At 61.9% G+C, this 115,343-nt stretch carries 98 protein-coding genes and 4 pseudogenes (1 of these 102 cut by a window edge); 50 read left to right on the forward strand and 52 right to left on the reverse strand.

Annotated features, from left to right (window positions below):
- Both F757_RS0130840 and F757_RS0130845 read right to left on the reverse strand, forming a co-directional pair.
- Window positions 1–854 carry the 5' portion of a PhoX family protein gene (locus F757_RS0130840; RefSeq protein WP_027214702.1) on the reverse strand. The gene continues 1,102 nt to the left of window position 1, outside the view, so the window shows 854 of its 1,956 coding nt (coding positions 1–854); the start codon lies at window positions 852–854; the stop codon falls past the left edge of the window.
- 183 nt (window positions 855–1,037) lie between these two features.
- On the reverse strand, window positions 1,038–1,598 hold the full coding sequence (locus tag F757_RS0130845; protein ID WP_027214703.1) for a hypothetical protein: 561 nt from the start codon (window positions 1,596–1,598) through the stop codon (window positions 1,038–1,040).
- 393 nt (window positions 1,599–1,991) lie between these two features.
- Here F757_RS0130845 and F757_RS0130850 point away from each other — a divergent pair, with 393 nt between their 5' ends.
- Both F757_RS0130850 and F757_RS0130855 read left to right on the forward strand, forming a co-directional pair.
- Window positions 1,992–2,375, forward strand: coding sequence for a sugar ABC transporter ATPase (locus tag F757_RS0130850; protein WP_442856676.1), 384 nt, complete (start codon window positions 1,992–1,994; stop codon window positions 2,373–2,375).
- 34 nt (window positions 2,376–2,409) lie between these two features.
- Complete coding sequence (locus F757_RS0130855; protein WP_027214705.1) at window positions 2,410–2,928, forward strand: metal-dependent hydrolase; 519 nt, start codon at window positions 2,410–2,412, stop codon at window positions 2,926–2,928.
- Window positions 2,929–3,216: 288 nt separating this feature from the next.
- On the opposite strand, the gene F757_RS0130860 is transcribed toward F757_RS0130855, so the two are convergent.
- The 3 genes from F757_RS0130860 to F757_RS0130870 all read right to left on the reverse strand — a co-directional run bounded on the left by F757_RS0130860 (window position 3,217) and on the right by F757_RS0130870 (window position 5,347).
- Window positions 3,217–4,065 (reverse strand): helix-turn-helix transcriptional regulator, encoded by an 849-nt coding sequence (locus F757_RS0130860; RefSeq protein ID WP_027214706.1) that lies wholly within the window; start codon window positions 4,063–4,065, stop codon window positions 3,217–3,219.
- The gene (epsC, locus tag F757_RS0130865) at window positions 4,065–4,988 is read right to left on the reverse strand and encodes a serine O-acetyltransferase EpsC (RefSeq protein WP_027214707.1); all 924 of its coding nucleotides are present in this window, start codon (window positions 4,986–4,988) and stop codon (window positions 4,065–4,067) included. The genes F757_RS0130860 and epsC overlap by 1 nt, the downstream gene beginning before the upstream one ends.
- A 125-nt stretch (window positions 4,989–5,113) precedes the next feature.
- Window positions 5,114–5,347, reverse strand: a complete 234-nt coding sequence (locus F757_RS0130870; RefSeq protein ID WP_027214708.1) for a hypothetical protein — start codon at window positions 5,345–5,347, stop codon at window positions 5,114–5,116.
- A gap of 277 nt (window positions 5,348–5,624) precedes the next feature.
- Here F757_RS0130870 and F757_RS0130875 point away from each other — a divergent pair, with 277 nt between their 5' ends.
- Entirely contained in the window at window positions 5,625–6,077 is a 453-nt protein-coding gene (locus F757_RS0130875) for a DUF3005 domain-containing protein (RefSeq protein ID WP_027214709.1), read from the forward strand.
- Between the two features lie 208 nt (window positions 6,078–6,285).
- Window positions 6,286–6,891, forward strand: a complete 606-nt coding sequence (locus tag F757_RS0130880) for a short chain dehydrogenase (RefSeq protein WP_027214710.1) — start codon at window positions 6,286–6,288, stop codon at window positions 6,889–6,891.
- A gap of 46 nt (window positions 6,892–6,937) precedes the next feature.
- Here the strand turns inward: F757_RS0130880 and F757_RS0130885 are convergent, their stop codons facing one another.
- The 5 genes from F757_RS0130885 to F757_RS0130905 form a co-directional block, all read right to left on the reverse strand.
- Window positions 6,938–7,867: an ABC transporter permease gene (locus F757_RS0130885; RefSeq protein WP_027214711.1), complete on the reverse strand. Its 930-nt coding sequence runs from the start codon at window positions 7,865–7,867 to the stop codon at window positions 6,938–6,940.
- A complete protein-coding gene (locus tag F757_RS0130890; RefSeq protein ID WP_027214712.1) occupies window positions 7,867–8,763 on the reverse strand; it encodes an ABC transporter permease in 897 nt (298 codons plus the stop codon). The genes F757_RS0130885 and F757_RS0130890 overlap by 1 nt, the downstream gene beginning before the upstream one ends.
- Window positions 8,760–9,839, reverse strand: coding sequence for an ABC transporter ATP-binding protein (locus tag F757_RS0130895; RefSeq protein ID WP_027214713.1), 1,080 nt, complete (start codon window positions 9,837–9,839; stop codon window positions 8,760–8,762). Before F757_RS0130895 ends, F757_RS0130890 begins: the two co-directional genes overlap by 4 nt.
- An 80-nt stretch (window positions 9,840–9,919) precedes the next feature.
- Window positions 9,920–11,089 carry an extracellular solute-binding protein gene (locus F757_RS0130900; protein ID WP_035467731.1) on the reverse strand — a complete coding sequence of 390 codons (1,170 nt, stop codon included), beginning with the start codon at window positions 11,087–11,089 and terminating at the stop codon, window positions 9,920–9,922.
- A 295-nt stretch (window positions 11,090–11,384) separates the two neighbouring features.
- Window positions 11,385–12,335, reverse strand: coding sequence for an SMP-30/gluconolactonase/LRE family protein (locus F757_RS0130905; RefSeq protein WP_027214715.1), 951 nt, complete (start codon window positions 12,333–12,335; stop codon window positions 11,385–11,387).
- Between the two features lie 635 nt (window positions 12,336–12,970).
- On the opposite strand from F757_RS0130905, the gene F757_RS0130910 reads away from it, so the two are divergent.
- A complete protein-coding gene (locus F757_RS0130910; RefSeq protein WP_027214716.1) occupies window positions 12,971–13,675 on the forward strand; it encodes a helix-turn-helix transcriptional regulator in 705 nt (234 codons plus the stop codon).
- Here the strand turns inward: F757_RS0130910 and F757_RS0130915 are convergent.
- Window positions 13,659–13,976, reverse strand: a complete 318-nt coding sequence (locus tag F757_RS0130915; protein WP_013342506.1) for a hypothetical protein — start codon at window positions 13,974–13,976, stop codon at window positions 13,659–13,661. The genes F757_RS0130910 and F757_RS0130915 overlap by 17 nt on opposite strands.
- A 154-nt stretch (window positions 13,977–14,130) precedes the next feature.
- Between F757_RS0130915 and F757_RS0130920 the strand changes: the two genes are divergently transcribed.
- The gene (locus F757_RS0130920) at window positions 14,131–14,724 is read left to right on the forward strand and encodes an acyl-homoserine-lactone synthase (protein WP_027214717.1); all 594 of its coding nucleotides are present in this window, start codon (window positions 14,131–14,133) and stop codon (window positions 14,722–14,724) included.
- A 383-nt stretch (window positions 14,725–15,107) separates the two neighbouring features.
- Window positions 15,108–15,587, forward strand: a complete 480-nt coding sequence (locus F757_RS0130925) for a universal stress protein (protein WP_027214718.1) — start codon at window positions 15,108–15,110, stop codon at window positions 15,585–15,587.
- A gap of 31 nt (window positions 15,588–15,618) precedes the next feature.
- On the opposite strand, the gene F757_RS0130930 is transcribed toward F757_RS0130925, so the two are convergent.
- From F757_RS0130930 to F757_RS0130940, 3 genes are all read right to left on the reverse strand, one after another.
- Complete coding sequence (locus tag F757_RS0130930; RefSeq protein WP_027214719.1) at window positions 15,619–16,008, reverse strand: response regulator; 390 nt, start codon at window positions 16,006–16,008, stop codon at window positions 15,619–15,621.
- A gap of 226 nt (window positions 16,009–16,234) precedes the next feature.
- Window positions 16,235–18,811: a 2-oxoglutarate dehydrogenase E1 component gene (locus tag F757_RS0130935; protein WP_027214720.1), complete on the reverse strand. Its 2,577-nt coding sequence runs from the start codon at window positions 18,809–18,811 to the stop codon at window positions 16,235–16,237.
- A 231-nt stretch (window positions 18,812–19,042) separates the two neighbouring features.
- Window positions 19,043–20,683: a methyl-accepting chemotaxis protein gene (locus F757_RS0130940; RefSeq protein WP_027214721.1), complete on the reverse strand. Its 1,641-nt coding sequence runs from the start codon at window positions 20,681–20,683 to the stop codon at window positions 19,043–19,045.
- Window positions 20,684–21,318: 635 nt separating this feature from the next.
- Here F757_RS0130940 and F757_RS0130945 point away from each other — a divergent pair.
- The 5 genes from F757_RS0130945 to F757_RS0130965 all read left to right on the forward strand — a co-directional run bounded on the left by F757_RS0130945 (window position 21,319) and on the right by F757_RS0130965 (window position 26,278).
- Window positions 21,319–21,975 (forward strand): helix-turn-helix domain-containing protein, encoded by a 657-nt coding sequence (locus F757_RS0130945; RefSeq protein ID WP_027214722.1) that lies wholly within the window; start codon window positions 21,319–21,321, stop codon window positions 21,973–21,975.
- A 157-nt stretch (window positions 21,976–22,132) separates the two neighbouring features.
- Window positions 22,133–23,425: an SUMF1/EgtB/PvdO family nonheme iron enzyme gene (locus tag F757_RS0130950; protein ID WP_027214723.1), complete on the forward strand. Its 1,293-nt coding sequence runs from the start codon at window positions 22,133–22,135 to the stop codon at window positions 23,423–23,425.
- An 11-nt stretch (window positions 23,426–23,436) separates the two neighbouring features.
- On the forward strand, window positions 23,437–24,261 hold the full coding sequence (locus tag F757_RS34445) for a DMT family transporter (RefSeq protein WP_051376906.1): 825 nt from the start codon (window positions 23,437–23,439) through the stop codon (window positions 24,259–24,261).
- 207 nt (window positions 24,262–24,468) lie between these two features.
- The gene (locus tag F757_RS0130960; RefSeq protein ID WP_027214724.1) at window positions 24,469–25,485 is read left to right on the forward strand and encodes an asparaginase; all 1,017 of its coding nucleotides are present in this window, start codon (window positions 24,469–24,471) and stop codon (window positions 25,483–25,485) included.
- A gap of 217 nt (window positions 25,486–25,702) precedes the next feature.
- Complete coding sequence (locus tag F757_RS0130965) at window positions 25,703–26,278, forward strand: GNAT family N-acetyltransferase (protein ID WP_232221489.1); 576 nt, start codon at window positions 25,703–25,705, stop codon at window positions 26,276–26,278.
- A 326-nt stretch (window positions 26,279–26,604) separates the two neighbouring features.
- Here F757_RS0130965 and F757_RS0130970 read toward each other — a convergent pair whose 3' ends face one another.
- Entirely contained in the window at window positions 26,605–27,495 is an 891-nt protein-coding gene (locus F757_RS0130970) for a LysR family transcriptional regulator (protein WP_027214726.1), read from the reverse strand.
- A gap of 159 nt (window positions 27,496–27,654) precedes the next feature.
- Between F757_RS0130970 and F757_RS34450 the strand changes: the two genes are divergently transcribed.
- Entirely contained in the window at window positions 27,655–29,253 is a 1,599-nt protein-coding gene (locus F757_RS34450; RefSeq protein WP_051376908.1) for an MFS transporter, read from the forward strand.
- Window positions 29,254–29,652: 399 nt separating this feature from the next.
- Here the strand turns inward: F757_RS34450 and F757_RS0130980 are convergent, their stop codons facing one another.
- Window positions 29,653–30,279, reverse strand: a complete 627-nt coding sequence (locus F757_RS0130980) for a TetR/AcrR family transcriptional regulator (protein ID WP_027214727.1) — start codon at window positions 30,277–30,279, stop codon at window positions 29,653–29,655.
- Window positions 30,280–30,495: 216 nt separating this feature from the next.
- On the opposite strand from F757_RS0130980, the gene F757_RS0130985 reads away from it, so the two are divergent.
- The gene (locus F757_RS0130985; protein WP_027214728.1) at window positions 30,496–30,816 is read left to right on the forward strand and encodes an H-NS histone family protein; all 321 of its coding nucleotides are present in this window, start codon (window positions 30,496–30,498) and stop codon (window positions 30,814–30,816) included.
- 339 nt (window positions 30,817–31,155) lie between these two features.
- Window positions 31,156–31,517, forward strand: a pseudogene (locus F757_RS35565) (LysR substrate-binding domain-containing protein); the annotation flags it as partial.
- 11 nt (window positions 31,518–31,528) lie between these two features.
- On the opposite strand, the gene F757_RS0130995 reads toward F757_RS35565, so the two are convergent.
- Genes F757_RS0130995 through F757_RS0131005 form a run of 3 tightly spaced genes read right to left on the reverse strand, consistent with a single transcriptional unit; the run spans window position 31,529 to window position 35,245 of the window.
- A complete protein-coding gene (locus F757_RS0130995) occupies window positions 31,529–33,040 on the reverse strand; it encodes an aldehyde dehydrogenase (protein ID WP_027214729.1) in 1,512 nt (503 codons plus the stop codon).
- A 17-nt stretch (window positions 33,041–33,057) separates the two neighbouring features.
- Entirely contained in the window at window positions 33,058–34,452 is a 1,395-nt protein-coding gene (locus F757_RS0131000; RefSeq protein ID WP_027214730.1) for an MFS transporter, read from the reverse strand.
- A 55-nt stretch (window positions 34,453–34,507) separates the two neighbouring features.
- Window positions 34,508–35,245: an enoyl-CoA hydratase/isomerase family protein gene (locus F757_RS0131005; RefSeq protein ID WP_027214731.1), complete on the reverse strand. Its 738-nt coding sequence runs from the start codon at window positions 35,243–35,245 to the stop codon at window positions 34,508–34,510.
- Window positions 35,246–35,299: 54 nt separating this feature from the next.
- On the opposite strand from F757_RS0131005, the gene F757_RS0131010 reads away from it, so the two are divergent.
- From F757_RS0131010 to F757_RS34455, 7 genes are all read left to right on the forward strand, one after another.
- Entirely contained in the window at window positions 35,300–36,055 is a 756-nt protein-coding gene (locus F757_RS0131010; protein ID WP_035467734.1) for a GntR family transcriptional regulator, read from the forward strand.
- Window positions 36,056–36,556: 501 nt separating this feature from the next.
- Window positions 36,557–37,408, forward strand: a complete 852-nt coding sequence (locus F757_RS0131015; RefSeq protein WP_027214733.1) for an ABC transporter substrate-binding protein — start codon at window positions 36,557–36,559, stop codon at window positions 37,406–37,408.
- 13 nt (window positions 37,409–37,421) lie between these two features.
- Complete coding sequence (locus tag F757_RS0131020) at window positions 37,422–38,138, forward strand: amino acid ABC transporter permease (protein ID WP_027214734.1); 717 nt, start codon at window positions 37,422–37,424, stop codon at window positions 38,136–38,138.
- Between the two features lie 11 nt (window positions 38,139–38,149).
- Window positions 38,150–38,794 (forward strand): amino acid ABC transporter permease, encoded by a 645-nt coding sequence (locus tag F757_RS0131025; protein ID WP_027214735.1) that lies wholly within the window; start codon window positions 38,150–38,152, stop codon window positions 38,792–38,794.
- Window positions 38,791–39,543, forward strand: a complete 753-nt coding sequence (locus tag F757_RS0131030) for an amino acid ABC transporter ATP-binding protein (RefSeq protein WP_027214736.1) — start codon at window positions 38,791–38,793, stop codon at window positions 39,541–39,543. Before F757_RS0131025 ends, F757_RS0131030 begins: the two co-directional genes overlap by 4 nt.
- An 11-nt stretch (window positions 39,544–39,554) precedes the next feature.
- Complete coding sequence (locus F757_RS0131035; RefSeq protein WP_027214737.1) at window positions 39,555–40,304, forward strand: IclR family transcriptional regulator; 750 nt, start codon at window positions 39,555–39,557, stop codon at window positions 40,302–40,304.
- 1 nt (window position 40,305) lies between these two features.
- The gene (locus F757_RS34455) at window positions 40,306–40,551 is read left to right on the forward strand and encodes a hypothetical protein (protein WP_035467736.1); all 246 of its coding nucleotides are present in this window, start codon (window positions 40,306–40,308) and stop codon (window positions 40,549–40,551) included.
- Window positions 40,552–40,679: 128 nt separating this feature from the next.
- On the opposite strand, the gene F757_RS0131045 is transcribed toward F757_RS34455, so the two are convergent.
- Window positions 40,680–41,867 (reverse strand): LysR substrate-binding domain-containing protein, encoded by a 1,188-nt coding sequence (locus tag F757_RS0131045; protein ID WP_232221490.1) that lies wholly within the window; start codon window positions 41,865–41,867, stop codon window positions 40,680–40,682.
- Between the two features lie 185 nt (window positions 41,868–42,052).
- Here F757_RS0131045 and F757_RS0131050 point away from each other — a divergent pair, with 185 nt between their 5' ends.
- The 4 genes from F757_RS0131050 to F757_RS0131065 all read left to right on the forward strand — a co-directional run bounded on the left by F757_RS0131050 (window position 42,053) and on the right by F757_RS0131065 (window position 46,461).
- On the forward strand, window positions 42,053–42,904 hold the full coding sequence (locus tag F757_RS0131050) for an amidohydrolase family protein (protein ID WP_027214739.1): 852 nt from the start codon (window positions 42,053–42,055) through the stop codon (window positions 42,902–42,904).
- A 13-nt stretch (window positions 42,905–42,917) separates the two neighbouring features.
- Window positions 42,918–43,850, forward strand: a complete 933-nt coding sequence (locus tag F757_RS0131055; RefSeq protein ID WP_198021454.1) for an MqnA/MqnD/SBP family protein — start codon at window positions 42,918–42,920, stop codon at window positions 43,848–43,850.
- Between the two features lie 92 nt (window positions 43,851–43,942).
- Window positions 43,943–45,298 carry a C4-dicarboxylate transporter DctA gene (gene dctA / locus F757_RS0131060; RefSeq protein ID WP_027214741.1) on the forward strand — a complete coding sequence of 452 codons (1,356 nt, stop codon included), beginning with the start codon at window positions 43,943–43,945 and terminating at the stop codon, window positions 45,296–45,298.
- A gap of 128 nt (window positions 45,299–45,426) precedes the next feature.
- On the forward strand, window positions 45,427–46,461 hold the full coding sequence (locus F757_RS0131065; protein ID WP_442856678.1) for a porin: 1,035 nt from the start codon (window positions 45,427–45,429) through the stop codon (window positions 46,459–46,461).
- Window positions 46,462–46,592: 131 nt separating this feature from the next.
- On the opposite strand, the gene F757_RS0131070 is transcribed toward F757_RS0131065, so the two are convergent.
- Window positions 46,593–46,913 carry a hypothetical protein gene (locus F757_RS0131070; RefSeq protein WP_027214743.1) on the reverse strand — a complete coding sequence of 107 codons (321 nt, stop codon included), beginning with the start codon at window positions 46,911–46,913 and terminating at the stop codon, window positions 46,593–46,595.
- Between the two features lie 442 nt (window positions 46,914–47,355).
- Window positions 47,356–48,387 carry an AraC family transcriptional regulator gene (locus F757_RS0131075; protein ID WP_027214744.1) on the reverse strand — a complete coding sequence of 344 codons (1,032 nt, stop codon included), beginning with the start codon at window positions 48,385–48,387 and terminating at the stop codon, window positions 47,356–47,358.
- A gap of 397 nt (window positions 48,388–48,784) precedes the next feature.
- On the opposite strand from F757_RS0131075, the gene F757_RS0131080 reads away from it, so the two are divergent.
- From F757_RS0131080 to F757_RS0131110, 6 genes are all read left to right on the forward strand, one after another.
- Window positions 48,785–49,723, forward strand: a complete 939-nt coding sequence (locus tag F757_RS0131080; protein WP_027214745.1) for a 3-keto-5-aminohexanoate cleavage protein — start codon at window positions 48,785–48,787, stop codon at window positions 49,721–49,723.
- 110 nt (window positions 49,724–49,833) lie between these two features.
- Window positions 49,834–51,189 carry an MFS transporter gene (locus F757_RS0131085; RefSeq protein ID WP_027214746.1) on the forward strand — a complete coding sequence of 452 codons (1,356 nt, stop codon included), beginning with the start codon at window positions 49,834–49,836 and terminating at the stop codon, window positions 51,187–51,189.
- A gap of 168 nt (window positions 51,190–51,357) precedes the next feature.
- The gene (locus F757_RS0131095; RefSeq protein ID WP_027214747.1) at window positions 51,358–52,149 is read left to right on the forward strand and encodes an SDR family oxidoreductase; all 792 of its coding nucleotides are present in this window, start codon (window positions 51,358–51,360) and stop codon (window positions 52,147–52,149) included.
- Between the two features lie 109 nt (window positions 52,150–52,258).
- A complete protein-coding gene (gene fabG, locus F757_RS0131100; protein WP_027214748.1) occupies window positions 52,259–52,999 on the forward strand; it encodes a 3-oxoacyl-ACP reductase FabG in 741 nt (246 codons plus the stop codon).
- A 70-nt stretch (window positions 53,000–53,069) separates the two neighbouring features.
- The gene (locus tag F757_RS0131105; RefSeq protein WP_027214749.1) at window positions 53,070–54,770 is read left to right on the forward strand and encodes a tannase/feruloyl esterase family alpha/beta hydrolase; all 1,701 of its coding nucleotides are present in this window, start codon (window positions 53,070–53,072) and stop codon (window positions 54,768–54,770) included.
- A 456-nt stretch (window positions 54,771–55,226) separates the two neighbouring features.
- Window positions 55,227–56,372: a porin gene (locus F757_RS0131110; RefSeq protein WP_027214750.1), complete on the forward strand. Its 1,146-nt coding sequence runs from the start codon at window positions 55,227–55,229 to the stop codon at window positions 56,370–56,372.
- Between the two features lie 199 nt (window positions 56,373–56,571).
- Here F757_RS0131110 and bamA read toward each other — a convergent pair whose 3' ends face one another.
- Window positions 56,572–58,827 (reverse strand): outer membrane protein assembly factor BamA, encoded by a 2,256-nt coding sequence (bamA, locus tag F757_RS0131115; RefSeq protein ID WP_442856687.1) that lies wholly within the window; start codon window positions 58,825–58,827, stop codon window positions 56,572–56,574.
- A 390-nt stretch (window positions 58,828–59,217) separates the two neighbouring features.
- On the opposite strand from bamA, the gene F757_RS36360 reads away from it, so the two are divergent.
- From F757_RS36360 to F757_RS0131130, 3 genes are all read left to right on the forward strand, one after another.
- A complete protein-coding gene (locus F757_RS36360; protein WP_198021455.1) occupies window positions 59,218–59,394 on the forward strand; it encodes a hypothetical protein in 177 nt (58 codons plus the stop codon).
- The gene (locus F757_RS0131125) at window positions 59,387–59,773 is read left to right on the forward strand and encodes a hypothetical protein (protein WP_027214753.1); all 387 of its coding nucleotides are present in this window, start codon (window positions 59,387–59,389) and stop codon (window positions 59,771–59,773) included. Before F757_RS36360 ends, F757_RS0131125 begins: the two co-directional genes overlap by 8 nt.
- Before the next feature lie 161 nt (window positions 59,774–59,934).
- Entirely contained in the window at window positions 59,935–62,220 is a 2,286-nt protein-coding gene (locus F757_RS0131130; protein ID WP_027214754.1) for an LPS-assembly protein LptD, read from the forward strand.
- A 187-nt stretch (window positions 62,221–62,407) separates the two neighbouring features.
- On the opposite strand, the gene F757_RS0131135 is transcribed toward F757_RS0131130, so the two are convergent.
- The 6 genes and pseudogenes from F757_RS0131135 to F757_RS37105 all read right to left on the reverse strand — a co-directional run.
- The gene (locus F757_RS0131135) at window positions 62,408–63,727 is read right to left on the reverse strand and encodes a cytochrome c (protein WP_027214755.1); all 1,320 of its coding nucleotides are present in this window, start codon (window positions 63,725–63,727) and stop codon (window positions 62,408–62,410) included.
- Between the two features lie 13 nt (window positions 63,728–63,740).
- Entirely contained in the window at window positions 63,741–65,516 is a 1,776-nt protein-coding gene (locus F757_RS0131140) for a GMC family oxidoreductase (RefSeq protein ID WP_027214756.1), read from the reverse strand.
- Window positions 65,517–65,519: 3 nt separating this feature from the next.
- Window positions 65,520–66,239, reverse strand: a complete 720-nt coding sequence (locus F757_RS0131145) for a gluconate 2-dehydrogenase subunit 3 family protein (RefSeq protein ID WP_027214757.1) — start codon at window positions 66,237–66,239, stop codon at window positions 65,520–65,522.
- Window positions 66,240–66,329: 90 nt separating this feature from the next.
- Window positions 66,330–67,883: a methyl-accepting chemotaxis protein gene (locus tag F757_RS0131150; RefSeq protein WP_027214758.1), complete on the reverse strand. Its 1,554-nt coding sequence runs from the start codon at window positions 67,881–67,883 to the stop codon at window positions 66,330–66,332.
- A 272-nt stretch (window positions 67,884–68,155) separates the two neighbouring features.
- A pseudogene (locus F757_RS36755) lies at window positions 68,156–68,496 on the reverse strand (MFS transporter); the annotation flags it as partial.
- Window positions 68,497–68,795: 299 nt separating this feature from the next.
- Window positions 68,796–68,939: pseudogene (locus tag F757_RS37105) on the reverse strand (transposase DNA-binding-containing protein); the annotation flags it as partial.
- A gap of 200 nt (window positions 68,940–69,139) precedes the next feature.
- On the opposite strand from F757_RS37105, the gene F757_RS0131165 reads away from it, so the two are divergent.
- Window positions 69,140–69,904 (forward strand): bestrophin-like domain, encoded by a 765-nt coding sequence (locus F757_RS0131165; RefSeq protein ID WP_027214761.1) that lies wholly within the window; start codon window positions 69,140–69,142, stop codon window positions 69,902–69,904.
- 109 nt (window positions 69,905–70,013) lie between these two features.
- On the opposite strand, the gene F757_RS0131170 is transcribed toward F757_RS0131165, so the two are convergent.
- Window positions 70,014–71,573, reverse strand: a complete 1,560-nt coding sequence (locus F757_RS0131170; protein WP_027214762.1) for an FAD-dependent monooxygenase — start codon at window positions 71,571–71,573, stop codon at window positions 70,014–70,016.
- Window positions 71,574–72,242: 669 nt separating this feature from the next.
- Between F757_RS0131170 and F757_RS0131175 the strand changes: the two genes are divergently transcribed.
- Window positions 72,243–73,799: a methyl-accepting chemotaxis protein gene (locus tag F757_RS0131175; RefSeq protein WP_027214763.1), complete on the forward strand. Its 1,557-nt coding sequence runs from the start codon at window positions 72,243–72,245 to the stop codon at window positions 73,797–73,799.
- A gap of 200 nt (window positions 73,800–73,999) precedes the next feature.
- Here F757_RS0131175 and F757_RS0131180 read toward each other — a convergent pair whose 3' ends face one another.
- The gene (locus F757_RS0131180; protein WP_027214764.1) at window positions 74,000–75,427 is read right to left on the reverse strand and encodes an aldehyde dehydrogenase family protein; all 1,428 of its coding nucleotides are present in this window, start codon (window positions 75,425–75,427) and stop codon (window positions 74,000–74,002) included.
- 100 nt (window positions 75,428–75,527) lie between these two features.
- Here F757_RS0131180 and F757_RS0131185 point away from each other — a divergent pair, with 100 nt between their 5' ends.
- The gene (locus F757_RS0131185) at window positions 75,528–76,484 is read left to right on the forward strand and encodes a LysR family transcriptional regulator (RefSeq protein ID WP_027214765.1); all 957 of its coding nucleotides are present in this window, start codon (window positions 75,528–75,530) and stop codon (window positions 76,482–76,484) included.
- A 90-nt stretch (window positions 76,485–76,574) separates the two neighbouring features.
- On the opposite strand, the gene F757_RS0131190 is transcribed toward F757_RS0131185, so the two are convergent.
- The 3 genes from F757_RS0131190 to F757_RS0131200 are packed head-to-tail and all read right to left on the reverse strand — an operon-like array spanning window position 76,575 to window position 80,184.
- Window positions 76,575–77,540: a PDR/VanB family oxidoreductase gene (locus tag F757_RS0131190; protein WP_027214766.1), complete on the reverse strand. Its 966-nt coding sequence runs from the start codon at window positions 77,538–77,540 to the stop codon at window positions 76,575–76,577.
- A 20-nt stretch (window positions 77,541–77,560) separates the two neighbouring features.
- On the reverse strand, window positions 77,561–78,916 hold the full coding sequence (locus tag F757_RS0131195; protein WP_027214767.1) for an SLC13 family permease: 1,356 nt from the start codon (window positions 78,914–78,916) through the stop codon (window positions 77,561–77,563).
- A 41-nt stretch (window positions 78,917–78,957) separates the two neighbouring features.
- Window positions 78,958–80,184 (reverse strand): aromatic ring-hydroxylating dioxygenase subunit alpha, encoded by a 1,227-nt coding sequence (locus tag F757_RS0131200; protein ID WP_027214768.1) that lies wholly within the window; start codon window positions 80,182–80,184, stop codon window positions 78,958–78,960.
- A 287-nt stretch (window positions 80,185–80,471) separates the two neighbouring features.
- Here F757_RS0131200 and F757_RS34465 point away from each other — a divergent pair, with 287 nt between their 5' ends.
- On the forward strand, window positions 80,472–81,002 hold the full coding sequence (locus F757_RS34465) for a DNA-binding protein (RefSeq protein WP_035467741.1): 531 nt from the start codon (window positions 80,472–80,474) through the stop codon (window positions 81,000–81,002).
- Here the strand turns inward: F757_RS34465 and pyrC are convergent.
- The 7 genes and pseudogenes from pyrC to F757_RS34470 all read right to left on the reverse strand — a co-directional run bounded on the left by pyrC (window position 80,988) and on the right by F757_RS34470 (window position 88,188).
- Window positions 80,988–82,049, reverse strand: coding sequence for a dihydroorotase (gene pyrC, locus F757_RS0131210; RefSeq protein ID WP_027214769.1), 1,062 nt, complete (start codon window positions 82,047–82,049; stop codon window positions 80,988–80,990). The two genes, F757_RS34465 and pyrC, sit on opposite strands and share 15 nt — an antisense overlap.
- Before the next feature lie 24 nt (window positions 82,050–82,073).
- Window positions 82,074–83,399, reverse strand: a complete 1,326-nt coding sequence (locus F757_RS0131215) for a hydantoinase/carbamoylase family amidase (protein WP_232221492.1) — start codon at window positions 83,397–83,399, stop codon at window positions 82,074–82,076.
- Window positions 83,396–84,373: a dihydroorotate dehydrogenase gene (locus F757_RS0131220; protein WP_027214771.1), complete on the reverse strand. Its 978-nt coding sequence runs from the start codon at window positions 84,371–84,373 to the stop codon at window positions 83,396–83,398. The genes F757_RS0131215 and F757_RS0131220 overlap by 4 nt, the downstream gene beginning before the upstream one ends.
- Window positions 84,366–85,220, reverse strand: coding sequence for a dihydroorotate dehydrogenase electron transfer subunit (locus F757_RS0131225; protein WP_027214772.1), 855 nt, complete (start codon window positions 85,218–85,220; stop codon window positions 84,366–84,368). Before F757_RS0131225 ends, F757_RS0131220 begins: the two co-directional genes overlap by 8 nt.
- Before the next feature lie 82 nt (window positions 85,221–85,302).
- Window positions 85,303–86,550 carry an MFS transporter gene (locus F757_RS0131230; RefSeq protein WP_027214773.1) on the reverse strand — a complete coding sequence of 416 codons (1,248 nt, stop codon included), beginning with the start codon at window positions 86,548–86,550 and terminating at the stop codon, window positions 85,303–85,305.
- Between the two features lie 137 nt (window positions 86,551–86,687).
- Window positions 86,688–87,011 carry a hypothetical protein gene (locus F757_RS0131235; protein ID WP_013342450.1) on the reverse strand — a complete coding sequence of 108 codons (324 nt, stop codon included), beginning with the start codon at window positions 87,009–87,011 and terminating at the stop codon, window positions 86,688–86,690.
- A 122-nt stretch (window positions 87,012–87,133) separates the two neighbouring features.
- Window positions 87,134–88,188, reverse strand: a pseudogene (locus tag F757_RS34470) (porin).
- A 394-nt stretch (window positions 88,189–88,582) separates the two neighbouring features.
- Between F757_RS34470 and F757_RS0131245 the strand changes: the two are divergent.
- Window positions 88,583–89,494, forward strand: coding sequence for a helix-turn-helix domain-containing protein (locus F757_RS0131245; protein ID WP_013342448.1), 912 nt, complete (start codon window positions 88,583–88,585; stop codon window positions 89,492–89,494).
- A 1-nt stretch (window position 89,495) separates the two neighbouring features.
- Here the strand turns inward: F757_RS0131245 and F757_RS0131250 are convergent, their stop codons facing one another.
- Window positions 89,496–90,503 carry a LysR substrate-binding domain-containing protein gene (locus tag F757_RS0131250; protein WP_027214774.1) on the reverse strand — a complete coding sequence of 336 codons (1,008 nt, stop codon included), beginning with the start codon at window positions 90,501–90,503 and terminating at the stop codon, window positions 89,496–89,498.
- 138 nt (window positions 90,504–90,641) lie between these two features.
- Between F757_RS0131250 and F757_RS0131255 the strand changes: the two genes are divergently transcribed.
- Both F757_RS0131255 and F757_RS0131260 read left to right on the forward strand, forming a co-directional pair.
- Complete coding sequence (locus tag F757_RS0131255) at window positions 90,642–91,856, forward strand: MFS transporter (RefSeq protein WP_084531099.1); 1,215 nt, start codon at window positions 90,642–90,644, stop codon at window positions 91,854–91,856.
- A 232-nt stretch (window positions 91,857–92,088) separates the two neighbouring features.
- On the forward strand, window positions 92,089–93,123 hold the full coding sequence (locus tag F757_RS0131260) for a sensor domain-containing diguanylate cyclase (protein ID WP_027214776.1): 1,035 nt from the start codon (window positions 92,089–92,091) through the stop codon (window positions 93,121–93,123).
- Window positions 93,124–93,125: 2 nt separating this feature from the next.
- Here the strand turns inward: F757_RS0131260 and F757_RS0131265 are convergent, their stop codons facing one another.
- Genes F757_RS0131265 through F757_RS0131285 form a run of 5 tightly spaced genes read right to left on the reverse strand, consistent with a single transcriptional unit; the run spans window position 93,126 to window position 98,188 of the window.
- Entirely contained in the window at window positions 93,126–94,541 is a 1,416-nt protein-coding gene (locus tag F757_RS0131265; RefSeq protein WP_027214777.1) for a purine-cytosine permease family protein, read from the reverse strand.
- Window positions 94,542–94,583: 42 nt separating this feature from the next.
- Window positions 94,584–95,741 carry an acetylornithine deacetylase gene (gene argE, locus F757_RS0131270; RefSeq protein WP_027214778.1) on the reverse strand — a complete coding sequence of 386 codons (1,158 nt, stop codon included), beginning with the start codon at window positions 95,739–95,741 and terminating at the stop codon, window positions 94,584–94,586.
- Window positions 95,734–96,411: a DUF1028 domain-containing protein gene (locus F757_RS0131275; RefSeq protein ID WP_027214779.1), complete on the reverse strand. Its 678-nt coding sequence runs from the start codon at window positions 96,409–96,411 to the stop codon at window positions 95,734–95,736. The genes argE and F757_RS0131275 overlap by 8 nt, the downstream gene beginning before the upstream one ends.
- 10 nt (window positions 96,412–96,421) lie before the next feature.
- Window positions 96,422–96,862 (reverse strand): RidA family protein, encoded by a 441-nt coding sequence (locus F757_RS0131280; protein WP_027214780.1) that lies wholly within the window; start codon window positions 96,860–96,862, stop codon window positions 96,422–96,424.
- A gap of 18 nt (window positions 96,863–96,880) precedes the next feature.
- Window positions 96,881–98,188: a flavin-containing monooxygenase gene (locus F757_RS0131285; protein WP_027214781.1), complete on the reverse strand. Its 1,308-nt coding sequence runs from the start codon at window positions 98,186–98,188 to the stop codon at window positions 96,881–96,883.
- A 163-nt stretch (window positions 98,189–98,351) separates the two neighbouring features.
- On the opposite strand from F757_RS0131285, the gene F757_RS0131290 reads away from it, so the two are divergent.
- The 6 genes from F757_RS0131290 to F757_RS0131315 all read left to right on the forward strand — a co-directional run bounded on the left by F757_RS0131290 (window position 98,352) and on the right by F757_RS0131315 (window position 104,936).
- Window positions 98,352–99,278 carry a LysR family transcriptional regulator gene (locus tag F757_RS0131290; protein WP_027214782.1) on the forward strand — a complete coding sequence of 309 codons (927 nt, stop codon included), beginning with the start codon at window positions 98,352–98,354 and terminating at the stop codon, window positions 99,276–99,278.
- A gap of 136 nt (window positions 99,279–99,414) precedes the next feature.
- Entirely contained in the window at window positions 99,415–100,551 is a 1,137-nt protein-coding gene (locus F757_RS0131295; RefSeq protein WP_027214783.1) for an SRPBCC family protein, read from the forward strand.
- A gap of 21 nt (window positions 100,552–100,572) precedes the next feature.
- The gene (locus F757_RS0131300; RefSeq protein WP_027214784.1) at window positions 100,573–101,754 is read left to right on the forward strand and encodes an ABC transporter ATP-binding protein; all 1,182 of its coding nucleotides are present in this window, start codon (window positions 100,573–100,575) and stop codon (window positions 101,752–101,754) included.
- 1 nt (window position 101,755) lies between these two features.
- On the forward strand, window positions 101,756–102,802 hold the full coding sequence (locus F757_RS0131305) for an ABC transporter substrate-binding protein (RefSeq protein WP_027214785.1): 1,047 nt from the start codon (window positions 101,756–101,758) through the stop codon (window positions 102,800–102,802).
- A gap of 29 nt (window positions 102,803–102,831) precedes the next feature.
- Window positions 102,832–104,085, forward strand: coding sequence for an ABC transporter permease (locus tag F757_RS0131310; protein WP_027214786.1), 1,254 nt, complete (start codon window positions 102,832–102,834; stop codon window positions 104,083–104,085).
- A gap of 23 nt (window positions 104,086–104,108) precedes the next feature.
- Window positions 104,109–104,936: an ABC transporter permease gene (locus tag F757_RS0131315; protein WP_027214787.1), complete on the forward strand. Its 828-nt coding sequence runs from the start codon at window positions 104,109–104,111 to the stop codon at window positions 104,934–104,936.
- Between the two features lie 92 nt (window positions 104,937–105,028).
- On the opposite strand, the gene F757_RS0131320 is transcribed toward F757_RS0131315, so the two are convergent.
- The gene (locus tag F757_RS0131320) at window positions 105,029–106,267 is read right to left on the reverse strand and encodes a cystathionine gamma-synthase family protein (RefSeq protein ID WP_027214788.1); all 1,239 of its coding nucleotides are present in this window, start codon (window positions 106,265–106,267) and stop codon (window positions 105,029–105,031) included.
- A gap of 279 nt (window positions 106,268–106,546) precedes the next feature.
- Between F757_RS0131320 and F757_RS0131325 the strand changes: the two genes are divergently transcribed.
- Window positions 106,547–107,545, forward strand: coding sequence for a LysR family transcriptional regulator (locus tag F757_RS0131325; RefSeq protein WP_027214789.1), 999 nt, complete (start codon window positions 106,547–106,549; stop codon window positions 107,543–107,545).
- Window positions 107,542–108,852 (forward strand): C4-dicarboxylate transporter DctA, encoded by a 1,311-nt coding sequence (gene dctA / locus F757_RS0131330; protein WP_027214790.1) that lies wholly within the window; start codon window positions 107,542–107,544, stop codon window positions 108,850–108,852. Before F757_RS0131325 ends, dctA (F757_RS0131330) begins: the two co-directional genes overlap by 4 nt.
- A 99-nt stretch (window positions 108,853–108,951) precedes the next feature.
- Here dctA (F757_RS0131330) and F757_RS0131335 read toward each other — a convergent pair whose 3' ends face one another.
- The 4 genes from F757_RS0131335 to F757_RS0131350 all read right to left on the reverse strand — a co-directional run bounded on the left by F757_RS0131335 (window position 108,952) and on the right by F757_RS0131350 (window position 115,243).
- Entirely contained in the window at window positions 108,952–109,734 is a 783-nt protein-coding gene (locus F757_RS0131335; protein WP_027214791.1) for a substrate-binding domain-containing protein, read from the reverse strand.
- Between the two features lie 76 nt (window positions 109,735–109,810).
- Window positions 109,811–111,109 carry an MFS transporter gene (locus F757_RS0131340; RefSeq protein WP_027214792.1) on the reverse strand — a complete coding sequence of 433 codons (1,299 nt, stop codon included), beginning with the start codon at window positions 111,107–111,109 and terminating at the stop codon, window positions 109,811–109,813.
- 121 nt (window positions 111,110–111,230) lie between these two features.
- Window positions 111,231–114,113, reverse strand: a complete 2,883-nt coding sequence (locus tag F757_RS34475; protein ID WP_051376910.1) for an ATP-binding protein — start codon at window positions 114,111–114,113, stop codon at window positions 111,231–111,233.
- Window positions 114,110–115,243, reverse strand: coding sequence for a substrate-binding domain-containing protein (locus F757_RS0131350; protein ID WP_027214793.1), 1,134 nt, complete (start codon window positions 115,241–115,243; stop codon window positions 114,110–114,112). Before F757_RS0131350 ends, F757_RS34475 begins: the two co-directional genes overlap by 4 nt.
- Window positions 115,244–115,343 lie beyond the last annotated feature (100 nt).

The following is a 115,343-nucleotide window of genomic DNA, read 5'->3' on the forward strand; positions in this document are numbered from 1 at the left end:
TCCGGGTTGACGGTGACCTCCGGCAGATGGCCGTAGTGATACGGATTGGCCGCTGTCTCGCTGCCATACAGATTGCGGCTGAAGCCCTTGAACTGGCTGTTGGTGGCGATCGTGGTCGCGTCCGGCTCGTATTCCTCGCTCGACAGATGCGTGTTCCAAGGCGAGAGGCTCGCGCCGCAGGTAATCCACAAACCATGCGCCTTCGACGTATCCACATTGTGATAGCCGACCAGCGTCAGCTTGCCGGTCGCCTGGTCCTGATCGAGCGTGAGCACGGCGATCGGCGAGGGCAACTGGCCATACATCGACACGAGGCTCTGGTCGCGCGTGGTGTATTCAAATTGCACCACCGCAAACACGGCCTTACCCTTGATGCCCTTGACCGTGGGATTGTCGAGGCGGATTAGCGAGCTGCCGTCCGGGCAATCGGAATAGAACTGGCGCTCCTTGCCAGCCACCGATCTGTCGATAATCGGCTGATTGTTGATGTCCACGTAGCCGCCCGCGAGAATCGTCCCGCCCTGGATGTTCGGCACCGTGTCGCCGGTGATGAAGAACGGCTGATACGACAGCTTGAAAGTGCGGCTGCTGCCGTCGCTCAACTGCACGGTCAGCGTCGAGCCCACCGTGGTCTTTGCCATCGACGCGGGGTCCGCCAGCGTTGGCGCGGCCATCGAACCGAAGGCCGCCGACACGAAGTTGGCAACCGGCTTGACCGGCGTCGCAAGGTCGTCGCTGCCGCCTCCGCAGGCGCTCAACATGGACGCCGTGGCAAGCCCGCCCAGCGGCAGCATCGGTACACCGGCAAACAGTTTCAGGGCCTTGCGGCGGGAGAGATCGAACGGCTCTGCCATGTTGTCGTAATCCTGGTTGTGGTTGGCGTGGGTTGACTCACAGCCGGCACGACCCGGATTCAGACCGCATGATTCACGCTCGCGCCGCTATGACGCGAGGATTCTATGAAGTGAATGTGAAAGTATATTGACAGGCTAAGGTAATACTTTCGCCTGGCGGCAAACCGGCGTTCGCCGTGAAGATCAGCCCGGACGCCGGAATTCGTTTTCCACCCACGCCGACGCACTTGCCTTGCTGAGCTTGAAGTTCGGCGCGACCTGCACTTGCGCCAGTTGCTCGCCATACGCGTTTAGCGCGGTAAGCAGCGCGTAGGGCTCGTCTTCGTCGGGCACGATGTCGAGCGTAATGTCGAGTTCGTCGTTGCCGTCCGCGCTCGCTACGCGCACGGCCTTGTGAAGTTGCGCACGCAACTGCTGTTCATGGCGGCGCAACACTTCAGAGGCGGTTTTCACCAGCGTGTTGAACGCGGCCGTGTCGAGCGGCTTCGGGTCTTTCTTGTTGCGGCCCATCGTCCACGGGCCCACAAGCGCAGGTTCCGCTTCGCCGTCCTTGATCATTGCGACGGCCCAGCCTTCGTCGTCTTCGTTCTTGATCACGCGCGCGGTCCAGCCGTCGTCGCGCCACAGGCGGTCTTCGTGCACCGTTTCGAAATCGCCGTCCAACTGCGCGGCGTCCTGTGGGGACGCGCCTTCCGTCGTGGAATCAACAGCAGGGGCGGACGATGGAAGGATGGGATCGGTCATTGCAGGTTCACTCACTTTCGCTGGACATGTACACACTTCGAGCGTGCAATTCTACCCGGCTCGCGCGTGCAAAGCGCCGCACTCCGACGAACGGACAAGTGCGCGCGGGTATCGCGCGGTTCTGTTTCGACGTGGCAGACCGCTATAAAGACGGCCAGAAACGCGGCAACGTTTCAGCTTGTAACGGGACTGCCGACGCGCGCGTGCGCTGGGTATACTCGGGCGTCCGCTTTCGTCCGCTTGCTTTCGTCCGCTTTTCTGCTGCGGTTGGAATTGTGCTTGCAGCACGATCGCTCTACACGCGATAAGCCGCTTCGTCGCGAAGCGTGACGCTGCGTCAATCTTATTTTTAACGCGCCCGCTTCGCCCGCGCCCGCGCCCACGCTCCTGCCCATGACCGGGAACGCCGACGACATCACCATGAAACGAATCTTCCTGCTTGCTCCCGCTGCTGTTGCAATGGCGACCCTCGCGGCTTGTGGCTCATCGAGCGGCCCTTCCGCGCACGACCCGTCGCAGCCCATGATCTACGTGTCCTCGCAACGCGCGCCCGCTTATATCGCCAGTTGCCTCGAAAGCCGCCTGTCGCGCGTGCGGCTTTCGCGCGTCGGCAGCGCAACGCAAATCGCGGTCGGCTCCGACTCGAACAATTCGTACTTCGTCACGCTGACGCCGTCGAACGCCGGCTCTGTCATCAAGGTAATGCATCCGGCCAATGCGCCGGACGATCCACCGGAGCCGGAAATGCGCTTCAATATTGCGCGCTGCGCGACGTAAGCCCCATATCGCGACCGCCGGCTCGATACTTCGCATGGCATCCAGCAACGCACACCACGCAACCGGCTTCGCAGCGGGCATCATTGCCGCGGCGCTTGTGTTGCACAACGGCGGCGGCCACGGCGGCCTCTTCTATATGGGCGTGCTGGCGAGCTTCGTCGCGGGCGTGGCCGGAAGCACGGCGCCGGACTGGCTCGAAGTCGCATGGTGGACGCGCAAGCGTCGGCTATGGATCGCGCACCGTACGCTGACGCATTGGGGCATCGGCTGGCTTGCCTTGCTCGGGCTTTCGTATCACGCGCTGGGCCATTCGATTTACGCCGCGGCCGCGTTCGGCTTCGCATGCGGCGGCCTCATGCATCTGCTCGCGGACTGGCCGAACCCGCTCGGTGTGCCGTGGATCGCCGCACGGCATTCGTTGAACCTGTGGAACAGCGGACACTGCGACCTGATCGTGGTGGCCGCTTCGTGGGTTGCCGCATGGTTTGTCGGTCGGCATGCGGGGCTGCCGGGCATGCAAGGGCTGGAGATGCTCAAGCATCTGAGGTTTTGAAGCGGGGTTTTGAAGCGGGGTTTTGAATGCTCGCTTCGGATCGCCGTTTGGATCGCGGCTTTGGATCGCGGCTTTGGATCGTGATCTTGAAAGCGTGGTTTTGAATCCCGATTTTGAATCGTGGTTTCGGCCTGCGGATTTGGATCGTGGTTCGGACTGCGGTTTTGGATCGTGGTTCGGACTGCAGCTTTGCATCGCGGCTTCGAATCCCGCTTTCCAGTCGCGCTGTGAAGCTCAGGTCCGGACGCCGCGGCCGCGCTCCTCAACGGACGACGCCAACCTCGCCCCTCAACGCATCGCCGCAGCGTAGTTCGCAGGCGTAACGCCAAACAGGCGCACGAAAGCCCGCGTCATGTGACTCTGATCCGCAAAGCCCGCAGTTGCGGCCGTGTCGGCGAGCGATACGCCGCGCGCTATCAGTTGACGTGCCAGCGCCACGCGCCGCTGCATCCGGTACGCGTGCGGCGGCAGACCGGTGTCGTGCGCGAAAGCTCGCAGCAACTGGAAGCGGCTGATGCCCGCTTCGCCCGCGAGATCGGCCAGGGTGAGCGGCGCGGCCGGATCGTCGTCGATGCGCGCCCTGGCGCGCGCAATCGGTCCGGGCGAGCGGCACGCCAACGCGTTCGCGTGGCGCGTCGTGTGACGGCTCGCGAGCGCGGACAACAGATGCGCGATCAGCTCGAGCAATGCCTGCTCGCGCGCGAGGTCGTCGCGCGCGCAAGGCGGCTGCACCGCCACCGCAAAGAGCCGTTCGAAAAGACGCTTGAGCAACACATCTTGCACGACGGGCTGCGCGAGCTCGACTTCGCGCACCTCCGCGCCGCTCAATTCGGCTGCGGCGTCGGCCAGCATGGACGGCTCGAAATACAGCATATGCCAGGCGCGGCCACGCTCGTCGAGCGGGCTGCCGTCGTGCACTTCGCCGGGGTTGACCGTAATCACGTCGTTCATGCGCGCCTCGACAGGCCCGCGGCCGCTCGCGGACTTATGCCCGCCGCTGACGATCACGCCCACGCCGAAACGGTCGTGCGAATGGCGCGGAAACGCGCGCGTGGTTTCGGCCACCGTCGCCTCCACGCCGGCTATCGCGCAACGGGGCATGTAGACGCGGCCACGCGTCCCGTCGCGCGTAGACATCAGCGCCGTCCTTCGTCGCGCTCGCCTTCGCGCACCTTGCCTTGAGAAACGCTGCTGCCAGGCGGCACGCTATGCGTGAGCCACACGTTGCCGCCTATCACCGAGCCGCGCCCAATGGTCACGCGTCCGAGAATTGTCGCGCCTGCGTAGATCACCACGTCGTCCTCGACAATAGGATGCCGCGCATTGCCCTTGATGAGCGTGCCGTCCACGTCCGCGGCAAAGCTCTTGGCCCCCAGCGTCACGGCCTGATACACGCGCACATGCTCGCCGATAATCGCCGTTTCGCCGATCACGACGCCCGTGCCGTGGTCGATGAAAAAACTCGGGCCGATGGTCGCGCCCGGATGAATGTCGATGCCGGTCGCCGAATGCGCGATCTCGTTGATGAAGCGCGCGAGCAACGGCACGCCGAGACGATGCAGCGCATGCGCGAGCCGATGATGCGTCATCGCCCACACGCCCGGATAGCAGAGCAGGATTTCGGTGATGTGCTGCGCGGCCGGGTCGCCAGTGAAAGCGGCCTGAATGTCGCTCACGAGCAGCGCACGAATGCCGGGCAATTGCGTGCCGAACTCGCGGGAGACCTCGAAGGCGCGCTCGCGCAATTCGGCCTCCGACGTTTGCGCGTGTTCGGGCAGGAAGCGCAACGCGCGGCGAATCTGCTCGGCAAGCAGACGCAACGTGCTTTCCAGCGTGTGGCCGACGTAATAGTCGACGGTTTCGTCAGTCAGATCGGGCGCGCCATAGTGCGTGGGAAAGAGCGCCGCGCGCAGGCCGGCGACAATGCCGACCACCGCTTCGCGCGAGGGCAGTTCGCGAATGCCGAGCGGATGCCGCGTGCGGTGCAATTCTTCGCGCGACGCGCGCAGGTCCGCGACGATCTGTTCAAGGCCCCAGTTGTGGGAAGGCACGTTAGGCATAAAGACAGCGCCGTGCGACGGGGCACGGTATCGGGTGATTGTCCCGAGAGATTACCGCGTTTTGCGCAGCCTCGCGCAGCGTTGCGCGAAGGCGTGCGGGCGCAGAAGCGGATGCAACCCGCCGCTCAGATCGTCACGCTGCTCGCGTCGATCCAGCGCACCGCCCAGTCGCGTGCATGGGCAATGGCGGCGGCTTCGTTGGGAAAACGCAGATCGGTAGGAAAAAAACGGTTCGCGACGAGCTCGCCGTCGCTCGAGCGCGAGATGACCACGTACGGCTGCCAACTGCCGTCCCCGGCCCGCGCCGGTGCGCAATTTAACAAATAGCCGCGATGTGTAAATGCAGCATCGAAGTGCATATGTCACCCGCCCTGACGGCCCCCGTGGAATGTTTTGAGTAAGCCCGCGTTCGTTGCACACCGCCAGCAAAAGAGCGGTGAGTATTCCGCACAGTAGAACCGGCGCCAGGCGCATTAACTGCAGCGCTTGAACCTCCCTCCTCTCGCCGGAGTATGATCATACTCTGTAGAAAATGCGCGTTCATTAAAAAAAACGAAAGGCGCGCGTTCGCAATCGCCTCGGAAAGGGTACGGACTTTGCTCTCCTCGTACCTGACTTCTTGAAAGGAGAATGCATATGAACAGCCATATCGACAAGTCCGCAGACGCGGGCAAGCCAACGGGCGCGAGCCGCCCCTGCAGCGCGGAGTTGCATAACGACCGCACACACGACAGCACGGTAGACACCGACGGCAAGAACCACGAAGCCGCGCGCATTGCAGGCCAGAGTCCCATTGCCGTCGACGAAATCACCAACAGCAACGCGACGCTCGTCAACAGCGTGCCGGAAGCGCTCGACGGCATGGCGGGATTTGACAGCCGGGTGGGCGGCAATCATCTGTTGCTGGCGTTGGAGCCGGGCTACGCTGTAATCGACAAGGGCATGCTGGAGCCGCAGGCCATGCATTCTACCGAGGATCTCTTCGACTATTCACGCGCGGATGAAAACCGCAGCGAACGCGGCCGCGTCCATTACGCCCTTAATCATTTGCGGCCCACACGCCTGATCGAAATACATCGCGTGAAATAATCGCCTCTTTCTGCACGTTTTGTTTGAATTGCGCCGGCTAAGCCGATTTGTCGGTAGATACCGGCGCGCACGCCGTTTAATAGGTCGCGGTTAATCGGATATTGGCGATTAGAAACTGGCGGTTGCGGGATCTCCTCGCCGCGGGGGCTTTTTCCTGGCCGGCGACGCGGCGCACAATCGCCGCACGTCAAACTCAACGGAGCAGCGAATGAAAAAGATCGTCGTGATCGGCGCCACCGGCACCCTCGGGCAGGCAGTGAGCGCGGAGCTGAAGGCTCGCCATGAGGTCGTCGAGGTGGGCGCGACGCGCGGCCAGTATCAGGTAGACAGCACCGATCCCGCGAGCGTCGAGCGCCTCTTTGGCGAGATCGGCAAGGTGGACGGCGTCGTCACGACCATCGGCAAACTGCACTTCGGTCCGCTGCCGCAAATGAGCATCGAGCAGTTCTGGGTCGGCCTGCGGGACAAGCTGATGGGGCAAATCAATGTCGTGCTCGCGGCGCAGAACTATGTGAACGACGGCGGCTCGTTCACGCTGACTAGCGGCATTATCGGCGACGAGCCGATTCGCGAGGGCGCGAATGCGACCACCGTCAATCTGGCGTTGGAAGGTTTCGTACGCGGCGCGGCAATCGAACTACCGCGCGGCATCCGCATCAACGTGGTCAGCCCAACGGTGTTGAGCGAGTCGATGGAAGCTTACGCGCCGTACTTCCGCGGCTTCGAACCGGTCACAGCGCAGCGCGCTGCGCAAGCCTATCTGCGCAGCGTGGAAGGCGCGCAGACGGGCCGCGTTTATCGCGTGGGCTACTGAGCGACGCAGCAATAGGGCCGGGCGCGTTCGCAAGCCGCGACGCGCTTCAGCGCTTTTGCTCCTTCACGCGTGAGACGATCTGCGTCGGGCTCACGAACTGCAGCGCGATCAGCACCCAGATCAGCGTGATAGCCATGTAGATCATTGCCATCGCGTCAATGGATTGCGGCGCGCGCACGCCAGTGGAAAACACCGCGTAATACAGTGCGACCACCAGTGTTTGCGTCGCGGGCCCCGCTGTGAAAAACGTCAGCTCGAACATGCCGATGGTACGCACGAGCACGAGCAGCGCGGCGGCCAGCATGCCGGGCACGAGCAGCGGCAACAGCACGTAGCGGAAATAGCGAAACGTGTTGGCGCCGAAAATTCGGGCCGCCGCTTCGAGGTTGGGATCAATCTGCTCGATGAACGGCGTCATGACCAGAATCACGAAGGGCAGCGCGGGTACCAGGTTCGCCAGTATCACGCCGCTTAGCGTGCCGGCGAGCCCCACCTTGTACATCACCGTTGCCATAGGTATGCCGTAGGTGACGGGCGGCACCATCAACGGCAGCAGAAAAACCAGCATGGCGATGCGCTTGCCGGGAAACTGCACGCGCGCGAGCGCGTACGCCGCGGGCACGCCGAGCAGCACCGAGAGCACGACGACTGCGCCCACCACTTCGACCGTCACCCACAACACGCTCGCCAACTGGAAGTCGCGCCACGCCTGCGCATACCAATGCAGCGTGAAGCCCTGCGGCAGCAAGGTGCCGAACCAGCGCGTCGCGATTGAATTGACCGCCACCGTCGCAATCAGCAACACGACGTTGACGAGGAAGAACACCATCGCGCCCCACACCAGCACGCGCCACGCGCGGCCCGACACGCTCTCGCGCGGCTTCACGCGCTTGCCGGGCTCGCGCGCCCCGTCGCTCGGTTCTCCTGCGGCAGGCGCGGACCAGGAAGCCGGTGCGCCGCGATGCCCGGTCCTCATCAGCCTTTGCCTCCTGTTGCCGGGCCGCTGTAGAACAGGCGTCGCGCGCCCAGCATGGCAGCGACCACCAGCAGTTGCACGAGGCCCATCACCATCGCAATCGCGGAGGCGAGCGAATAATCATAGCTTTCGAACGCGGCTTCGGCGGCGGCAATCGACATCACGCGTGTCGGCCCCGCAGGCGCGCCCAGCAGCACGGCCGATGGAAACACCGAAAACGCCTGCACGAACGAAAGACATGCGGCCATCGTCAAGCCGGGCACGAGCAGCGGCAGATAGATGCGCAGAAACTGCTGCCAAGGGCTTGCACCGAGTGTGGCGGCGGCGCTCGCGAGCGTGGGGTCGATGCCGGTCACGTACGACAGCGTCAACAGGAATGCGAACGGGAAACCGGACACGATCAGCGAAATCAGCACGCCCCAGAAGTTATGCGTGAGCCGCACTTCGCTCGCATAGAGATGCAGACCGTGCAGCGCTTGCGGGAACCAGCCGTTCGGGCCAAAGTAAGTGAGCATGCCGTCGGCGATCAGCACGGTGCCGAGCGTGACCGGAATCACCAGCAACGTGGTCACGAACTTCTGATAACGCGAATACCGCCGCAACGCGAATGCAACCGGCACCGAGACGCCCACGTTGATCAGCGTCGCGGGCACGGCGAGCTTTAGTGTGACGAGAATGGTCGGCCACATCGACGTGTCGGTGAAGAACGTCAGATAGTTGGCCCACGCACTGCCACCGTTCATCGGCCGGAACGACAGCGCGAGACCGTAGGCGAACGGATAGATGAACAACGCGACGATAAAGAGCAACGCCGGCGTAACGAGCCACGCCTTGGCGTCGCGCTGCGGCGCGGGCGCGATGGGCGGGACGGGCGTGGGCAACGTCGGCGAGTTCATACCGCCTCTGCGTCATAGACCAGCGTGCGCGACGGCGGCACCCGCAAGCTGATGCGCTGGCCCTCTTCGAACTCGCCCGCCACGCGTGCCCACAAGTCGCCGAACGCGGTCTTCACGCGCAGCAGCGAACTGTTGCCGCCATATTCGACCACGGTGACCAATGCGTCGAATGCATTCTCCGTGTCTGGCGCCACGCGCTCCATGTCTTCGGGACGCAACGCCACGCTCACGCGTTTGCTGCCGAACGCGGTCATTGGCGTACCGATCAGACGCACGCCGTTCGCGCTCACCACGGCGCCTTCGCCCTGCGTGCCTTCAAGCGTGAATTCAGCGACATTGCGATAGCCCATGAAGCGCGCGACATGCAGATTGCGCGGGCGCGTGTAGACCTCTTTGGGCGTGGCGATCTGTTGCACGACGCCCTCTCTCATCACGACGATGCGGTCGGCCATCGAAAGCGCTTCGTCCTGATCGTGCGTGACGTACAGCGTCGCCCGTTCGAGCTGGCTATGAATACGCCGGATCTCCGCACGCATTTCGATGCGCAGCTTCGTATCGAGGTTGGAAAGCGGTTCGTCCATCAGAATGAGCGGCGGCTCGATAACGATGGCGCGTGCAATCGCCACGCGTTGTTGCTGACCGCCGGAAAGCTGCCCGGGCAGCTTGCGTTCATGGCCAACCAGTTGCACCAGTTGCAGCGCCTCGCGCGCGCGGCGCGCGATGTCGCTTTTGCCGACACCGCGCATTCTCAGACCGAAGCCGACGTTGTCGAGCACGCTCATATGCGGAAACAGCGCGTAGTTCTGGAACACCATGCCGAAGCCGCGCTTTTCCGGCGGCAATACGTCGATCCGTTTGTCGTCGAGCCAGATGCCGCCGCCGCTCAAAGGTTGCAAACCGGCAATGCAGTTAAGCGCCGTCGACTTGCCGCAGCCCGAAGGCCCGAGCAACGCGATGAACTCGCCGCGCCGGATGTTCAGATCGAGTCCTTGGAGCGCCGCGATAGACTGGCCTTCCGCGTTCGTGAAATTGCGGCTCACCGAGTCGAGCCGCAACTGCTCAAAGTGGTGCTTCATGGGCGGTTTCCTGATGCGCGCGAGCCGTCACGCGCGAATCGCACTGGCATGGATGGGCGAGCGCGGGCTCTCAGCAATGGCTACTTGGTCTTTTGCGCGCCCACTTCCGTGTCCCACTTCCTGAACGCGGCGACCATTGCCGCTGCATTGAGCGGCAAGACGTGCGGGCGTTCGGCCAGCAGCTTTGCGTACTCAGGGCGTCCGTATTTCTTCAGGACTTCCTGGCTATGCGCGGGAGCCTGTGCCTCGGTGAGGCCCTTGATCGCCGGGCCAGGATAGAAGTAGCCGTCGTCGTAGGTCATGGCCTGCTGCGCGGGCTCCAGCATGAAGTTCATCAGCTTGTAGAGCACCTCGAGTTTTTCCTTCGGCACGCCCTTCGGGATCACCATGTAGTGCGCGTCGTTCACCCACGTCATGTTGTCGAACGCCTGCACGCGAAAATCGGCCGGCACGATGCCCAGCGCGCGTGGATTGATATCCCAGCCGGTCACCGTGACCGTCATGTCGCGCGTGCCCTCGCCAAGCTCCTTCATGACCGCGGAGGTGCCGCCCGGATAGTACGGAATGCATTCGTTCAGTTGCTTGAGGAAAGCCCAGGTCTTGTCCCAGCCGTTGATGGGGTCTTGCGGATTCTTGTCGCCGAGTACATACGGCAGGCCCATCAGAAATGTGCGGCCAGGCCCCGAGTTCGCGGGACGTGCGTAGATCAGCTTGTCCGGGTGGGCTTTGCACCATTGCAGTAGTTGCTCCGGCGTCTTCGGCGGATCGCTGACTTTTGCGGGGTTGAATTCGAGGAGCGGTCCGGCCGGCATATACGCGACTTCGAGACCGAAGCCCTGCGCGAGCTCCTGCATCTTGCGCGGACCTGGCGCGTATTTGTCGAGCACGCCGGGGAATTGCGCCGCATTGTCGGGCAGCAGCTTCGTCCACAGGTTCTGTTCGATGCCGGCCGCGAGTGCGTCGGTGCCGGTCAGCACGAGGTCGATGTCGGAGCGGCCGGCCGCCTGCATCGCCTTGATCTTGCCGGGCAATTGCGGCGCGGGTGCGTTCGTGTAGGTGATATTGGCGACGAGGTTCGGATACTTCGCCTTGAACGCCTCGAAGCCCTTTTGCGTGAGTTGAAGATCGCCGGCCACGTCGACGATATTGAGTGTGACCGGATCGGCTGCATGCGCGGCCGATGCGAATGCGGCGCTCGCCGCGAGACATACCGACACCAGCCCGAGCGACAACCTGCACGAAACAGTCATTGCGTCTCCTCGCTTCTTGGTATGAAGTCCGCCGGTCGACTACCCCTTGCGTCTTTGTCTCTTTCAACCACTGCAACATAGCGAAGCGGCATAGCCGATGTCAAGCAAATACGCGTGAGCGCGTTTCATGCACTGATCTGCGGGCGCGGGCTTCAATCGTCGATGACCTGGTGCGGCTGTGTCAGACGCAACCCCGGAGGCCAACGCCTGGGGGCAAACCCCGACTCGCCGACTCGCCGGGTGGAGCAGAAAGCATGAGGCGGCACGCCGGCGTGCCGCGTTGCGACGCGCGCACTCAGCCTCCCCTCACGCCTTGCATGTTCACATACAGGGAGTAGAGGCCGTGACTCGCCGCCATGAAAAGCCGGTTGCGATGACGTCCGCCGAAGCACACGTTCGCGCAGCGCTCCGGCAACGCGATGTGCCCGAGCGGCTCGCCTTGCGCAGTGAAGACGCGCACGCCGTCGAGCTCGTCCGTGCCCATGCCCCAGCCGCACCAGAGGTTGCCCTGGATATCGACGCGAAAGCCATCCGGCGTACCGGGGCCGGCGTCGATCAGCACGCGGTTGTTCGCGAGCGCCGCGCCCGCGCCCGCGCCGCTGGCCTGCACATCGAACGCACGGATCTTGCGCGGCGCGCCTCGCGATTCGACGACGTAAAGCACGGACTCGTCAGGCGAGAACGCGAGGCCGTTCGGTCCGAGTATGTCGTCGGCGACCACGCTCACTTCGCCGGACTGGCCGTCGATGCGGTATACGCACGCCGGCAATTCCGATTCCTGCTTCTCGCCTTCGTAGAAGCTGTCGATGCCGAACGTCGGATCGCTGAACCAGATGGAACCGTCCGACTTCACCACCACGTCGTTGGGCGAATTAAAGCGCTTACCGTGGTAACGATCTGCCAGCACGGTGATCGAGCCGTCGTATTCGGTGCGGGTCACGCGGCGCGTCAGATGCTCGCAGCTCACCAGCCGGCCCTGCCGGTCGCGCGTATGGCCGTTCGCATTGTTCGACGACTGGCGAAACGTGCTCACGAGGCCGCTCGCTTCGTCCCAGCGCAGAATCCGGTCGTTGGGTATGTCACTCCACAGCAGATAGCGGCCGTCGCCGAACCATACCGGCCCCTCGGACCAGCGCGCGCCCTGATACAGACACTCGACAGACGCCGACGCAAGAATCAGCGACTTGAAGCGCGGATCGAACACACGCACGGAAGGGTCGGGGTAACGTCGGCTGTTGTCGGTCATGCTGTCTCTGGAGAGTTGGATCGATGTGCGACGCGCGCGCGCCGCATCGGCGATCTTCGCATGATGTTCAGACGCCGTCGAACCTGACAGCGGCAACGCAGGCAACATGCCGCGAGTCGCGCGAAGCGGCGCAACCACCTGCGCGCACAAAAAGCTCGCGAAGCCTTCGCGTCAGCGGCGAAACGCTCACATACGGACAATAGCTTTTTGTATGACAATAGCGCTTGCGTACTCGGTTAGCACATGAAAAGCGGATAACCGGCAAATTCGCGAAGCCGGCTAAAGCAGCCATTTAGCCAATAAGGTTAATTTTTTGCCCACTTTATGGGCATAAGGGAATGGCGGATTTGAACTGCGTCATACGCGGCCTGCCGCCGCCCAGCTACCGGCAAGTCATGCAGTAGGCCGGGCGCCCCGGCCTGCAACGCCCGGCGGGGCAATAAACCGTCCCGCAGCCGCGTTCGAACCAAGCCGGCTAAATGGCGCAAACAAGGGGGACGCGCCGCCTTTGCAAAACGGTTTTTGGTGATAGATTGTGCGGAATAAAGCAGTGCACAAAAAACCTACGCAAATAGCCGAATTGAATATTTGCGAGTCTGAGAGAGTCGAAATTGTCGCTACATTTTATCGAGCAGATGGCACCGCTACTGAACGCCGCCGACGAGGCCGAGTGGTTCAGTGCAGTGGCGGAGCTCGCCGAGACCTGGGGATTCGACCGGCTTCTGATCGCGATGCTGCCCCGCCCGACCATGCGTCTGGAAGACGCATACGTTCGCAGCACCTATGCGCCTGCGTGGCGCCGCACCTACGACGAGCAGGGCCTCGTGCACATCGACCCGACGGTCGCGCATTGCGCGACGCGCTCGACGCCGCTCGTGTGGTCGCCGGAAATATTCACGACTGCGCCGCAGCAGTCGATGTATGAGGAAGCCCGAGCGCACGGCTTGCGCGCCGGCGTGACGCTGCCGATTCACGGCCCCAACCAGGAAGCCGGCATGATGTGTTTTGTGAACGACGCCAGTCCGACCGACACCTTCTGGCGTCATATCGACGTGGTATTGCCGAATCTGGTGTTATTGCGCGACCTGGTGATCGACACCAGCCAGCGCCACGTGCATACGCACGCGCAGACACTGTTGCCGAAGCTCACGCCGCGCGAACGCGAGTGCCTTCAATGGACCGCGCGCGGCAAATCCACTTGGGAGATTTCTCATATCCTGAACTGTTCGGAAGCCGTGGTGAACTTCCACATGAAAAATATCAGGACGAAACTCGGCGTGAATTCGCGGCGCGCGGCGGCCGTGATTGCGACTCAACTGGGACTTATTGACCCGGGTTGAGCAATGCGGCGGCGTCGCGGCTGTGCAGTACACGCTCGGCACGGCCGAGATCTGCGTCGGAAACCGTCTTGGTGAAATAAAGGCCCAGCAGAATGGAAACCGGCGCCGGGATTTCCGCGCCCGACTCGAAGCGGCTGCCGCGCGACTGCGTGACGCCGAAACGGGCCCAGAAGCGCCGCTGGCTCTCTTTCTTTTTCTTGCGGTAAGCAATGATGAGAACCCGGTCCACGCCCGTGGAAGGCTCCGCCGGACGCGTTTGGAGGCCGGTTTGCGGTTGCCAGTGATTGTCGAGAAGTTCCATTTTCGTGTCCCGTCGGTTGAGTGCTGTTCCTGTCTCAAATTCTGCGATATCCGATAAGCATGCACACCTATCCAGGTAGATAGGTGGCGGAACGATTCAGAATGCATAAGTTTTCCTGCGTATTGGTTTCCCCCAACACGTTCAGGAGAACGTCATGCAAACAGCGATACGGATTGGAATGCGTCAGGAATTCGACAACGAGGACATCAACGAGATGTACCGCCTGCGGGCGCGGGTGTTCCACGGCCGGTTGGGATGGGATATTCCGACCATAGCGGGCATGGAGATCGACGGCTACGACGCGCTGGGCCCGCATTACATGCTGATCCAGGGCGACGACCGGAAGGTGCGCGGCTGCTGGCGCCTCATGCCCACAGAAGGCCCGAACATGCTGAAGGACACGTTCCCGCAACTCCTGCACGGTGCGGCGGCGCCGGTTGGGCGGCACATCTGGGAGCTTAGCCGCTTCGCAATCGACACGAGCGGCGAGGAGAAGTCGTTCGGCTTTGCGGATCTGACGATGCAGGCTATCCATGAACTCGTGACCTTCGCGGACCGCATGGGTATCACCCGCTATGTGACGGTCACGACCACGCCTATTGAACGGCTGCTGCGCAAGACCGGCATTGAGATCAGCCGGCTCGGCTCACCGCTGCAGATCGGCGTGGAGCGCGCGGTGGCGTTGGATATCGCAGTCAGTCCGAAAACGCGCACGGCGCTGTTCGGGCCGATAGCCGCTGCCGCTTAGCTGATCAGCGGCTTCGCTGTTGCGCCGCCTGGCCGCCCGCCGTCGGCCAGGTGCGCCAGTCACGCGTGCTCGCGTCGGAGGATGGACTTCAGCAGGTCGAGGTAGACCTCGTCGGTCAATGCTTCTGTTTGTGGTGGTCGTTCATCGGCGAGGCGCATCCCGCTTGCCGAAGCAGACGGACGTTTCGAGCAAACAATTGGAGGAACTCGCTGCCTGTCACGCAGCGCCGGAAGTGGGAAAAGCGGCGGCGCTTCGCTCTCGAGACCGGCCAGCGGAACACCAGTCTCGTCAAAAATATGTGAACGGGTTGATTTACATCCTGTCCGAACGCGAGATGGACAGTAATGATGGAAACTCTCAACCTGACGTGGAGTGGACCAGACATGTACACACGCATTATTGTAGCCGTCGACGGCAGCCAGACTTCGCGCCGCGCATTCGAGGCGGCGCTCGAGCTTGCCAGGTCCACGGGCGCCGTCTTGCAACCCTTCTATGTGATAGAGAACACCCCGCTGTATTTCGAGGCACCGGGCTACGACCCGGCGGTGCTTCGCAACAGCCTCATCGAACAGGGCAAGGAACTCGGTGCGCAGTTTGCGCGCGAAATGGACGCGAAAGGCGTGAAGGGCGAGATACTGGTAAGCGAAGCAGCGTCGCTCGACGATGTCTCTACCGCCATACTGAAGGCCGCCGCGGACTTCAACGCCGACCTGCTGGTGATGGGTACGCATGGCAGGCGCGGATTCCGCCGCCTGATTCTTGGCAGCGTGGCCGAGCGTTGCTTGCGTCAGGCGGGCTTGCCGGTACTGCTTATTCCGTCGGCGGCCGGCAGGTCGTCGGACGATGCGCACGCGCCATCCTGAACGCACTTGCCGGCACATGCGGCGACCGGCGTCACGACGGGCTACCCCGCTGCAAGGTGCGGTGAGTCACGTGGTCTTCGAGCAGGCGCCGCATCGTGGCGAGCAGCACCGGGCCTTCCACGGGCTTGCGCAGGAACCCGTCGAAGCTGACAAAGGCGGGCGGGCTCGGCTCTCCCGATACGAGTATGAACGCGACGTCGGCAAGACCGGGCAGCGTGCGCAAGCGGTGACATAGCTCGCTGCCCGACATGACCGGCATGCGCCAGTCGGCAACCACCACGTCCACGGGCGCCGCAATGAACTGCGCAAGCGCCGACTTGCCGTCGAGCGCCGTCTTGACTTCATAGCCTTCGGCCGCGCAGATCGCGCTCCATGCGTCGAGCGCGCCGGCGTCGTCATCTACAAGCAGTACGGTTGCCATGTGCAATTGTCCTATCGCTTCGACAACCTGCTTCGCAACCCGCATGCCAAAGCGCGCGGCCCGCCTCGACAAACCAGCGGGCACACAGCAGTCAGGCAAGCAAAGCCGGAACCGGCGAGGACTGCCGTCGGCGGCAGGACAACCAGCGCCGGCGACATCCTCGTCCGTCGTTAACAATAGCAACTGAACGGCGACCCTGCCGGCAAACTGCCTGGCGTATGCACCGTCAGGCGCGCCCGAGGGCAAGTTCGACCAGACGCTGCTGTTCGTCGCGATGCGCGCGTATCGACGAATGCGCGCCCGAGGGGCTCTCGCGCCGGCACACGTCGAGCAAGCGGCAGTTCGCGGGAATGGCCTGCTCGAGGTCGTCGCGCACGAAATGCCATGCGCCGTGCTTCTTTTCTTCTTCCTGCGCCCACACCACTTCCGCGAGCTTCGGGAAAGCGGCGAGCGCAACCGCAAGCTCACTTGTCGGGAACGGGTACAACTGCTCGACGCGGACCAGCGCGGTTCGCGTGTCGCCGCAAGCATCGCGGGCCGCCTGCAAGTCGTAGAAGAACTTGCCGCTCGACAGCACGACACGCGTCACGTCTTCGGGCGACGCCACAGCGCTGTCCTGCAACACGGGCGCGAACGCGCCGCCGGTCAGCTCGCCGAGCGGCGAGTGCGAGCGTGCATTGCCATACAGCTGGCCTTTCGGCGACATCACGACAAGCGGCTTCGGGTCCGCGCTCAGCGCCTGCTCGCGCAGCATGTGGAACCATTGCGCCGAGGTCGACGGCATCACGACCTTCATGTTGCCGCCGGCGCACAATTGCAGAAAGCGGCTGACGTAACCGGTCGAATGCTCCGGACCTACGCCTTCGTGGCCGTGCGGCAGCAGCATCGTCAAACCGGACGGCTGGTCCCACTTGTACTCGCCCGCGGCAATGTATTGATCGATGATGACCTGCGCGCCGTTCACGAAGTCGCCGAACTGCGCTTCCCAGATCGCCAGGTGGGTGCTCGTCCGCACGCTATAGCCATATTCGAAACCGAGCACGGCCTCCTCGGTGAGCGGCGAATTGACGATGTCGAACTCGCCTTGATGCACGCCGAGGTTTTGCAGCGGCACATACGGTTCCAGCCCGCCGGTAGTGTCGCCTTGCGAATGCCAGACCGCATGCCGGTGCATGAACGTGCCGCGGCCGACATCCATACCGGAGATGCGCACGCTATGCCCGTCGTCGAGCAGCGTTGCGTAGGCAAGGTTCTCCGCAAAGCACCAGTCCGCAGCGGCGGTTTCGTCGGCAACGCTCTTGTGCCACTTCGCTGTCACGTCGCGCACGAAGTCGTGCAACCGCAACTGGGGCGGCGTGCGGGTCAATGCCGCCGTGAGCGACTGGAGGCGCGCGAGCGTTACCGGCCGCGTGCGCTTCGTCCGCTTGCCGCGCGGCCGCGACAACGTTTGCGCAGCCGGCGCCAGAAGCTTCTTCAACGCATCTGCGCGTAACACCTCCAGCGGCGTTTCTTCACCGAGGGCCGCGTGATAGAGCTCCGTGACCGTCGGATGCGTCGCAATCGCCGCCTGCTGCAACGGCTGGGTGAGCGCGGGAATGTCGTGCTCGGAGTGGCCTAGACGCCGGTAGCCGATCAGATCGATCACCACGTCGGCCTCGTGCTCCATCCGGTATTGCAACGCGAGCTTCGCGGCACGCATCACTTCATCCGGACGGTCGGCATTCACGCGGATCACGGGCGCGTCGATCATCCGCGCAATGTCCGTGCAATAGGAATGCGCTTCGGCATCCATCCGGTTAGGCGTCGTGAAGCCGATCTGATTGTTCACGATCACGTGGACGGTGCCGCCCAATGCATAGCCCGCCTTGCGCGTCATGTTTAGCGTTTCCATCACGATGCCCTGCCCTGCGAACGCGGCGTCGCCGTGCACCACGAGCGGCAGACAGCCGAAGCCGCGATGCTCGTCCTGATACGCGCGCGCCATGCCGCTCACGACCGGATACACGCTTTGCAGATGCGACGGATTGTGCGCAAGGAAGATTGCGACCTCGCCATGGGGCGTCTTTTTGACAGTGCTGCCGCCGAGGTGATAAGGCAGATCGCGCTGTGCAGCCGCGGCATCGGATTGCGGATCGAGGCAGGCGACGAGCGTCGCCGGGTCCAGACCCAGGACGTTGACGAGCACATTCAGTCGCCCGCGATGCGGCATGCCCGCGAACACCTGCTGAACGCCATGAGCCGCGGCCTGATCGACAATCGCTTCGACGAGCGGCACGAGGGCCTCGCAACCTTCCAGCGAGAAGCGTTTTGCATGTTCGAACGTCGCCGCCACGTGACGCTCCCACATCTCCGCGGCCACGAGGCGCCGCAGCAGAAAGCGCCGCTGCTCGCGCGCCGGCAACGGCGCGAGCTGCCCGGCCTTCAGCCATGCGGACAATTGTGCGCGGCGCTGTGTGTCGCGTATGCCGGTCAGGTCGAGGCCGATTGCGCCGCAATAGACGCGTCGCAATTGCCGCTCCAGTTCATGCACGGCAGCCGAGGGCGGCAGCAGCGGATTTTCGACGCCGATCGGCTGCGCCGGTTCGAGTCCGTGGAACACGGGGTCGAGTTCGGACACCTCCGGCACGGGCGTGAGACGTAGTGGATCGAGCGAAGCCTGACGGTGACCGAGCTGACGGAACGCGTCGATAAAGCGCCGGACTTGCAGCGTCCGCGCGACCGAAGCCAGATCGCCTGCCGGTTCGAGAACCGCGCTGGCCGGCGAGCGTGAAAGAACAATCGATTCGGAAGAGACGTGGGACATGTTGGGTAGCGTGCGGAAGAAATCGTTAATTGGATTTCGCTGTCCACGTCCGCATGCCTGGGGCAACGCCCCTCGACGGCAACGCGGCGGCCGGCCGCGACTCTCGGCAGACAGCGAAACGGCAAGGAACGCAATGCGGATTCGGGCTTGCAGTAGCGCTCCGTCTTCTGTTTCTTATCGAGCCGGCCCGCGCGACCGGCTCGTGTCTCCGTCCGTTGCCTGCCTCGACTTCTACTGGGCCGTCGCGAGCCACACACCCGCATCGCTCATGTCGTTCGCGCGATGCACATGCGAGTCGCGCGCGGCGCGGCGTGCTCCGGCCACGTCGCTGTCGAGCTTGAAGGTGCTGACGGTGTGAGTGAGTTGCTGCGCCTGGTCCTGCAGGGCCTGCGCCGCTGCGGCGCTTTGCTCGACCAGCGCGGCGTTTTCCTGGGTGACCTTGTCCATCTGCGTGACCGCGTGGTTGATCTGCTCGATGCCTTCGCTTTGCTCCTTGCTCGACGAGCTGATCTCGGCGACGATCTCCGTTACATGGCGAATGCTCTTGACGACTTCGCCGATGATCTGCCCGGCTTGCTCGACCATCTTGCCGCCGGTGCCGACCTGATTCACCGAGTCGGCGATCAATTCCTTGATTTCCTTCGCCGCAACGGCGCTGCGCTGCGCGAGGCCGCGCACTTCGCTCGCGACCACCGCGAACCCGCGGCCGTGTTCACCGGCGCGGGCCGCTTCCACGGCGGCGTTGAGCGCGAGAATGTTGGTCTGGAATGCAATGCCGTCGATCACGCCAATAATTTCGACGATCCGGCGCGACGATTCGTTGATCGCGCTCATCGTGCTCACGACCTGGTTCACTGCGTCGCCGCCCTTTACCGCGACGTCCGAAGCGTTCGACGCAAGCTGGTTTGCCTCGCGTGCGTTGTCGGCGTTCTGCCTGACCGTCGACGTGAGTTCTTCCATCGCGGCCGCCGTCTCTTCCAGCGAACTCGCCTGGTGCTCGGTGCGGCTCGACAGGTCCATATTGCCGCTCGCCACTTCGCGCGTCGCCTGGCTGATCGTTTCGGTGCCCTGCCGCACTTGCGCGACGATGCTGTGCAGATTGCCCGTCATGCGTTCGAGCGCGGTCAGCAGGCGCCCCACTTCGTCGGTCGAATCGATTTGCAGGCGATGCGTCAGATCGCCGGCCGCGACCGCTTCGGCGAGCACCACCGCGCGGTTGATCGGCCGCGTGATGGTGCGCGTGATGAAGATGCCCGTGGCAATTGCGATGACCGTTGCCAGCAGCGCGAGCAGAATCATCTGCAGCTTCGCCCGGTGTGCCTCCGAGACGGCATCGGCCACGTCGCGTGCCATGCGCTCGGCCTGCACGTCGACCATTTTGTCGACGAGCACGTAATAGGCCTCCTGCAGCCGCGCCATGTCGCCCTGGTAGACGTCGCGCGCCTCCTGCTGCTGGTTCTTGCTGACGAGATCGAAAAAGCTCTTCACGCTCACGCCGTAGGCCGAACGCGCGTCGAACTGCTGCTTGAAGAGGGACTTGGTTTCGTCGCTCGTCAAATGCTTCTCGAGCTCGCCATAGGCTTGCGCGTTCGCTTTGCGGATGGCCGCATAGTCGTCCATGTACTGCTTCGCCTTTTCCGGCGACGTGGTCAGCAGCAGATTGCTGAGAATGCCGTTTGCCTTATAGCCGTTGCTCTTGATCTGATTGCTGAGCGCGATCAGCGTGTAGCGATTGCTGACGATCTCGTCCATCTTCGTGTTAGTGGACTGCAAGTGCTCGATGCCCACCACGGCCGTGCCCACCAGCAGCGCGACCATCAACGCGAAGGCGGAGCCGAGCCGAACCCCGATTCTTAAATTTGAAATCTTCATCTGTCTAATTCCTTACCCCAACAGCCTGATCAAAATTGTCGCGAAGTGCCCCGCGGGGGCGCGGCGACGCGTCGCCGCTGCTGCGCTTCGGCGTGAACATTCCGCCCCTCAAAGATGGCTCACCGCATGACGCCAGAGGCCGGCTTGCGCCGTTGGGGGGACTTTCCCGTCCGCCCTTTTCCGCTGCCGTCGAATTCCTCAGAAGATATGACGACACAAATTCCTAAACCTTGAGAGCAGCTCTTGTGAGAAAGTAAAAAATTTGCCAAACGTTTGCGAGCGCGTTGAAAAGCGCCTATTGGCACGAAAGGATGAGCAAGGCTGTTTGCGATGAGGACGACGCTTTCGGACGCTTCCGCCGAACCCCCGCGAATCTGACGCCGCTCAATGTGCCCGGACGCGCGAGCGCGGCATTTTGCCGCTAAACGGGGGACAGAGCCGGTGGGACAATCGGTCATTACCCCCCTGACATTGGCTCAGACATGCTTAATTCCACCGCCGTTGCGCACGCCGCGGATTCCGCGCTTCCCCCCGCCCCAGCCGTCAGCGCGCCGCCGCGAGCGCCCCGCCGGCCGGCCCCGCGCGGCGCCGCGCGCACCCACACACGCAGCGCCGCGCGCTGCTCGAGTTGCGCGATGCGGCAGCTTTGCATGCCGCAAGGTCTGTCGACCGACGAGCTCTCGAAACTCGAAACGCTGATCTGCTCGGCGCGCTCGGTCCATCGCGGCGAAGCGCTCTATCGCAGCGGCGACCGTTTCGACAATCTGTATGCGGTGCGCTCCGGTTCGATGAAAACCGTCATGGCGCACCGCGACGGGCGCGAGCAGGTCACGGGCTTGCGGCTCGCGGGCGAGGCGCTCGGGCTCGACGGCATCAGCGAAGACCGGCATGCGTGCAGCGCCGTCGCGCTCGAGGACAGCACGGTGTGCATCGTGCCTTACACCGCGCTCAAGTCGCTGTGCCGCGAAATCGGCTCGATGCAGGAGCGCCTGCACAAACTGCTCGGCGAGCAGATCGTGCGCGAAGCCGCCCAGATGATGGTGCTTGGCTCGCTCTCCGCGGACGAACGCGTCGCGGCTTTCCTGCTCGACGTATCCGAGCGCAACGCGCAGCGCGGCTATTCTTCGGCCGAATTCAATCTGCGCATGACGCGCGAAGACATGGGCAGCTACCTCGGCATGACGCTCGAGACCGTCAGCCGCACCCTGTCAAGATTTCAAAAACGCGGCCTGATCGACACGCAAGGCAAACACATTCGTATCGTCGATCTGGACGGCTTGCGGCAGGTTTGAACCGCACTGGTGAGGCACGGCCCGCGCGGCCGCGCCCGCAGTCGCGCGCGCCTGCGCCTTGGTTCCACGCTTTTCCGGTGCGCCTTTCGGCTTGGCATGCTATCTGCGAGCGGGTACAGTCTTTGTTTAGTCCGTCCCCCGCAAGGAGCCCGGCGAAATGTACCGCGATCCCGGTCCGCATCATCCGCTCGTTCAACGCCTGATCGACGCCCGTCGAGTCACAGACGATCTCTTTGCCATCGTCAAGCCCGAGTTTCTGTACGAAAGACCGATCCGCGAGCGGCATCGCATCGTGTTTTATATCGGGCACCTCGAAGCTTTCGACCGTAATCTTTTCGATCAGCGTCTGTTCGATCTGCCTGCATTCGATCCGCAACTGGATCAGCTTTTCGCCTTCGGCATCGACCCGGTCGACGGCGGTTTTCCCACCGATCAACCCGATGACTGGCCTTCGCTCGATACCGTGCGCGGGTACGGCCTGCGTACCCGCGAGCAGATCGACCGCGAGTTGCGGGCGCTGACAGACTCCGCGCGTGTCGAGGCCTCGGGGCAATTGCTGAATGTCGCGATCGAGCATCGCCTGATGCACGCCGAGACGCTCGCCTATATGCTTCATCAGTTGCCGCTCGAGCAGAAGGTGACCGAACTGCGCGAGCCTGTCGTCACCGGCCCCGGGCGCGCGAACAGCCCGTCGCCCATGCTCAGGGTACCCGCAGGCGAGGCCACGCTCGGCATGCCGCGCGACGGCGGCCGTTTCGGCTGGGACAACGAGTTCGGGGAATTGCGGGTGGACGTGCCCGCGTTCGAAATAGACCGCTATATGGTGACCAACGGCGCGTTCCTGGAATTTATCGAGGCCGGCGGTTATCGCGAGCCCAAGTGGTGGTCGGAGCCGGACTGGGCATGGAAGGAGGCGGAGCACATCGAGCATCCGGCTTGCTGGTCGCGGCGCGCTGAGGCCGGTCGGCCGGACGCATGGACATTGCGCACGATGTTCGACGAAGTACCGCTGCCGCTCGACTGGCCCGCCTACGTCAGCCACGCCGAGGCAAGCGCGTATGCACGCTGGGCGGGCAAGGCGCTGCCGACCGAAGCGCAGTGGCAACGCGCAGCGCAAGGCGCGCCGCACGCGGACGCGGGCAACTTCGATTTCCGTCACTGGGATCCGCGGCCCGTGGACGCCTACCCCGAGAACGTCAGCGCTTTCGGCGTGGAAGGCCAGTTCGGCAATGGCTGGGAGTGGACCTCGACGTTGTTCGACGGCCTGCCCGGGTTCGAGCCGTTCCCGTTCTATCTGGGCTATTCGGCGAACTTCTTCGACGGCAAGCATTATGTGCTGAAGGGCGGGTCCGCCCGCACCGCACGGTGCATGTTGCGGCCGACGTTTCGTAACTGGTTTCAGCCTCGTTATCAGTATGTTTATGCGGGGTTCAGGTGTGTCGGGGTTTGACTGATTAAGCCTTGAGTCTGCGCCGCGAATCACTTGGTAAAGCAGTAGCGCTCGAGTACCCCGCGAACGAGGTGACTTTCTTCCGCATGCTGTTCGGTCTTGTGCCGGCCACTCTCGTCAGTCTTCGTGGCGGGTCGTTGGGTGTTCGCGTCCGAAATATGGACTTTCACGGACAAACGATACGCGCGCTCACGCTTCTTGGTGCCTCCGGACTGTTTTTCGCCGGCTTGCCATATTTGCCATTGAGCGAGGCCGTCGCAATCGTTTATTCCGAGGCGATCTTTGTCGTTCTTCTCGCGCCGATCCTGCTTGGCGAGCGCTTACTCGCGCGGAATGCAATCGCTGCGTTGGTAGGTTTTATTGGAGTCCTACTGGTCGTCCGGCCCCAAAGTAGCTTGTCGAGCCTCATTGGCCCGTGTCTGCTGCTGCTGAGCGCCTTTTGTGGCGCACTTTCCATGATTCAGATTCGTAAGCTCAAGGCTAGCGAAGACTCGAGTCTAACCGTGCTTTTCTTCACGGCCTTTGGAGCCGCCCTTACTGGCCTTTCCCTATTTTTCACGTGGCGGACGCCGACCATCAAGCATCTGTTCATCATGGCGTCTTTGGCGACCCTCGCCACGGCGGGACAGCTTCTCTTTACAATCGCAGTAAGGCGAGAAAGCGCGGCAAGGCTTGCCCCCTACACTTACACAAGCATCATCTGGGCAACGCTTTTTGGCTTCTTGGTGTGGGGTGAGACATTATCCCTCGTGCCAGTCGTTGGAATAGTTGCGATCGTCGGCAGTTCAATTGCTGTTGCAGTCCGGGAGCAGCCGCCAGAAGGGCCCGCAGTCTAGCAACGATGTTGTTCCGACGTTGGTCGGCTTGGTTACCGGCTTAGTTACCGGCTCACTTCGGCCACAACCGGTCATTCGACAGGGACTCCCCAATCGTTGACGATGCCGGCAAATTCCGCAGGTTGTGTCAGCAACTCCTCAAGTCGGAGTGTCAACCGGCGTTTTCACCAGCATTTTCCAGCGAAGTACATTGCGAACAAATCCACCATGAAACACACTTTGTTAGCTGCTGCCACGCGTAATGGTCACGTAGAGCGCAGTCATTGGGGTTCGGTCGCAATCTCGGATGCCCAAGGCACACTGCTCGCATGGTCCGGAGATCCGGATGTCTATGCGTTCTCCCGCTCAACCACCAAGCCCTTTCAGGCGATTCCGTTTGTGCGAGATCGCGGCCCTTCCCATTTTGGATTTTCGCCTTCAGAAGTGGCGCTATTGTGCGGAAGTCATTCCGGCGAAGACTCCCACGTAGACTCGGTCGGCGCCATGCTTTCAAAAATCGGAGTATCGGAGCGGGATCTATGCTGCGGGATGCATTTGCCAATTCAGTACGGAGAGGACAACTTGCCCCCGGTCGGCAGCTACTTTGACCAGCGGCACAATAACTGTTCGGGCAAGCACACTGGTTTCTTGGGATATTGCCGCATGCACGGCCACGATCACAGCGACTACGTGGCGGCCGGTCACCCGCTGCAGCAAGACATCGTTCAGCAGATCGAGCGGCTGTCGGGAGTGCGCAAGTCCGACCTCTGGTTCGGCACGGATGGATGCAGTGCACCTAACATTGGCATGCCGATATCACGCCTCGCGATGATGTGGGCCCGTCTCGCTGCAGGAGCGTCCGGCGACGGCGCGAGAGCGGACGCCGTATTGTCCGAAATCTTCGCGGCGATGACTTCACACCCGGAGATGGTGTCAGGGCGCGGTCGTTGCGACTTGGCTATCGCGCAGGCAACCTATGGGAATTGTGTCGCGAAAGTCGGTGCAGACGGCACCTATGCAATGGGAATAAGGAGCCTCGGCGTTGGCATCGCCATTAAGATTGCGGACGGCGACCTGTCAGCGCTCTACGCGACTGCCGTAGCTGTATTGAGGGAGATTGGACTTATTAACGACGGAAACGCATCGAGCTTGGCCCGCTGGGACAACCCGAGGCTACACAGTGCGCGCGGGATAGAAGTGGGTCAGCTTAAAACGATGGTGTGCCTGAACCGATCCTCAGCTTGATCGCGGGCTGAAGAAGATGGCGGCGAACGGCAGCCTTTGGGAAAGGACGATGGTCTTGTAAGGGGTGTTATGCGATGTTGCGTCAGGCGGCCGCCCGGCGATGTTCGTCGCGCTCTTGCGTCGGGCGCTGTGCGGCCAACTCCGCACATTGGATCGGCGGCACCGAACTGGCGACAATCGGGCAAACTTCTTGAAACACCGAGATATGAGGGGCGTGGTGTCCATCAATATAACCGACAAGGAAGGAGCCTTTCCAAATCTGACAACTGCGCGGCTGTCGTTGCGGGAGCTTTTGCTCAGCGACGCGCCATCGCTGTTTGCTGTGCACGGCGACCCTGAGAGTATGCGCTGGTTCGGTACCGATGCAATGACCGAGATAGGAGAGGCCGCCAAGATGATTCAGATGTTTGCCGAGTGGCGGCGCAGTGGCTCAGGCGTCCGCTGGGCCGTCACGAGACTTTCGGACGGCCTGTTCCTTGGTACATGCGGTCTCTTTCGATGGAATCGAAATTGGCGAAGCTGCGTCGTCGGCTATGAGCTAGCTCCGATTGCGCGTGGCAATGGATACATGAACGAAGCGCTTTCCGCCGCGATCGATTACGGTTTCGATACCATGCAGCTAAACCGCATCGAAGCACAGGTTCACCCTCAAAACGCACCATCTATAAAAACGCTGGAGGCGTTGGGCTTTCTCCGTGAAGGGTACCAGCGTCAGGCTGGATACTGGCGCGCCACTTATCACGATCTCCTGCAATTCGCGTTGTTACGTCCTGAATTCCGACGTCGTACCTAACGAACTGGTCAAGGGCCGCACTTTCGCCCCATGAGCGGCTGCTTTCGAGCAATCCCGCTGACCGCTTCGGGTCGCGATGCGGCAATCCGCTTTTCGAATTCATCGCCGGAAAGCGGCCAGTGGAATTTCGCTGTCCGAAACGGACAGTCGTCAGTCTGTACTTCCGACCGTGAACTGCCCTTCGAACTGGGGTCACCGCGACGACCGCTTTGAGAGTACAGCCGCCGCTCGTCTCATCGAGTTGATCTGCGAATAAGTGCAAACGCAACAGTTGTTGTGCTACTGCCCCGCCAGAGTGGGATTGCCCTTCTCCCCCGCAGCGATTTTCACTGCTCCTGAAACAGGTGCGCACACATGAAGTCGACGAACACGCGCAGCTTGGGCAACAGTTGCCGGCTCGACGGCCAAAGGATCGAAAACTGACCGGGCGCAATCGGGTGATCGTCCAGCGCCGTGACGAGGACGCCGCTCGCGAGCGCGTCGCGCGCGAGGAAGTCCGGCATGAAGCCGATTCCGAAGCCGGCGATCACCGCGCCGCGCAGCGCCTCCATGTTGTTGCAGGTCATCACGGTGCGCAGGTTCGGCGGTTCGCCGCCGTCCGCCGTGAGCATCCACGGCTGCAGCTTGCCGGTGGTCGGAAACCGGTAGCGCACGCAGCTGTGCCCCACCAGTTCGTCGAGTGTGCGCGGCAGGCCGGCGCTTGCAGCGTAGCCGGGCGATGCGCACAACACGAACCGGAAGGGCCCGAGCCGACGCGACGTCAGGCTTGAATCGGAGAGAGCACCGCTGCGGATCACCGCGTCGAAACCTCCATCAACTACATCGACGAGCCGGTCATTGAAATCGAGATCCAGCTCGACGTCCGGATAGCGCGCGCTGAACGCGGGCAGCACCGGCAGCAGGAAGCGATAGCCGATTACGGGCAGGCTCACGCGTAGCTGGCCGCGCGGCGTCTGCGCTGCCTTCGACAGCATAGCCTCCGCGTCGCGCAACTCTTCGAGAATCCAATGACAGCGCTCGTGGAAATGCCGCCCTTCTTCCGTCAGTGTGACCCGGCGCGTCGTTCGGTGAAAGAGCCGCACGCCAAGCGCACGCTCGAGCCTCGCGATTGTCTTGCCGACCGCCGACGCAGAGATGCCGAGCTTGCGTCCGGCCGCGACGAAGCTGAGCGTCTCCGCGGTGCGCACGAAAGCGACGATGCCGTTCAGGTTGTCCATGTCGATTTGACCCTTGATGATTCGGTTCATTGCGGAATTTGACTCCGCTATTTATGGACTTGCACGTTGTTTTTAGCGCATTGAATCGGGAATATCTTTTGTCGCTCGGCCAAATGGGTCAGATGCATCGATATTTCACGAGGAGCGGTGATGGACTCTATGGATTCTCCTAACTCAACGAGGCGGCTCGTCGTGCTCGGCGCCGTCTGCATGGCCGCGCTCGCGTTGCCACTCGCATTCTCCGGCGGCGCAGTCGCGACGCCCGCGATCGGCCGCGACCTAGGCGGCGGCCCCGTCGCGATGAACTGGATCACGAACGCATTCATGCTCGCATTCGGCAGCCTGCTGATGGCCGCAGGCACGCTCGCGGACCGGTTCGGCCGCAGGCGCGTGTTCGCGTGTGGCGTCGTGGGCTTCACGCTGACCTCGCTCGCGCTCGGCTTCGCGCCGTCGATCGTAGTCGTCGATCTGTTGCGTGCCGCACAGGGCGTGGCGGCCGCTGCGGCACTCGCGGGAGGCACGGCTGCGCTCGCACAGGAATTCGACGGCCACGCGCGAACCCGCGCGTTCAGTGCGCTCGGCACGACGTTCGGAATCGGCCTCGCATTCGGCCCGGTGCTGGCGGGTTGGCTGATCGCCGAGTTCGACTGGCGCGCGATTTTCGCGACCGGCGCACTCGCGGGCGCGCTGTCACTCGGGTTCGGCGTTCCGCGCATGCGCGAGTCGCGCGATCCGCACGCGCGTCAGCTCGACTGGGCTGGCACCGTGACGTTCACGGCCGCGCTCACCTGCTTTACATGTGGCGTCATCGAGGCACCGTCCCGCGGCTGGACTTCTGCAGCCGTGATCGGGCTGCTTGCGGCGAGCGTCGCGTTCGCCGTCGCGTTCATCATTGTCGAGACACGCGTCGCGCGGCCGATGCTGGATCTGTCGCTGTTCCGATATCCACGCTTCGTCGGCGTCCAGGTGCTGCCGATCGCCACCTGCTACTGCTACATCGTGCTGCTCGTCGTGTTGCCGCTGCGCTTCATCGGCGTCGACGGCTATGACGAGGTTCACGCGGGCTGGCTGATGCTTGCGTTGTCGGCTCCAATGCTGGTCGTGCCGTTCGTCGCAGCGACGCTCACTCGCTGGATGTCGGCGGGCGCGATCTCGGGAATCGGGCTGGTGATCGCAGCGGCAGGGCTGTATGCGCTCGCCGGCGCGCTGCGAACCGGTGCGGAGGCGAGCACGACCGGACCGATGCTCGCGATCGGCATTGGCGCGGGGATGCCGTGGGGGCTGATGGACGGTCTGTCGGTGAGCGTGGTGCCCAAATCGCGCGCGGGAATGGCCACAGGCATCTTCAGCACGACGCGTGTCGCGGGCGAAGGCGTCGCGCTCGCGGTGGTGAGCGCGCTACTTGCGGCGCTCGCGCAGGGTCGCCTGCATGTGGCGGTCCAGCACGCGGAACCGGCGGCCATCGCCGAGGCGGCCGCACGGCTCGCGACGGGTGACCTCGCGCACGCCGCGGCGCGGCTACCGGACGTCGCGCGCGCGACGCTGCAGGCCAGCTACTATGCGGCGTTCGGCCGACTGCTCGACGGACTCACAGTCGTTACGCTACTGTGCGCGCTCGCGGCATTCGCGTTCCTGAGCCGGCTCCGCGTGCAAGACGCACCATTTCCCGCGAAGGCAGGCGACGTGCATGTCGCCCCATCCGCACCGATGGCGGACGTCGTGCCGCCAGTAGCCGAGCTCGCGCGCGACGATCGCTGATGCAATCCATTTGCGCAACTGGCCAGGATTGACATCGCACACATTCGTCGCGTGGGCGATGGACAGACCTGGTCTCACCCACAAGCGAGCCAGCTCATCGTGACCTTCGGCGTCACATTCGAAACGGTTAGCCCGTCTCCGACCGGCAACCAGACGGCTCCATACGCCCTTCTTCTTTGGAAAGACGTCTCCAGCAGACTGGTTGCGATGGGGGGCGATTCATCATCGGTTCGCGAGCAGACGGTGACCGAGGCCAACCGTCACCGATCCGCGGCCATGTTTTCGCCGTGGCGCTGAGGCTGCAATCGAAGAGTCTCGGTAAGCTATCGAGGCTCTCTCGGAAAAGCTCGCCGGCATCGCCGCGCCCATCGCGCCGCTATCAGCCTCACCCCTTCGAGATCAGCGCATAGGCGGCGCTGCGGCCAGCAAGCCGCGCAAGAACACCATGATCATACGTCCAATGGGCACCTCGGCCAGCATCGAACGCTGCAGCGCAAGGCCTTGTGAGAGACCCATGAAAGCCGCAGCCAATACGGTCGGCGATTCGGGCGGCACTCTTTCCAGCCTCGCGAAAATCTGCCCGATACAGTAGGCAAGGCCATCACGATGAGCGTCCAGCAACACCTGTGAGGCCGTTGCAAAAGCGGGATTGCGGCGTCCCTGAAGCTTGAATTCAACGCCCAACACAGACCATTCGGGCTCTGCATCAAGCGTCTCTGCCCAAACCTCCAACGCGCTCAATATGTCCTCCGCAGACGCAGACGGGTCGCTCAGCGCCCGGCTGATGTCGCTTACTTGCGTCCTTGACCGCTCTCGCATCAGTTCCATAAACAGGTCTTCCTTACTCGCAAAGTTCGAGTAGAAAGCCCCCTGCGTATAACCGGCCTCTGCCGCGATATCCCTGAGAGATGTACCGCTGAAACCTCTCTCGACAAACAGCCGCGCCGCCGCAGCAAGCAACTGCGCGCGGGTCTGCAGTTGACTATCTTCGCGGCTCAGCCGAGGGGTGGTGGTGGCCGTTCTCATGATGATCGAGATATCAATTGATATCTGAAATGCAACTGGATATTATTACGAATGCATTTCATATTTCACTTGATATGTAAAAAATATGGAGCTTGGACTCTTCGTTTGAGAGGTCCGTACCGAGCAGGACGAGGATGGCTGAGAAAGTCGGCCGGACACCCGCCGCGAGAACCGGAAGCGATGCGACAACTTGACCATATATTTCGGAACGAGAACATGAGCAGCAAAGTGGAGATGTTAAAGCAGCAACTCGCACAACTCGATAAGCGGATATCGGTCGCCTGGCAGCAGGAGCAGAAAGCTGCAATCGAACATGTCCGCCAGGTCATGAACTTCTTCAACCTCGTGCCCAACCAGTTACGCATTGACCGGCGAGGCACCTACAACACCAGACCAATTCAGATGAAATATCAGGATCCCGTCACGGGTGCGACCTGGAGCGGCCGTGGACGCGCGCCGTCCTGGATCCGGAACCGAAGCTACAGTGACTTTTTGATCAAGCAGTCCGACGCCGGCGAATCGGACCAGATGCGTTGACATTCAAGCTGGCCGAGTAACTTGCGGGTCGTGGCCCAAGCTGCGGCCGGGCCAACGCCCCTTACCGAAGCCGAGCGGTCCTTCGAATGGCCGTTCACCGCTGTCAGCGAAACACTGCTTCATGGCCGGATCGAGGCAGTGCCGCCAGCAATCCGCTCGCCACAGAACGGCCATTGAGCGAGGAAGGACGAGACCCTGGATATGCAAATTGCAGAGCAAGGCCGGCCGACCGTTTCTGACCGCCCCCACGCGAACCGTCAGTGTGTCCGAATGTGGTCATGCGTCGTCAAGCGCTGCATGCGCGTCCTGCGCGCGGCGCACGTTGTCGCTGCCGCGAGCCGGCGGTTCTACGAGCAGGTGATGCCGCACCTGAGGGGAATGGCGGGAGCCGCCGATGCTGCGGCGGGTGGGGCGGCGACGGCGCGCGGCAAGCTGCGCCTCAATGCGGATCCGGTCTTCTGCGGATCATCCTTGGGCCGAAGCTCGACGGATTCAGGGAACTGCATCCCGAGCTGGAACTCGAGTTCGTTGCCGGCGAGCAGCTGCGCGAGCTTGTCATGGACAGCTTCGATCCTGCCCTGCGATCCGGCGAACCTCGTTTATCGAGTCTGATCCCGCGAAAGCTGCTCGACACGCCGATCGTAACGGTCGCACCGCCCGCGTATCTGATCCGCAGACCGAACAGCGAGCCGCCACACGATGCCGCCCTCCCCTAGTTCAAACGCTTCAGCTCACCGTCGTCGGCATACCAGTCCACCGTGCTGCCGCTCGTGTTGACGGTGACCGCGCGCGGCTCGGTGAACTGGTCGAACGATTCGATGCCGGTCTCGCGCCCCACGCCGCTGTTCTTGAAGCCGCCCCAGGGCGAAGCGGGATCTAGCCGATGATGGTCATTGACCCAGACCATACCGAACTCGAGTTTGCTCGCGACACGGTGGGCGCGCGCGACGTCGAGCGTCCACACCGAGGCGGCCAGGCCAAACTGCGAATCGTTGGCGATGCGCACGGCGTCGGCTTCGTCCTTGAAAGGCATCACCACGGTAACCGGGCCGAACACTTCGTCCTGCCCGATCTCGGAGTGCGGGTCCACGTTGTGGAGCACGGTCGGCTCAATGAAAAAGCCCTGCTTGAGCCCTTGCGGCACGCCGCCACCCGTCAACACTTTTGCGCCCGCAACCTGTGCCCGTTCGAGCATGCCAAAAATACGCTGGCGCGAGCGCTCGGAAATTACCGGCCCAAGTTGCGTCTTCAGATCTTCCGGGTCTCCCACGCGAATGCGACTGGCCTTCGCCTTGAAGCGTTCGAGGAACGCGTCGTACATGGATGCCTGCACGAGAATGCGCGCGCCGCACACGCAGGTCTGGCCCGCGCCGATAAACGACGCAAACGCGGCGCCGTTGACCGCGCGATCCATGTCCATGTCGTCGAACATGATCACGGCGCCCTTGCCGCCGAGTTCGAGCGTCGTCAGTGCGAAGCTGCGCGCCGCCGCTTCGCCGATCGACCGGCCGACTTCCGTGCCGCCAGTGAAAACGACCTTCCGGATCAGCGAATGGCGCGCGAGCGCCGCGCCCGCCTCGCGGCCTTCGCCGTTCACGACGTTGACCACGCCCTTCGGCACGCCGGCTTGCTGCAGCAGGCGCACAAGACGGACAGTTGTGAGCGGCGTCTGTTCGGAAGCCTTGATCACCACGCTATTACCCGTCGCGAGCGCAGGCGCGAGGCTCTTCGACAGAATCATCAACGGATGATTGAACGACGTCATGAGCGCCACGACGCCAAGCGGCACGCGTTGCGTGTAGCAAAGGTAAGGACCTTCTATCGGGATCACGTCGCTGCGGCGGGTTAGCGCAAGCGCCGCGAAATATCGATAGAACTGGGGAAGACGCGAAATCTGCGCGCGCGTCTCGGCGATTGGCCGGCCATTGTTCAACGTCTCTAGCCGGTAAAAGTTTTCAAGATCCTCTTCGAACAGATCGGCAAACCGGTTCATTACGCGCGCGCGCTGCTGGATCGGCATGTCGCGCCATGCGCCTCCTTCGAAGGCGGCATGCCCCGCCCGCACCGCGCGGTCCACATCCGACCCGGAGGCCGCCGCCAGGCTGCCGATCACGGCGCCCGTGGCGGGGTTGACGATATCCATCGTGCGGCCGGTGTCGGCGTCGACCCACTCGCCGTCAATAAAGAGTTGTGCGTTCAGGTGCTGTTTGTTGACTGCATCCATATCCATTGCTCCTGCGGTTACTTGAGAGGCGACACGCGAGCATCGGCGCGCACGCCGCCCTCGCGAAGAGTGCCGCCGGGCTGAAGGTCTTCGAGACGCTGGCCGGTCGGCTCGACACCGAGCCACGCGACCACGACAATCTGAATCGCGAGCAGGCCGATCATCAGCGCCAGCACGCCGACAATGCCGTACTGCCCGAACAGGGCGACTACGACAAACGGTGTAACGATCGTCGCGCCGCGGCCCAGTGTGTTGCAGATGCCGGACGCACGCAGCCGCACTTCCGTCGGAAACAGTTCCGGCACGTAGATGGCGAACAGCAGCGCGACCAGCACGTAAATCGGGATCGTCAGCAGCAGGCCCACGGCCGGCAGCAGCACGGGATTGCTGACAAACGGATAGATCGCCCCGAACAGGATCGCGAAGAGCGACGCGCCGACGATAGTCGGCTTGCGGCCCCACACGTCCGCGGTGAATGCGCCGATCGCGGAACCTATCGGCGCGCCGAGCGACATCACGAGCGCATAGCCGAACGAGCGGGCGATGCTCAGGCCTTGGTGCACGAAGAACGTAGGCAGCCAGGTAATGAAACCGTACAGCAGCGTATTGATGACGATGAGCGTCACACAACCGACGATCATCCGCTGCAACATGGCGCCGACGAACAGCGAGCCGAGCGCGCCCGAAGGCGCCGGGGCCGGCTTATTGACGGCGGGCGGTGCAAGCGGCACGCCGGGTCGCTGTGCGGCGACCTCCTTTTCGATGCGCTGCAGGATCGCTTCAGCATCATCGTGACGGCCTACGGCTTCGAGCCAGCGCGGCGATTCGGGCAGCGACTTGCGCGCATACCAGACCCCGAGCGCGCCAATACCGCCGAGCACGAACATCATGCGCCAGCCCAGCCACGGAATGACGAGCAGTCCAATCAGCCCGGCGACGGGCAGGCCGGATACGACGAACACGGCCATCAAGCCCTGCAGGCGCCCGCGTGAGCGCGGCGGCACGAACTCGGTCAATGTCGAATAGCCCACGACATTCTCGGCGCCAAGACCGATGCCCATCAGGAAACGGCACGCGATCAGGACGCTCATGTTCGGCGCGAGAGCCGCGCCGAGCGACGCAAGCCCGAAGATTGCCAGATTGACTTGATACGTGAAGCGGCGGCCGAAACGATCGCCCAGAAAGCCGGTGCCGAGCGAACCCAGCATCATGCCGAGGAAGGTCAGCGATACGAAAAGGGCATTCTGTCCGAGCGTCGAAAAGCCGCTTCGCAGCGTGGCGCCCAGCACAGTCGACGCGACGTAGATGTCAAAACCGTCGAAGAACATGCCGATACCGATCAGCCACATGATCCGTCGATGGAACGCCGACATGGGCAACCGGTCCAGCCTTGCACCTGCATTCACGTTCATGTTCTGTCTCCAGCCAGTTCCTGGCCTGTTGTTGTGGTCGACCAGTGCGAAGCGCTCAACTCGCGTTGCGCTGCCTGAGCCGCATGCTGGTCACGGTGAGCATTTCCGTTGCGCAGCGAAAGTTCTGCTCGATCGTGCTTTCCTCGGCCGCCTGGAAGAACGCCTTGCATTGCCGCGCGCCCGCTTCGTCGAGAGCAAGAATGCGTTCGACCAGCGCCTCGGCCTCCGACTGCAATGTGTGCGGCTCGCAGATCGTCGTAATCAGCCCGGCCTGCAGTGCAACGCGAGGCGTGATCGTGTCGCCGAACAGCACCATCGGGAAGACCTGCTTAGGGAGCGCGTAGCGGCCCAGATAGGCCATGATGGCGGCGGGCGGCAAGCCGTTGCGCATCTCTGGAAAGGCGAGGCCGGCGCGCGCCGAGACGAGCGTGAAGTCGCACAGGATCGCGAGTCCGAAACCGAAGCCGTGCGCATCGCCCTGCACCTCGGCGATCGTGATGAGCGGCGAGGCACGCAGCAGTCTTTTGAGTTCGATCAGGCGCGACACTTCCGCATGAATGCCCAACGCGTCGCGCCCGGCTCGCTCGCGGCCGGTGCAGAAGACGTCGCCTGTCGCGCGAATCCGCAGCACGCGAGCAGCAGGCTGGACGACCTCTGCGCGCAACGCCGCAAGCATTGCGTCGAACATCGGCCCGGTGACCTCGTTGCGCTGCGCCGGATTGTCCAGAGTGAAGGTCAGTACGCCGCCCGCGCGGTCGATCCGCACAGGCTGTGGTAAAGACAGATGTTCCACGTCGCCTCCTTGTATAATCTGTATACAGCGTATTCAGCAAACTTCGGAGTGTCAATGCCGACTTCAGCAAAAATCAAATCTCATGCGGCCGATGAATCGGCCGAACATCCGCTGGACACGATTGGGCGTAAGTACCATTTGCGCATGCGCGGTGCCGACGCATCGAGCGATTCGCTGAGCGAGGGGGTCGTGGTGCCGGCCTTGCGCGAGGCCATCGTCGAAGGCGTGCTTGCGCCGGGTAGCCGCCTGTCCGAGGTTCAGGTTGCCAGGCTGCTGAACGTGAGCCGTACGCCGATGCGCGAGGCGTTTGCGCAGTTGGAGCGCGAAGGGCTCGTCACGGTGGTGCCGCGCGTGGGCGCTTTCGTGCGTTCGGTCACGTTACGGGACGTCGAAGAGATCTACACGGTTCGCGCGGCGCTCGAATGTCTCGCAGTGGAACTTGCGGCCCAGCGCATCACGGCGCTCGGCCGGGCGCAACTGGACGATGTGATCGAGGCGATGCGAGCGAGCGTCGCCGCGCAGAATCCCGCGAGTTATGTCGACGCCCTGGACGGCTTCTATACGATCGTCATGGCGATCGCCGACAACCGCACACTGCGGGACAACCACGCCGCACTGATCGGACCAGTGCGGCGGCTGCGTCGCATTGCAATGTCGCGAGGTGGCCGGATGCAGGCCTCGTTCGAACAGGCGGTTCTCATCCGCGACGCGATTGTCAACGGTGATCCGCGCGTGCAGCAATTGATGCGCGAGCAACTGCAAGCGGCGTGCAAAGCGGCAGTCGACGTGTTGAACTCGTCGGCGAAGTGAACAATAGCGGGCGCCATGTTTTTTCCGGCGCGGACAGAGTGCGCCTACGACCCCGCCCGAAGAGTCAATAAACCTTCTCTGCTGCCCCGCTGCCACCGCGCGTCCGGTGGCAGGCCACCCTATTCGGCAAACACCGTGCGCAGCGCCTTCCGAAAGCGCAGGCAAACAGCCGCTCCGGTCCGCATGGCTTGTCTGCTCCCGCGAAACGAAACTGTGCCGTTGCCGGAAGACAGAGGCAACGATCCGCCAGCGGGATCAAAAATTCATTACCGCGCAATGCGCAAACACGTAAACCCGATCGCCAGCTAGCCCGCCAAAATGCGGGACGCAATTAGGGTTCTGGCTGCTTGCGCCGCCCTTTTTAGCGTCCAACACTTGCCCCTCAATCCGGCTCGCCAGATAACTGTCCGGTATATCGGACAACCTAGTGCTTCGACGGAAGATTTCGCGAGGCAAAGCTGGGAGCGGTTTCTCAGACCAACCCTCTACCAGGATCTGAACATGAAGCTCGCCACCAAGGGCGCCAAGGCCGCCCTGCTGTTCGCCGCAACCGCCGTGAGCGGACTGCTCGCGCTCTCCGCCTGCACGAAAGTGGCGACGCCCGAGCAGGGTCCAGCGGCAGCGGCACCTGCGTCGACGCTTCAGGCTGTGCTTCAGCGCGGCACGCTGCGCGTCGGCGACTGCCTTACGTTCGCGCCGTTCGGGTTCTACGACAAAGACGGCAATCCGGACGGCTACGACGTCGACCTCGCCAAGGAACTGGCGAAGCAGATGGGCGTCAAGCTCGAAGTTGTGAACACCACCAGCGCGAATCGCATCCCCAATCTGCAGACCGCCAAGGTCGATGTCGTGTTTTGCAACTTCACGCGCAACCTCGAACGCGCCAAGGTAGTCGAGTTCACATCGCCGTACGTTGTCGCCAGCGAAGCGATGCTCGTGAAGAAGAGCAGCGGCATCCAGTCGGCGAAGGACATGAGCGGGCGCACCATCGCCACGGTGAAAGGCTCGACCAACGGCGACGAAGTCCGCTCGATGGGCATCCCCGTCAAGATTCAGGAATATGACAGTTCGCAGGCGGCCATTCTCGCCGTCAAGCAGGGCCAAGCCGATGCGATGATCGAGGACAACAACTTCCTTGCGTATCAGGCGAAGCTCGATCCGGAACTGACCGTGACGAACGAGGCACTCGTGCCGCTGGAATACAACGCGTTCGGTGTAAAGGCGGGCGACCAGGCGTGGCTCAATTATTTGAACCTGTTCCTGTTCAACATCAATGCATCGAAGCTGAACGCGCAGTTGTACAAGAAGTGGTTCGGCGTCGATCCGAAATATCCGCTCAATCCGCAGTTCTGAAGCGGAGGCGCAGATGAGCTATCAATGGCTGACTCTGTGGGGCTACGTCCCCGAGTTCCTGAAGGCCGGCTGGCTGACATTACAGGTCACGTTGCTGTCGTTCGTGCTGGCCCTCGCGCTCGGTCTCATCGCCGCGCTTGCCAGCATGTCGCCATCGGCCATTGTGCGGTTCATCGCGCGGGCTTACGTCGAAGCCATTCGCAATACGCCGGTGCTGCTGCAGATCTTCATCGTGTTCTTCGGCTTGCCGTCGATGGGCATTGCGCTCGATGCCTATTGGGCCGGTGTCATCGCGCTCGGTGTGAACGTGGGCGCGTATCTGTCGGAAGTGTTTCGCGCGGGCATGCAATCGGTGCCGCGCGGACAAGTTGAAGCAGCCAGCATTCTTGGGCTGGAACGCGGGCAGATTTTCAAGGAGATCGTGATGCCGCAGGCAGCGCGTGCGGTGTATCCGGCCATCGTCAACTATCTGATTCAGTTGTTGCTCGGTACATCGCTGCTGTCTGCAATTGCGTTGCCCGAACTCACCGGCACTGCAACCGTCATCAATTCGCGCACGCTCCTGTACGTGCAGACGTTCGCCGTGGTGCTCGTCGCGTATCTGGTGCTGAGCAATGTACTGTCGTGGATTGCCAGTCAACTCGGCGCACGCATGTTTCATCCGCCGCTCATCGTGAAGCCAGGTGGGCGGCGGGTTGGATTCACGCTGCGTCGCGCGAACCGTGCCTGAGGGATTGAGTCATGTCACTCGAACTGCTGAAAAACAGTCTGTCCATCTTGCTGCAAGGTCTGCTGACGACTTTGCTCCTATCGGTCGCGGCGATCGTCGGAAGCACGCTCATCGGCCTGCTCGCTGCCGTGTTGCGGTCGTTCGGGCCGTGGGGCACGGACCGCATCGCGAAGCTCTATACGGAGTTGTTCCGCGGTACGCCCGTACTCATCACGCTGATGTTCATCTACTTCGGCGTCTCGTACTTCGGCTATGCAATCGATGTCTTCGCAGCGGGCGTGATCGGCTTGAGCGTGTATCAGGGCGCGTATATCGCGGAAGTTTTTCGCTCGGGCATCGAGTCAGTGTCGAAAGGACAGTGGGAAGTCTCGCAGATTCTCGGCCTATCGCGCGCACAGACCTTCGCCTCGGTCGTGTTACCGCAGACGGGGCGCATCGTGTTACCGCCGCTCATCGGGCAGTATCTGTCTCTCATCAAGGATACGTCGATCGTCAGCATGATCGGCATGTCCGAATTGATGCACGGCGGCCAGGCGATCGTGGATCGCGTCGGCAAGCCGGTGGAGATTTACGGACTCGTCGCGCTGATCTATTTCGTCGTGTGCTTCCCGCTTTCGCAATGGGTGCGCCACCATGACCGCCGGAGACTTACATGAGCGATACCATCCAGAGCAAGCCAGCCATTTCTCTGTCGGGCGTGAGCAAGGCATTCGGCGCGACGCGCGTTCTCAACGAGATCAATCTCGACGTGCGCGCAGGCGAAGTGCTCGTACTGATCGGCGCTTCCGGTTCAGGCAAGAGCACGGTGCTGCGCATCATGGCCGGACTGGAGACGACGGACTCCGGCGAAGTGTGGGTGAACCAGGTGCCCCTGCACGATCCGAAGCGCGCGCGCGAAATTCGCGGCCACGTCGGCATGGTGTTTCAGCAGTTCAACCTGTTCCCGCATAAGACCGCGCTCGGCAATGTCACCCTCGCGCTCATCAAGGCGCGCCGGATGTCTCCCGCCGATGCCCGCAAACGCGCAATGGAAACGCTCGACCGCGTGGGTCTCGCCGACCGCGCATCGCATTACCCCAGCCAGTTGTCGGGCGGACAGCAGCAGCGCGTCGCCATTGCGCGGGCGCTGGCGGTCGAACCCGGCATCATGTTCTTCGACGAAGCCACATCCGCACTCGACCCTGAACTCGTCGGCGAAGTGACCGAAGTGATGCGCGGCCTCGCGCGCGACGGCATGACGATGGTGGTCGTGACCCATGAAATGGGCTTTGCACGCAAGACAGCGGATCGCGTCGTGTTCATGGACAAGGGCGTGATTGCAGAGCAAGGCGACCCGGAGCAAATCTTCGTCAACCCGTCGAACGAACGCACGCGGCAGTTTCTCAGCCGCGTGCTCGATCATTGAAGGATGAACGAATGGCAGTAACGGAATCGTCTCGCGCGCGAGGTGTGGACCGTGTCATCGATATCTTCAGGAAGCTGCATCAGGCGCAGCGGCCCATGACGATGCGCGAGCTAATTGAAGCGACCGGCTCGCCGCGTTCCAGCATCTACGAACTCGTCGCCATTCTCACCGAAGTGGGCTGGCTCGAAACATCGGCGGATGGCAATGTGTTCTTCGGGCGCGAGATGCATTACTTCGGCTCGGACTACGCGACGCACAATGACCTCATCAGCCGCGCGCATCAGTCTATTCTCGCGCTCGTTCGCAAGTACGACGAGACCGCGCAGTTGTGCATGCTCGAAGGGAACAAGTACTCGGTCGTGCTATCGGAGAACAGCGCGCGGCCGTTCAACATCAGCTCGGATATCGGCGTGCGTGTGCCGATTCCCTGGACTGCGACCGGGCGCCTGCTGCTCGGTCACATGAACGCCGACGCCATCCGCGACCTGATTCCAGCAGAGGACTTTGTGCTCGACAACGGCGTGCGCATCGATTTCGATGAATTCATGCGCGATGTGCAGAACGCGAAAGCGCTTGGCTATTGCTGCACGGAAGGCCTGTCCAACGCGTTCCGGCTTTGCATGGCCGCGCCAGTTCGCGACCGCGCGGGCACGCCGATCGCCGCGCTGTGCTTCATGACGGGCCGCGACACAGACCCTGAACGCCGTCAGTCGATGCTGGACGATCTGCTTCAGTCGGCGCAGGCGCTTTCGCATCGCTGACATGGACACACGGCTTCAGCGTATCGATGAGTTGGAACAGGAGAACGCGGCGCTCAAGGAAGTGAACGACATTCTGCGCAAAGCAGTGGCGTATTACGCGCGTTCGCTCAACGGATTAGCGAACGAGCGCGCTTCTGAAGCACGGCCGCCGTGCACGAAAGTTGCACAAGAAGCGGCAACATCGCTTCAGCACGGCGACGTGACTCCTGCCCGTGCGGCAGCTTCGAACGAAGAAGGAAGTTTGTGAGCCTCCGGGGTGTGCATGGTCATGCCCGGACGAAGCAAGGTTTGACAGCTTCACACTGATCGTCACGAGCCCGGGCTCATTCCTCGCACGCCTGTGCGGCGTGTCTAGCTTGCGGGCGGCGTGCCGCTTCAGGCCTGATCGACAGCGCACTCCTGCCGCAAACATTCAATGAAGTGCAACTGCATCGCCGTGCCGAGCCAATCTGCGCGCAACGTATAGCCGACAGCGCGATCGGCCTCCGGCGTCTTGAGCTCAAGGGCAACCATCTCGCTGCCTGCATAGGCTTCGCGGATCTGGGAGCGTGACAACAACGTGATGCAATCGCTTTCAACGAGCATCGCCATCATCATCGCAAGCGAGCTCGTCTCGACGACGATGGGCGGTTTGACACGCAGGCGCGCAAAGATCGAATTGATAACCGCGCGGCGCGGGACATTGTGCTGTGGAACGACCCAGTCGTAATCGGCAAGATCACGCGGTGCCAGCGATCTTTTTTGCGCAAGCCGGTGCCCTTTGCGAACCGCCACCACATAGGGATCAGCGAAAAGCTCAGTTTCCTGCACCGCCCCCTGAAGACGCGGCTCGCGCAAGCCGCCCACGATGATGTCAATTGCCCCCATGCGTAGCTCGCGCAGCAGCGTCGCGTGCGACCCCTCATCGACCGTGACGTGGGCCGCCGGATAGCGCTCCCGCAGCCGCTGGATCACGCGCGCGACGAGACGCGGCGGCAGCAGCGGCAACACGCCAATCGCCAGCTTGCCGCTCAGTTGCCCGCGCGCAAAGGCCAGGTCTTCTCGGGCCTGCGCGATCTCATGAAGTGCGAGGCTCAGGCAGCGCGCCAATTCGAGGCCCGCGGCGTTCGCCTCCACGCTGTGCACACGCCGCCGGTACAAGGGCACGCCAACTGTCTGCTCGATCTGGCGTGCCCCTCTATGTACGGCGGGCTGCGAGATACCGAGTTGCCGCGCCGCTTCTGACGCCGATCCGGCGCGCGCGATTGCGATATGGCAGCGCACCTGCGCATCGGTCAGATGCCGACAGATGTTGCGCGCATTCGTGGGTGAACCCTGGCCGGTCAGGTCCGAGACCGCGCGTTCCATCTGATCCAGCATGCGCCTGACGCGCCGTTGCAGTATCGCGCCTTCTGCGGTCAATTCGCTGCCGCCGAATCCGCGCTCGAAAAGCTGGCCGCCGAAGCTTGTTTCAAGTTTGCCGATTGCGAGGCTCACCGCCGGCTGCGTGCGGCCAGCCCGCGTTGCAGCCTGCCCGATGCCGCCCGCCTCGCACACCGCGTCGAATAAGAATAAGCGCCTCAAGCGCGTCAAATCGTCGTCGGACGAATCGTCCCTATGCCCTGCCATCGCTCTCTGCACGCTATGTGAAAACCCTGAGCTTAACCAAAACTTATGTCCTGTGCCGAAGTTCATATTGCGGGATTCGTATGCATCCGGCTTACAGTTGAGGCCACTCAATCAAGACGCTTTCAGCAAGGAGCCCGTTCATGTCCGTCGTCATCGACACTCACACGCATGCCATTTCCCCGGATAAACAACGTTATCCGCTTGCACCGGTCGGCGGCCATCAGTCGGAATGGTCGGCACAGCGCCCCGTCAGCCTTGAAGGACTGCTTGCGTCGCTCGACGAAGCGGGCATCGAGCGCGCGGTCGTCGTGCAAGCTTCGACGGTTTATGGCAACGACAATAGTTATGTGGTCGAAGCGGTACGCAGTCACCCGGACCGTTTCGTCGGCGCGTTTTCGATCGACGTGCTGGCCGGCGACGCGCTCACACAGATGCAGCGCTGGCTTGACGCAGGTCTGTCGGGCCTGCGTCTTTTCACGACCGGCAGCACCATGCCCGGCCAGGCGGGATGGCTCGACGACGAGCGCTCCTTTGCGGTGTGGGATTATGCGCAGCGCCATAACGTGTCGATCTGTCTGCAAATGACCGCGCAGGGCATTCCCGCGCTCCTCAATATGCTGGCCCGTTTTCCGCGCGTCCGCGTACTACTGGATCACCTGGCGCGCCCTGAACTGGCGGGCGGGCCGCCCTATGACGAGGCCGCGCCGCTCTTCAGTCTCGCGTCGCAGCAAGGCGTTTATCTCAAACTCACGAACCGCACGATTGCCGAAGCTTCGCGCGGCGCATCGACGCCCCACGCATTTTTCCCTCGCGTGCTGGACGCTTTCGGCGCGAATCGCATTGCGTGGGGTTCAAATTTCCCCGCGGCAGAAGGATCGCTCTCGCAGTTGCTCACCGATGCGCGCGAAAGCCTTTCCATTCTCCCGGCGCAAGCCCGCGAGGCAATTTTCGGCGGCACCGCGCGCACGATTTATCCCGCACTGTCCGCATGAGGGCGAGGCTTTAATGGCTCACGAAAACAACGACCCGAGCACCGACATGCACCCACTGCAACTGAAAACCGCGCTCAATACGTATCCGCACACGCAGCCGCTTAAAGCCGGGGAGCTGACCGATCCCGCAGTGCAACTGGCTTTCGAGGACGTCGAACCGATTCACCGCGCCTTCGCCCCGATGGCGCGCCGCCAGGCCTACGACGTCAGCGAAATGGCGATCGTCACTTATTTGCAGGCGAAAGCCTATGGCAAGCCCGTCGTGCTGCTGCCCGCCGTGGTTGCCGCGCGTTTTCAGCAAGGCTGCATTATTCACAATGCAGGACGCGGCAAGCTCGAGGTGGACAGCCTCGTCGGCAAGAGGATTGGCGTGCGCTCCTACTCGCAAACCACGGCGATGTGGGTGCGTGCGATCCTGGCGAATACGTATGGCGTTCCGCTCGAGGAGATCGACTGGATCACCATAGAAGGCGCGCATCTCGAGGAATATCGCGATCCGCCTTTCGTGCGTCGCGCTGCTGAGGGCAGCCAACTGCTGCCCATGTTACGCGCCGGAGAAATCGACGCCGCCATTCTCGGCAACGATCTGCCTGACGAAGCGGGTCTCGAACCGGTGATTGCCAATGCGGCTGTCGCCGATCTCGCGTGGTATGCGATTCATCGCTACGTACCTGTGAACCATGTCGTGGTCGTAACAAAGGCGCTTGCCGATACGCATCCGCACGGGGTGCGGGCGGTGTATGACCTGCTCCGCCGCGGCAAGGCGAGTGTGGCCGCAGCGAATGCCGGCAAGCCCGACAAACTGCTGTTCGGCTACGAAGCGTTGCGCGCGCCGCTCGAGGAAACGCTCGCGTTTTGCGAGCAACAGCAGTTGTTGCCGCGCAAACTGAGCGTCGATGAAATCTTCGCGGACAGCATCGACATTCTCGGCGACACCGCGCGTTAACCGTGCCGTCACGTTTCGCACTTCCGAGCGAACCCGAGTTCGCCAATGCTTCACCGCTGCCCATCGCAGATGGGCCCAAGCAAGGAGACACCATGAGCTTGCCTCACTCAGGCGCCATGAAACCGAAGCCGCGCCAGCCGTTTTATCGTGATCTGTCTTTCCAGGTGCTAGCTGGCATGGCGCTCGGCATTGCCACCGGCTACTTCTTTCCGAAGTTCGGCATCAATTTGCAGCCCGTGGGCGACGCCTTTATCCGCATCATCCAGATGCTGATTGGACCGATCATCTTCTGCACCGTATGCAGCGGCATCGCGGGCGTGCGAGACTTCAAGAAGGTGGGCCGCGTCGCTATCAAGGCGCTGTTCTATTTCGAAGTGGTGACTTCTCTCGCACTGGTGCTGGGCCTCGTGGTGATCAACCTGCTCAAGCCTGGCGTCGGTATGAATGTGGATATGCATAGCGTACATTCGGCCGCTGTCGATGCGTACGTTGCGAAGGCTCATCACGTGGTGACGACGAGCGAGTTCCTGCTCAACGTCGTTCCGCACACGGCGATCAGCGCGTTCGCGGGCGGCGACGTCCTGCAAGTGCTGTTCTTCTCAGTGCTGTTCGCTTTCGGACTTGCTGCCATCGGCGAGCGTGCGCAGCCCGCGCTGAATTTTATCGACTCGGTGTCGGGCGCGCTGTTCTGGGTCATCGGTTTGACCATGAAAATCGCCCCCCTCGCCGCGTTCGGCGCGATTGCCTTCACGGTCAGCAAGTTCGGCTTCGGCACCCTGCTCTCGCTCGGCAAGCTCGTGCTGGAGTTCTACCTGACCTGTGTGCTTTTCTTCGTCTTGATTCTGTGGCCCATTGCGAAGGCGAACGGCTTCAGCCTGCTGCGTCTGATGCGTTACATCGGCGCGGAGCTACTGCTCGTTATTGGCACGAGTTCATCTGAAACGGTGTTTCCGCAACTGGTCGACAAACTGGAGCGGCTCGGCTGCGAGAAGTCCGTCGTTGGCCTCGTTCTGCCCACCGCTTACACGTTCAATCACGACGGCACTTGCCTCTATTTCGCGGCAGCCGCGGTGTTTCTCGCACAGGCCACCAATACGCCGATGAACTGGCACGATCAACTGGTGCTGCTTGCGGTACTGCTCTTGACCTCCAAAGGAGCTGCGGGCGTTTCCGGCGCCGCAATTGCCGTGCTGGCCGCCACACTGACTGCTTCGAACACTATTCCCGTCGAATCTATCGCACTGATTCTCGGCGTTCACAAAGCTATGTCGAGCGCATTTGTGTTCACCAATATTGTCGGCAACAGCGTAGCCACCATCGTGGTGGCCAACTGGGAAAAAGCGCTTGATCGCGTCGCGTTGCGCCATGAATTGAGAACCGGTTTCAGACAGTCTGACATCGCGCACGCCACACTGGAACAGCCTGGCAGCAGTTCAGCCGGTCATTGACGAAGCAACGACGGCACGGTGCACAGTGCCGTCGCACACGAAAGGACAATGCGGCGTCATCCGCTTTCATTTTAGTTAGGTTTGCAAAACAATAGCGAAATCAAAACCAGAAAAGGAGACATGCGGTGTTGAATATCTGGAGAAAGGTTGGACTCGGCGTTTCGGCCACTGCCGGTATGCTGGGCATGATGTCCGCACACGCGCAGAGCAGTGTGCAGCTATACGGCACCGTGGATGGCGGTGTACGCCATCAGACCGACGCCGCAAAAGGTGGCGGCTCGGTGACCACCATGAACTCCAACGGCTACTACAGTTCCAACAAGCTCGACTTCCGGGCGAAGGAAGATCTGGGCGATGGCTGGAATGCGCATTTCCTGCTGGAAAGCGGCTTTAACCTCGGCAACGGCCAGTTCGACAACACCACAGGAACGGAATTCAACCGCCAGGCGTTCGTCGGCATCGGGCATTCGAAGTACGGTTCTCTGGATATCGGCCGCCAGTACACCATTGCGCACGACATTATCAGCATCTACGATCCATTCGGCTTTCACTTCACACCGATCATTCCGCTGACGGTCGCCTCGGACGGCACGCGCAACAATAACGACATGAAATACAAGAACACCTTCGGACCGCTGCTCTTCGAAGTGGACAACTCGTTCGGCGGCGTGGCCGGCAACTTTGGCAGCGGCGCCGCGCGCGCAGTGGGGGTGAGCTACGCGACCGGCCCTGTCGGCATTGGGGGCGTGTACGGGCACCGCAGCGTGCTGACCGGTTCCACCTACGTGGGCGACAGCTACTACATGGTGGGCGCCAGTTACAGGGTGGGGCCCGTGCGCGTGTCGGGCGGCTTCATGTCGGAGGATTTGCAGAATCCCGCCGCGCCTCATCAAGTCACGAACAACGGCTTCGGCGGTCTGTCGTGGACTATCACGCCAACTCTCGTTTTCCGCGGCAGCTATTACCAGACCACGGTATCCAACGACAAATCGGGCCGACGCGGACTCACCGTGCTGGCGCTTGGCTACCTGCTATCCAGGCGCACCACGCTCTACAGCGAATTCGACTACACGTCGTACCGGCATGCCGTGGCGAGTACCCTTAACCCCGCTGGCGCAAACAGTCAGACCGCTTTCACCGTCGGCATCGACCATCTGTTCTGAGAGTGTTCTATCTTCCCAAAACGCGACCCGCCTCGCCCGCCACATGGTACGGGTGAGGCGATGGTCAGCGGTGGACGCATAAGTGGCGGAGCTCGCGCGTATTCGCGGCTGTTCGCCTATTCCAATCGCATTTATTGACCCGAGACCGGCGACTTTACGCTCGGGGTCGCAAGCGTGTTATTGCTCGTCGGGGGAGCGCTGGTGCCCGAGGTCGAGTTGCTGTTGCTGCTCGGCAGGCCCGAGTTCGGACCCTGGCCCGACATACCGCTGCCTGAATTGGTGGTGCCTGGCGTGCCGTAGCCGGCCGTTGCGCCGTTCGTCTGGTTTGCCGGACTCGCCGTGCTGCCCGCCGAACCGTTTCCGCCGGGGCCACCTGCTGCCTGTGCAAAGGCGCCGGCCGACACCGTAAGAGCGGCGACGGCCGCGAGAAACGCTCTGTTTGCCTTGCTCATGGTTCGTACCTCCTTTAGCAGAATCGAATAAGGACGCAGACGTTCGCCGCCTCCTCAACGCAATGTGACGCAAACATTGTGCCGCGTGGATAGCGTTGCTCATTTTGGTGGTGACTGCCGGAGAATTTCGGAAGGGCGTGGAATTCGTCCGCCGGCTCGCGCAGGCTATGAATCAATAGATTGCCCAAGGCAAGAGAAACGGTGAGATGGCCGACCAGGAGATCGAAGCAATCTCTGGAGCGGCAGCGACACCTCGTCAACCTGCTGAATCAGGATGCCTTCATGGAACTGCAGAGGAAGGTTCCCGACGAGATTGCCTGTCTGAACAGCCGTCGACTTCCATCACCCAAACACGCACGCTGAAATAGCGGCGGCCTGCTGCCGCAACCACGTCGTCCCCGTCCCTAGCTCCAGCAATGCGAGCTGGCCGCCGCCGTCGCGCTCATTGTTGATCGCGAATCTCCCCTGGCCCTTTTCCTGTCCATCGTTTCAATGCCCGGCGGAAATTCGCGGCATCGCTGAAGCCGACCAGCATCGCAACGTCGTCCGTACTGAGCTTCGTGGTCTTCAGGTACTCCGTGGCTAGCGAGCACCGCACGTCGTCGACAATCGCAACAAACGACGTTCCTTCCGACTCAAGACGCCGCCTTAGCGTTCGGCTCGTCATTTTCAGCGCATCGGCCACTGCTTCCATGTTTGGAAACACACCGGGCTTGCGCATCAGAAGCTGATAGACCTCGCCCGACACGCCGGACGATGTCTTTGCTTGCCCGATCAGCCTGTCACACGTCTCCTGCAACAGCGCAGCCGAGTGCCGATGCGCCAGATGCGGCGTCACCTCCAGGATCGCGCTGTCGTAGATGAGCTCGCACTGGTCAGCGTCGAACTCGCAGGGACAACCCAGGTACTGCGGATAGATGTGCGCATAGTCCGGCGCCGGATAGGCGAAGCGCGCCAGCACCGGAGGGCAGCGGCGCCCGGCCACGTCTTCGAGATGCGTCACGTGCTGCGTGTATTGCTGTTCGAGCAAAAACTGCTGCACATGGTGCGGCAAGTTGGACGAGAAAGCATCCGGAAAGGTCCACACGGAAGTGTCGGCGTGCTCCGTCCACTCGATGGTGACAGTCGGCGTCGCCAGCCGGTGATATTTGACGCCAAGGCGAAAGTAGTCGCGCAGCGAAAGACACGACATCAGCGCATACCCATACATGCCGTAGGCCGCCAGATGAAGACGCGCTCCCGTTCTGAAAGGCGTGCTCGGGTCGGACGACAGGGCGACCGCATTCCGGCATACCACCGCGTACTGCCGCACGGAGGTCATGACAGACGCGTCGTAGATCTGCTCAGGCGTGACGCCGCTGCCCTTCAGGCTGTCCTCGGGTGCAATGCCTTGCTCTGCGAGCACTTCGACCAGCGCCGCGATCTTGTACGGCGCGTAAATGCGCTCATTCAACAACGGAAATCTCGACGACACGGCGCCCCCGGTGCATGTCCTCGCGGGACATCGGCTTGTCCGAATTAGACCTTACGTAGCAAATCGTATCTCACTACTATCTATGGAACAAGAGACGAGTCCGAATGCAGTTACGCGACTCGCAGATTTTCGGAGACAAGCATGACCACTCACCACCGCCGTTATATCGCGCCTGTGACGCCGCTGCTGCCGTTCGTGCATGCGGCGCCGCCGCGCATTCGGTCCTTGCGGTGTGAGTGCGTGCCAGCTCACACCCCGAAGCTATTCGCTGCATCTGCCCCTCGTCTTGCGCTCGCCACCGCGGGCGGCTCTGCTCGCGCCACCGCGTCAGCGGCCGGTTTGGACTGAGCGTCGCGTCCAGCCGCCGTGCGTCAACCGGAAATGGAAAGGTATTGAAATGGGAAATTCAACCAGCAAGGTCATCATCACATGTGCGGTGACGGGCTCGGCGCACGTGCCGTCCATGTCGGAGTATCTGCCCCTCACACCCGATGACATCAAGACCCAGGCGCTAGAAGCCGCCGGCGCGGGAGCGGCGATTCTGCATCTGCATGCGCGGGATCCACAGGACGGCCGGCCAACGCCCTCCCCCGAAGTGTTCCGGCAGTTCGTGCCGGCCATTGCCGCGCAAACCGACGCGGTGATCAACATCTCCACGGGTGGCAGCACGCGCATGACGCTCGACGAGCGTTTGGCCTACGCGCGCATTGCAAAGCCCGAGATGTGCTCGCTGAACATGGGCTCGATGAATTTTTCGCTGCATCCAGTCGCGGCCAGAATATCCTCCTGGCGATTCGACTGGGAAAAAGAATACGTCGAAGGCATGGAGGACATGATCTTCCGGAACACGTTTCGGGACATCAAGAACATTCTCACGGAGTTCAAGGACTACGGCACGCGTTTCGAATTCGAGTGTTACGACGTGGGCCACCTGTACAACCTCGCGTACTTTGTCGACATCGGGCTCATCAAGCCGCCGTTTTTCATTCAGTCGGTGTTCGGCATTCTCGGCGGCATTGGTGCGGATCCGGAGAACCTCTCGTTGATGCGCTCGACCGCCGACCGCCTGTTCGGGCGCGAGAGCTATCAGCTTTCGATTCTCGGCGCCGGTCGTCACCAGATGTCTCTCGTGACGATGGGCGCAATCATGGGCGGCAACGTCCGCGTGGGCCTGGAAGACAGCGTCTACCTGTCGCGTGGCGTCAAGGCCAGGTCGAACGCCGATCAGGTCCGCAAGATCCGCCGGATTCTGGAGGAGCTTTCTTTCGACATCGCGACGCCAGCCGATGCGCGCGCGATGCTCGGACTGAAGGGACGAGAGAACGTCTCGCTTTAAGTACACGGCGCCGCGCGCGATCCGCGCGAGCACCGCACCCTGTTGTCCTGCCGCGCGCGCCCGGCACGCTAAAAGAAAAAACACGGGCAGGGCTATTTTCTGGAGACATCATGACTGCAACTACTGTTGACGCCGGCCTCGGCGAGACCCACCGGCTAGCGACGCGCAAGGCGATGGCACGACTTCTTCCCTTGATGTGCGCGATCTACTTCATGTCGTTCATCGACCGTACCAATGTGGCGCTGGCGAAGACCGCGCTTGCCGCCGACCTCGGCATCAGCGCAGCGGCATACGGACTTGGCGCCGGCATCTTCTTTATCGGCTATGCGCTTCTCGAAGTGCCGAGCAACCTGCTGGCTCATCGTGTCGGTCCGCGCGCATGGATTGCCCGGATCGCCGTCACGTGGGGAGCGTTATCGACGGCCATGATGTTCGTGCAAGGCGAGTGGTCGTTCTATCTGCTGCGCGTTCTGCTCGGAGTGGCAGAAGCAGGACTCTTCCCCGCGTTGATGTACATGGTGACGCTCTGGTTCGCACCGAAGGACCGCGCAGTCGCTGTCGGCTGGATTTATACCGCCCCGTCTATCGCGCTGATCCTTGGCAACCCGCTCGGTGCCGCGCTAATGCAGCTCGGCGGAATTGGCGGTCTTCACGGCTGGCAGTGGATGTTCCTGCTCGAAGGTTTGCCCACCATCGTGGTCGGCATCATCGTCTTTTTCAAACTGCCGAACCGTCCTTCGGAGGTCCGATGGTTGACGCCGCAGGAAGCCGAGGCGCTCGAAACCCATGCGGTCATCGACACGCACGGTCACACCGAACTCACGTCGGCACACTGGTTTGCGGCATTGAAACGTCCAACCACCGTATTGATTGCGCTGATTTACTTCCTGAATCAGGTGGCGTTTGTCGGGCTGTACTTTTTCACACCCTCGATCGTTGCGCAGATGCACGTGAAGTCGCCGCTCCTTGTCGGCTTGTTGTCGAGCAGTGTCGGCATCGGCTTTCTGCTTGGCGTGCTGACTCTGCCCCGCATCCACCGCCGGATCAGCAACGACTGCGGATTCCTCGGCGTGCTGACGGCGGGCGTCGTGGTCTCCGCATGTGCGTTCATCGCGATCAGGAATCAGTCGGCGCAGATCACCCTGCTGGGTGTTACGGGTTTCTTCGCGGGCGGCATTCTGCCTTCGTACTGGGCTGTCGCGATGAAGCGCCTGCAAGGCGTGCAAGCGGCTGCCGGTCTCGCGTTCATCAATACGGTCGGACTGCTGGGCGGCTTTGTCGGGCCCTATCTGTTCGGCCTTGCGGAAACGATAACCGGCCGCAGCGACTCGGGCTTCAACGTGGTCGTAGTGGCCTCCGTGCTGGGACTCGCTCTCGTGCCGCTGCTTGCGAAAGCCATCCGGTCCGCAGACCGTCCCGTTGCACCGGCAGGCAACGCGGGACAATTGAAAACGTCGAAGAGCTAGGCGTCGCCGCCAGCCACATGGTGGTGCCGTCAATTCATGCCGTGTTCGATGACGGCGGCAATGAAGGCGGCAAACCTGAGGCACGGGCCGACCCGGTGCGGGCCTGATTCACGGCTCATTCGTGAATACCTTGATTCAACACGTAACTTCACATCGTTGGTGCGACACATGAATACTTTCGAGCTTCTCAAGCCCAGACCGGGTCTGCGCGTACTCATCTCGGGCGCAGCGTCGGGAATCGGCGCGGCTATTGCCGACGCGTTCATCGAAGCCGATGCGCAGGTCTATATCTGCGACGTCGACCGTTCTGCCGTCGAGAACGCCAGCAGCAGGAACGCCCGGCTTCACACAGGGGTGGCGGACGTGGCAAGTCGCGAGCAGGTCGACAGCGTGATAGACGACGCACGGGCAAAGCTCGGCGGGCTCGACATTCTGATCAACAACGCGGGCATTGCGGGTCCAACGGGCGAAGTCGAGGCGATCGAGCCGGGCGACTGGGAGCGGACCATTTCCACCAACCTCAACAGTCAGTACTACTTTCTTCACAAGGCGGTGCCGCTGCTGAAAGAGACATCGGACTGCCCCGCCATCGTTGCCATGTCTTCTGTCGCCGGGCGGCTCGGCTACGCGTATCGCACGCCCTACGCCGCGACGAAATGGGCGATTGTCGGGCTCGTGAAGTCACTCGCCATCGAGCTCGGCCCGAGCAACATTCGCGTCAATGCAATTCTGCCGGGAGTCGTGCAGGGCGAACGGATGGATCGCGTGATTGCCGCTCGCGCTCAGTCCACCGGCGTCTCGTTCGACGAAATGAAAGAGCAGTACCTCAGGAAGATCTCGCTGCGCCGCATGGTGACCGTTGACGACATCGCCGCCATGGCGCTCTTCCTCGCGTCGCCGGCTGGTCAGAACATCACCGGACAAGCGATCAGTGTGGATGGCAACGTCGAATATCTTTGAGCAAGCATAGGCACGCGCCGCGTCGCAATGCAAAAGCGCGTCCTGTCAGCCACGAACCGCGAGGCCGTCTCGCCCTGAACAACAAATCACTACGAAGGACACAGATCCAATGAGGCTCAAAGGAAAGGTTGCAATCGTGACGGGGGCCGGGCAAGGAATCGGCGCCGCGACCGCACTGAAATTCGCGCAAGAGGGCGCAACGGTCGCCGTGTGCGACCTGAACCCCGGCGCCGTGCAATCGGTTGTCGGCGCGTGCCGAGAAGCCGGCGCGCAGGCGGCGGGCTTCACGGTCGACATCGCCGATCGCGAAGCGGTTCGGGACATGGTCGCCAAGACCCGCGAACAATTCGGACGCATCGACGTTCTGGTGAACAACGCGGGCATTACGCGCGATGCGCGTCTGCAAAACATGACGGTCGAGCAATTCGAACAGGTCATGGACGTCAATCTGCGCGGCGTCTTTCACGCCGCTCAGGCGGTGCTCGACTCCATGATCATGCAAGGAGCCGGCGTGATTCTGAACGCCAGTTCGGTTGTGGGGATATACGGCAATTACGGTCAAACGAACTATGCGGCCTCCAAATTCGGCGTGATCGGCTTTACGAAGACATGGAGCCGGGAACTCGGGCCGAAAGGCATACGGGTGAACGCCGTCGCGCCCGGCTTTATCGACACCCCGATTCTCGCCACCGTACCCGCCGAAGTGCTCGAGAAGATGAGAAGCCAGGTGCCGTTGCGGCGCCTCGGCAAGCCCGAAGAGATTGCGAACATCTACGCCTTTCTCGCAAGCGATGAAGCGAGCTATATCAACGGCGCTGTCATCGAGGCTTCTGGCGGCATGACGCTCTAGTCGGGAAACAACACCGACCGCTCGACCACAAGCCGCCCCCACCTGAAACGTTACTCATAACGGAGACATCATGGTACAAGGTCACTGCTGCAATGCGAGGGTCGCGCGCGTGATCGCGGCTCTCATCACTTCCGCGGTTTCGGCATACAGCATGGGCGCGACTCTGCCTGCGGGACATCAAGCCATCTGCGAGCGTCTACAAGGCTTCGTGATACCCGCTTCGGAAATTGGCGAGCCTACTTCCGGAGCGAGCGTGACTGCCGTGAAGTCGGTTGCTGCGAGCGGCAGCGGAGCAGGCGCACTGCCTGACTACTGCGAAGTGACCGGCAGAATATCTCCGGTCGACCGCTTTGCACCCGACATCCAGTTTAAAGTGGCACTGCCCGAGGAGTGGAACGGCAAGGTGGTGATGTTCGGCGGCGGCGGTTTCAACGGCACCATTCCCAATGTCGCGGGCAACGTGCCCAACGGTCCAATCGACGCAGCGGTGCCGCTCGGTCGTGGCTACGCGACCTTCGCGAGCGACTCCGGTCACCAGGCTAACGCGTTGGGCTCGCAGGACGGACGCTTTGGCTTGAACGACGAAGCGGCGAACAATTTCGGCGGCGACGCGCTGAAGAAAACCCACGACGCAGCACTGGCGATCATCAAGGCTCGCTACGGGCACTGGCCGCGCAAGGCCTATTTCGCCGGCGGATCGACGGGCGGGCGTGAAGCCGTGACGGCGATTCAGCGCTGGCCGTCGGATTGGGACGGTGCCATCGCATGGTATCCGGCATGGGACGATGCAGCCGCGCTACTCGGAGGTCAGCGCATGAACCGCGCTCTGGCGAAACCGGGCGCGTATCTGTCGGTGGGCAAACGCCAGGCTGTGTACGACGCGGCAATGCAGGCTTGCGATGCGCTTGACGGCGTGGCCGACGGCCTGATCAGTGACCAGCGGCAATGCAATGCACGCTTCGATCCGTCGACCGCTAAGCTGAACGGCGCTCCGTTGCGCTGCCCGAAGGGAGCGGACACCGCAGACAATTGCTTGTCCGATGCACAAATCGATGCGCTGAAGACCATCAATACGCCGACCGTCCTGCGCTTCCGGCTCGCGAGTGGCGAGACCCACTATCCCGGCTACAACGTGTGGGGCGCGGACCTTGGCATTACGTCTCGCACTTCGCCGGTCGAGCCGGTGGTCACGTTCCTCGCCTTCGGCACTTCACAGCCGGCGAACCCCATGCCGCTCACGGCCCCTTACATCAGCGTTCTGACCGACCAGTGGATCAAGTATTCAGTCACGCGCGACCCGAACTTCAATTCGCTGTCGCTCGACCCCGAGCAGCCCGGCGTGTGGGCGAACCGTATCAGCGACCTGAGCCTCAAACTCGACGCGAGCACCGATATCTCCGCTTTCAGGCGACGTGGCGGCAAGCTCCTGCTCGTTCACGGGCAATCCGATGTACTTGTCAGCACTCGGGCGACGGAGCTGTACTATCGACGGCTGCAAGCGCAGTTCGGCATTGATCGAGTCGATTCGTTCGTCCGCTTCTACGAGATTCCCGGCATGGGTCATGCCGCGAGCAGCACCTTCAATGCCACCTGGGACTCTCTGTCGGCGCTCGCCGGGTGGGTCGAGAAAGGCAAAGCGCCAGTCGGGCAAGTGACAACCGATACTGCCGGCGTGCCGGGCCGCACGCGACCGCTATGCGATTACCCGAAGTGGCCCCGCTACGAAGGCGGCGACGTGAATCAGGCAGCTTCGTTCCGGTGTGTCGATTGAACGACGCGAGAATGAGTGACGCCTCGGTAGTCGAGGCGCACAGCTTCGCCAAATAGTTAGCGGGCTTTAGTAACGCAAATTGTCTTTTCTATTTTCGCAATAATCGGTTTAATTGCGCCAGACTGCAACCAGAAATTACCAATTATCCGTATAGAAATTATATGGAAGAATAAAACTGTCGACCTACGTTGCTGCAAATCAGTCTGCATGCTACTCTAAATTCGCCTTTGATTCCGAGCAACGTTCCAAATCAGGCACTTGGGGCGAACTCGCAAGCGAGTACGCCCCATTTCATCTGGACAGCCAATAAAGGCGCCGGCCGGAAATCAAATGAAAGTTAAAAACGAATGACGTCGCCAAAACACAACGCCGTAATATACTGAAAAATAGTTCCGGAATTTCTGCGCTATTCTCCGCCGCTCGATAGCAACCGCTATTGAATTCAGGAGATATTCAATGAAGAAATTCGTACTGTCGGGCCTCTCGCTCGCTCTTGCCGGCGCCGCGGGCGTCGCTCATGCACAAAGCTCGGTGACGCTGTATGGCCTGATCGACACCGGCCTGACCTACACCAGCAACTCCAGCGGCAGCAGCAACTTCCAGCAGGCGAGCGGCGTGTTGAACGGCAATCGCTGGGGCCTGCGCGGCTCCGAGGAACTCGGCGGTGGCCTCAAGGCAATCTTCGTGCTGGAAAACGGTTTTAATCTGTCCACGGGCAAGCTCGGCCAGAATAGCCGGGAGTTCGGCCGTCAAGCATTCGTCGGTCTGTCCAGCAACCAGTTCGGCGCGGTCACGCTCGGCCGCCAGTACGACAGCGTGGTCGACTATCTTGGGCCGCTCGCGCTGAACGGGACGCAATATGGCGGCACGCTCGCTTCGCACCCGTATGACAACGACAACCTCAACAACCAGGTTCGCATTAACAACGCCGTGAAGTTTCAGAGCATCGATTACAGCGGCTTCAAGTTCGGCGCGTTGTACGGCTTCTCAAATGCAGCGGGCAGTTTCGCCGACAGCCGTGCCTACAGCGTCGGTGCATCGTACGTGTTCGGCGGCCTGAAGGTTGCAGCAGGCTACCTGCAAATCAACGGCGCCGGCTCGTCGACCAACTCGAGCGGCGCGGTCGCGAGCGGCGACTCGACCTTCACGGCAGCGCGTCAGCGCACCTACGGCGCGGGCCTGAGCTATGCGTTCGGCCCCGCGAATGTCGGCCTCGTCGTGACGCAAACGCAATTGAACGGTGCGACCGCGATTGGTTCATCGGCATCAGGTACGAGCAGCGGGCTCGCTCTGACTGGTGGCAGCGCGCGCTTCACGAACTATGAAGTGAACGGCCGTTATGCGCTCACGCCGGCGCTGTCGGTATCGGGCGCTTATACGTTTACCGACGCGCGGCTTGACGGCGTGAGCCCCAAGTACCATCAGGTCACGCTGCAAACCGACTACGCTTTGTCCAAGCGCACCGACGTCTATGCTGAAGCCGCATATCAGCACGTTGGCAACACGGGCAATTCTGGCATCACTGCCGACATCGTCGGCGTGAGCGCTTCGTCGACGAGCTCGCAAGTGGTCGGCACCGTCGGCATCCGTCACCGCTTCTAAGCCACGCTTCACGCCTGTGCATGAGTGCCGCCTCGAGTGGCACTTCGCATAAAAAAGCCCGCAATTTGCGGGCTTTTTTATTATTACTTCCATTCCCGAGGCGTGAGCTGTGACGACGAGCACGATACCCTGCACATCGGGCGCATCAATTTCCATCGCATTGTGAAGGGCCCGCTCACGAACAGGAACGTGTCTACGATCAGAACGAAGTGCCAATCTGAAACTGGAACTTCTGATACTTGTCGGTTGCGTGTTTAACGACTGGCAAGCCCAGAGACAGTTTGAGCGGCCCGATCGGCGAAATCCATTCGATTCCTGCGCCATAGCTGTAGCGTAAGCCATTCGCGCCGTTACTGTTGCCCTCGTTGCCCCACACGTTGCCGGCATCGAGGAACGTGAATACGCGCAATGTTCTATCCCATCCGGTGCCCGGCAGCGGGAACGTCATTTCCACGTTTGCAACGACCATTCGCGATCCGCCGATTGGATCGCCGGTCGTCTTGTCGGTTGGACCGAGCGAGCCCGATTCGTAACCACGCACTGAGCCGATGCCACCCGCGTAGTAGTTCTTGAAGATCGGATAGGCCTTGCCGGCAAAGCCGTTGCCATAACCGCCCTGCAGATTCAGGCCGAGAATGAAGCCACGCGAGAAAGAGTAGTAGTACTGCGCCTGAACGTCCGTCTTGTAGTACTCGGTGCCGCCGGCCGGTGTACCTATTTCGCTATTGGCCTGCAGGAAATAGCCGCGGCTCGGCACAAGTGCGCTGTCGCGATTGTCGCGTGCCCAGCCTGCTGTAACCGGTACATTGTTGACCACATTGCCGAATTCGCTAACGTAGTCCTTATAGCTTTGAGGTGTCGACGAATCGATGCTGAGCCGGTTCTGTTCCAGTCCCAGACCGAAATAGACCGTATCGGCTTCCGAGAACGGAATCCCAAACTTCAGGTCGGCTCCGACTGTCACGATCTTGAAGCTCGTGTCGGTGTAGTAATAGAGCGGATAGCTGGTGCGGTAGTACACATCGGTGATGCGCTTGATGCCGTCTACCGTGAAGTAGGGATCGGTCTGCGTCAGCGAAAGCGTGCGATATGTTTTCGCCGTGTTCACGTTCAACGCAACGCTCGTACCGGAACCAAACACGTTGTCCTGCGAGATTCCGGCCGACAAAACCACTTTATCTGTGGATGAAAAGCCCGCGCCCAAGGTAATTGCGCCGGTCGGCTTCTCGTTGACCTTCACCTCCACGTCCACCTGGTCAGCTGATCCCTCCACCGGGAGCGTCGTAACGTCCACGTCAGTAAAGTAGCCAAGACGATTCACGCGGTCTTTAGAAAGCATGAGGCGATTCGAGTCGAACCATGAACTTTCCAGCTGGCGCATTTCGCGGCGCACAACCTCGTCGCGCGTGCGCGTGTTCCCCGTCACGTTGATATGACGTACGTAAACCCGTCTGCTCGGGTCGACCTGCAGCGTGAGATCGACGGTATGGCGCTGCTGGTCGATTTGCGGCACTGCATTGACCGTCGCGAATGCATAGCCGTACTCGCCGAGTTTATCCACCACGGCCTTCGTCGCAGCCTGCAGTTTCTCAGCGGAGAAGCGTTCACCGGGCTTGATATCCACGAGCTTCGTAAGCTCGGCTTCACGATCGAGCAGATTGCCAGCAAGCCTGATTGAAGAAATCGTGTACGGCTCGCCTTCGTGCAGGGTGACAGTCAGATACATGTCCTTCTTGTCAGGCGTCACCGATACCTGCGTCGACTCGATGTTGAACTCCAGGTAGCCACGATTCAAATAGTAAGCGCGCACGTGTTCCAGATCGCCGGTAAGCTTGTCCTTGGCGTACAGGTCGCTTTTCGTGTACCACGAGAACCAGTTCGGCGTGGACAGCTGCATTTCGTCGCGCAGAGTATCCGTGCTGAATGTGCTATTGCCGATGAAGTTGACCTGCCTGATCTTCGCGCTAGGTCCTTCGGCCACAGAGAAAAGAATGGCGACGCGATGGCGGTCAATCGGCGTCGTCGTCGTTGTGACTTCAGCGGCATAGTAGCCCCTTGTCAGATATTGGCGCTTCAATTCCTGTTCCGCCTTGTCGACGAGCGCTTTGTCGTAAGAGCGGCCTTGCGACAAACCGACAGCACGCAGCGCTTTCGTCAGATTCTCCTTGTCGAATTCGTGAATGCCCGCAAAGTCTATGGTGCCGACCGCCGGCCGTTCCTGCACGTGGACGGTGACAACGTTACCTTCTGTAGAAATGCGCACGTCGTTGAAAAAGCCAGTGGCATAGAGTGCGCGAATTGATTCGGAAGCCTTATCGTCAGTGAAAGTCTGACCTTGCTTGATTGGCAGATAGGCGAAAACTGTCCCGGGTTCGACGCGTTGCAGGCCTTCTATCCTGAGGTCCTGCACGACGAACGGCTCGGCGGCGCGAGCGGAAACGCTTGCAAGCGCAATGCCGGCGAGTGAAAGTGTGCCTGCCAGCCGGCTGGTTAATGCCTGGAGATTCATCTTGGTTTTTCGGTCCTGATGCAGCGCGCAACGCGCAGATGAGAACGCTCGAAGGCAAGCGGCGCATTCGAAACGGCGGTCTTTGGCTCTAAAAAGCGCGAAGTATAGGGACGTGTACCGCGGCTATCGTTACGGGAAACTTTCCTGCCCTTATGGCCACCGCGGGGTGCAATGCGCCGGTACGCCGTGCCGCAAGTGTTTGTGCGGCATCCGTTGAAAGAATGCGTTACAGAACCGAAGGAAGCGTAGGGGGCATGTAATCCAGCGGCGCGCTCGCGCTGATATCTTCAGATCGTCGATTCCGCTACCGGCGTCACGCGATTAGGAGAGTTGGTCATGATGGAATTCTTTTCACCGGCCGTTTGTTCGGCAATCCTGCGCGTCAGTTCGACGCCGATCTTTTCGGTGCGCCTCGCCACGGCTTCATTGTTTATCCGCCGCGAAAGGCCGCGCGATCCAACCAGCGCCGTAAATCGTATTGCCAATGCGCGGGAGGGTGCGTCCCGTGCCTGATGTCTCCTTCATGTTGAACTCGATTACCGACATGCAGTTGACGGCGGACGGTCAATATCTGCTGATTCACGGTGATCAACCCACGGCGGCACTGCATCGCTCCGTGCTCAACGATCTGCTGGTGGCGCTGCCGAACGCGATCGAACACGCGGATCGCGTGGCTCACAATAACCAGGAGATGGGCTTCGCACTGCACTGTCAAGGCTGGGAAGTCGGCAGGCTCAACGGGATGGAACTGGTGGTGATCCGCTTCCGTCTGTCCGCCCATGCGGGTCTATCGTTCTCATTGCCGGCCGAGCAGATTCCGTATCTATTGCAAGCGCTTGGCGGCGTGGTGGCCGCGAGCGAGCCACGCGCCGGTGACGTGACGCTCCAGTAACTGAGTCAACAGAGTCATGATCGAGCGCGCCCACCGCGTGCGGAACCAGCTTGCCCACGGCGTTGCTGAATCGCTGCGTCCTTTATCCTTTCCGACCGTTACTTCTTTTGAAACTGCGCAGTGTATTTCAATGCATCCGCCCGAGACCGCTCGTTTCTTTCATGCTCTGCACGGCGGGCTGCGCGCCGCTCGGCGCGTACGCGCAATTGAGCGGCACCGCTGCAGCGCCGGAATCGATTGATGGAGTGTGGGGTTTGCGGCTCGCACCGCAATTGACAGAGCAGACCGTGCGCGCAAGCGCCAAGCCCGCCGTGTGGGCTATCGCCGATTCGATAACGACTACCGCCGACACCGACGTGTCGCTGAAAGGACACGCGCAGTTGCGGCGCGATGTGTCCGTCGTCAAAAGCGACGCGTTGCACTACGACGTCGATACTGACAAAGCCGATGCCTACGGCAATGTACAGCTTGTCCAGAACGGCAATGTGTTCGACGGCCCGGACGCACATCTCTTTGTGGGCGCGAATGAAGGCTTTATCAGCGTGCCCAAGTACCGCTTTCATCTAACAGGCGGGTGGGGCAGCGCGCAGCGCATCGATCTTCTGGATAAAGAGCGCACGGTGGTGCGGCACGGTACGTACAGCACGTGTCAATGCGAGGCCGAGCCGGCGTGGTACGTAAAGGCGTCGGAGTTCGAGATGGACAGCGGCAATGACGAGGGCATCGCCCACAATGGCGTGCTGTTCTTTCAGGGTGTGCCGCTCCTCGCCAGTCCGTGGCTTTCTTTTCCTTTGTCGGGAGCGCGGCGCAGCGGCCTGCTGCCGCCCACGTTCTCCATGAGCTCCACTAACGGCGTGGACGTGGCGTTGCCGTACTACTTCAACCTCGCGCCCAATTACGACCTCACGCTGACGCCGCGCATCATGACGCGCAGAGGCGAGATGCTGACTGCGGACTACCGTTATATGCGGCCGAACGATTCGGGCACGATTTCGATTGCCTGGCTACCGCACGATGCGATTACCGACACGCGGCGCTATTCGATCGCGTTGAATCAGCGTTGGAACCTCGGCTCCGGCTTCGGCGCATACGTCGACTACAACCGTGTCTCCGACTCGACTGTCGTGACCGATCTTGCATCCGGCGTCGCCTTTCCCACGGGTTCCACCACGCTTTACCAGCAGGAAGCCGGGCTCACCTATTCCAATGGGCCGTGGAGCGTGCTTGCGCGCGAGCAGCGCTGGCAGTCGTTTTCCAGCGACTCCACATACAACCGCGAGCCGCAGGTGAACGTGCGTTATGCGCGCTACAACGTAGGCGGTTTCGACTTTGGCGCGGAAGCAGACGCCACGCGTTTCACGATCTCGTCGTCGGATATGACGCAAGGGAACCGCTTCGTCTTCAACCCTTACCTGAGCTATCCGATAGAACGCCCTGGCTGGTTCATTACACCCAAACTCGCCTGGCATTTTGCCGCATATGATCTGACCTCGATCGGCAATGATGTGCCCGCCGGCGAGCCGAAGTCGTTGAGCCTCAGCGTGCCGACACTCAGCCTCGATTCAGGTATGCGCTTCGAGCGAAGCGTGCGGCTTTTCGGCACGACGTATATTCAGACGCTGGAGCCGCGCCTCTTTTATGTCTACACGCCATATCGCAATCAGGCATACGTGCCGCTATTCGATACTGCCGCGGCCGATTTCGGACTCACCGAACTTTTCATGACGAATAGCTTTGTGGGTAACGACAGGGTGTCAGATTCGAATCGAGCGACGGCCGCATTGACTACGCGCTTCATCGATCCCGCAAGCGGGGATGAGCGCGCACGCTTTGTTCTCGCACAGCAATACGACTTTCGCACGCCGCGTGTGACCTTGCAGGCCGACGACGCAATCAGCACGGTCGCGCGCACCGGCATTATTGCGGGCGCGTCATATAAGGTCGGACCGAACCTGAGCGCCGAACAGGCGCTCGAGTACAGTCAGGCCAACCACTACCTCACGCATGCCGAAGCCGGACTGGGCTGGGCACCGGGCGCTCACCAGGTGCTGAACATGGCGTACCGCTATACCCGTGCAAACAGTACGCTGGATTATCAGCCGGTAAATCAGTTCATTGTCTCCGGGCAATGGCCGCTTGCACGCAACGTTGTGAGTGTGGCGCGCGTCAATTACGACATGAGTTCGCATCGGCTGATTGCCGGTTTGCTCGGGCTGCAATACGAGGCGGACTGCTGGTCATTGGGCGTGGCATTCGAGAAGTACACCAACGCAACCAGTTCGACCACCTCGCCGAGTACCGGCACGCGGGTTCTGATGCAGCTTCAGCTAAAAGGCTTTTCTCAGGTCGATAACGGATTGCTCAACCAGTTCCGCACAAGCGTACCCGGCTATGCGCCGACGTCGACTCTAGAGGAGCCCACGTCGCGATTCAGCGATTACCCGTGAGCACGGCCTCCTGTTGTCAGCTATTGGAGCCACACGGGCATTCGGCGCAGACAGGCACCCCGTTGGTAATCCGCGAAAGAAACTGTGCCCATAGGTTTAAGACATCCGGCTATTGAGACATAGACGGCAAATAGCCCGCAAAAGAGCGGGCTATTTGCTCATATCTACGCCGTTGCAATGTCACGTGTCAACGGTTCTCAGCGCGCACAGGCTCTGCGTGTGCGTCGACAGCCTTGCGCACCTTGGCAACCTGATCCACGGTCACCGCCGGCGCGTGATTGCCCCAGCTCGAACGCACAAACGTCAGCACGTCTGCAACATCGCGGTCCGTCAGGCGCGATGCGAAATCCGGCATCGCATAGTGCGTCGGCCCCGCTGCTGTCCACGGCATCTCGCCGCCTTGCAGCACGATACGGATCAGCGAGGTCGGATCCTCGGTGTTGACGACCGTTGAAAGCGCCAACGTGGGGAAAGTGCTTTGATAGCCACTGCCACTTGTGCGGTGACAAGCCGCGCAGTTGTCGACATAGGTCATTGCACCGTTGCTATGATCGCTGCCCGCGCGCAACGCGTGGCCCGCATTCGTGTTTGCTGCCAGGGCTGGGCCCGATGGGTTGGCCGGCGCCAGCGTCTTCAGATACGCGGCGATCGCGGCCAGATCGGAGTCGCTCAGGTGTTGCGTGCTGTTCTGCACCACTTCCGCCATACCGCCGAACGCGGCCGAATGCGCCGTGCGTCCGCTTTTCAGGAACGTCACGATGTCCGCTTCGCTCCAACTACCAAGACCGTCTTTGGCGTCACCTCGCAGATTCTTCGCCAGGTAGTGATCAATCACACCGCCCGACAGGAACAGCCTGCCGTCGTCGGTGAGCGATTTCTCCTCTAGCCCGAATCCTCTCGGCGTATGACAGGCGCTGCAATGCGCAAGTCCTTCGACCATATAGCGGCCACGCGCAACAGGACTGTCCGGCGGCGCCGTGTCGTCGCCGACCACTTCCGGTGCAAACGCCATGCGCCAGAAGCGCAGCGGCCAGCGCATGGAAAGCGGCCACGGTATGTCGGACGCACGGTTGCCTTGCTCGACCGGCTCGACGCCATGCATGAAATACGCGTACAACGCCTTCACGTCAGACGGCTTGACCTTTGCATACGAGACGTACGGCATTGCCGGGTACAGCGTCGAACCGTTCTGCGCGATACCGTGGCGCACCGCGCGGTCGAAATCGTCGAACGTATAGTTGCCGATGCCAGTGGCCTTGTCGGGCGTGATGTTGGTCGAGTAAATCGTGCCGATAGGCGACGCAATGCCCCGGCCGCCCGCGAACGGCTTGCCGCCTTTCGCGGTGTGGCATGCGATGCAGTCGCCCGCCGCCGCAAGGTAGCGGCCCTTCTCGATCAACTGCGCGTCCGCAGCAACAGGCGCGGCGACGGCCGGACGAGTAAAGACACTGGCACAAGTGCCCGCCAGAACGATCGTGCATGCGAGAGCAAAACGAATGCTTTTCATGATTGCCGTCTCCTTATGCCTGTACCAGCGGAGCCGGATCTTTCAGATACTGCTCGCGGATCGCCTTCGCCGAGTGGAACGCGAGCGCCGCGACGATGCCCGTCGGGTTGTAGCCCATGTTCTGCGGGAACGCCGAAGCGCCCATTACGAAGACATTGGGCACGTCCCAGCTTTGCAGATACTTGTTGACGACGCTCGTTGCGGGCGACGCACCCATTACCGCGCCGCCCGTGGTGTGGGTGGACTGGTAGACACGCGTGTCGTAGTGCTGCCCCTTCTTGCGGATCGCGCGGAAATGCTTTTCCGGGTTCATCGCCTTCGCGACTTCCTCCATACGCGTGCCGATATAGTCGAGCATTGAGTATTCGTTGTCGTGCCAGTCGAACGTCATGCGCAGCAGCGGCAGGCCGTACGCGTCCCGATAGGTCGGATCGAGATCGAGGTAGGCGTCGCGATATGGCATCACCGAGCCGGAGATGCCGATGGTCATGTAGCGCTGATAGGCATCGCTAATGCCGGCTTTCCAGCCGCTGCCCCAGGTCGGCGTGCCCGGCACCGTCGCGGCCTGCTTGATTGGACGGCCGCCCGTGCGGATGTGGCGAATGCTCGCGCCGCCGACAAAGCCGAGCGGACCATGATCGAACTGATCGCCATTGAAATCGTCAAGGCCCACGCCGCCGGCGCCGCTGCCGACGAACGGGTTGAGCTGGGTGCCCTTGGGCAGCAGCACATTAATGCCGCCGTTCATCTGGTACGCGTAGTTGCGCCCGACCACGCCCTCGCCCGTTTTCGGATCATAGGGCTTGCCGATGCCGGAAAGCAGCAACAGGCGCACGTTGTGCATCTGGAACGCGGCGACGATCACCATGTCCGCGGGCTGCTCCACTTCGCGGCCTTGCGCGTCGATGTACGTCACGCCAGTCGCACGCTTCTTGTCCGGCGAAAGGAGCACCCTGGTAACGTAAGACTTTGTTCGGAGTTCGAAGTTTGCCTTCTTCAGCAGCACAGGAAGAATGGTGGTCTGCGGCGACGCCTTGGAGTACATATAGCAGCCGAAGTCTTCGCAGAAGCCGCAGAAGTTGCACGGCCCCAGACGCACGCCATACGGATTCGTATAAGGCGTCGACGCATTCGCTGCGGGCGCCGGATACGGATGCAAGCCGACTTCGCGCGCCGCCTTCTCGAACAAGGACGCGCCAAGGCTGTTTTTCAGCGGCGGTGTCGGAAACTCGCTGCTGCGGCGCCCTTCCAGCGGATTGCCGCCGGCCTGGAGATCGCCGTTCAGATTGCCCGCCTTGCCGGACGTACCGAAAACCTTCTCCGCGAAATCGAAGAATGGCTCCATCTCGTCATAAGTGACGCCGAAGTCCTGAACCTGCATGCCCTCCGGAATGAATTTCTTGCCGTAGCGCTCTTCATAGCGCGTGCGCAACTGGAGCTCCTCGGGCAGCATCCGGTAATGCATGCCGTTCCAGTGAAAGCCCGCGCCGCCCACGCCATTGCCGAGAAGAAACGATGCGTGCTGGCGATATGGGACCGCGAGATCATCCACGCCATGCCGGATCGTCACCGTTTCCGACGACAAGTCCTGGAACAGCTCGCCGCGCACCGCGTACTTGAGTTCGTCGACAACCTTTGGATAGTTCGCATCGGTAGGCGTGTCGCGCATCGGTCCGCGCTCGAGCGCGACCACGTTGAGTCCTGCGTCAGTGAGTTCCTGCGCGAGAATCGCACCGGTCCAGCCAAAACCTACGACAACGCAATCGACCTTGTTCTTCTTGATTGCCACTGCTTACCCCCGCCTGCCGTTGATCGACACCGGACCGTACGGGTACTTCGCGCCCGGTTGCTCGATCCAGTCCATGAAGTCCGCGCGTGCGCCCGGAAAACCGAGCATCTTCCAGCCCGCCATATCCTTGTTGCCGCCGTAGATGGGATCGGCGAAGAAGCCCTCCTTGGTATTGCCAAGCAGGAACGAGAAAAACGTGCGCGACGGCACAGATTCGAACGCGGGCTTGCCGTGTTCCATGTCGTGAAGTACCGCTTCCTGCGCGGCCACGTCGAGTTGGGCGAAGGTCTTGCCGCCGTGGTTCTTCTTGCAGTATTCGTCGCACGCTGCAATGCCATGACGGTAGACATCGCGCGGCGCCAGATTGATCTGATAACCCATTTCCGCGACGACATCCGGATGGAAGGGCCCTTGCATGTACCAGAGCTTGCCGTGACCGTAAGGCGTTTCCATCTGCCGGTCGATGTACTCGGGCACGCCGGCCTTCAGCGCGCCCGCACCGTGTTCGTCTTCGGGAATCAACCGATCCACCGCCGCGTACAGGAAGGTCCATTCGGCAGTGGTGAAGTACGTGGGGTGATAGTCGGCGCGAGCGGCGGCGCTCGGCGCCGCGCTATTGCAGGCCGACTGCGTGAGCGCTGCGCCCGACGCGACCGACGCAGCCGGCACGATGGCCAGCACTTGCCGCAGGAAGCGTCGCCGCGGCTCGGGTTGTTTTGACATGGGGTCCTCTTTTGTACTATGTGTTTACGTTATATTGAGGCAAAAAGACGGTCCCGTAATGCGTCCGTCCGTCTCATGGGTCTGCCGGTTTCAGCGCGTTTGATCGCCCAGGCTGAACTGCGTCGCGGCTTCAGCGAGTCTTTGCGCCTGATCTTCCAGCGAACCGGCTGCCGCAGCGGCTTCTTCGACAAGCGCCGCGTTCTGTTGGGTGGCGTTGTCCATGCTGTGCACGGCGATGCTGACCTGGCTAAGCCCGTGGCTTTGTTCCTGCGTCGCGGCGGCAATCTCGGCCATGATCGCGTTGGTCCTGGCAACCGCATCGATCAACTCGGTCATCGTGTCGCCGGCCTCGTTCACCTGTTTGGCGCCGTCGTCGATACGCGTCGTGGAGTTTGCGATCAGCTCGCGAATTTCCTTGGCCGCGGCGGACGAGCGCTGTGCAAGCGTGCGGACTTCGCCGGCCACGACTGCAAAGCCGCGTCCCTGGTCGCCGGCACGCGCGGCTTCTACCGCAGCGTTGAGCGCAAGAATGTTGGTCTGAAACGCAATCCCTTCGATGATCGACGTAATCTCAGCAACCGACGCCGAACTCTGGCTGATCTCGCCCATGGTCTTGACGACGCGCGAAACCGCTTCATGCCCGCGCCGCGCGATATCCGACGCCGACGACGAGAGTTCGGTGGCGCGCTGCACGTTGTCGGCATTTTGCCGGACCGTGCCGCTCAACTGCTCTGCGCTGGTTGCAGTTTCCTGAATCGATGCAGCCTGCGATTCCGTACGGGCAGAAAGATCTGCATTGCCTGCAGCGATCTGGCGCGTCGCGGTCGCAATTGCAGTGCTGCCCTCGGTCAGGGTACGCACGGTGCGCCGCAAATTGGCCTGCATCTCTGCCAGACCGCTCAGCATGCGCCCCATTTCGTCGTGCGTGCGAATCTCTATGTCCCGGCCCAGATTGCCTCGTGCGATCTGGCCGAAATGCGCGATAGCATCGTTTACCGGAACCAGAATGGCCTTGCGAAGGAAATACCAGCCGCCCACGGCAGCGCACAGGCCCGCGGCGATCGCGGCGAAGCTGCCCGCGAGCAGCAGGTGATAGCGGTGCTCAGTGGCTTCATATTGCTGCTGCGACTGCTTGAACTGATAGGTCTTTAGCGCATTCGCTGCTTCCTGCATGCTCGTGTAGATCTTTCCCACACTGAACATCAGCTTGAGTATCTCCTCACGATTGCCGCGCTGGGTCGCCTCGCGAAAGCGTGCGAGTTCCGTCTGGGTCGCCTGGTACTGCTGCGTCACGCCCGCTGCAAGCCGGTCTTCTTCTGCATCGCGCGGCAGCGAAAGATACTTTTGCCATGCTGCATCCGCCGCCTCTCGAACTTCCTTCTCCTTGCCGTACATGTTCAGCGCGTCCTGCGAGCCGGGATCGATCGCGGCGCGGTCGAGCGAGGTGCGTTGACGCCCGACCATGATGGTCATCTCGCCGACGGCAATCGACTTGGGCAACTGTTCAGAATACGTTTGCCGGTTTGCGTTGTTGCTGGTGACCATCCCGGACACCCCAAAAGCGCCGATGACAACCAGCAGTACTCCAAGAAAGGACATTGCCGCAACGAGGCGGGCATTGATAGAAAGATGGCTGCGTAGCATTTTGGTAAGGGAATAGTCGCTTAAAAATAAACCGGAGGCCCAGGCATGAAGTTCCGCTATCGTCTTACGGAATATCGGCAGGCCGCGCGCCAGCTTTAGTACTTTCCCGATATCGAATTGCATACGCCCGGCGCGCAACGGCGAATACCGTGTACGCGTTCGTCGTGTGCAATGATCTTCAAACTGCTTGCAAGCCACATCCCTGTTGACTTTGGTCGACTCTTACAACACCGTAATCTGCAGAGACTGGGCGCTTTTGCGCAAACGCAGCGTCAAGCCTCCAACTGCTCGAGCACCTTACCTTTGGTTTCAATGCCCAGAAAATGCACGGCCACTGCCGCAAGAAACGGCACAGCCGCGAGTATGTAAAACGCGAACTGCAGATTGCCGCCGATCATCGTCTTCGAGACGATGGCAGGCGCGAAGATTGCCGCCACTTTCAGCCATGCGCCGCCCACGCTGCAGCCCATCGCACGGATGCTTGTTGGATACAGCTCCGGCGTATACACATAAGCGGTGATAAAACCGCAAGCGAGAAAGCCCAGCGACAACGCACAGCAGGTCGCCACCACATACACGACGAATCATGCAGCAGGCCTGCCAGCAGGAGCGATTGCTTCTGCACGCGATTGGACTGGAAGATTGCTCAGCAGCTTGCACTCGATGCCGGGACGCCCGGGCGGCACATCGCGCTCTTGCGCGCGGATCACCGCGAGTTGCAGCGCCGGGTAGTGGCTTTGCTTGCCGATGGGCGGCAACACCGTCATGCTCTGGGATAAGAATGCGGCCTTGCGTCGACCTGAAGCGCTCTGCACTCGCATGGAGGTGACCGCTCAAGATTTCCTGCTCGCTAACCTGCTCATTAGACAGGAATCGGTAAGCTGCCTTCGTGGAGGACCAATCCTGACATGCAACGGAAATCGTCTGGCCTATGCCCGACCATAACCGTTCCAGCACCATGCCAAAGCGCTTGCACAATCTGGCGTCCTGAGATTTGCTCGCCTCGATCTCCTTCTGGAACCAGGCTCCCTCGCCTACCCGCTCTTTCTTAGCCATCTTGCTTGCGCAATGACTACAACGCGTGCCAGGTTACCAGGTTTCGTGGCTGAAATGTGCAATCACAAGGTTCGCACGGCCATTACGCTTTGTGCATTCCACCTTTGGCCAACATCGTCTACTGTTAGACACGGACCAGGGAGTAGGTCCGTGTATGCACGCTCGTGGTATCTCAAGACTGGATACGAAGGGGAAAATTCATGGCAGCATTGGTAGATCATCCGGCAGCGCTTTTCCTGGTACTTCTCGTGTTGTTCACCGGCGCCGTGGCATTCGGCGCATTCGTTCTGCGTCGCCTGGTCGAACTGCGCGACGACGATCGCGAAGACTTCAATCTCATCCAGACATCTACGCTGACACTGCTGGCATTGCTGATCGGCTTCAGTTTGTCGATGGCTGTAGGCCGTTATGATCAGCGAAAGAACCTTGAAGAAGGTGAGGCAAATGCGATCGGTACGGAGTATGTCCGGGCCGATCTGGCCGGCCCCCCGAACGCGACCCGCATAAAGGAACGGCTCGTTGACTACCTGCGGTTGCGGCTCGCCAATTATCGAACCCGTGATCCCAAGGAACTCGCACAACTCAATCGCGATACGGCCACTGCGCAAGCCGATCTCTGGAAGCTGGCCACGCAGGTGGCCGAGACCCATGCCACGCCAATAGGCGCTCTCGTGGTCGCGGGAATGAACGACGTTCTGAATTCACAGGACTATGCGGAAGCGGCGCGCATCAACCATATTCCTCTGGGTGCGTGGTTTCTCATGACCGCAATTGCGCTGTTTGGCTGCACCATTCAGGGCTACGGCGCAAAGGGACGGCTACGGCGAGGCGCGTTGCTGGCGATACTGCCGTTCACCGTCGCGTTGTCGCTGGCTTTGATTGCAGACATCGACAGTCCGCGAGGAGGGATCATTCGTGTCGAGCCGCAAGACCTCGCGAGGCTTCTACAATCGCTGGGAAAATAGCGGCGCCGGCAGCAAGGCTACGCGCGTTGCTTTCACCAACGGCCGCGTGCTTGCTGCCCGTGAGCTGATTGACGCTTCGGCCCGAGAAACGGTTCGCCTGGGCTGCTGTCTACGAGGCGGACCCGCCTGCGTCCGCAGGTTCGCCAAACCATTCCGACAGGGCCCGGATAACCTCTTCGTCGTCGGGGACGGTTTCGCTCGCCCACGCAACAAACCCGTCAGGACGCACCAGTACAGCGCGCAAGCCAAGCCGGTCCCGCACGTCGCCCGCGACATGGGTGACTCGTTCGCGCCAATGGCTCGTAAGCGCTTCGAGCGATGCGAGCGTGTCGAAGTCCAACAAAAGGCCCTTGCCTTCGCGCAGAAGGCTCCCAACCTTCGTCCCGTCGACCAGTTCGAAATCAGGAACGCTGCGGCCCGCGAGCGGATGACCGCTGCCAGGATCGTAGCGCAAAGACACGCCCCACACGCGCTCGGCGAAATACGTCGCGCCATCCCGAGTCTCGATGAGATCGCGGATGATCGCTTCGAGCGCTCGCGTGCTTTGAGTGGGCCGCATGAGCGCGACTTGCGCGCGCGACCAGTCGAGCACGCCCGCTCCCACTGGGTGCCGCTCTCGTTGATAACTGTCGAGCAGGCCGGCTGGCGCGTTGCCGCGGATCGTGGCGGCCAGCTTCCAACCGAGGTTCATCGCATCTCCGATCCCGAGATTGAGCCCTTGACCGCCCAACGGAGAGTGGATGTGAGCGGCATCGCCCGCGAGCAGCACGCGTCCATTGCGATACGCCGTGGTCTGGTACGCGCGATCCGTCCAGGTGGTAGCGAGTCGAAGTTTCGCCAGCGTGATGTGCGCGCCGGACACGCGGCGCAATACCGCCTGCACATGTTCAAGCGTGACCGGCTCGCGCCGGTGACAGGCGCCGCCGTCGAACTCGACCATCGCGATCGTGCCGGGTTGCGCATAGGTGTACATGCCGGCCGCCGTATAGTGCCGGCCGGGGCGCAGCGCCTGCGGATCGGCCATCTCTACTTCGACGGAATAGCCGGTGAACTCAGGGTCCGTGCCCACGAAGTCAAAGGCGCCTGCCTTGCGCACCGCACTGCGGCCGCCGTCGCAACCGACGAGCCAGCGTCCGCGAAAAGTCGCTCCACCGGCGTGAACAGTCACGCCCTCGTCCGACGTCTGCAATTCGTCGACACCGAAGCCACGCCGGACTTCGACGCCCATTGCACTCGCCCGCCCGGCCAAGACCGTTTCAAGCGTCTCCAACGTAACAGCCATGCTGGTGCCTGCCGGGCCCGGCAGGCGATACGGCCACTTCGACGCGTCGATGTTGTCGTGATAGAACTGGATGCCCGCGAAATGGCCGGCGGGTCGGCGCGGCTGCTGCATCCAGTGCGCGGAGCGAGTCGTGAGCGGGTCACCGTTTGCACGCTGCGCCGTGACCAGCTCATCCAGCAACTCGCGGCGATACAGCGCTTCAAGCGTAGGCGCCGAGAGACCGCGCATTCCGAACGGAAGGCGCTTTAACGGAGAGTGGGGGTCTGGGGCGCGCTCCAGCACGAGGACCGACAGGTCCGACAGGCGCAGTTCGCAGGCGAGAAACAGGCCAACGGGGCCGGCTCCGGCGATTACTACGTCATAGATAGGTTGAAACGGGCTTTGCATGAACGACTCCTGTGTCGATGTCCGACCGGAGCGTTCCTCAGGTTGAGAATCACACGGACGAACGTTTGGACGCCTTGTCAGCGTCAGATGTTCGTCGCGGGGATCTCATGCACGAGGCCAAAGACCAGAGCTTTCGTTACCGAAAGGACTTGGGCTTACCAAACCAAGTCTGCCTTTTCCGACACGGCTTTATAACACCCTGGAGGTAAGGCCGCAATGAGCGGCAGCAGTGGAGGTCGCGGGACGGGGCTCGCGAAAGGGCGGTATGTGAAAACGCGCGGTTCGCAACTGCACATTGAGCGCAGCTCACGTACGCTGTGGACTACGTTCTCGATCGGCATTTCTTGCCGGTCGGTCATGACTGGTGTTGTCAATGCGTTGGGAATCCTTATTTTTCCTGGAGCCGTTGGCCCGACTTCAACCCGGCGCGATCACAACGGCTGCGCGCTGCAAAAGCGAGCGTATGGTTGCGCGCGCAACCTGCCAGACAGCATTCACACGGAGCGCCAGCCGGACCTTTTCCGGGTTCGCTTAAATCAGACAAGATCCCCTCCGCCCCGCCAACGGCGTGCAGCAAGGCCTTTGTAATGATCGATTACGAACCCCCTTCAGAGCCGCCGATTTGCGCCGTAACCACAGTTTCTATCTCAAACACAATGGAAGCTGTAAATGTTGAGCAATCTGAAGATCGGCGTTCGCCTCGCCATTGGTTTTGGTATTTCGATGGCATTGATGTGTGCGCTCGGGGCGTTCGCTCTGTGGCAGATCAATCGGGTCGACAGCAGCGCCCGTGACATCGCCGACAACTGGCTGCCGAGCGTGCAGACGCTCGGCGACGTCCGCGGTGCGGCCAACGCCGTGCGCCGAGCATCTTTGCGGATCATGCTCGATCCGTCGAATGAGAGCCGCAAGGCGCAGATGAAGCAACACGGCGCCGCGGCGGATGATCTGACACGCTTGATCGACGCTTATGCAAAGCTCGTTTCGTCGGATCGCGAGGCGCAAATGCTGCAGGACATCCGCACGCGGCTCGCAACATACCGCGCGTCCGACGAGCGCATGATGAAAGCGGCCGTTGAAGGCCGGGCCGACGATCCCGAGGAACGAGCCTTCGCGGCAGGGCCATCTTCCGTCCAGTTCCTCGACCTGATGAAAGCCATCGAGGCCAACGTCGTTCTCAATCGCGAAGGCTCCGAAGCGGCGAAGGCCACGGCTGCGGCGAGCAGCGAGTCGGCGCGGTGGGGAACGGGGCTTCTGATTGCCGCCTCGTTGTTTGCCGCGGTTGCCGTAGCCATGCTGATTACCCGTTCGATTACCCGTCCAATCGAACGTGCAGTCGCGCTGGCAGAGACGGTGGCCAAAGGCGACCTCACGTCGTCGATCGAAGTGGAAGGCCGCGACGAAGCCGCCAATCTGCTGCGTGCATTGGGCGAGATGAACGGACGCCTGGCTAGCCTCGTCTATGAAGTCCGCACGAGCAGCGAGAACATCGCAACCTCCGCATCGGAAATCGCGGCCGGCAACATCGACCTGAGCCAGCGCACCGAGCAGCAGGCGGCTTCTCTCGAAGAAACCGCCGCCAGCATGGAAGAACTGACCTCAACCGTACGCCAGAGCGCGGAGAATGCGCTCCAGGGCAACACGCTTGCGCAACAGGCATCGAATGTTGCAGAGCAAGGCGGTGCGGTGGTTGCTCGCGTGGTCGATACGATGAGTGACATATCGAACAGCGCGGGCCGGGTTGCAGACATCATTTCGGTGATCGAAGGAATTGCTTTCCAGACCAATATCCTGGCGTTGAACGCGGCCGTCGAAGCAGCGCGCGCCGGCGAGGAAGGCCGTGGCTTTGCAGTCGTCGCAGGCGAAGTCCGCACACTGGCTCAGCGCAGCGCCAGTGCCGCCAAAGAGATCAAGGAACTGATCGGCGAGTCCGTCGACGGCACACAGCGCGGATGCGCTCTCGTCACCGAAGCGGGCGATACGATTCGCGACGTGGTGTCGTCAGTCGGTCGCGTCACCGGCCTGATGCAGGAGATCAACGAGGCAACCGGCGAACAGCATCGCGGCATCGAACAGGTGAACATCGCGGTCGCGCAGATGGACCAGGTGACGCAGCAGAACGCGGCGCTCGTCGAGCAGGCTGCCGCCGCAGCCGAATCGCTGGCTGGTCAGGCAGGCAGGCTCAAGGAACTGGTGTCGGTGTTCAGGCTGCCGGCTGCCGCGTGAACATCCGATGTCCCGGCGTCCGGATCTTGACGGACGCCGGGAGTTCAGGCGCGATCGTACGATAGCCGTAGTGCATGCGTGAAAGCCGGCGGCGCCGTTTTGTCCGGGTGCCAGGCGCAAACGTTCGGTGAATATGCCGCATTAAAGCATCGTCGATTTCATGAATACCCTGAACGCGGGCGCGGAGCCCCCTGCCACTCTCACCCGCCCGTAACGCCCAGCACCGCCTTCGGCTCGAGATAGGCTTCGAGCCCATAGGTACCATACTCTCGTCCTATACCCGACTGCTTGAAGCCGCCGAACGGGGCGGCAGGTTCGTGCGCGAGTGTGTTGACGAGCACGCGCCCCGCCTCGATGCGCGAAGCAATCAGGCGAGCCCGTTGCGCATTCGTCGAAACTACATACGCCTGCAGGCCGTACACGGTGTCGTTCGCAATCGCGACGGCTTCCTCGTCGTCTTGATAGGCGATGATCGACAGCACCGGCCCGAAAATCTCCTCGCGAGCGATGGTCATGTCGTTGCGAACGTCGCTGAACACGGTCGGACGAACGAACCAACCCGCCTCGACGCCCTGCGGCCGCCCTTCGCCGCCCGCAATTAGCCGTGCACCCTCGTCGATGCCGACGCGAATGTACCGTTGCACTCGCTGCCACTGTTTCGCGCTGACCATCGGACCCACGGTCGTCGCGGGATCGCGCGGATCGCCGGCGCGCACGTCGGCAAGATGCCTCGCCATGCTTGCTTCAAACGCGGCGAGCAGCGCGCGGGGCACCAGGATGCGCGTGCCCGCAACGCACGCCTGACCGCTATTCATAAAGCCCGCGGCAAGTGCCAGTTTCGCGGCTTCGTCGAGGTCCGCGTCGTCGAGTACGACAAGGGGCGATTTGCCGCCCAGTTCCAGCGTCACGCGCTTGAGCGTGTCGGCGCCCGTGCGCAAGATCGTCTTGCCCACCGCCGTCGATCCCGTGAACGACAGCTTTGCCACATCGGGATGCGCACTGATGCGCGCGCCCACTCTCTCGCCCTTGCCCGTCACGATGTTGAATACGCCGCGGGGCAGACCGGCTTCGTGCAGCGCCTCAGTGACAACGCGCGTCTGCATCGCGCTCATCTCGCTCGGCTTGATGACGGCAGTGCCGCCGGCCGACAGCGCCGCCGCGAGCTTGCCACAGATGAAGCCCGCATCGTTGTTCCAGGGCGTGATGAGGCCGGCCACGCCAAGCGGCTGCATGGTCACTTCGGCACTGCCCTCGCGGCGAGTGAACGGGTAGTGTTCGAGCATGCGCGCCGCTTCGAGCAGCACGCCGGCGGCATGCCGCGCCATCCAGCGGGCGCGCGACACCGGCGCACCGTATTCGTCGACAATTGCGTCGAACAATGCATCTTCGCGCGCCGCGAGCGCGGCGTGCATGCGCTCGAGCATCTCTATCCTCTCGCCTCGACCGGTTCGCGAGAAGTTCGCGAACGCGCGCTTTGCCGCTGCGATTGCGTTGTCCGCATCGGCTTCGTCCGCGAGCCGCACGCGGCCGATCACGCGCTCCGTCGCCGGATTGAAAAGGTCGAACGCTTCGTCGCCGTGCGGCGTGACGAACGCGCCGTCGATATAAACCGTGTCGATGTACTGCATGTCCGCTCCAGGTTGCGTGCTCATGTCGCTGAAGATAGGGCAAATGCATTGTGCCGACTAGCCATACAATCGGGGATGAGTTATTGAACGATTCCGGATAATGGCCAACTCACAGACATCGGGCCTCCTCGAACTGGAGGCCGTGGTCGCGGTGGCACGGCACCGCAGTTTTCGCGCCGCCGCGCAGGAAATGGGCGTGTCCACTTCCGCGCTCAGTCACGCGGTCGCGACCCTTGAAGCGCGCATCGGCGTACGGCTTTTCAATCGCACCACGCGCAGCGTGTCGCTTTCCGAAGCGGGCGTGGCGTTCGTCGCGGAGGTGGCGCCAGCGCTCTCCACGATCCACTCGTCGCTGGACGCGGCGCGTCACTTCGGCGACACGCCATCGGGCACATTGCGCATCAACACATCGGCCGGTGCGGCGAATCAGGTGATGCCGGTGTTCATCGAATACGTGCGGCGTTATCCCGACATGAAGCTGGATATCGTCACGGAAGGGCGGCTGGTGGATATCGTCGTCGCCGGTTCCGATGCGGGCATTCGCCTCGCCCAAACCGTGCCGAAGGACATGGTCGCGGTGCCGTTCGGCGACCGTCAGCGCTTTGCTGTCGTCGGAAGTCCCGCGTACTTTGCACAACATGCACCGCCCGCAAAGCCGGCGGACCTCAAACATCATCAGTGCATTCGCAGCCGCATGCCGAGTGGCTCGATCGATCATTGGGAATTCGAAAAGCGTGACCGGACGCTGCGCATCAGCGTAGAGGGCGCGCTCACGCTGGACTTACCCGCACTTATGCTCGCGGCCGCGCGCGCGGGCCTGGGGCTTGCCTATTTGACAGAGTGGAATGTGCGCGCGGATCTCGAAGCCGGCTCGCTCGTGCGCGTGCTGGAAGACTGGACGCCGCCGCTCGACGGCCTGTGCCTGTACTTTCCGGGCAGCCGTCATGTGCCCGCCGGTCTGCGGGCGCTGATCGAACTGATTCGTGAGCGGGCTGACGCACTGCGTGACTCGGGCGGCGCCGGCGGCACGCGCAGCACCCGCGGGCGCAAGCGTTAAGCACGCGGGCGCCGTTCAATGAGCGTCACCGAGCCGCGCGCACTTGTACGTTTGCGCTGGTACCAAACCCCATTCGTCGAATAGCCCAACTCAAATGTCCAGCACCAACCGCCCGCTCTTGCAGCGCGACACGCACGGCATGATGCAATCATTGCGCGCCTTGTCCGCCGCGCTCAAAAAATCATCGCGATGATCAGGCGTGCCGTCCAGCACTGCGGTGCGACAAGCACCGCATATTCCGGCTTCACACGACGTCCCGATCGGCACGCCGTGTTCGAACAGCACGTCGGTAATGGACTTCTCGGGCGGCACAGTGAGCACACGTTGCGAGCGCGCCAGTTGGATTTCGAAGGATCGTTCTCCCGCCACGTCGCTCGCTGCGGCCGAGAAACGCTCGCAGTGTATCTGCTGCTCCGGAAGATGGTCGCACGCGATAGCATCGGCGGCATCCATGAACGGAGCCGGGCCACAAAAATAGAGGTGCTCCTGCGCACTCATGCGTCGCACGATTTGCGCAAGGGTTTCGCGGGTCAGCTCCGGCGTCAGACCAACGTGCAATGTTGAGACATCCGCCAGGTGGTCCTGCAACGTGCGCGCATAGGCGGCATCGTCCAGAGAGCGAACAAAATAGTGAAAGTCGAGCGCACGGCCAGCACGCTTCAAGGTACGCGCCATCGCCAGCAAGGGCGTGATACCTATGCCCGCAGCGAGCAATACGGCGCCGCTGCCGTCCGGTGCCAGGGGAAAGTAGTTCTCGGGCCTGCCAACGGACACAATGTCGCCAATCTGAATCTCGTCGTGTACGAAAACGGAACCGCCGCGCGAGGCCGGCTCCCGTTTCACGGCAATTTCATAGAACGCGCGCTCCGACGGATCGCTGCATAGCGAGTACTTGCGCACAAGTCCGCCGCGCAGATGCAGATCGATATGCGCCCCCGCTTCGAACGCGGGCAACTCGGCATTCGCCTCGCCGCTCGCAAGCCGCAAAGACACCACATCGCAGGCCACACGCTCTCGTACAATTACGCGCGCAGCAATCAGACTGTCTTTCATCATCGGGCCTTCGATCAGGACGGTTATAGCAGGCCGAGCAGCCGCCACCACAATGCGTTCACGGGCAAGACGAATGCAAGCCCGAGGAGCGCAGTCACGATGCAGTACTTGAGGGCCGCGGTTTTATCGAGCCGCGCCAGTTCGTTGCCGAAAACAACCGGCGGCGACTGATACGGCATGAACGTGGTCGCATATCCCATCACCTGCATCAGCAAACCGGCCTTCAGATGCGCGCTTTGCCCCAGCACGCGCGAAACGATCGGCACGAAAAGCGCGGGCTCCGCGTTGGAGGTCACCGCGAAGCACAACACAATGGAGAGAGCCGTCAGCGCGAGATACGCAAAGAAAGGGCTATGGCGCAGCGATTCGAGCGCGAGCGCATCCGGAATACGTATCTCGAGATGATTGACGAGCGCGGTCAGGCCGATAATGGCGGCAATGAACCACAGCAGATCCATCTTCAGTGTCGCGGTGAACCGCGTAAGCTGCTCCGGTCGCGAGGTTAGGAAATACGCAAGCGTGAAGCCAAGGCCCACCCAACCCGGAGCAATATGGTGAAGGGAGTCGGTAAACCAGAATGCGAGCGTGATCGTAAGGAGTGCCACGGTGTGCAACTCGCGTTTGCTCACGGCCACACGCTCTTTCGACACACTGACTGCGTGCACCGTGTCCGCAAAGAGCCAGTAGGACGCGAATATTAGAACCGCGCCGCGCACCACGACGCCAGCGGGGAAGAAATAAAGCAGGTATTCAGAGAAGCGCAGATGAATGCCATGCGACTGCTCCAGAATGCCCGCCAGAATCACGTTAGGCAGGTTCGCCGGCAGCACGGCCGCTGCAAGCTCGTACGAGCCGACAATGACCAGCAGCAGGATTCCGCGCCGCCCATTCGCAGACTCGCCCAGATTGACGACGTCGCAATAGCCGATGGCAATCGGGATCAGGATGGCCACGCGCCCAAACGTGGACGGCATGACGAGCGACAACAGAAAGCTCAACACTGCGAAAGCCAGCAGTGCCCGCAGATAGGAGCCGCCGATGCTGCGCGCGAGCGCCATACCGATGCGTTCGCTCAAACCACTCTCCTTGAGCGCAAAGCCGATAGCCGAGCCGCTGAACACGAGCCAGAATGCGCTCGACGCGAAGCCCGAGAAAATCTCCGCAGCAGGCACGGACGTGAGCGTCGCGGCAAGCAGGAAGAACAGCAACGACACTAGCAGCCCGGCCACGGCGCCCGTCGCCCACAGCACGATGCAAGCGAAGACGATCGCGACGATCCGCGCATCCTCCGCCCTCATCATGCCGCGCCAGGCGAGCAGCGAGATAATGGCCAGTCCTGTTGCCAGCAAGGCCGGCGTGATCCTGGAGCTCGTGTTCAACGGTCTTGCCTCGACTGATGACTGTTGGCGTGCGGGCCGGTTCAACCGCGCATTACCGGAGAATTCGCCGGAATTTCGTATTCGATGTGCGAGTCGTTAAAAATCTCGGTGAAGTCGCGGCTTTGGCGGAAGGTGGGGTCGGGCGCGCAGCTCATCGGCAGATAGCCGCCCATCCACTCGCGCAGATCGGTGATCGCGGGTGCATCGCCGTACATGTTCGCCATCGGACGTCCGCCTGCCTGCACCGTGGCGATCTGTTCCTGCAGCATTTGCCGGAACATGACGATGCCGCGGTCCGATGCGCCCAGGTTCTCACGCGAGCGGTCGAGAATCGCGCCTTGCGTTTCGACTGCCATCGCGTCCTGACTCATGAACGTGTCCATCAGATAGCGGCCACCCTCGTCCGTGCGGGCAGGCTGCCGCACGATCTTCGGCGGCTCGCCGGTCTGCACGCTGGAACCGTCCGCACCCGGCGTGAACGAGACCCAGACAACGCGCGTGGTCGTATCGTCGACCGGTACGCGCCAATGCATTTCGGTCATGATGCGCAGCATGTTCGGGAACACCATCAGATTGCCCCAGCCGCGGCCGGCGCTTTCATATTCCCAGCTCTTCACGATGCCCCAGTCGAAACGCTGAAAGCCGAAACGCTTGAACGGTTTGCCGAAACCCGACTTGTCGCTCATGCCGAGGTGCTCGAAATATTTGGAGTGCGTGTAGAAAGTATGCGTGACGTCCACCGCATTTTCCTGCACCTGAAACCAGTTGCACGCCAGGTCTTCCTGCACTTCGAAATGACGTACGCCGTCGTTCCTGACGAGAATGTCCCAATTGGGAAACGCGGGTTTGTGCTCCGCGGGACCCATATAGGCGAAAATCAGGCCGCCGCACTCGTGCGTGGCATAGCTCTCGATCATCTTCTTGCACACGCGGCTTGCCTTCGCGGATTCAAACGGCCGCTCTATGCACTCGCCCGCCGCGTTATAAAGCCAGCCGTGATAGGCGCAGCGAATGTTTTCCCCTTCCACGAAGCCATACAGAAGCGATGCGCCGCGATGGGGACAACGCTCCTGTACGAGCAGCACTTCGCCGCCACTGGTGCGCGCGAGCACGAGGTCCTCGCCCAGAATCCGCACGCGTCTGGTTTGCCCCGCTTCGCTCAACTCCGACGAGTAGCCGACTGGATGCCAGTAGCGGCGCAACAGGTCGCCGCAGGGCGTATTCGGCCCGACGCGAGTGAGCAGCTCATTCGTTTCATGATCAAGCATTGATACACCTCTCTCAGGTTTTAGCGGGCTCTTTTGTTTGCCCATGCAACGCCTGCTGTGTCAGCGAAAGTTCTATTCGTTCGACAACGACGTTTGTCTATTTTTCTAGACTAAATAAACTTGAAAGAAAACGCAAGTGCCGAAAACACGGCATTTTTCTCTTTATGCGCGATAGGTCGATTAAACGCGCGATGCAAAACACCGCGTTCTGTATAATTAAAACGACAGGCACCATGTGGGACTGTCCAGAGCAGTTCCGTCAGACGAGTCCGGAGGAGAGGCAAGCAATGGCAATTATTGGCGTGATGGGCTCCGGTAGCAGCGAGTGGCCGGAACTGGCCACGCCCCTCGGCACATGGATCGCCGTGCACGGTTTCGATCTGCTCACGGGCGCCGGACGTGGCGTGATGCTTGCCACCGCGCGCGCGTTCGCCACCGCGCAGCCACGCACTGGCCGCTCCATTGGCATCGTGCCGAGCGAGACGCATCCGGTGTTCGGATTCATCCCTATCTCCGGTTACCCAAACCCTTTCATCGATCTGCCGATTCTCACGCCGCTGCCGCGCAAAGAGGCAGGCGCGCCAGACAGTGCGCTAAGCCGCAATTATGTGAATGTGCTGACGAGCGACGTCGTCATTGCGCTGCCTGGCAGCAAGGGCACGCTCGACGAAATTCGTCTCGCCACACGCTTTTCCAAGCCGCTCATGTGCATCGGCCCGAGCGCCTCGTTCGAGGGCGCGCCTGAGGGCACGCGCATTGTCTCGAGTCTCGCGGATGTCTACGCGTTTATCCGGGAGCAAACGTCAGGCACTGCATGAGGCCGGCGTCGCGATTTGCCAAGGCAAAGACGTGGACGCCATGAAAGGAACGAGTGATTCGCCGGGGCCATAATCGATGCGCGGCACAACCTGCTGAGCAGCGCGCCTCAGCGTTACTGTGCCGCAGTTCAAAGGTAGGCCGTAGAAGCGGCTTCCGTTTTCGCTGGCGAACGCTTCGAGATGCGCGAGCGCCCCCTCTTCGTCGAACACGGTGGCGTACGCCTCCAGTGCAACGGGCGCGCTGAAGATGCCCGCACATCCGCAAGCGGACTCCTTGAACCTCGCCGCGTGCGGCGCAGAGTCGGTTCCCAGAAAGTACGACCGCGAACCTGAGGTCGCCGCACGGCGCAATGCGAGTCGATGCCGCTCGCGCTTGAGCACAGGCAGGCAGTAGTGGTGAGATCGCAAACCGCCTGCGAACATGGCATTGCGATTGAGCAGCAGATGCTGCGGCGTAATGGTCGCGGCCAGACGGCCGCTCGCGTCGTCATCAATAAAGGCCACAGCCTGTTCTGTGGTGATGTGTTCCAGAACGACCTTTAGCGCAGGATAAGCGTTCAGCAAAGGTTGCAGCGTCTGTTCGATAAAGACCGCCTCGCGATCGAATACGTCCACCGCCGGGTCGGTGGCTTCGCCATGAACCAGAAGCGGCATGCCGATTTCCTGCATGGCCTCCAGCACACGCGCAATTTTCGCCGCGGACGTCACGCCATATTCGGAATGCGTCGTCGCGCCGGCCGGATACAGCTTGGCAGCAGTAAAGACGCCGCGCGCGTGGCCCTCGCGGAGCTCGTCAGGTTCGGTCGTATCGCACAGATAACATGTCATCAACGGTTCGAACGAGATGCCAGCGGGCAATGCAACGCGGATCCGCTCCCGATAAGCGGCCGCGTCGCGCCATCTCGTCACCGGTGGCTTCAGGTTGGGCATGATCACTGCGCGCGCGAACTGACGCACGGTGAAAGGTAACGCCGTGCGCAGCAGATCACCATCACGCAGATGAAGATGGAAATCGTCGGGGCGACGCAGGGTCAAATGTTCTGTCATGGCAGGGCGAGAATGCGCTTTTACTCAAAGACGTTGAATGGTCTCGGCCAGCACGCCGACGCCCAGCATGAAGTCGGCGATATCCATCGCCTCGCGCGGATTATGCGAGCCGTGCTCGTTGCGCACGAACAGCATGCCGCTCGGCACGCCTGCGTTGGCGAACAATGCGGCATCGTGGCCGGCGCCGCTTGGCAGCGTGGCGAACGGAATGTCGAGACGCGCGCAGGCATCCGCGAGCGTTGCGCGCAGATGGGAATCCATCAGCGCAGGCGCGCTGGCGAGACACCGGTCGAAGTCGAACCGCACGCCGCGCTCGCGCGCAATCGAATTGCTTTCGGCAAGCAGCAACTCGTAAAATACGCTGAGCGTATCGGTGCTTTCGCTGCGTGCTTCAAAACTGAAATGAACCTGGCCCGGAATCCGCGAGATCGAATGTTCTTCCTGATCGGTGGAGACGATGCCCGTGGTCACTACCAGATCGACATCCCGCTCGACCAGCTTGCGCCAATGCTCGTCCAGACGCGTGATGAGTTCGGCAACGGCAAACATCGCATCGTGACGCAAATTGCGCGGCACCGCGCCCGAATGACCCGCTTCGCCAATACAGCTAATGGAATTGTGCCGCACATTGCCGCGAATTCCGGACACCACTGCAACCGGCAGGTTGCGCGCAAGCATGACCGGCCCCTGTTCGATATGCAGTTCAAGGTACGCGTGCGCGGCGCGAGTATCGAAGAGTTGCTTGCCCACACGCACGGCGTCGACATCCACACCCGCGGCCGCCATGCATTCGGCGAGCGTGCGGCCATTGCTGCGATGTTTCATCTCCAGATCGTCGCGCTTGAGCCTGCCGAACAGCGCGCTCGAACCCATGTACGCCTTGCCGAACCAGGCGCTTTCCTCGCCGCGTAATGCGATGACTTTGAGCGGACGCGCCGACGCCTCGCCCGTGCGCCGCTGCGCGACGAGGCACAGCAAACCCGCGATGATGCCTGCAAGACCGTCATAGTTGCCGCCGTGCGGTACGGAATCGAGGTGGGAGCCGACCCACACCGCAGGCGTGCTCTCAGCGCAATCGGGAAGTCCAAAAACGAGGTTGGCGGCGCGGTCGACATGCACGGTGAGGCCTTCGTTCCTTGCATATTCAGTGAGCGCGCGGGCTGCCGCCGATTCGCTTTCTCCGTAGCTCTCACGCGTAATGCCCACACCGTCGAACGAAAGCTCGCGCAGTTCGCTGAACCACTGCTCGGCGAGCGCGGCGAGTTCGCTTAGCGGAATTGCGCCGCCATTCGAGAATCCGTCGGATGCGGAGACAGACTCCGCGTGCGCAGCTTCAATTTTCGCGTTCATGAGTTGTCGACCACCGCGCCTTCTTCGATTCGATCCATGCAAAAACGCGCCCAGCGCTCGCTCAGTTGGGCGTCGAGTTCGACCTTTCCGACAAGCGACGCAAGCGAGCCGATACCCTGGTCGACGCAATAGCGCCCGAGGCCGTCGATGATCTTCTGCATCACGCCCGGATCGCGAAACGACGCCGTGCCGACCTGCACGGCACTCGCGCCGGCCAGCATGAATTCAACCGCATCCTCGGCATTCTGAATGCCGCCGCACCCGATAACCGGGATCGATATGGCGCGGTAGCACTGGTGCACGAGGCGCAGCGCGATTGGCTTGATCGACGGTCCAGAAAGACCGCCCATGACGTTGCCCAGCGAAGGGCGGCGGGTGCGCACGTCGATTGACATTCCGAGCACCGTGTTACCCATCACCACGGCGTCCGCGCCGGCATCTTCGGCCGCCTTCGCGACCTGCGCGATGTTGCCGGCATTCGGCGTGAGCTTGACCCACAGTGGATGGCGCGTGCGGCGCCGCACAGCGTCGACAACCTGCCACGTGGTCTGCGCATCCATGCCGAATGCCATGCCGTCGGCTTCGAGATTAGGGCATGAGATGTTTGCCTCGATGGCCGCAACTTCCGGCAACGACAACTGTTCGCATGCCGAAGCAAAATCGTCGGCCGTATCGGCCGACACCGATACGACAACCGGCGTATCGTAACGCGTGTAGGCAGGCAGCACATGCGCGAGATAGTAGTCGAGCCCACGGCTAGGAATGCCGATGGAGTTCAGCATGCCGTTGCTGGTCTCGGCGACGCGCGGCGTGGGGTTGCCAGGACGGCTCACCGGCGACACGCTTTTTATGACGAGCGCACCGAGCCGGTTCAGATCGAGCGCTTCACGATACTCGATGGCGAAACACCCGGAGGCCGGCATGACAGGATTGCGCAGACTCACATTGCCTACGCGTACGTTGAGATCAGGCAAAGTCCACCTCCCCTACTACATCGCGAATGGCAAACACCGGGCCTTCACGGCAGACGCGCTGGAATTGCCGCGTGTGGCCGTCGTCGAACATTCGCACGCAAGACAGGCACACTCCCATGCCGCATGCCATGCGCTGTTCGAGCGCAACCTCTCCGGCAATCTGCGGATATTCGCTGAGCAGATGCTGCAACAACGCGAGCACACGCTGCGAGCCGCAGGTGTAGACCGCATCCGGCCGATCGCGCTCGATCAGCGTACGCAGCAGCGTCTCCATGCGTGGCACGGAAGACGTGCCGTCGCTGTCGAACACGCAATGCGTGTCGGCCGGCGCGCCGCGCAGGAAGGCGTCTTTCATCAGGTCTTCAGGTGTGCGCGCCGACATCACGATGGTCAGACCGACGCCCGCGCGCGCGGCGCGTTGCACGAGCGGCGCCATGGTCGCCAGTCCCACGCCGCGTGCGACCAGCAACAGCCGACGCGCCTGCCGATCCAGATGGAACGGCCGGCCAAGCGGCCCGACCATCGACATGGCGTCGCCCACCTCAAGTTGCGCGAGCGCGCGCGTGCCGAGGCCTGTGACGTTGTAGAGAAACTCGATATCGCCCGCGTCCGGCCCCATGCCGTACACACTCATCGGCCGTAGCAGAAACGGTTGATGCTGCTCCGACACGGGGCACTTCAACTGATAGAACTGCCCAGGCTGGGTCGCATGCGCGACAGGCGCCGCCGTGCGTACCCGCAAATACCGGTAACGACGATTGACAGCATGGTGTTCGACCACCTCGCAGGCATGCGCGCTCACACTGGCTTCCCAGGGCCCCGCACACGAACACGGTTCGGCATGCATGGCTTCCTCCTTCATCCGATTGACGTAGTGCTTCAAACGCGGGGCAATGTGGCACCCCGATGCAATGCTGGATCAGGACGCGTCATTCGAGCGCCGCGCCTTTGAGCTCCGGAATCAGCACGAGCGTGGCCCCCATGTCCAGCACGTATAGCGCCGCAAGCAACCCGATCGCGATCTGAAACGAGTACTGCGCGGCGAGCGCACCGACCACCAGTGGTCCTAGCCCGCCGATTGCGCGGCCCACGTTCCACAGCACGTTTTGCGCGGTGGCCCGCACCGCTGTCGGATACGCTTCGGACATGAGCGTGCCGTATCCCCCCACCATGCCGTTGACGAACATGCCCATCAGCGCGCCGGCCCAAAGCATCGTGACCGGGTCGGACAACCGCGAATACGCGAGCACCATGACCACTGCGCCGATCTGGTAAAGAATGAAAGTGGGCTTGCGGCCAATGCGGTCGGCCAGATGGCCGAAGAGCCACACGCCGGCCATCATGCCGAGGACCGTAACGGCCGTCCAAAGACCCGAGCGCGTCAACGAGAAACCTAGTTGTTTGGAGAGGAACGTCGGCATCCAGATCATGATTCCGTAGTAGCCGAAGTTCTGAACCGAACACAGAATCACAATGCCGAGGCTCGTGCGCGCCGCGCGGCCATTGGCGAACAGCAGCGCAAAGCGGCTCGCGGTACGCACCGGTTGCTGGCTTCTCACGAAGACCTCCGGTTCATGCAACTTGTTGCGCAGTACCCAGGCGACCACTGCGGGTAGCACGCCCACGGCGAACATACCTCGCCAACCGATATGCAGAAGCAGCAGCGGCGTCAGCAGTGCCGCGAGCAACACTCCGCTTTGCCAACCCAGTGCGACGTACGACGAGACCCGCGCGCGTTTGCTCGCCGGCCAAGCTTCCGCGGCGAGCGCCATGCCAATGCCGAACTCGCCGCCCAGACCGATTCCGGCGATGGTCCGGTAGGCGAGCAAGTCCCAGAATCCCTGCGCGAACGCACATAGGCCGGTGAATACCGCAAACAGCAGAATGGTCCAGGTCAGCACACGCACCCGGCCATACCGGTCGCTCAGCGCACCGAAAATCACGCCGCCGGCAACCGCGCCGATCAGCGTCCAGGTGACGAGCGCGCCGGCCTGCTGGCCGCTCAGGTGCAAAGCGGCAGAGATGGCCGGCAACATGAAGCCCAGAATCAGCAAATCGAAACCGTCCATCGCGTAGCCGATCGCGGAGCCGGCCAGCACTTTCCACGCATAACGGGACACCTGCTCAGCGGTTTGTGCCGCTGGTGCGGCTGTCGAAGATTGAAGGTTTGCTTGCATGATCTTTCCGGTGCATGAGGGGTGACTTCTCTGACGGCGCATGAGGTGTCGCGTCGAACGATGCTGGCACGGGTTTCATTTTTTGGACAATAGCCCCATGCGGCCAGGCGTCAGAGAAGCCTTTGATGGATGCAGCGTCACACGAACAGGTCGGCTGACATCTGCGCTGCGAAGCGGTTAAGCGCGGACAGCAGCGCGCTATCCGATGCGCCGCTGGCATCGCTCAGTTCTCGCGCCTGCGCGCGCAGGTCGGCGAGAAACGCGCGCACGGTTTCATTCGTCACCGCCACACCTTCCTGCCGCTCCGTGAAGGTTGCCGCAGCCTGCGCGAGCAGAATCAGTGCTGCCGATTCACGCCCCTGTGGCGCGGCCGCATCGCGGCACTGCGCGGCGAACCGGTGAATGTCAGAAAAACCAACGATGTCCTGCGAAAGCCATTGGGCAGCAGTTTGAAGATTCACCTTGATACTCCTTTGTCTAAATATTTAGACTACTCGCGCATGTTCGAGATTGCAAGCGCCGATTTGGTGGGACTAACCCCGAGCATTTCTCGGGTCTCGAAAAGCGGTGCGTTCATGGGGCGTCAAAAGCGCGTTCTCACGCCTGCGCCATACGTCACGCCCGTGGATTGCCTGCTGAAATGATCGAGCTTGATTGCGGTGTAGAGGTCAGTGCGCTTGGACAGCGGATAGTCATAACCGAGCGCCCCAGTGCTGCGATGTTCGCCGTTGCCAAGGCTGCCGCTCGAGCGCGTATAGGCATAGCTGGCCATCAGCGTGCCTACGTCGATGGGTACGGTCGCGCCGATCTCCGCGGTGTCGCCGTGAAAATTGCCGCCGCGCGAGCGGTTCTGGATGTCCATATACTGCACGAAAACCTTGACCACGCGCAGGTCGTATGACGCTCGAGTTGCACGGTGCTCTGGCTGCGCAGGCCCGGAACGGTGGCAAGCGCGTTGCCGAGATCGCCGGCGCTTACGCTGAAGTTGATGTACTGGTAGATCGCCGCGGCCGCGAACGGCCCGCGCGTGAAATTCGCGTTGACGCTCCACTTCTTCGCACCATTTTGGCCCGCCGTATTGCCGAGCGCATACAAGAGGCCCGCATTGAACCCCGCGAACGTAGGACTGGCGTAGGCCACCGCGTTGTTCCATGCCGAATCGCCGACCACCCCTTCGGTGCCGAGGCCCTTGAAGGTGTGGAAGATCATCGGCGAAAACGTGTACGAATTGAACAACGGATTGAACTGGATGGTTGCGAGATACAGCGGCGTTGTAATGCGCCCGGCTCGCAGCTGGCCATACTTCGTCGATAGTCCGACAAATGCGTTGCGCGAAAAAAAGCTGTCGCCGGCGTAGCGGCCGTATGAGCCGTTCTGCGGCTGGAAATAGCTCTCCAGGACGAAGAAGGCCGAATTGCCGCCGCCCAGGTTCTCGGTACCGCTCAAGCCCCAGAACGAGGTCGACATTCCGCCGCCCTGTTCGACCACTGCGGCATGGCCGCCGGGGTTCTTCACCGAGCCGACGAACACGTCCGCCAAGCCGTAAAAGGTGACGTTGGACTGCGCCCGCCCCGATTGCGCGCCTGCTGCGAGGCACACGGCCAGCAAAGCCGACCAGTGATTGCGTTGCAACTTCATTGCCTTCTCTCCTCCGGTCCTTGGTGGCCGGTGCGTTTTGCCTTGCATGGGTAATGCGCCCGCTCACGCGATGCTTCGCGTAAGCGGCGCTTCGTTTCGACGGCAGCGAAGCTGCCCCTTCAGTCTATTTTTATAGACTTAGCAGACATGGCATCGCCAACCGGAATGCGCTCGCGGCCCCGGGGCGAAGGCGCGTCCGCAGTGTCACCCGCGGATCTATCCAGGCTCGCCAAGCTGCCGTCTACATTAAAATACACGAGACAAAAAGATAGACAAGCGTTTGATCTGTCTATCGACGTCCGAACGCCCATGGCGCAGAATGCCCGCCACAACTGCTGTCAGCGCGACGACGACAACCCGCCCGGGTATATTTAAGTAAACGACGAGGGCTTGAATGAACGCCACCACCCGAAAAAAGCGCCCGCACGGCGCACGCTTCGATTTTCAGAGCATCGGCGAACGTTTGCGGGCTTATCGGATCGCCGCCGAACTGCGCAGCGAAGATGTCGCCGAGCGGCTGAATATTTCGCGCGCCGCCGTCTACAAGCTGGAGCGAGGCGAGATCGTCAAGATTGATACGCTCGAACGTCTGGCAGCGCTGTTCGGCGTCTCGCTCGCCAATCTGCTTGGTGTGGAAGTGGAGTACCACGACTCGGCCGTCAGTTACTTCGAGCGCATGCGGCAACTGGAGAGCCGCTCCGCACGGATCGTCGCTCACTTCGATCCATTCTCTTTCCTGCTGACGTCCGAAGAGTACGACGGCTGGCTGAGGCATATGCTCGAGGAAAGCATTCCGCCCTTGCTGACCGATGCCGCGTGGGAACAGACGCTTACGCGCGTCATGTCCATTCTGGCCGACCGCAAGGCCGCCTTCCGGCAAGCGCGTCCGAACGTCACCAGCCTGATCGGCCTGCGCCAGATCGAGCAGTTCCTGCATCACGGACTGGTTGGGCGCCTTGGCTTGCCGCCGGGTGTGCAACTGGAAAGAAAGCTCGCTGCGCGCCGGGAGGTAGCGAGAATCATAGACATGCTCTCGCGCGATACCGAAGGCATTCGCATCGGCATTGTGAGCGACAACATGCCAAACGAAACCTTCCAGATTTTCGAGGACGCCGAGAAAGCCTATGTCGCCGTCTCGCCGTTCCGGCTCGGAGAACTGCCGAACATTCGCACCGGTATCGCGACCATCACCACCGCACCGGATGCAGTAACGATGTATCGCAAGATGATAGACCGGCTGTGGGCTGACGCAGCGAAGGGCGAGGAAGGGGCTGCGCTGCTCGCGGGGTTGCTGGAGCGCGTGTGAACTAGCTGGCGCGGGCTTTCTTCCTGCGTTGCACCGTGCTGCGGCGGGCTCCGGGCGCGGGCGGGCGGCTGCCTGGCGCCGCCGCATCTTGCGCGGCCGCCACCGTGATCCACTTTCTGAAGGCAATGACCGCGTCGTCGTTCGCGCGATCGGTGTTGACGACCAGCGTGTAATCGGGTCCGCGCCATGCGTGCTCTACTATCGGACACACGAGGCGCCCGGTCGCGATCTCGCGTTCGATGAGCGGCAGCGACGCCAACGTAACGCCGAGGCCCGCCGTAGCCGCGCCCAATTGAAGGAACACATGATCGAAGTGAAGATGGCGGGCAGCCTGTAGACCCGGCGCGCCGGCTGCGCGCAGCCAGTCGCTCCACGCAGTGCGCGTGCTCGTGGAGTGAAGCAGCGTGTGATTTCGCAGATCGGCAACCGTTCTGATCGGGCGGCTTTGCAGCACTGCCGGACTGCAGGCCGGCACGCGCAAGTCGGGCATCAAGGCCGTGGACGTGAGACCAGTTGCCTCCTCGGGCCCGGAGCGTACGCCTACGTCGAATGCGTCGCCCACGTAGCGCAACTTGCGCGAGGTCGTGGAGAGTCGCACTTCGATGTCCGGATAGCGCGCCTCGAAATCGGCAAGGCGCGGTATCAGCCAGCATAGTGCAAAGCTCGCAAGCGCATTGACGCGCACCAGACCCGATATGCGACGCGTAGCCGGTTCGTGGCGCAGCCGGGTAACTGAACTGCTCAGGCGCACGAATGCACCGTTGACATCGTTAAGCAGCGCGGCACCTTCGTCAGTAGGAACGACGCCGCGTGAGCGGCGCTCAAAAAGCGGCACCCCGAACCAGTCTTCCAGCAATCGAATCTGTTTGCCGACCGCCCAATGGGTGACGTGCAGATCGCTCGCCGCGGCGGCGAAACTCCCGAGGCGGGCGACAGCCTCGAAGTGCCGCAACGCATTGAGCGGCGGCAGATTATCCGCGGCTTTCGCCGAGCCTTTGTGTGTGCCCATTAGTGACTTTTTCTCCCGTTTGACTCAATTTTACTTCAGTTGTGACAGATTGCTTGCGGCCCTAGACTGTAGGTGCCCCCAAACCAGCACTGCGCTGAAATCCCCGGCAGTCCCCGCGCCGGTGCAATCCTTGGAACCATGAGACTTTTTTCTTTCTCTTCCGCAACCGCAGACGTGACCGGCAAAGCTGCGGAGTCCTCTGCCGCTTCACCCCGGCGTGTGTTGTGGCTCTCGTGCACGGCGCACGCGCTGCACGACGGCTACACCGACATGATCTACGCGTTGCTGCCCGTATGGCAGACAGACTTTGGACTCGGTTACGGTGCGCTGGCCATGTTGCGCGCCGTCTATGCCGGCACCATGGCGACGCTGCAATTGCCCGCCGGTCGCGTCGCGCGCGCCTTCGGCACGCGAGCGACGCTCGCATTAGGTACGTTGCTCGCGGCACTGGGCTATGCAGTCGCGGGCATGTCTGGAACCTTGCTGGGCCTGTGCGTCGCGCTCGCCATCTCGGGAGGCGGCTCGAGCACGCAGCATCCCCTTGCTTCGGGCGCGGTTTCGCGGGCATATGGACGCAACGCCCGGGGGCCGCTCAGCATCTACAACTTCGCAGGCGACCTGGGCAAGTCGGCGTTGCCGGCGGCCATTTCGCTTCTCATCACCATCATGCCGTGGCGCCATGCGCTATGGGCCATGTCCGCCGTCGGTGTCGTGGTCGCGATAGTGCTTGCACTTTTTCTCCCGTCGGTGCCGCGAGCCGAAGCTTCCGCAGAAGAGACTTCAAACCACGGCGGCGGCAATTCGCGCGCAGGCTTTTCGGTGCTGTTTACGATCGGCGTACTGGACACGGCGGTGCGCATGGGCTTGTTGACCTTCCTGCCGTTTCTGCTCAAAGCAAAAGGTATCTCGCAGCCAATGCTGGGTACGGCACTCGCTCTCGTCTTTATTGGCGGCGCAGCGGGCAAATTCATATGTGGCTGGCTCGGCGCGCGCATGGGCGTAATCGGAACCGTGTTCGCCACTGAAGGCGGTACGGCTGCGTTGATTCTTGCCGTGATCTATCTGCCGCTCGTGCCCGCGTTGATCTTGCTGCCGCTCGTTGGCGCGATGCTCAACGGCACCTCGTCCGTGCTTTATGGAACCGTGCCGGAACTGACCCCGGTCGAGCGTACCGAGCGAGCATTCGCGCTCTTTTATACAGGGGTGATTGCTTCAGGCGCATTGGCTCCGATTGCTTATGGATTCCTCGGCGATCGAATCGGCGTATATGGCGCGACTATCGCCACCGCAGCCACGGCGTTAGCGATCTTGCCTCTGGCGCTCGTACTTCGTCCACATCTGCGCACCGCGTGAGCTTCCGGGCATGCTGCCAGGTTTGCAATCGGCAAATCCCGAAGCGAGCGGCGCGGGTCCGTGAACCACATCTCTTCTTCATCGCACCCGCACGGCCGGCCTCGCAGCCGAAACCTGCATCACAAGTTTCATCCGCAAAGTCGGCCCAGTGACTATCATGTGCTAATCGGGGTGCTGAGATTAACGCTCAGGCATCGCTGCACAGTCAAAGTCCACTGGAGAGGAACGACCGATGGAGGAAACGCTGGAAGGCCTGTCGGCCACTGTCGCGAAGGCGAACAGTCTGGAGGCGCTCGCGCGACCGTTGCTGGAAATGCTGGAGGTCGTGACCGGTCTTGAATCGACCTATCTGACATCGATCGACCTGGAGAACGCGGTCCAGTCGATTACGATTGCCCGCAATACAGGCGAGCTCCTGATTCCCGAGGGGTTGTCCGTTCCGTGGTCGGACACGCTGTGCAAGCGCTGCCTCGAACAGGGCAAGCAGGTCGTGTCGAACGTGCGGGACGTCTGGGGCGACTCGCAGGCGGCGGCCGACCTGGGCATTCAGACGTACGCAAGCGCGCCTGTGTGCGGCAGCAATGGTGAGGTCATCGGCACGCTTTGCGCCGCCGGCAAAACCAGCAAAAAACTCGGCCCACGGGCACGCAGTGCGCTCAACATCTTTTCAAAACTCATCGCCCAGCACATTGAACGCGAGCGCCTGCTCGAGGAATTGCGCCGGTCCAACGAGTATCTGGCAAAACATTCACTTACCGACTCATTGACCGACCTGCCCAACCGGCGCGCGCTGCACGACGAGCTTGGCCGCTTGCTCGCGCGGGCCGCACGCGACGGCTCGTATGTACTCGTAGGGCTGTTCGATCTGGACGGCTTCAAGGAGATCAACGACGAGTTCGGGCACATCGTCGGCGACCAGGTTTTGACGCAATGCGCGGGCCGCCTCGCGGGCATCGTGCGCGACAGCGACATGCTCGCGCGCATAGGCGGCGACGAGTTCGCCTTCGTCGGACCCGCGCCTGCCGACGAGGCCGCCGCGAACAGCGCGGCCACCGAACTGGCGGCCCGCGCGGAAGCGGTCACGGCTGGCACCTACACACTCCGCGACAGGCGCCTACCATTTGCCGGCGTGAGTGCGGGCGTGGTGGCCGTGCGCTTCGTTTCGGTGGACCAGGCGCTCAACCTGGCCGACACCGCCATGTATCGCGCCAAGCGCGCGCGCAAGCAGTTGCTGGGCGGCACTCTTCCGCCTTCCACGGGCGGGTGATTTCAAGGCTGGCGCGCAACTTCCGCGCGCATCGTCTTGCGTCGATACTGCGTGTCGCGCGTCGCCAGCCAGTAATACAGCGGTGAAGTCAGCACGAGCCCAATGACCCACGACAGGTCCGCACCATCCAGGTACTTGGGCACGGGGCCCGCATACATCGGCGTATTCATGAACGGAATCTGCACGAGAATGCCAATCGCGTAAGCAAGCAACGCCTGCGGATTGAAGCGCCCGTAGATGCCGCCATCCACCTTGAAGATGGAGCCGATGTCATAATGGCCCTTGTGAATCACATAGAAGTCGATCAGATTGATGGCGGTCCACGGCACCAGCACCACGAGCAAGGCGAGCACCAGGTCGACAAGATTGCCGACGAAGTTCGTGGATGCGCCGATTGCGAAATAGCAGCACGCAAGCAGAATGACGATCGAGAGCACCGCACGGGCTCTCGCCGTCGGAATCCAGCGATATGCGAACGTCTGCAATGACGTGATCACTGCGAGCACCGCGCCATACAGGTTCAACGCGTTATGGCTGATCACGCTCAGAAGAAACAGCACGAGCATTAGCGAGCCGAGCGGACCGGTTGCCGTCTTGACCGCATCCATCGCATCGGCGCCGGGCGGCACGGCAAGCACAGCAACCGCACCGAACACGAACGCGAGCGTGGAGCCGATCGTACAGCCGAGATACGTCGCCCAGAATGTGGACGACACACGCACGTTCTGCGGCAGATAACGTGAATAGTCGGACACGTACGGTGCGAATGCGATCTGCCACAACGCAGAGAGCGACACCGTGGCGAGCCAGCCCGCGATATTGAAGCCGCCGCGGGTGAAGAAGTCATCGGTGGCAATATGCGTCAGGATATAAACAAATCCAACGAAAATGCCGATGCCCAGCACACAGGTTCCGATGCGGTTCAAAATATGAATGAACCTGTATCCAATGATGCCGATGAGACCGGAACCGAGTGCGCCAATAACGATGCCTACCGGCACCGACACGCCATTTTCGATTCCATGCAGAGACTTGCCGGCGAGCACAATATTGGACGCAAAGAAGCCGACATACATCACACCCGCAATCACTGTCACGAGCAGCGCGCCCCACGAGCCGAACTGCGCGCGGCTTTGAATCATCTGCGGGATGCCCATTTGCGGACCCTGCGCCGAATGCAGCGCCATCAGCACGCCGCCCACTAGTTGCCCGACGACAATTGCGACAATGCCCCATAGCAGGTTCAGATGGAAGATCTGCACGCCTAGTGCGCCGGTCACGATTGGCAGTGGCGCAATGTTGCCGCCGAACCAGAGCGTGAACAGATCGCGCACCTTGCCGTGCCGGTCCTCAGGGGGCACGTAGCCAATCGTATGTTTTTCGATCAACGGTGCGGTATTGCTTTGCGCAGTGTTCAAATTGCGTCTCCTGCCAATGCCGGCGTGCGGCATCGGCGTTATTCAGATTGAGAGGTGATCGGCCAGGCGGAGCAGCATCGCGTCGCACTCGCGCAATTGCTCGGACGTGATGTATTCGTCGGGCTTATGCCCCTGGTCCATGCTGCCTGGTCCGCACACGACGGTCGGAATGCCCGCCTGTTCGAACAGACCGCCTTCGGTGCCGAACGCCACGGTGCCGAATTCCGTCGATCCGCACAGCAGCGCGAGCAGACGAGCCGCTTCGCTATCAGGCGATGTCGCGAGGCCTGGATAGGCCGACAGCGATCGCATTCTGATGTCCGTATCTGCCTTCACGGCGCGCATTTTCGGCAGCAGCTCAGCCTCGGCATAGCTCTGCAGGCGCTGCGCTACCTGATTGGCGTCGAAGCCCGGCAACGCCCGCACTTCGAAGTCGAATTCGCATTCGGCCGGCACGATATTGAGTGCACGACCGCCCTTGATGACACCGGTCTGCACCGTCGAATACGGCGGATCGAATCGTTCGTCGCGATACGCCGGCTGCGCGAGTTCCTCGCCGATCTGGTCGAGGTGATTGATAAGACGCGCCGCATACTGAATCGCGTTGACGCCATACGGCGCGTAGGCCGAATGACACGCTGCGCCTTTCACGCAGCAGCGCATGGCCAGCTTGCCTTTGTGGCCAAGCACAGGTTTCAGCAGCGTTGGTTCGCCGATCAGACACAACACCGGTTTGTGCTCGCGCTGTGCGAGTTGCTCGAGCATTGGGCGCACGCCAAGACATCCAACTTCTTCGTCGTACGAGAACGCGAGATGCACGGGCATCTTCAGATTACGTTCGACGAACGTCGGCACCGCCGCCAGCACCGAAGCAAGAAAGCCCTTCATGTCGGCCGTGCCGCGTCCAAACAGGCGTCCGTCTTTCTCGATCAGACGGAACGGGTCCACGGTCCACGCCTGGCCGTCCACGGGCACTACATCCGTATGACCCGACAGCGCAATGCCACCGCGATCGCGCGGGCCGATTGTCGCGAAGAGACTGGCCTTGGTGCGCTCGTCGTTATAGAACAATTCGCATTGAACGTCGTGCGCCGCGAGGTAGTCGCGGATGAACTCGATCATCGCGAGATTCGAATCGCGGCTGACGGTTGCGAAGCCGATCAGCTTTTCGAGCAACGCGCGGCTCGACATCTCACTCATCGCCAGGCACTCCGTAGCTCGGCGCGGCGGTGGGATTCAACGCACGGGTCACGTAGTCGTTCATCTGCGGTTCGTAGGCACTCCACAGGTCGGCGAGCTTGCCGATCGGATCGTCGTCGGCCCAATCGACGCGCAGATCGACGAGCGGCCAGCTCAGATCGCTCACAATCTTCAGCGCCGCCGAATGTACGGGACCAGCTTCGCCGCCGGCAGCCATCGCAGCGCGCATCGCTGCAAGCAGCCGGTCGGCAAGCTGACCCGTGGCGTTGGCAAAAGCCGCGGGCATCGCTTCGATCACATGCTTGCCGGACAGCATGTTGCCGGCCGCGACGCATTGATTGCCGGCGACGGCATGATAGGTGCCTAGCGCTTCCTTGCCGCTGAAGAATGCCGTGCGGCCCTGCGCATCGATCACCGTCACTTGCCGGAACTCGCTCCATTCGTTGGCATCCAGCGCGCGTTTCAGCGCCTCGGCAGGAGCGAGTTGCCCGTCAGCTAGAAGCTCGAGAATCTGCGGCCCGAGTGCGGGCAACGTGACGTTCTGCGTGGCGACCGCGCCCACGCCTGCCCGAAGCCACGGACAGCGCGCGCCGACGGCAATGCTCGACGAACTGATTGCAATGCCGAGCTGCCCCGTCTTCTCACAACGACCGACGATAGAGAATGTCATGCATCGCTCCTCAAGCTTTGGCGGGCGGCGTCCATCCATCCGGAATGACGGCGATCACGTCGATCTCCATCAACCATTCCGGCTGCCCCAGCGCGACCACGGTCAGACCCGTGGAAATCGGAAACACGCCCTTGAGCCACTTGCCGACTTCACGATAGACCGGCTCGCGAAAACGCACGTCCGTGAGGTACGTCGTCGTCTTGACGATGTGCGAAAGATCGCTGCCCGCTTCTTCGAGCAACTGCTTGACGTTCTTCATCGCCTGTTCGGCTTGCGCGCGCGGATCGCCCAGACCGACGAGATTGCCCGCGAAGTCCGTACCGATCTGTCCGCGCACATACACCGTATTGCCGGCACGCACGGCCTGGCAAAGATCGTTGTCTAGCGTCTGGTTCGGATACGTGTCCTTCGTGTTGAACATGCGGATACGGGTATGGGTAGGCTGACTCATCTGTTGACCTCGAATGCTTTAATTGGCTTGAACGCTTTCTTCACGCGGCTGCTTTTGCGCCTCGGTTCGGGGCGCGTCGTAATACGCCTGATATTTGCGTTGCGTAACGATGTGATCGGCAACGTGCTTTGCGTCATGCCACACGCCCCAAATGAATGCGGAGCCGCGGCGCGACAACCAGGGAAGCCCGAGGAAATACACGCCCGGTTCTTTCGATACACCGCGCTGATGCATAGGCTTGCCCTTTGCGTCGAAGGTGTCGACTTGCAGCCAATTGAAATCGGTTGCATAGCCTGTCGCCCAGATGATCGACGTAACGCCCGCTTGCGCCAGATCGAGATCGAGCAGCGGATGCGTCACACAATCCGGGTCCGGCGGAATAAGGCGCGCTTCCGGTTCGGCCGGAAGATCCAGACCGTTTCGCGCAGCATAGGCGTCTGCCGCATCGAGTAGAGACAGATAGTTTTCATCGCCACGGGCAATGTTTTCTGCGAGATCGGCGTTGAAGTGGACCACGTTGTCATCGAACGAACGGGTCAGACCGACGAGCGTTATCCCCTCATGGGCGAGGCGCCGGAAGTCGACGGTGTGACCGCCGCGGGCACCGCTCACCGCAATCGTCACATGTTCGCGGCCCGGCTTCATGACTTCCGCATCCCACTCGCCGAGCACGCCCAACCACCAGCAGAAGTCACGTCCGCGATAGGCACGCGGCGGACGATCGTGCGCGCCCACCGACAGGTACACGCGGCGGCCCGCGCGGTTCAGCTCATCGGCAATCTGCACGCCCGACGATCCCGCACCCACCACCAGCACGCCGCCCGGCGGCAGTTGCTGCGGGTTGCGATAGTCGGCCGAATGAATCTGCGTGAGCGAAGCAGTCTGCGGGGCGATGGGCGGAATCACCGGCTTTTGGAACGGCCCGGTCGCCACGACCACGCGCTTTGCTTCGATCACGCCGTCCGACGTTTCCACGGTAAAGCCTTCGCGACCCGTGTTGCGCACGACCTTTCTCACTTCGACGCCGGTCCGGATAGGTGCGTCGAATTTTTTGGCGTAAGCCACGAAGTAGTCGGCGACTTCTTCCTTGGGCGCAAACGCATCTGGCCCGGTTTCGGGGAATTCGAGCCCCGGAAAGCGATCGTGCCATGCCGGGCCGTTCGCGACGAGCGAATCCCAGCGTCCCGTGCGCCAGCGCTCTGCTATGCGAGCGCGCTCGAGCACCAGATGCGGCACGCCGTGTCGGCTCAAATGTTCGCTCATGGCGATGCCGGCCTGGCCGGCGCCCACCACGAGCGTGTCAATTGACGTTGTTCCCACTGTCATGGCTATGTCCTTCCGAGAGGCGTTATTGCGTCGTCAGAATCTACGCGCCGATGGGGGATCAATAAAATATTTTCAAAAAATGCAATGCATCGGAATTACCTATGCAACGTTTTTTGTCCACTTCACAATGCGGCGCATCCCGCCCCACGAAAGAAACGTCCCGATGGAAAGCCATCCTCTACGGTATTCGCTGCGCCAGCTTCGCTACTTCGTCGTCACGGCGGAAGCGCTGTCCTTCACCGCAGCGGCCCGCAAGCTGCACATATCGCAGCCCTCCATTTCCACGGCCCTCGCGGATCTGGAAGTGTCCTTCGGCGTCCAGCTGTTCATTCGACATCACGCAAGTGGTCTGTCGCTGACGCAGGCAGGGCGCGATCTGCTCGGCCAGGCGCGCAATCTGCTGAAGATTGCGGAAGAACTGCAAATGGCCGCGAAAGAAATGGATGGCGGGATGACGGGCTCCATCGCGTTGGGCTGCCTCGTATCGCTGGCGCCTCCGCTGATGCCGCGCCTCATTGCCCGCTTTACCGAAGACCACGCTGGCATTTCGTTTCGCACCGTCGAAGCGCACCAGGACGCGCTACTGCGCGGCTTGCACGACGGCTCGCTGGATATCGCGCTCACCTATAGCCTCGATCTCACCGAGGACATTGCGTTCACACCGCTACTTTCGTTGCCGCCGTACGCCATTCTTCCGCGTACTCACCGGCTTGCCCGCGCGCGCAGGATCTCGCTTGCGGATTTGTTGTCCGAGCCTTACGTGATGCTCGATCTGCCGCACAGCCGCGAGTACTTTGCCGCGCTGTTCGATGCCGTCGGCAGTCGGCCGGTGCCCGCGTTTCATTCGTCGCAGCCCGAAGTGGTGCGCGGCATGGTGGCGAACGGCCTGGGCTATAGCCTCCTGAACTTCCCCCTCAAATCGAACCGGACTGTGGACGGCGAGGAGTTCGTCATTAAGCGCTTTAAAGACAATGTGAACGCGACGATGCTCGGCATCGCGCAATCGCGCACGATGAAGCCGCGACAGGTGGTGCATCGCTTCGCTTCGTTCTGCGAGAACTACATACGGCGGCTGCATATCGACGCCTGAGCGTCGCTGCATAGTTAAAAGCTTTGCTTTGTATCCGAAAACTATATTTTGACTGGCATATTGGCTTGATAGATTGAGTCCATGTCGAGCGCATTGCCGCACGCGCTCTTGCTCAACGGACGCAGGGATCAACGCCATGGACAACGCCACACTGAGCGAACTGGTCAACGCATTGCGCCTTGGCTGCGATCGGCCGTTCAGCGACGCGCGCGCGATGCCCCCGGGCGTCTACACATCGCCGGAGTTTCTGGCTCTTGAAGAGCGCGATATCTTCGACCATGAATGGCAGTGCGTGGGCCGCGCGAGTGCGCTGAAAGCTCCTGGCGATTACCTCACGGCACGCATCGGCGCACAGCCGGTCGTCGTGTTGCGCGACGAGCAGATGCAACTCAAGGCAATGTCCAACGTATGTCTGCATCGCATGTCCGTGTTGCTGGAAGGACGCGGCAATGTCCGGCGCATCGTGTGTCCCTATCACGCGTGGAATTACTCGCTCGACGGCGCATTGAAGGGCGCGCCCCTGATGGACCGCCAGGAGGGTTTCTGCAAGGAGAGATACGAGCTGCCCGCCGTGCGTTGCGAGCAATGGCAAGGCTGGATTTACGTCACGCTCGACCGGGACGCGCAACCGGTCCACGAGCAGCTTGCGGAATTGGGCACGCTGATCGATGCGTACGGCATGCAAGACTACATCGAAACTTTCTATGAAGAGCATGTGTGGGACACCAACTGGAAGATCCTCGCCGAAAACTTCATGGAGAGTTATCACCTGCCGATGCTTCATCGCGCGACAGTAGGACCGCACTCGCGACTCGAAGAAATGGATTGCCCGCCGGGTCGGGCGGCATTCAACTATCACTGGATCACCAAGGAAGCGTCGTTACCCATCGGCAACGCGCATCCTGACAACACGCGTTTGAGCGGGCACTGGCGCAAGACCACCGCGCTGCTAGCCGTCTATCCCACGCATCTGATTACGCTCACACCGGGCTATTTCTGGTATCTCGTGCTGCAACCGCAAGGCGTAGGCCGCGTGCATATCCGCTTCGGCGGCGGCCTCGCGCCGGAATTCGTCGCCGACCCGCAAGCAAACGCGCATATGGCCACGCTCAAGAAGTTGCTCGATGAGGTCAACGCCGAAGACAGGCGCGGCGTGGAAGCGGTTTTTCGCGGTGTGCATGCGCCGCTTGCAAAGCCGGGGCATCTCAGTCATCTCGAACGGCCAAATTATGATTTTGCGCGCTATCTCGCGAGCAAGCTGAAACCGCATTAAGAACGACAGGACGCAATCACGATGTCAAACCCTTCCTTCATCTCGTTCTCGGGCGTGAGCAAGTCGTACGACGGCACGAACTATGTCGTCGACGATCTGAACCTCGATGTGCGTAAGGGAGAATTCCTGTCGCTGCTGGGTCCGTCGGGCTCGGGCAAGACGACCACGCTGATGATGCTCGCGGGCTTCGAATCGCCGACACAAGGCGAGATTCGGCTCGACGGCAAGCGGCTCGACGACAAGCCGCCGCATCAGCGCGACATCGGCATGGTGTTTCAGAACTATGCGCTGTTCCCACATCTGACGATTGCGGAGAACGTGGCATTTCCCCTTTCTGTCCGACGCGTAAGCCGGGCCGAGCAGAAGGCGCGCGTCAAGCGTGCGCTCGACATGATCGAACTGCCGCATCTGGCGAATCGCCGCCCGTCGCAGCTCTCGGGCGGGCAGCAACAACGCGTTGCGCTTGCGCGCGCACTGGTATTCGAACCGAGTGTCGTCCTGATGGACGAACCGCTTGGCGCGCTCGACAAGCGCCTGCGCGAAACCATGCAATACGAGATCATGCGGCTGCATTGCGAGTTGGGTTTGACGATCGTCTATGTGACGCACGATCAGGCCGAAGCGTTGACCATGTCCGACCGCGTCGCCGTCTTCTCCGACGGCCGCATACAACAGGCGGCCACGCCAAGCGAACTCTATGAGAATGCGCAGAACGCTTTCGTTGCCAACTTTGTCGGCGAGAACAATGGCCTGACGGGGCGAGTGGTGAATTGCGACGACAGGTGGGCAACGCTCGCACTATCGGACGGCAGCGTCATTCGCGGACGCTACGAGCAGGGTTTGCGCACAGGCGACGAAGCCATGCTGGCGCTGCGCCCCGAGCGTGCGCATATTCCAGGCGCGGAAGGACTGCAACCCGACGAGCACCATAACGTTGTGCGCGCGCGGGTGGAAGAACTCGTTTATTGCGGCGACCATCATCGCGTGCATCTGAAGTTCGGCTTGCGCGATTCCCTCGTCGTGAAAGTACCCAATACGCAGCGCCATGCGCTCCCTTCGTCTGGCGACACCATAGAAGTCGCCTGGCGTCATGACGACTGCAAGATTCTCGCGGTGAGCGCACCGCCCCGCGCAACCGAGATCAATAGTCCCGCCACGCCCTCACCTTCACTCATCACGACCGCACCTGCAGGAGCCAACTGACATGCGCACTCAACTCAAAGCACAATGCGCCGCACTCGCTTTACTCGCCTTCGCCAGCGTGACAACGCAAGCAGCGGAAACGCTGAATGTCGTCACGTTCGGCGGCGCATTTGAAGCCGCGGCCAAAAAGGCCTGGATGGACCCGTTCACGCAAGCGAACGGCACCCAGTTCTCGCTCGAATCGTATGACGGCGGCCTCGCCAAGCTCTCGGCAATGGAACAGGCCAAGAATACGACGTGGGACCTGATCGACCTCGAGACGAACGATGCGATCACTGCATGCGATGAAGGTCTGCTCCAGAAGTTCGACAAGAAGGCACTCGGCAATACCAGTGACTTCATTCCCGGTTCGATCAGCGAATGTGCGGTCGCGAGCATGGTTTGGTCTACGGTCTACGCGTACGATTCGAGCAAGCTGAAGAGCGCGCCGACCACCGTCAACGATTTCTTCGACGTTCAGAAATTCCCGGGCAAGCGCGGCCTGCGCAAGTCGCCGAAAGTGGCGATGGAATGGGCGTTGATCGCCGACGGCGTCGATCCCAAAGATGTCTATAAAGTGCTCGGCACACCCGCAGGCGTCGACCGCGCGTTCAAGAAGCTCGACACAATCAAGAAGAACATTGTGTGGTGGGAATCCGGCGCGCAGGCGCCGCAGTTGCTGGCCGACGGTGCTGTCGTGATGGTGCAGGCCTATAACGGCCGCATCGACGACGCAATCAAAAAAGACCACAAGCCGTTCAAGACGGTGTGGGATGCGCAGGTCTATGACTTTGAATGGTGGGGCATTCCGAGCGGCGCGAAGCATGCCGATCTCGCATCGAAGTTCATCGTCTCGCAAGCGCAGCCCAAGGCGTCGGCGGACCTCGCGAAGTACATCGCCTATGCGCCGCCGCGCAAGCAGGCGGTAGCGCTCGTCGACAAACAGCGTCTTGCCGACATGCCGACCGCGCCGGACAACTTCAAGCGCGCCGTGCAGATCAACGCGAACTTCTGGGCCGATAACGCCGACGCGATCAACAAGCGCTTCCAGGTCTGGCTCACGCAGTAACCAGGTTCACGCAGAACGAGATCACGAACATGCCCGCATCGATCCATGCAACGACCGCCGGTTCTCCCGCGAGAGCCGATGGCCGCGCATCGTATGACAAGGCGCAACGGCGCGCATCGGTGCGGGCGCTTGTGCTCGCGTTACCGCTCATCCTCTTTCTGTTGTCGACATTTGTCGCGCCGATTGCGATGCTTCTCGCACGCAGCGTGCAGAACCACGAAGTTCCGGACAGCATGCCAGCGCTAACGCAGGCATTGAATGCATGGGACGGCCGCGGCGTACCGGACGAACGCAGCTTCATGCTGCTTGCCCAAGGCCTGAAGCAGGCTCAGGAAGGCGGGCAGCTCGGCACGGTCGCGCGCAGACTCAACTTCGCGCAGCCCGAGTTTCGCAGTCTATTGATGCGCACTGCGCGTAACCTTCACGAAGCCGCGCCACCAGCGTGGAAACCTGCGTTGATCGAGATCGACGAACGATGGAACTCGCCGGAAGTCTGGCGCCTGCTCAAGCGCGCCGCCGAGTCGCCGACGCCCGACTATCTGCTCGCCGCCGTCGATGCGCAAGTCACGCCCGAAGGCGGCGTCGCGTCAATGCCCGCTAACGCGTCGGTTTATCGCGAAGCGTTCATTCGCACCATCTCGATCAGCGCAACCGTCACGCTGCTGTGCCTCGTGCTTGGCTATCCGGTCGCGTGGCTGCTTGCCAATCTGCCGGCGAAAAGCAGTAGCCGTCTGATGCTTTTCGTGATCGTGCCGTTCTGGACGTCGCTGCTTGTCCGCACGACCGCGTGGTATGTGCTGCTGCAACCCGGCGGCGTCATCAACAGCGTGTTGTCCGGGCTGGGTCTTGCCACGCATCCTGTACCGCTCATTTTCAATCGCACGGGCGTTCTGATCGGCATGACGCATGTATTGCTGCCGTACATGATTCTCGCAATCTATTCGGTGATGAAAAGCGTCTCGCCCGTCTATGTGCGAGCGGCCAAGTCGCTCGGCGCGCATCCGTTCACGGCGTTCGTGCGAGTGTATATGCCGCAAACGCTGCCAGGCGTCGGCGCCGGATGTTTTCTCGTGTTCGTGCTTGCGCTTGGCTACTACATTACGCCCGCGCTGCTCGGCGGCGCAGGCGACGAGATGATCAGTCAGCTCATTGCGATTCAAACCAACACGCAGCTCAACTGGGGACTTGCGGGCGCGCTGTCGGCGTATCTCGTGATCTTCACGGCGATCTTCTACTTCCTGTTCAACCGTATCGTCGGCATTGACCGGCTGCGTTTCGGTTAATCGGCCTGCCGAAGGACACACTCATGCAAGACAAACGCAACACGGTGTTGACGGAGCGCATTGCCGCGCGCTGGGTGCGCTTGCATACCGCGCTCGTCCTGTTCTTTCTGATCGCGCCTATCCTCGCCATCATTCCGCTCTCGTTCAATTCGGGCTCGTATTTCTCGTATCCGATGCAGGGCTTTTCTTTTCGATGGTACGAGCAGGCCTTGACGAGCGCCGACTGGCAGCGCGCGTTGTTGAACAGCGTCGGCATCGGCGCGGCGTCAACGCTGATTGCGACCTGTCTCGGCACGCTCGCTGCGTTGGGGCTGTCGCGCTCGCAGTTCCCGCTGCGCTCGGTCATCATGCCGATCATCGTTTCGCCGATGATCGTGCCGATCGTCGTGGTAGCCGCCGGCTTCTATCTGATTTTTGCGCCGCTTGGGCTGGTGAACTCCTACCCCGGCGTGGTGCTCGCGCATGCGGCGCTCGGCACGCCGTTTGTCGTGATTACGGTGACGGCATCGCTGCTGTCGTTCGATCAGAGTCTGTTGCGCGCCGCCTCGGGTCTCGGCGCGAAACCGTGGACCGCGTTCCGTCGCGTGACGTTGCCGCTCATCATGCCCGCCGTTGCAACGGGCAGCGTGTTCGCGTTTGCGACGTCGTTCGATGAAGTCATCGTCATTCTGTTCATCGGCGGGCCGGATCAGAAAACCGTGCCGCGCCAGATGTGGAGCGGCATTCGCGACTCGATCGATCCGTCCATTCTCGCCGTCGCCACCATGCTGATCGTATTTGCGGTGCTGCTCTTTGCCAGCATCAACTGGTTGAGAGCGCGGGCGGCGGCGGCGAATCAGGCGCTAACCTGAATGTGCCAACCGTTGCGCATGTCAGGTAGCGCTCGCGCAATCGCGTGTCCAAGCTCCTGCATGACTGCTGTCAGCGCGCGGCGAATCGCACATCAAGCCGCCTTCAGCGCCTGCGAGAAATCCGCGATCAGATCGTCAATATCCTCGATACCCACCGACAGCCGCAGCATTCCGTCCGAAATGCCCATCGCCTTGCGTGTTTCGGCTCCGGCCTCGAAGAAAATAGTGGGCGCTACGGGAATGATGAGCGTGCGCGTGTCCCCTAGACCCGTTGCCTTGATCGGCAATTTGAGTGCGTTGACAACCTCCGCCATACGCCCGGCGTCGCGCAATTCGAACGACAGCAGCCACGACGCGCCCTTGAACAGCGCCTGCGCGATGTCGTATTGCGGATGACTCTCCAACCCCGGATAGAACACTTTGCCGACGGCTTCGTGTTTCTCCAGAAAACGCGCGAGTGCCAGCGCGTTCTCGCTGCTTTGCTTCACGCGCAGCGCAAGCGTTTCGGCGCCCATCGCGATGGAGTGCGCCTGTTCGGACGACAACGACGCGCCCATGTCGCGCAAACCCTTCTTGCGGATCTGCAACAGACCCTGCTCTTTCGGCGCTGCGCGCCGATAGTCGTCCGCAATGTTCGGATAGGCGCTCCAGTCGAACACGCCCGTATCTGTAACCGCGCCGCCGAGCGCGGCGCCATGACCCGCAATCGTCTTGGTCAGCGAATTGATGACGAGACTCGCGCCGACCGCTTTCGGCCGGAACAAGGCCGGCGACGTAATCGTGTTATCGACCACATAAGCAATGGCGCGCTCGCGGCACAGCTCGCCGATGCGCTGCAAATCCGGAATCTGCGTGCCAGGATTGGCGATGCTTTCGACGAACACCATGCGCGTATTCGGCCGTAGTGCGTTTTTCACGTTCTCCGCGTCGCCTGCATCGACAGTCGTGACTTCAATACCGAACCCGCGCAACGTGCCGAACAGGCTATTGGTGTTGCCGAATACGTACTGGCTCGAAACAAGGTGATCGCCTGCGCGCAAAAGCGTCAGAAAGGTCGCCGTAATCGCAGCCATGCCCGTGCCGAAGCAGATAGTGCCGACGCCTTCTTCCAGGCTTGTAATCTTGCGTTCGAGTGCGGCGGTTGTGGGTGTGCCCTGGCGCGCGTAGTTAAAGCCGCCTTTGCGCGTACCCTGGAACACGCCGATCAGATCTTCGACGCGCTCAAACCCGTATTGCACGGACGTGTGAATCGGCTGGCGCACGTCGCCGAATTCGTTGCCCGCGATTCTGTCGCCATGCACGATGCTCGTGGTGAAGCCTTGCTTGTCCATCGTTTTTCGCCTCTGAAGTCGATTGCAGCGGCACATTATGGCCGCTAACCCGCGGTCATGCGATCTTCGCCGCTGCGCCTGAGGTTTTGGTCTTTGGGGTCTGCATATTATGCGCTCTACGGCCGCTGCTCGACTGGGCCGCGTGACCGGTCGCCGCCGCGGCAATGACGAAACGCTAAGACCTGCACGCAAGCGCTCGAAGGTCGCGCGGGTACTTCATGATGGCCGCCTCACACAGCGTCATGCAAAATGTGCGCATCCAGGATGTGGAGGGTGCCCGTGGGAGTGAACTTCGATTTGAATGACTTGCAGGCGTTTCGCGCAGTGGTGGAGTTAGGGAGCTTTCGCAAGGCCGCCGAAGCGGTCAGCATCTCCCAGCCGGCCCTGAGCCGCCGCATCGAAAAGCTCGAGGGGGCGCTTGGCGTGCGTCTGTTCGAGCGCACCACGCGCAGTGTCACGCTCACCACCGTCGGCCGCGTGTTCGCCCCGAGCGCGGAACAACTCCTCGACGATCTCGACGTCGCGCTGCTCGGCATTCGCGATGTTTCGTCCAGCCGCCTCGGGCATGTGACGATCGCCTGCGTGCCGTCCGTGGCCTACTATTTTTTGCCGGCCGTGATCGAGAGCTATCATCGCCGCTTTCCGCGCATCCGCGTCAAGCTGCTGGATTCGAGCGCGAATGAAGTGCTGGGCGCCGTTATCAGCGGCGAAGCTGACTTCGGCGTGAGCTTCATGGGCAGCCAGGAGCCTGAGCTCGAGTTCAAGATGCTGCTGGAGGAGCGCTTCGTTGCAGCCTGCCGTCGCGATCATCCGCTGGCTGGCAAAAAGCGCGTGACCTGGAACGAGCTTTACGAGCACGAGTACGTTTCTGTGGACAAGACTTCGGGCAACCGCCTGCTGCTCGACCAGGCGCTTTCGGCCGTGGCGCCGCGCGCACCGAGCGTGTGCGAAACCCGCCATGTGACCACGATGCTCGGCCTGATCGAAGCGGGGCTCGGGGTTGCCGCGGTGCCCTCTATGGCCATGCCCGGACGCGATCATCCGATCCTCACGAGTATGCCGCTCGTTGAACCGGTAGTGAAGCGCCGCGTGGGAATCGTAAGACGCCGCGGACGTCCGCTGACGCCAGCCGCCCAGGAGTTTCACAAAACGATTGTCGAGCTCAAGCGCGGCGGTCTGGCGAAGAACGATGCATCGGGCAATCGTGCGTCTACGAAAAGTGCGCCTGCAAAAAGCACATCTACGAAAAGACAGCCTGTCAGGAAAAATACACCGTGAGGTGGGCAAGACCGCTGCGTTCGCTGTATCTGCAGGTTCTGCTGGGCATGCTGGCCGGCATGGCACTCGGCCACTTCCTGCCGCACGCGGGCGCCTTGCTCAAGCCGCTCAGCGACGGGTTCGTCGGCCTCGTGCGCATGATGATCGCGCCGATCGTCTTCTGCACGATCGTCTCGGGCATTACGTCGCTCGCGAGCGGTAAGGCGGTAGGCCGCACGATCTTTCAGGCATTGGCACTCTTCTATTCGCTTACTGCCGTGGCGCTCGCGATCGGACTTGTTACCGCCTTCGTGCTGCGGCCGGGTTCGGGCATGCATATCGACGTGCATCATCTGGATGCGAGCGTGCTTGCGCAATATGTGAAAAGTGCGCAGCCGCACGGCCTTGTCGCATTCGCGCTCGGCGTTATTCCCGAGACAATGCTCGGCGCTTTCGACAAAGGCGAGGTGCTGCCGGTGCTGCTGCTCTCGCTGCTGTTCGGATTTTCGCTCAATGCGTATCCGAACGCTGCGAGGCCGGTGCTCGCGCTAATCGACGGCATGGCGCAGACCTTGTTCCGCATTCTCGCGATGATCATGCGGCTCGCCCCGCTGGGCGCATTCGGCGCGATGGCGTTTACGGTGGGCCGCTTCGGCATTCGCTCGGTCGGCTCGCTCGGCATGCTGATGGGAGCCTTCTATGTGGCATGTCTGCTGTTCATTGCGCTAGTGCTCGCTCCGCTCGCACGGCTGCACGGATTCGCGCTTTGGCGGCTGCTGCGTTACGTGCGCGAGGAATTGCTGATCGTTCTCGCGACATCGTCGACGGAGCCGGTGCTGCCGCGCCTGATCGCCAAGCTTGAAGCGCTTGGCTGCGAGAAGGGCGTCGTAGGACTGGTACTGCCCGCCGGCTATTCGTTCAATCTCGACGGCACCGCGATCTATCTGACGCTCGCATCCATGTTCATTGCGCAAGCGTGTGACGTGCCGCTTTCCGCGACGCAAATCGCGATGATGCTCGCGGTCATGCTGGTTACCTCGAAGGGAGCGGCAGGCGTATCGGGCAGCGGGCTCGTCGCGCTGGTCGCGACCCTCACGGTGCTTCCCGATCTGCCGGTAGCCGGTGTGGCGCTGCTGGTAGGCATCGACCGCTTCATGTCCGAGGCACGCGCGCTCACGAGCGTAATCAGCAACGCGTGCGCGGTGATTTTCGTGTCGATGTGGGAAGGCGCTTGTGACCGTACGCGTCTTGCGCAGATGCTTGGGTCGGCAACGCGCGACGGCGCGGACGCTGCGAAGGGCGCGGCCAGTGATACCACGGGGCCGTGACGGAAAGGCCGTGCTGATGCGTGGCGCACGATGCACGACACACCACGCACCACGCACGATGCGCCGCAGGCGACGGCAAGCCTTCCTTATGCCGGCAACTCAATGAGTGGAAACAGTATCGAGCCCGGTCGATCTGACTTCGGCTTGCACGCCGGGCGAAGCCAGGTAGTCGAGCAGCGCTTTCGCTTCCTTCGGATGCTGGGCGGCGACGGGAATGCCGGCTGCGAAACGCGTGACCGACTGTAGCGACTCGGGAATCTTGCCGACGAACGTCACGCCCTTCACCGGCAGCAATTCGCTCACCTGCTGGAAGCCAATTTCGTAGTCGCCGTTCGCCACCACCGAGGCCACCGGAATCCGCTGAATTTTCTGGCTCTTCGCCTTGACCTGATCTTCAATGCCGAGCTTCCTGAACAACTCCCGCTCGATATAGACACCGCTCGCGCTGTCCGAGTAAGCGATGGACTTCGCATGCAGCAGCGTCTGCCGCAGCCCCTCGGGCGAACTGATGTCAGGCTTCGCCGCTCCTTCGCGCACGACCATGCCTATGCGCGAATCGGCCAGCTCGACACGCGATCCGGGGATCACCTTGCCCTTCTGGACCAGGTCGTCCAGTGCATAGCCGACCATGATGACGGCGTCGGCAGGCTCGCCACGTTCCAGCCGGTTCGGAATTGCTTCAGGCGATTTGCCCATCGACGGACCGAGCGCGGTGTCGAGCGTGTTGCCCGTTTCGGATGCAAACCTGGGCCCGAGCGCCTTGTACGCGGCGGTAAAGCCGCCGGAACTGATGACGTGCAGGTCGGCGGCCTGCACGTTCGCCGTGGCAGCCGTCGTCGCGACCAGTGCCGCCGCGCAGAATTTCAGAAGCAGGTTTCTCATGATCGGAATTGTCTCGAATGGTTTGAGTTCGAATGAGGCGCAGCGACGCAACGACCTGGCGGCGCAACGGCACACATCAATGTGCCGGCGTCAGCGTCGGTGCGCGGCGGCGATACAGCGCAAACGTCGCGAGAAGCGCGCACGTCGCGGCAAAGCTCATCCAGTAGCCGGGCGCGGCCTTGTCGCCAGTCATGTGAATGAGCGCTGTCGAGATGGCCGGCGTGAAGCCGCCGAACACCGCCGTCGCGAGACTATAGGCAAGCGAGAAGCCCGCGACCCGCACCTGCACCGGCATCACTTCCGTGAGTGCGACGATCATCGCGCCGTTGTACATGCCGTACATGAACGACAGCCAGAGCAGCACCAGCAGCATGTTGACGAAGCTCGGGGCGTGCGCGAGCAGTGACAGCGCCGGGTAGGCCGTGGCAATGGCGAGCAGCGTCATGCCGACGAGCAGCGGCCGGCGGCCGATCCTGTCGGAAAGGGCTCCGCCAACAGGAAGCCACACGAAGTTCGACACGGCGACACACAGCGTGACCAGCAGACTGTCCGCGGTGCTCAAGTGCAGGACGGTCTTGCCGAAAGTCGGCGCGTACACCGTGATGAGATAGAAGCTCGCGGTGGTCATCGCGACCAGCATCATGCCCGCGATCACCACGGCCCAGTTCTGCCCCAGCGTGCGGAACACTTCGCCCATGCCCGGGCGATGCCGGCGCGCCTTGAACTCCTGCGTTTCCTCCAGGTTTCGACGCAGCATGAAGATGAACGGCACGATCATGCATCCGACGAAGAACGGAACGCGCCAGCCCCAGGCTGCAATGGCGGACGCGTCGAGCCACTGGTTGAGCGCGAAGCCGAGGCCCGCGGCGACGACAATCGCCACCTGCTGGCTCGCTGACTGCCAGCTTGTGAAGAAGCCCTTGTGGCCGGGCGTCGCCATCTCGGCGAGATACACCGACACGCCGCCCAGCTCGGCGCCTGCCGAAAAGCCTTGCAGCAGCCGGCCAACCAGCACGAGCGCGGGCGCCAGAAGGCCGATTGTCGAGTAGCCCGGTACAAACGCAATCAGAATCGTGCCGCTCGCCATGATGGAGAGCGTGACGATCAGGCCCTTGCGGCGGCCCACGTCGTCGATGTACGCGCCGAGCACGATCGCGCCCAGCGGCCGCATCAGGAAACCGGCGCCGAACACCGCGAAGGTCATCATCAACGAGGCGAATTCGCTGCCGGCCGGAAAAAAGACGCCGGCAATCTGCGTCGCGTAGAAACCAAACAGAAAGAAATCGAACTGCTCGAGGAAATTCCCGGCGGTCACGCGGAAAACCGCCGCGGCCTTGGACTGTCCGGGCGCAAGAGTGGAAGGCGAGGGGTGCATCGATGTGTCTCCTGAAATCCTGCAACATGCGGTGGTCCGCACTTTGCCGTTTCAGGAATGATGTCCTGCCGCGGGTAAAACGATAAGTGCAATTTTTCGAACGATTGATGTCATCTGGTTATCAATCATGGGCGCCTGGCGCGCCGCCCGCCGGGTTGTCCGCGCCGATCTGCGGAACCGGCTGCCCGCCCCTGTATCGCTCGACGAAACCGAGCAGCGCTTTGGTCTGGTAATGCCCGGCCAGTCGGCAAAGCATGTCCGCAAAAGGACGGTAGCGTTCGTCCAGTTCGCTCAGGTGCGCGGCATGGTGGGCGATGGCACGCATGTCGCCGAGTCGCGCCAGGTAGTGCAGTGCTTCCACCTCTTCTTGCGGCGGCGCGATCAACGCACCGGCAGAGGCATCGTCTATGTCTACAACGGATCCGTCCGCCGCGGCGGCGGGGCGCGTGTCCGACGCAGTGTCGCTCCACTCGAGATCCAGCAGGGCCGCGATCTGCGACAACAGAACCGTCAGGTCCACCGGTTTCGACAGAACGGCGTTCGCTCCCGCCGCCAGACTTTTCGCGGCATCGCTCCCGGAGGCGCCGGCTGACACCGCGACAATCGGCAGGCTGCCGAACTCCGGCATGGCTCGCAGGCGTCGCGTGGCTTCGAGCCCGTCCATGCCGGGCATCACCACGTCCATGAGAACGAGCGCCGGTTGCAGCGCGCTGGCTTTTTCCAGCGCTTCGAATCCGTTGCCCGCCTGGGCCATCTCGAAGCCGAGCGGCCCCAGCATGTCGACCACCACCTCGCGGTTCGCGGCTACGTCATCCACGACGAGAATTGTTTTGCGCGGGCCCTTGTAGCCGCTTGCCGTCCATTCCGGCCGAACGACGGTGGCGCCGGCCGGCACCACTGGCGCGTCCACCTCGAACGAGAACGTGCTGCCCGCGCCAGGGCGACTCTCGACGTGAATTTCGCCGCCCATCAGGCGCACGAACTGCCGGCTGATAGCGAGGCCCAGCCCCGTGCCGCCCATCTGGTGCTGCGCGTCGCTCACCTGCTCGAAAGGCCGGAAGACTGCCTCCAGATGTCCCTCGTCTATGCCGATGCCTGTGTCCTGCACGGTAAAACGCAGCCGCATTGGCGGCACCCAACCGACGCGCAGGCACACGCTGCCGTGCTCCGTGAATTTGATCGCGTTGGAGAGCAGGTTGAGCAGCACCTGGCGCAGCCGTTTTTCGTCGACCCGCACGGCCGCCGGCAGATCGGAAGCCCGTTCGCAGGAGAAGGCGAGGCCCTTTTCGGTTGCCTTGACCCGCATCGTCTCCGCGATGAAATGGATCAAGCCCTCGAGCACGACTTCGCCGAGGTGGATCTCCACTTTCCCGGCCTCGATTTTCGCCATATCCAGAATGTCGTTGATGATCGCGAGCAGGTGTTCGCCGCTGCGCTGGATCACCGCGATGCCGTCGGCCTGGCGTCGATCGAGGCTTTTATCGCGCTTCAGGATCTGCGCGTATCCGAGTATCCCGTTTAACGGCGTGCGCAACTCGTGGCTCATGTGCGCAAGGAAATCGCTCTTCGCCTGGTTGGCGGCGTCCGCATGCTCCTTGGCCACGGCGAGTTCGGCGGTGCGCTCGCGAATCATGTCTTCAAGGTGCTCGCGATGGCGCCGCAGTTCCTCTTCGGCTCGCTTCTGCTCGGTAATGTCGCGTGAGATGCCGAGCAGGAACTGCGGCTCGCCGCGCACGCCGGCAATCGGAATCTTTATGGTATGCACGAGTCGCGGTCCATGACGGGTGTGCACGGGCTCCTCCGGCACGTCGACGCGTTGCTGCGACTCCAGCACGTCGCGGTCCCTCAGCGCAAAAAATTGCGCCTCTTCTCGCGGAAACAGCTCGTGATCCGACTTGCCGATGAGTTCCTCGCGCCGGTAGCCGAGCAGTTGCTCTCCCGCCTTGTTGAAACGCACAAAGCGCAGCGTCGCCGCATCCTTGACGAAAATCATGTCCGGAATATTCTCGACGATGCTGTCGAGAAAGTGTTCGCTTGCCCGCGCAGCCTCCTCGGCATGCTGGCGTTCGGCGATCTCCGCCGTGCGGCCCGCAAGCGCCGTGCTGAGCTCGGCGGTGCGCTGCGCGACGCGCGCCTCGAGTTCTGCGTTCAGTTGCTTGAGCGCGTTCTCGGCCTGCCTGCGCTGGCGCCGGTCTTCTAGAAACTGCTCGACGGCGCGCGCCATATCGGCAATCTCGTCGCCGCCGCGAACCGGCACGCCGGCCTGGGTGCTGTCGACATCGCCATGCCGCAGGTAGTGACTGACCCGGCGCAGCCGCCCCACCACGCGGCGACCCAGCAACGCATGCGCGATCAGCCACGCCAGCAGCAGGCTCACTGCGACGCCGCCGCTCACCCACCGGCGCGTGCGGTCTGCGTCGTCGGCCAGATGCTGGACGGCCTGCCGGTAGTCGCGCGTGAAGTAATCCGCCTGCTCGCGCGCCGCGGCGGCCAGCGCGTCGGCCTGACGGCGCAGATCGGGCTCGAGGCTCCTGGATGACGCGCTGGACGCCGGCGCTGTCGTCGGCGAGCTGGCCGCGCTCAGCGCGCTCTCGCGCATCTGCGCTTCGATGTTGACCGTGTTGCGAAAGCGCTGGCTGGAGCGATGCAGCGCCAGCGCGTCGACACTGACGCCTTCGCTCGTGGTTCCGGAGGCGAGGCGATCTACCAGGCGATCGAAAGTAGCGAGTTCCTCGATCACGTGCCGATGAATGTCGCGCACCGTTTCCACAGTATTGCCGCTCGACAGCTGCAACGCCTGGCGTTCGATCAATAGCGTGAGCTGCGCCAGGTTGTGCGCGTCTTCCTGACGCGCGAGCCGCTCTTCCGCCAACTGGCGGATTGCGTGGGCCGAGCCGGCTAACGAGTAAATGGTCGTGGCGCCGACGGCCACCACCAGGGCCGCGAGGCAGGAGACCACCAGCGCGAATTGCGCGCCAAGCGATTGCGGAAGCGGAAGTTTCACGGGCGCCGCCAGATATGGCGGTAGATGTCGCGGTAGCCGTTGGCCGGGTCGTAGACCAGACGGTCGCCGCCGTCCTCCGCGACGTTTTCCGCCGTCACGAGATGCACCGGAACGACATAGCCCGTCACACTTTCTCCGGCAAGAAGCCGGTTCATTTCGTCGACCAGTTGCCAGCCGTGCAGATTCAGCGGCTCCGCCACGGTGCCCGTCTGGAAGGTGCCCGTGCGGATACGCAGGAACGCGGACTCGCTGCCGTCCCCCGCCGAGAGCATCGCCATCGCGCTGTTCGGCATGCCGGCCTGGGTCAGCACCGGAGCGGCGTAATCGAAGTAGATGTCGTTCACCGCGAGCGCATGAGTCCAGCGCTTGCCGTACCGCGCGAGCAACGCGTGTGTCGTGTCCGGCATCTGTTCCTGGCTGCGAGAAATAGGCACGTCGCGCACGTCGAGCAAAGTGCAGCCGCCGCACTCGCGCACGACGGCCGCCATTTGATCTGCCTTGGTCCGGGCAATGCGGAAATTCGAGTCAGTGAAGATCACCACTCCCGCACGTCCGCCTGACTGGACGATAGCCGCCAGCGCGGTGACGCGCGCGACTTCAAGTGGGTCTGTCGCGACGTTCATGGCGAGCGGCGTACCGGGCACCGGTCCCGCCTTGTCCGCGACATGCCAGCCGACTACCGGAATGTCGCGCTGGGCAAACGGCTGCAGTCCTGCCGACAGCGCACGGGCGTCGCCGCCCACCAGAACGAGCCCGTCAGGGTGGCTTGCCAGTGCATTTGCCAGCATCTTGAGTCGCAGGTCCGGCGTGCCGCCAGAATCGAAAATCTTGACGCTCCAGCCGATGACCTTCGCCGCCTCCAGCACGCCGTCGACCACGCCGACAATGCCGCCGTTGCGCAAGTCTTCGGTGACGACGGCAATGTGCTTGCCGGCCTGGGCGCGTGGCCCGTCGCGCGGCAAGTTCCAGGGAGCGCCGGATTGCGTCGCGGCATTGACGACGCGCTTTGCTTCACTCAGGTAATCGGTCGCGGCAAGCGTGACGGTGGGCGCCGCAACCGCCGGTGTGTCCTGCGCCGCAACAAACGAAAGCAGGCACGCGCATTCCCATGCCAGAAGCCAGCCCCTCATGCTGTTCCCCCAGGGCCTCGTCGGGGTTGAATGTCCGCCGTTGACGATGTACCCAGATGCCGCGCGCAGCCGCACGATGCGCATCTGATACTACACCGCT

This window comes from Burkholderia sp. WSM2232 (assembly GCF_000472545.1).
GTDB lineage: Bacteria > Pseudomonadota > Gammaproteobacteria > Burkholderiales > Burkholderiaceae > Paraburkholderia.

Excerpts from the sequence above, each read along its gene's own strand:
- F757_RS0131175 (WP_027214763.1), top strand. The coding sequence starts at position 72,243 with ATGTTGAGCAATCTGAAGATCGGCGTTCGCCTCGCCATTGGTTTTGGT.
- F757_RS34455 (WP_035467736.1), top strand. The coding sequence starts at position 40,306 with ATGGACACACGGCTTCAGCGTATCGATGAGTTGGAACAGGAGAACGCG.
- F757_RS34450 (WP_051376908.1), top strand. The coding sequence starts at position 27,655 with ATGGATTCTCCTAACTCAACGAGGCGGCTCGTCGTGCTCGGCGCCGTC.
- F757_RS0131230 (WP_027214773.1), bottom strand. The coding sequence starts at position 86,550 with ATGCAAGCAAACCTTCAATCTTCGACAGCCGCACCAGCGGCACAAACC.
- F757_RS0131290 (WP_027214782.1), top strand. The coding sequence starts at position 98,352 with ATGGAAAGCCATCCTCTACGGTATTCGCTGCGCCAGCTTCGCTACTTC.
- F757_RS0130950 (WP_027214723.1), top strand. The coding sequence starts at position 22,133 with ATGTACCGCGATCCCGGTCCGCATCATCCGCTCGTTCAACGCCTGATC.
- F757_RS0130985 (WP_027214728.1), top strand. The coding sequence starts at position 30,496 with ATGAGCAGCAAAGTGGAGATGTTAAAGCAGCAACTCGCACAACTCGAT.
- F757_RS0130930 (WP_027214719.1), bottom strand. The coding sequence starts at position 16,008 with ATGGCAACCGTACTGCTTGTAGATGACGACGCCGGCGCGCTCGACGCA.
- F757_RS0131180 (WP_027214764.1), bottom strand. The coding sequence starts at position 75,427 with ATGCAGTACATCGACACGGTTTATATCGACGGCGCGTTCGTCACGCCG.
- F757_RS0130960 (WP_027214724.1), top strand. The coding sequence starts at position 24,469 with ATGAAACACACTTTGTTAGCTGCTGCCACGCGTAATGGTCACGTAGAG.
- F757_RS0130995 (WP_027214729.1), bottom strand. The coding sequence starts at position 33,040 with ATGGATGCAGTCAACAAACAGCACCTGAACGCACAACTCTTTATTGAC.
- F757_RS0130915 (WP_013342506.1), bottom strand. The coding sequence starts at position 13,976 with ATGGAACTTCTCGACAATCACTGGCAACCGCAAACCGGCCTCCAAACG.
- F757_RS0130850 (WP_442856676.1), top strand. The coding sequence starts at position 1,992 with ATGACCGGGAACGCCGACGACATCACCATGAAACGAATCTTCCTGCTT.
- F757_RS0131200 (WP_027214768.1), bottom strand. The coding sequence starts at position 80,184 with ATGCTTGATCATGAAACGAATGAGCTGCTCACTCGCGTCGGGCCGAAT.
- fabG (WP_027214748.1), top strand. The coding sequence starts at position 52,259 with ATGAGGCTCAAAGGAAAGGTTGCAATCGTGACGGGGGCCGGGCAAGGA.
- F757_RS0130890 (WP_027214712.1), bottom strand. The coding sequence starts at position 8,763 with ATGAACTCGCCGACGTTGCCCACGCCCGTCCCGCCCATCGCGCCCGCG.
- F757_RS0131275 (WP_027214779.1), bottom strand. The coding sequence starts at position 96,411 with ATGACATTCTCTATCGTCGGTCGTTGTGAGAAGACGGGGCAGCTCGGC.
- epsC (WP_027214707.1), bottom strand. The coding sequence starts at position 4,988 with ATGCCTAACGTGCCTTCCCACAACTGGGGCCTTGAACAGATCGTCGCG.
- F757_RS0130870 (WP_027214708.1), bottom strand. The coding sequence starts at position 5,347 with ATGCACTTCGATGCTGCATTTACACATCGCGGCTATTTGTTAAATTGC.
- F757_RS0131085 (WP_027214746.1), top strand. The coding sequence starts at position 49,834 with ATGACTGCAACTACTGTTGACGCCGGCCTCGGCGAGACCCACCGGCTA.
- F757_RS0131300 (WP_027214784.1), top strand. The coding sequence starts at position 100,573 with ATGTCAAACCCTTCCTTCATCTCGTTCTCGGGCGTGAGCAAGTCGTAC.
- argE (WP_027214778.1), bottom strand. The coding sequence starts at position 95,741 with ATGAGTGAGATGTCGAGCCGCGCGTTGCTCGAAAAGCTGATCGGCTTC.
- F757_RS0131105 (WP_027214749.1), top strand. The coding sequence starts at position 53,070 with ATGGTACAAGGTCACTGCTGCAATGCGAGGGTCGCGCGCGTGATCGCG.
- F757_RS0130940 (WP_027214721.1), bottom strand. The coding sequence starts at position 20,683 with ATGAAGATTTCAAATTTAAGAATCGGGGTTCGGCTCGGCTCCGCCTTC.
- F757_RS0130880 (WP_027214710.1), top strand. The coding sequence starts at position 6,286 with ATGAAAAAGATCGTCGTGATCGGCGCCACCGGCACCCTCGGGCAGGCA.
- F757_RS0131350 (WP_027214793.1), bottom strand. The coding sequence starts at position 115,243 with ATGAGGGGCTGGCTTCTGGCATGGGAATGCGCGTGCCTGCTTTCGTTT.
- F757_RS0131335 (WP_027214791.1), bottom strand. The coding sequence starts at position 109,734 with ATGAGAAACCTGCTTCTGAAATTCTGCGCGGCGGCACTGGTCGCGACG.
- F757_RS0131315 (WP_027214787.1), top strand. The coding sequence starts at position 104,109 with ATGCAAGACAAACGCAACACGGTGTTGACGGAGCGCATTGCCGCGCGC.
- dctA (WP_027214741.1), top strand. The coding sequence starts at position 43,943 with ATGAGCTTGCCTCACTCAGGCGCCATGAAACCGAAGCCGCGCCAGCCG.
- F757_RS0131165 (WP_027214761.1), top strand. The coding sequence starts at position 69,140 with ATGGCAGCATTGGTAGATCATCCGGCAGCGCTTTTCCTGGTACTTCTC.
- F757_RS0131000 (WP_027214730.1), bottom strand. The coding sequence starts at position 34,452 with ATGAACGTGAATGCAGGTGCAAGGCTGGACCGGTTGCCCATGTCGGCG.
- F757_RS0130885 (WP_027214711.1), bottom strand. The coding sequence starts at position 7,867 with ATGAGGACCGGGCATCGCGGCGCACCGGCTTCCTGGTCCGCGCCTGCC.
- F757_RS0130900 (WP_035467731.1), bottom strand. The coding sequence starts at position 11,089 with ATGACTGTTTCGTGCAGGTTGTCGCTCGGGCTGGTGTCGGTATGTCTC.
- F757_RS0131250 (WP_027214774.1), bottom strand. The coding sequence starts at position 90,503 with ATGGGCACACACAAAGGCTCGGCGAAAGCCGCGGATAATCTGCCGCCG.
- F757_RS0130980 (WP_027214727.1), bottom strand. The coding sequence starts at position 30,279 with ATGAGAACGGCCACCACCACCCCTCGGCTGAGCCGCGAAGATAGTCAA.
- F757_RS0130925 (WP_027214718.1), top strand. The coding sequence starts at position 15,108 with ATGTACACACGCATTATTGTAGCCGTCGACGGCAGCCAGACTTCGCGC.
- F757_RS0130845 (WP_027214703.1), bottom strand. The coding sequence starts at position 1,598 with ATGACCGATCCCATCCTTCCATCGTCCGCCCCTGCTGTTGATTCCACG.
- F757_RS0131150 (WP_027214758.1), bottom strand. The coding sequence starts at position 67,883 with ATGCTACGCAGCCATCTTTCTATCAATGCCCGCCTCGTTGCGGCAATG.
- F757_RS0131295 (WP_027214783.1), top strand. The coding sequence starts at position 99,415 with ATGGACAACGCCACACTGAGCGAACTGGTCAACGCATTGCGCCTTGGC.
- F757_RS0131135 (WP_027214755.1), bottom strand. The coding sequence starts at position 63,727 with ATGAAAAGCATTCGTTTTGCTCTCGCATGCACGATCGTTCTGGCGGGC.
- F757_RS0131070 (WP_027214743.1), bottom strand. The coding sequence starts at position 46,913 with ATGAGCAAGGCAAACAGAGCGTTTCTCGCGGCCGTCGCCGCTCTTACG.
- F757_RS0131245 (WP_013342448.1), top strand. The coding sequence starts at position 88,583 with ATGAACGCCACCACCCGAAAAAAGCGCCCGCACGGCGCACGCTTCGAT.
- F757_RS0131255 (WP_084531099.1), top strand. The coding sequence starts at position 90,642 with ATGAGACTTTTTTCTTTCTCTTCCGCAACCGCAGACGTGACCGGCAAA.
- F757_RS0131305 (WP_027214785.1), top strand. The coding sequence starts at position 101,756 with ATGCGCACTCAACTCAAAGCACAATGCGCCGCACTCGCTTTACTCGCC.
- F757_RS0131055 (WP_198021454.1), top strand. The coding sequence starts at position 42,918 with ATGGCTCACGAAAACAACGACCCGAGCACCGACATGCACCCACTGCAA.
- F757_RS0130970 (WP_027214726.1), bottom strand. The coding sequence starts at position 27,495 with ATGGACAACCTGAACGGCATCGTCGCTTTCGTGCGCACCGCGGAGACG.
- F757_RS0131020 (WP_027214734.1), top strand. The coding sequence starts at position 37,422 with ATGAGCTATCAATGGCTGACTCTGTGGGGCTACGTCCCCGAGTTCCTG.
- F757_RS0131050 (WP_027214739.1), top strand. The coding sequence starts at position 42,053 with ATGTCCGTCGTCATCGACACTCACACGCATGCCATTTCCCCGGATAAA.
- F757_RS0131010 (WP_035467734.1), top strand. The coding sequence starts at position 35,300 with ATGCCGACTTCAGCAAAAATCAAATCTCATGCGGCCGATGAATCGGCC.
- F757_RS0131025 (WP_027214735.1), top strand. The coding sequence starts at position 38,150 with ATGTCACTCGAACTGCTGAAAAACAGTCTGTCCATCTTGCTGCAAGGT.
- F757_RS0131280 (WP_027214780.1), bottom strand. The coding sequence starts at position 96,862 with ATGAGTCAGCCTACCCATACCCGTATCCGCATGTTCAACACGAAGGAC.
- F757_RS0131340 (WP_027214792.1), bottom strand. The coding sequence starts at position 111,109 with ATGCACCCCTCGCCTTCCACTCTTGCGCCCGGACAGTCCAAGGCCGCG.
- F757_RS0131110 (WP_027214750.1), top strand. The coding sequence starts at position 55,227 with ATGAAGAAATTCGTACTGTCGGGCCTCTCGCTCGCTCTTGCCGGCGCC.
- F757_RS0131260 (WP_027214776.1), top strand. The coding sequence starts at position 92,089 with ATGGAGGAAACGCTGGAAGGCCTGTCGGCCACTGTCGCGAAGGCGAAC.
- F757_RS34465 (WP_035467741.1), top strand. The coding sequence starts at position 80,472 with ATGGCAATTATTGGCGTGATGGGCTCCGGTAGCAGCGAGTGGCCGGAA.
- F757_RS0130935 (WP_027214720.1), bottom strand. The coding sequence starts at position 18,811 with ATGTCCCACGTCTCTTCCGAATCGATTGTTCTTTCACGCTCGCCGGCC.
- F757_RS0131145 (WP_027214757.1), bottom strand. The coding sequence starts at position 66,239 with ATGTCAAAACAACCCGAGCCGCGGCGACGCTTCCTGCGGCAAGTGCTG.
- F757_RS0131215 (WP_232221492.1), bottom strand. The coding sequence starts at position 83,399 with ATGAACGCGAAAATTGAAGCTGCGCACGCGGAGTCTGTCTCCGCATCC.
- F757_RS0130910 (WP_027214716.1), top strand. The coding sequence starts at position 12,971 with ATGGCACCGCTACTGAACGCCGCCGACGAGGCCGAGTGGTTCAGTGCA.
- F757_RS0131190 (WP_027214766.1), bottom strand. The coding sequence starts at position 77,540 with ATGATGAAAGACAGTCTGATTGCTGCGCGCGTAATTGTACGAGAGCGT.
- F757_RS0130855 (WP_027214705.1), top strand. The coding sequence starts at position 2,410 with ATGGCATCCAGCAACGCACACCACGCAACCGGCTTCGCAGCGGGCATC.
- F757_RS0131080 (WP_027214745.1), top strand. The coding sequence starts at position 48,785 with ATGGGAAATTCAACCAGCAAGGTCATCATCACATGTGCGGTGACGGGC.
- F757_RS0130920 (WP_027214717.1), top strand. The coding sequence starts at position 14,131 with ATGCAAACAGCGATACGGATTGGAATGCGTCAGGAATTCGACAACGAG.
- F757_RS0131285 (WP_027214781.1), bottom strand. The coding sequence starts at position 98,188 with ATGACAGTGGGAACAACGTCAATTGACACGCTCGTGGTGGGCGCCGGC.
- F757_RS0130945 (WP_027214722.1), top strand. The coding sequence starts at position 21,319 with ATGCGGCAGCTTTGCATGCCGCAAGGTCTGTCGACCGACGAGCTCTCG.
- F757_RS0131015 (WP_027214733.1), top strand. The coding sequence starts at position 36,557 with ATGAAGCTCGCCACCAAGGGCGCCAAGGCCGCCCTGCTGTTCGCCGCA.
- F757_RS0130875 (WP_027214709.1), top strand. The coding sequence starts at position 5,625 with ATGAACAGCCATATCGACAAGTCCGCAGACGCGGGCAAGCCAACGGGC.
- F757_RS0131185 (WP_027214765.1), top strand. The coding sequence starts at position 75,528 with ATGGCCAACTCACAGACATCGGGCCTCCTCGAACTGGAGGCCGTGGTC.
- F757_RS0131130 (WP_027214754.1), top strand. The coding sequence starts at position 59,935 with ATGCTCTGCACGGCGGGCTGCGCGCCGCTCGGCGCGTACGCGCAATTG.
- F757_RS36360 (WP_198021455.1), top strand. The coding sequence starts at position 59,218 with ATGATGGAATTCTTTTCACCGGCCGTTTGTTCGGCAATCCTGCGCGTC.
- F757_RS0131320 (WP_027214788.1), bottom strand. The coding sequence starts at position 106,267 with ATGGACAAGCAAGGCTTCACCACGAGCATCGTGCATGGCGACAGAATC.
- pyrC (WP_027214769.1), bottom strand. The coding sequence starts at position 82,049 with ATGACAGAACATTTGACCCTGCGTCGCCCCGACGATTTCCATCTTCAT.
- F757_RS0131170 (WP_027214762.1), bottom strand. The coding sequence starts at position 71,573 with ATGCAAAGCCCGTTTCAACCTATCTATGACGTAGTAATCGCCGGAGCC.
- F757_RS0131225 (WP_027214772.1), bottom strand. The coding sequence starts at position 85,220 with ATGCATGCCGAACCGTGTTCGTGTGCGGGGCCCTGGGAAGCCAGTGTG.
- F757_RS0131035 (WP_027214737.1), top strand. The coding sequence starts at position 39,555 with ATGGCAGTAACGGAATCGTCTCGCGCGCGAGGTGTGGACCGTGTCATC.
- F757_RS0131095 (WP_027214747.1), top strand. The coding sequence starts at position 51,358 with ATGAATACTTTCGAGCTTCTCAAGCCCAGACCGGGTCTGCGCGTACTC.
- F757_RS0131310 (WP_027214786.1), top strand. The coding sequence starts at position 102,832 with ATGCCCGCATCGATCCATGCAACGACCGCCGGTTCTCCCGCGAGAGCC.
- F757_RS0130895 (WP_027214713.1), bottom strand. The coding sequence starts at position 9,839 with ATGAAGCACCACTTTGAGCAGTTGCGGCTCGACTCGGTGAGCCGCAAT.
- F757_RS0130905 (WP_027214715.1), bottom strand. The coding sequence starts at position 12,335 with ATGACCGACAACAGCCGACGTTACCCCGACCCTTCCGTGCGTGTGTTC.
- F757_RS0131030 (WP_027214736.1), top strand. The coding sequence starts at position 38,791 with ATGAGCGATACCATCCAGAGCAAGCCAGCCATTTCTCTGTCGGGCGTG.
- F757_RS0130860 (WP_027214706.1), bottom strand. The coding sequence starts at position 4,065 with ATGTCTACGCGCGACGGGACGCGTGGCCGCGTCTACATGCCCCGTTGC.